This is a genomic window from Flavobacterium alvei (genome assembly GCF_002920895.1).
Classification (GTDB): domain Bacteria; phylum Bacteroidota; class Bacteroidia; order Flavobacteriales; family Flavobacteriaceae; genus Flavobacterium; species Flavobacterium alvei.
Map to the genome: position 1 here is coordinate 173014 of NZ_PQVG01000005.1, position 115343 is coordinate 288356.

Genomic DNA, 115343 nt, shown 5'->3' on the forward strand with positions numbered 1-115343 from the left:
TCGTTTGCTTTCAAAGCCTTAAGACTTATATGCCTTATATGGTAAATCAAATCTTAAAACTCCTCAATCTTAAAGAATTCAAGATTACCGAAACCGAGCTAAAACTCATCGCAGCCGCAGCAATCATTGGAGAAAGCAACAACCCAAAAATAGGATACAACATTCCAGAAGCCACCGAAATCCCCAATACATTGTAGATAAACGCAAAAAACAAATTCTGTTTGATGTTTTTCATTACTGCCTGACTTAGTTTTTTGGCTTTTACAATGCCTTGCAAATCGCCTTTTACCAACGTGATTTTGGCACTTTCTATCGCCACATCGGTTCCTGTTCCCATTGCAATTCCGATGTTGGCTTGCGCCAATGCTGGAGCATCGTTGATTCCGTCGCCTGCCATTGCTACTATTTTTCCTTCGGCTTGCAGACGTTTGATTTCGTTGAGTTTGTCTTCGGGCAAACAATTGGCAATAAAACGAGTCAAATGCAATTGTTCGGCAACTGATTTTGCCGTGTTTTCATTATCGCCCGTCAGCATAATGACTTCCACACCTTGACGAATCAATTCCTTAATGGCATCGGCGCTCGTAGTTTTTATTTTATCGGAAATGGACACAAAACCAACAGCAATTCCATCAAAGGAAACATAGGAAACGGTTTTGCCTAACTTTTGCTCGGCAATAATTTTGCTTTCTAAATCGTCAGAAACACTAGCGTTTACTTGTTCCATCAACTTTTTATTTCCTAAAACGATTTTTTTATTAGCAACCGTACCGATAACGCCTTTGCCAGAAATGGCTTCGAAATCTTTGACTTCCATCAACGAAATGTTTTTTGTTTTGGCATAATTCACAACGGCTTGCGCCAAAGGATGTTCGCTGTATTGGTTCAAGGAAGCGATGTTTTGCAACACATTATCTTCTTCATTATTCGAAGAAAATACTCTTTCTACCGATGGTTTTCCTTCTGTAATCGTTCCCGTTTTGTCGGTAATTAGGACGTTTACTTGGTTCATATTCTCCAAAGCTTCTGCATTTTTTATTAAAACTCCCGATTGAGCTCCTTTGCCTACTCCAACCATAACCGACATAGGCGTTGCCAATCCCAAAGCACACGGACATGCGATAATCAAAACCGCAACTGCATTAATAAAACCGTAAACCATTGCAGGTTCAGGACCAAAATTTGTCCAAATAATGAACGTTAGTATGGCAATTCCCACCACAGTTGGCACAAAATATTTGGCAATACTATCTGCCAATTTTTGAATGGGTGCTCGCGAACGACTGGCATCATTGACCATTTGTACAATTTGCGAAAGTAAAGTTTCCGAACCTACTTTTTCGGCTAGCATCACGAAAGATTTGTTGCCGTTGATGGTTCCAGCCATAACCGCATCTTCAATGGTTTTATCAACAGGAATGGGTTCTCCTGAAATCATTGATTCGTCAATAGTACTTTCGCCCTCAGTTATTTTTCCGTCAACGGGAATTTTCTCTCCGGGTTTTACTCGCAATACATCTCCTTTTTTGATATCGTGAATGGAAATGACTTTGTCCTCTCCATTTTTAACCAAAGTAGCTTGGGTTGGAGCGAGTTTCAACAATTCTTTGATGGCTTTATTCGTTTGTCCGTGGGCTTTGGCTTCCATTAATTGTCCTAATAAAACCAAGGTTAATATCACGACTGTGGCTTCAAAATACAGCGAAACCGTGCCGTGATGTTTGAATTCTTCGGGGAAAAATTGGGGGAATAGCAATCCAGCTACGCTAAACAAAAAAGCAACTCCAGTTCCAATTCCGATGAGTGTAAACATATTGAGATTCCAAGTCAGGATGGATTTCCACGCTCGAACGAAGAACATCCAACCGGCATAAAAAACTACGGGAAGTGCCAAAATAAATTGTACCCAATTCCATTTTTGGGTTTCCATCAATTCCAATAACGGATTGTTGTGTAGCATTTCCAGCATCGAAATAATGAAAACGGGAATGGTGAAGATTAATGAGATTTTCATTTTGCGCCACAAATCAAGATAAGCCGAGTCTTCCTCCTCGGCTACTTGAATTGCGACCAAATCCATTCCGCAAATAGAACAATTTCCGGGTTGATCTTGAACCATTTCGGGATGCATCGGGCAAGTATATTGTGTTTTGGCGGCCATTAATTCGGGAGCTTTGACCAAATCCATTCCGCAAACAGGGCAACCTACTTGTTCGTCATAGACTTTGTCACCTTCGCAAAACATGGGGCAATAATATTTTCCAGAAGCACTTTGAGGCAAGTCAACAGGCTTCATTTCGCTTGGAATGGGCGTGCTGTAAAGCGAATTTTCCTGAGAAGCATCGCTTTCGCTAATGATATAATTTCCTGCTGCGTAAATTGCTTTTTGAAGTTTGAAAATGGCAATTGATTTCTCCGAAACAATCGTTGCTACTGGCGGATCTAAAGTAACTGTGGCTTCCATTCCGTCTATTTCGTTCAAGGCTTTTTCGACTTTGGTACGGCATCCGTTGCAGGACATTCCAGTAATAGTATAGGTAGTTGTCATTTTTGACATTGAATTTTAGGTCATAAATTTAAGGAATTTTGTTGAAGGAAAACGGTAGGATTCTATTAACTTTTAAAAGTTTATGGGAGTTGAAGTTTTTGAATAAAATATAAGAAATTACAACGAATAAAAAAGGTAATCATTGATTTGTAAGATAATAATAATAATAATAATAATTTATTTGAGATAAATTGTAAAGAGAATCAACTTAGATTATATGGAGCACTGTGAAAATTTGTTTCGCATATTTATGAGTTGGAGCGAAATGCGCATTTCGCCCAACTAGCGTAGCTGTTGCACAACCTCATTCAAAAACTATCCCGACGCTTCGGGATCAAAATAAGTATAAAAATCAATAAATTATACTTTTACAAACCCGCTTCTTTGCCAAACCACAAACCGCTTGTCAGTAAAAATTCCTGTCATCAAACTGGAACAACACCCCTTATCTTAAACCAAAAAATCAGACAACAATCGTTGTTTGAATCGGTCAATGGGTTTTAAATCGACATTGGTATCGCCATTGAAAACATCAAAAGGATCGTCCAGACCACTAATCAATAAATACAAATAGCAAAACAAAAACGTAATGGCCGAAGTGACCAAATAATCGGCTGAAGGCGACTTGAATTTGGTAATCAACAAAAGCGACATTACAATAAACAAGATGCTTTGCAGCAAAGTGTAAGCAGGCTTGATGAAGTTGTTTCTTGAAATAGAATAGGCTCTGGTAAGCTGTTTTCGCATGGCGTTTGTGTTTTCTTGAATGCCTTTTATGGCTTCTTTGTCAACGCCTCTTTCGGCAAAATAATAGGCGATTTCGTTGGATTTTCGAATTAATGGAAAAATAACATTTGACTCTTTTTCACTAGAATAAATCCAGGCAATGATTCCTTCTGTAATATCAACCATTTCTTGACGCAAAAAGGCGGTATTCAATTCTTCCTTACACAGTTCAGTTGTTCCTGTCCTTGGTGCCTTAAAAGCTAAATAAATCCAGTCTTTGATAGCTTCTAGATTTGAAGCAACTTCGCCTGGAATTTTTTCACTCTCTTTAAAATCGGTCATGGTTGCCGCTAAAAGCAATCCAAAAACGAAAAAAGCTCCGGTGAAAATAATAGTTATATCAGACAGTTCGATCAAATCGTGAAAATCCTGTCCGTATAAAGAAAGGTTTTTGAAAACAAAATTTTTGATTCCCAAAATAGCAATGGCAGCTATAAGCGACTTTATAATTATCGTTCGATTGGAGATAAAATTCATAAGGTGATTTTTTTCAGCAAAGTAAGAAAAAAAAGATATTAAGTTTTATAAATATTCAACGATACATTTAATCGAATTAAATCTTTGTTTTTTAGTCTTTTATCTATTTTCTTTTATCTTTTCTCTATCTACTATTCTATTTTTCCAAACTCAAGTAGGCTTTTCCAATATTCGCAATACAATCAGAAGCGATAAAAGACTGATACCCCGTTTCGGGCAAAGCAATATCGGCAGTCAATCCGTGGAGGTAAACGCCTAGAATTGCAGCATCAATTGGGTCATAGGATTGTGCTAACAAACTCGTAATCATTCCGGTTAGCACATCGCCAGTTCCTGCGGTAGCCAATGCGGCGTTTCCGGTAGTGTTTTCGTAAATGGTATCTCCATCGATAATAAAAGTTGGAGCACCTTTCATTACCATAATAAGGTTATTCTGTTTTGAAAATGCAATGGTTTTCTCTATTTTATCAGCAATAGAATCCCATTGACCGATGAGACGTTCAAGTTCTTTTTGATGGGGAGTAAAAATCGTTTTCTCTGGCAAAAAAGTAAGCCATTGTTTGTTTTGAGACAAAATATTCAAGCCATCGGCATCAATAACTAAAGGGACTTTATTGGTTTTGACAAATCGATGCAAGGCGGTATGCGTTTCGATATCCTGCCCCATTCCAGGTCCAATTCCGATAGCATTGGGCACAAAATCGAAAACAATTCGAGTAATATATTTTACGGAGACATCGTTCAAAACCATTACTTCGGGAACTGCAGTTTGGATAATTTTGTAACCACATCTAGGCACAAAAACCGAAACCAAGCCACAACCTGTTTTCAAACAAGCTTTAGAAGCAAGACTTATGGCTCCAATCTTTCCATAGCTTCCGCCAATTAGCAATGCGTGACCTTGAATTCCTTTGTGAGTATTAGGATTTATAGGTTTGTATCTTTTTAGAATTTCGGATTTGTTAATTGGTAATATTGGTCTCATTTAATCGATTTTGTTGGATAAAAATACAAAAATAAATAGATATGACTGCTAGCTAAACAAAGTAGTTTTAAAAAAGAACATTGACTCCCAATTAATTAAAAAATTCCTAACAAACTGAAGTTTTCGTTCAATTAAAAGAAGTAAAATCTATGAATTGGTATTAATTATACTTTAAAATTCTATTTTTAAACTTCGGAATTGAACCATTAAAAACCAATTTTAAAACATAAAACCACTATAAATAAAGGAATTCCTTTGAATTTTGAACAACCTTTACTATCTTTCGCATTCGAAAAAATAATGAACCCTTATACATTGAAAAAATGTTAGAAGAAAAGAATGATAACCTGCTTGAAGCAGATGGAAATTTAGAAAACCATTCGATTGAAACTCCTTTGGTAGAAGAAAATGCGGAAATCGTTTCTGAAACTATTGCAGAAGTGGAAAAGGAAACCGTTTTAACTCCAGAAGTTTCGGTTGAAGATACAATTGAAATGGCAAAGCCTATCGAAGAGGAATCGACTGAAGTAGCTGAAGCAAAAGCATCAGAAACAGAAACCATTATCGATGCTATTGCCGAAAATAATGCTGAAGAAAGCGAAGACGAAACCTTGAAAGAACGTCACGATATTCCAATGCTGGATTATGACGCTCTATCACTAGAATCACTTGTTGACGAATTGAAAAAATTGGTTACCAACGAAAAAGTGATGTCGGTAAAGGATCATGTCGAAGAAATAAAAAAATCATTCTTAGCCAAATACAACCATCTTTTAGAAGAGAAAAAAGAGGAATTTCTGGCTGAAAACCCAGATACTACTGAGGAGTTTGCCTATCATTCGCCTTTAAAATCACATTTTGACCAATATTATTCGTTGTTTAGAGACAATAAAAATGCCCATTTCAAAAGTTTGCAAACGAACTTGAAAACCAATTTAGAAAACAGATTGGCCATTGTCGAAGAATTGAAAGAACTCATCAATCCGCAGGAAAACATCAAAGATACCTTGAAACATTTTAATGATTTGAGAGAACGATGGAAGAATGCAGGATCCATTCCGAAAGATAAATACAACCACGTTTGGAACAATTATCATTTTCATGTTGAAAATTTCTATGACTATTTGCATTTAGACAGAGAAGCGCGAGACCTTGATTTTAAACACAATTTAGAGCAAAAACAAAAAATTGTAGCACGTGTTGAAGAATTGGTTAATGAAGCAGACGTTAACAAAGCGTTCAGAGAATTACAGGATTTGCACAAAATTTGGAAAGAAGACATTGGTCCCGTTTCAAGAGAATTTCGTGATGAAATTTGGAATAAATTTAGCGACTTAACCAAGCAAATGCACGATAAACGTGAAGTTTTGTTTGAAAAAATGAGAGGAACTGAACTCGAAAACTTAGAAAAGAAAAAAGAAATTATTGCCAAAATTGAAGTTTTGGCTACCGAAAAAGTAAATGCTCACTCGCAATGGTTGCAGCAAATAGAAAAAGTAGAAGCTTTGAGAACTGCTTTTTTCTCGGCTGGAAAAGTTCCTGCAGAATTGAATGAGGAAACTTGGGCAACTTTTAAAACAGCTGTAAGAAATTTTAATTCTTTCAAAAATTCTTTTTACAAAGACATCAAAAAAGATCAAAACAACAATTTAAACCGAAAAACAGCTCTTGTTGCTAAAGCTAAAGAACTTCAAGAAAGTACTGATTTTGCTACAACTACACCAATAATGAAACAAATTCAAGAAGAGTGGAAACAAATAGGTCACGTGCCTAGAAAATACTCTGATAAAATTTGGATTGAGTTTAAAGACGCTTGCAATCATTATTTTGACAAACTAAAAGAGCAAAAAAACGAAGAAAACAGCGAAGAAATAGAAGCTTTTGACAAAAAGAAAGCCTATCTAGAAACCTTGAGAGAATTTCAGTTGACTGGTGTTCATAAAACCGATTTAGACGCCATAAAATTACATATCGAAACCTGGAAAGGATTCGGAAAAGTGCCTTTCACAAGAAGACACATTGAAGGGAAGTTCAATAAAGTTCTAGATGCTCTTTTTGAAAAATTGAGTTTGAGTAAAAAAGATTCTGAAATGATGCGTTTCTCTAATAGAATGGATCAATTATCGGAAAGCAATGATACCCGAAAACTCGAAGGAGAGAAAATTTTCTTAATGCGCAAAATTGATGAAATCAAGAATGAAATTTTTCAATTGGAGAATAACATTCAGTTTTTTACCAACACTCGAAATGCTAAAAAAGAAAATTCTATCGTATTAGAAGTTCGAAAAAACATCGAAAAACACAAAGAAGAAATGGAGATTTTGAAGGATAAACTGAGACAAGTTAGAAGTTTAAATCAATCTTAACACCTATTAATCGCATCCGAAAAACCTCATTCTTTATCTTCTGAATGAGGTTTTTTTTGTACCCAAAATGAAATATGATAATTATCATTTTAATTTTAACAATTTCACATTAATTTTGGTTACTGAATAATACTATTTTCTATGAAAAACTCAATCCTTCAAAAATACAATGTACCTGGACCAAGATACACAAGCTATCCAACAGTTCCATATTGGGATGAGTCTGATTTCACTTATCAAAATTGGATTGACACTTTAAAAAGGTCGTTTGCAGAAAGTAATACGGAAGAAGGTCTTAGTTTGTACATTCATTTACCCTTCTGCGAGAGTATGTGTACTTTTTGCGGTTGTAATAAACGAATTACAAAAAATCACGATGTCGAACATCCATACATTGAAGCCATTCTAAAGGAATGGGCTATTTATTGCAACATTCTAGAAGAAAAACCCATCATAAAAGAAATTCATTTGGGTGGAGGAACGCCAACTTTTTTCTCTACAAAAAACTTAGAAGATTTAATAAATGGTATTTTTTGCTATGCCGAAAAAGCCAAAGATCATGAATTCAGCTTTGAAGGACATCCCAATAATACGACTCGTGCCCATTTGCAAAAATTATATGATTTAGGTTTCAGAAGAGTGAGTTTTGGAGTTCAAGATTATTCCGAAAAAGTTCAAAAAGCCATTAATCGCTACCAACCTTTTCATAATGTGGCAAAAGTAACTTTTTGGGCAAAGGAAATAGGTTATACTTCTATTGGTCACGATATTATTTTTGGACTTCCTTTTCAGGAAATTGACGATGTAATAGATACGATTGAAAAAACCAATTCTTTGCAACCCGATCGATTGGCGTTTTATAGTTATGCTCACGTTCCGTGGATAAAAGGAAACGGGCAACGCGGTTTTAACGACGAAGATATTCCAAAAGATGAAGTGAAACGAATGCTTTACGAAGTGGGTAAAGATTTGCTTTTCGAGAATGAATACTACGAAATAGGGATGGATCATTTTGCTTTGAAAACCGATACGTTATATGAATCTTTCGAACAAAAAAAATTGCATCGTAATTTTATGGGCTATAGCTCCTCTAAAACCCAACTAATGATTGGACTTGGTGTTTCTTCTATTAGCGATAGTTGGTACAGTTTTGCTCAAAACGTAAAAGAATTAGAAGAGTATTATAAACTTTTGAAAGCCGATAAATTGCCTATTTTTAGAGGTCATTTATTAACCCCAGAAGATTTAATCATCAGGAGACACATTTTAAATTTAATGTGCCATTTTGAAACTTCTTGGAAAGATAAAACCCAATATTTTGACGAAGTTCCTGAAATTCTAATTCAATTAAAAGAAATGGAAAAGGATGGATTAGTCCTAATCGAAAAGAATGGTATTAAAGTTACCAATGCTGGAAAACCTTTTGTGCGCAACATTTGTATGGCTTTTGACTTGCGTTTAAAACGAAAAGCACCTGATACTAAATTATTCTCGATGACGATTTAATAAAAGATATATATCATAAAAAATCACGCCCTAGAGCGTGATTTTTTTTGCTTTTATCTTCTTAAGATTGAATATATTTCGTCTTTTAAATGAAGGATTTTAACTTTTAATTCTTTCAAATGCTCATCAGTGGTTACAACTACTTCCGATTTGATTGAGGCTACTTCTTGCTTTACTTTACGGTACTCTTCGAATAAGGCTGCAAAATGATCATTCTCGGTAATTAATTTCTCTATTTTCTCCTGAACATCAGGAGAGACATGTAGCAGATCTTGGTTTTCCATAATTATATAAGAATTAATTAATAATTAATGACAATTTGGACTTGCTTGCACAAACAAACTCATATCTGATGGAGAAATATACGGAATACCAAGTCCTAACCCCCTAAAGATAAACAATATTCCGATAATAACCGCAACAAATGGGATGATTTTTTGAATTTTATTTCGAACAGAAACCGTTAAAAAAGACTGAAGAAACACTACACTACTCATCAATGGAACCGTCCCCAAACCAAACAAAATCATGTATAAAACACCATACAATTCGTTTTGCATGGCTATGGCACCAAATAAAGCTACATAGACCATTCCGCAGGGCAAAAATCCGTTCAATAAACCAATAGTGAACAACGATTTATAACTCTTGTTTTTGAACTGGCTCCCCAAGCTGGTCTTGATTTTGGAAATCAAATTGAAAACCGGTTTCGAAAAATTATATTGGGCAAAAACTTTCTCGGGTATCAAAACAATAACAATCATTGCTACACCAATAAAAATAGATAATTTTTGCTGAAATCCAGCCAGATACAAACCTCGCCCCACCAATCCAAAAACCAAACCAATGGTAGCATAAGCGGTTAATCTTCCTAAATGATACGTCAGGATTTGAGTAATTTTTTGGGCTTGATTATCTCTATCTACAGGCAACATCATAGCAATTGGTCCGCACATTCCGATGCAGTGAAAACTACTGATTAAACCAAAGATGAAAGCGGTGAAGAGCATTGTGATTTTAGATTACAGATTTTAGATTGCAGACTGAAATCTGTAATCTGATGAATTTACTTAACATAAATTGTTTCTTTTGTCAGATACTGTTTTCCTTCATATTGCCATTCCATATTAATTTCCCAACGACCACCTAAAAGTTTTTCTTTGGGTACTTTTAGAGCAGAATTCGAAAGCGAAATAGGAACAACAAAATCAAATTTCTTATTGGATGATCGGTAAAAAGAAACAATTCCCTTAATATCCTTTGGGGTAAATTCAGCTGGAAAAACAATTGCAACCCCTTCAGAATCATTTGTTATTACAGGCTTTTGCTTTAAATCTTGGGCATTTTGAATTCGAATCATTTCGTCTCCATATTTTGCATCTTTCTTATAATATTCTTCTACTACCAGTTCGTTATCGTATTTAACATTAGTTTGCACTTTAATAATAAAATATAAAATAAACGAAATGAATAATGCAAATGCAATTACAATTCCTGTTCCCCAATTAATTTTCATAAGTTGTTTTTTGTTATACTAATTCAAAGTTAATCAAAACTTCTTGGACTCAAAAAGCTTGTTTTACTTGTTTCAATTTTTTTATTCCCTTCATACACTTCAATCTCTAAATTTGTTTTATCAGATTCTAATAAAAATCTATTGATTTCAATAAACACTGTTCCGCCTTTCATACCTTGTTTGGGCACTTTCAGGTCTTGTTCTCCAACTACTTTTAGTGTACCTTTAATTCCAACTAATTTAAAATGAATATCATTAAAATCTTTATTGGTTTTATTGATTATCTTAAAGGTGTAAATATTACTAATATTATCTCCTTTGTGCTGAAACAATTGGCCTGGCAATCTTAAAAAGACCGCTTCTACCTCGGTTCTCAAAAACATTAAACCTACTAAAATCCCAATAAGTATGAACAATACGGCTGAATAGCCTTTCATTCTTGGGGTGAATTTAAACTTAGCATTTTTCTCAATTTCATCTTCAGAGGCATACCGAATAAGCCCTTTGGGTAAACCAACAGTTTCCATAATGGTATCACATTCATCAATACAAGCGGTGCAATTGATACATTCGAGTTGAGTTCCGTTTCGAATATCGATTCCAGTTGGGCAAACGTTAACGCATTGTTTACAATCAATACAATCTCCTTTTCCTGTAGTTGAGCGATCTTCTTGTTTGTTGAATTTAGCTCTTCCTACTTCTTTTTCTCCTCGAACAAAATCATAGGCTACATTGATGGATTTGTTGTCTAATAAAACGCCTTGCAATCTTCCGTAAGGACAGGCTATGATACAAACTTGCTCTCTAAACCAAACAAAAACAAAATAGAAAACGCCTGTGAAAATAAAGAGTGAAATTAAAGTACTAAGATGAGTTCCTGGGCCATCTTCAATCATTTTAAACAATTCGTCGCTACCAATAAGATAAGCCAGAAAAACATTGGCAATTAAGAAAGATATGATCAAAAAGATAGTCCATTTTATTGTTTTTTTTCTGATTTTTTCGGCATTCCATTCTTGTTTTTCTAAACGAATTTGAGCACCACGATCTCCTTCTATCCAATATTCAATTCTTCGGAAAACCATTTCGAGAAATATGGTTTGAGGACAAATCCATCCACAAAAAATCCTCCCGAAAATTACAGTAAAAAGAATGACGAAAACAACGCCAACAATCATCGAAATTACGAAGAGATAAAAATCTTGTGGCCAAAAAGGAAATCCAAAAATATTGAATCTTCTTTCCAAAACATTGAACATCATAAATTGATTGCCATCAATCTTTATAAATGGATTGGCAACCAAAATTAGCAACAAAAAATAACTCACCCACTTTCTATAATCATAGAATTTACCCGATGGTTTTTTAGGAAAAAGAAACTTTCTATTTCCTTTTTCATCGATTGTTCCTATGGTATCTCTAAAAGCTTCGTTTGGTAATTTTGACATGACTAAAAATTTAAAAGTATAAAATTATAGTTTTGATTGAACTTGTTTTGAAACTTATGTTACATTTCTCTAAAATATTCAACAGATAATATAAAAAACAAATCCTGAAATAATTCAGGATTTGGATTTACTATAAATGAATTTTATTTATTTTTTTACAGCTGCACTATCAACCGCTGCTGGAGCTGCTGCCGTTTTTGGAGCACTTGGATCAATCCATATTTCTCCTTCTGGAGCTTTTGGATCTTTTGGATTGGTGCCTTTCAACGAAAGTACATAACTAGCTACAAGCTGAATTTCTGTTGGTTTTAATCCGCTTTTAGACCAAGCAATCATTCCTTTTCCGTCACGACCACCGTTTGTAATGGTATGGAAAACATTTTTAATTCCTCCACCCAAAATCCATTGATCATCAGTTAAATTTGGTCCGATTTGACCACCACCATCAGCTCTATGACAAGCCACACAATTGGTAGTAAATATAGCTTTACCAGCTGCTAAATCCTCAGGTTTTGTAAGAAGCGTAACCGAATTTTCGTCCATCAAATCTGGAGCAGTTTTTTTGTACTCGGCAATTTCTTTTTGAGCTTGAGCCATTTCGTTTTTCAATTCTGTTTCTTGATTATCTCCATCCATTACCTCAAAACGAACTAAATAAATAACCGCAAAAGCGATACAAACATAGAACAAATACACCCACCAAGGCGGCAAATTGTTGTCTAATTCTTTGATACCATCATAATCGTGGTCTAATAATAATTCTCCTTCGTCTTGAGTTTGATCTGTTGACACAAAGATATTGGTCAATTTTTTCACAATTGGACTTTCTGTAATTCCCAATTCGTTTGCTGCTGCCAATTGTGCTTTTTGTTCTTCTGTCATTAATTGATAAGTGATGGAGTCAACTGCATTTACGGTAACTTCGATGGCAATCAACAAGAAAAGAAATACTAACAAAAAGAGAGAAACCATTGGAAATTTTATAAATGCGGGTTTATCTCCAGAGTCGATGAAATATTCCATTGCAGCAAATACGGCAAAGAAAATAACAAGAACTCTTATATATGAGGGGATTATTTTTTTCATTTTATATTTATTTTGAAAATTATATTTTTATTGTTTTTAATCGTTCAAAGGGATTTGACTCATTTCCTCAATTTTTTCTTTCCTGTATGAAAACACCCAAATAGCAAGTCCTACAAAAAAGGAAAAGAAAATTAACAATGATAGTACTGGAAATATCTCAACTCCTGCGATAGTTTCCATATTGTGTTTAATTTGCTCGAACATAACTATCTATTTTTTTACTTTAATATCAGTTCCTAATCTTTGAATATATGCGATTAGCGCCACAATTTCTCTTTCATTCATTGGAACAAATTTTTCGCCTCTGGCTTCAGCTTTTTTCTTGCTTTCATCATAACTTTTCACAAAGTCAGGATCCGATTTCAAACTTTCTTCAATTTTCAAAGCCTGTGTTCTTAAATCTTTTTGACCATTTGCAATTTCTTCCTCTGTATAAGGAACACCAAGAGTTTGCATGGCTTTCATTTTATTTTCAGTCATTGAAACATCCATAGCCTTATTATCAAACAACCATTTGTATCCTGGCATAATTGAACCAGCCGAAATACTTTGTGGACTCCAAAAGTGATTGAAATGCCAGTTGTCATTGTACTTACCACCAACTCTCAACAAATCTGGACCTGTTCTTTTTGACCCCCAAAGAAATGGGTGATCGTAAACAAATTCTCCTGCTTTTCCTTGTGGTCCATAACGTTCTACTTCGCTTCTGAAAGGACGAACCATTTGAGAGTGACAACTTACACAACCTTCACGGATGTATAAATCACGACCTTGCAATTCTAATGGAGTATAAGGTTTTACGCTAGTGATCGTTGGAATGTTAGATTTTACCATAATGGTTGGTACAATTTGAATAATTCCTCCAATCAAGATGGCAACTGTTGCCAAAATGGTTAATTGAATTGGTTTTCTTTCTAACCAAGGGTGGAATTTTTCTCCTTTAACTCTACCAGCACTTATTGTTTGTAATTCAGGCGCTTCAGCTAATTCATCTTCGATACTTTCACCAGCTCGCACGGTTTGTATGATATTGTAAACCAAAACTAACATACCTGTAAGATATAATGTTCCTCCAATAGCTCTCATCCAATACATTGGCATAATTTGAGTTACCGTTTCAAGGAAGTTACCATAAGTTAAGGTTCCATCAGGATTGAATTGTTTCCACATCGATGCTTGAGTAAATCCTGCAACATACATTGGGAGTGTATAAAGTATAATTCCCAAAGTTCCAATCCAAAAGTGGAAGTTGGCTAATTTAGTAGAAAATAAAGTTGTTTTGGCCATTCTTGGAATCAACCAATAGATAATACCAAAAGACATAAATCCGTTCCAAGCTAAAGCTCCAACGTGAACGTGAGCAATAATCCAATCGGTAAAATGCGCAATAGCATTTACATTTTTAAGCGATAACATTGGTCCTTCAAAAGTAGCCATACCATAACCAGTAATAGCAACAACGAAGAATTTCAATACTGGTTCTTCACGAACTTTGTCCCAAACTCCTCTCAAAGTCAATAATCCGTTAATCATACCTCCCCAAGACGGAGCAATCAACATAACCGAAAACACAACTCCTAAATTTTGTGCCCAAGTAGGCAAAGCGGTATATAATAAATGGTGAGGACCAGCCCAAATGTATAAGAAAATCAACGACCAGAAGTGAACAATTGATAATCTATAAGAATAAACAGGACGATTGGCTACTTTTGGAACAAAATAATACATCAATCCTAAAAATGGAGTCGTCAAGAAGAAAGCTACTGCGTTGTGACCATACCACCATTGTACCAAAGCATCTTGAACCCCTGCATAAACAGAGTAACTTTTCATTGCAGAAATAGGCAATTCTAAACTGTTGAAAATATGCAAAACAGCAACTGTAACAAATGTTGCGATATAAAACCAAATAGCTACATAAAGATGACGCTCTCTTCTTTTTAAAATTGTACCAATCATATTAATACCAAAAGCAACCCAAATTAAGGCAATGGCAATATCTATTGGCCATTCTAACTCAGCATATTCTTTTGAAGTACTGTATCCTAAAGGCAAGGAAACTGCGGCTGCAACAATAATTAATTGCCATCCCCAAAAGTTTAAATTACTCAAAAAGTCACTAAACATTCTGGCTTTTAATAATCGCTGAAGCGAATAATAGGTCCCTGCAAACATTGCATTTCCTACAAAGGCAAAAATTACAGCATTGGTATGTAAAGGTCTCAATCTTCCAAAACTCAACCACGAAATACCGTCGGTGATGTTTGGAAAAAGAAACATAATGGCTAGAATAAGTCCTACCAACATTCCCACAACACCAAAAACGATGGTTGCGTAAATGAATTTCTTTACAATTTTGTTGTCATAATAAAACTGTTGCATTTCCATAAATAATAATTGTTAATTGATTTAAAAATTCAAAGGTTCAAGGTTGTTTTTCAGACATCTGAATGGGTTCGTCACTAGCTTTTTTAACCAATTCATCGTCAAAAAGCATGCGAACAGAAGGAGTGTAATCATCATCATATTGTCCAGTTTTTACTGCTCTGACAAAGGCAACAAAGAAAAAAATTGCGACAACTATGCTGATAGAAATAAGTAAATAGATAACACTCATAAAACTAATTTAGTTAGCAAATGTACTATATCGATTTTTCTCAAATTATGATATTTATCATATTTTTGATATTTATCAAAGTTAGATAAAAAAAAGGTTGTAAATGAATCTATTTTAACCTTTTCGCATAAAAATTACTAACTATTGTTACAAAACTAACAATCGTAACCGTACTCAAAGGCATAATTATCGCCGCCACTAAGGGCAGCAAATTTCCTGTTATAGCAAATGATAATCCCACAATATTATACAGAATGGATAATGCGAAACTCATTTTTATTGTTGTAATTGATTTTTGTGATAGTTTCAAAAAATAATTCAATTTCTTGAATTCATTTGCATCCAAAATAGCATCGCAAGCTGGCGAAAAAACATTCACGTTTTCAGAAATCGAAATTCCAACATTACTTTGAGCCAATGCTCCAGCATCGTTGAGTCCGTCTCCAACCATCATCACATTTGAGCCTTCTTCTTGTATTTTTTTTATAAATTCCAACTTTTGTTCTGGTTTTTGATTGAATATTAATTCGGTGTCTTTGGGCAAAATGTTTTCTAATAATTCTCTTTCACCTTCGTTATCCCCTGACAAAACCTTGATTTTATAATGCACACTCAATTGTTCGAAAAGTTCTGCTAATCCTTCCCTATATTGATTGTTAAAAATATATTTACCTAAATATACTTCATTCATCTTGACATGAACAGATGTTTGTTGAATGCTATTATCTTCAATCTTACCCACAAAATCTGCCGAACCAAACTTAATTTGTTTTCCATCGACAATAGCTTGAATCCCCTTACCTGTTATTTCTTCAAAATCATTAATTAGAATTCTTTTACATTCTGGCAAAAAATCATACAACATTCGACTCAATGGATGATTGGATGCTCTAAGGACATTTTTTAAAACCAGTAAATCATCCTCTGAAAGCGTGATTCCCTCATAAGAAATATTCGATTTTTTATTGGTTGTAATGGTTCCTGTTTTGTCAAAAACGATGGTGTCAACTTGAGCTAATTGCTCTATTACTAAAGCGTTTTTGAGATAAAATTTCTTCTTGCCCAAAATTCGCAAAACATTTCCCATTGTAAAGGGAGCTGTTAATGCCAATGCACAAGGGCAAGCTACAATCAAAACCGCTGTAAAAACATTGAAAGCAATATTGGCATCTATAAATATCCAATATCCAAAACCTGCAAAAGCAATGAGCAATAATATGGGGGTAAAATAATGGCTCACTTTATCTGTAATGGATTTGTGTTTTTGTTCGACATTTTTCTGAAAAACATCATTACTCCAAAGTTGTGTCAAATAGCTTTGCGAAACCGAGTGCAACACTTCCATTTCTATGACTTTACCTATTTGTTTGCCGCCAGCAAAAAGCTTATCGCCCGACTTTTTAGCAATTGGAATGGCTTCTCCAGTCACAAAACTATAATCGATTTCGGCTTTGTCAGAAATTAGAATTCCATCAACAGGAATTAATTCTTGATTTCGAATCAAAAGGCGATTTCCTTTTTCGACATCATAAATAGGAACGCTTTCTTCAGAAAAATCAGTGTTGATTCGAGTAATTGCAATTGGAAAATAAGATTTAAAATCTCTTTCGAAACTCAAAAAACTATAGGTTTTTATTTGAAACATCTTGCCCAAAAGCATAAAGAAAATCAAACCAGTCAAACTGTCAAAAAAACCAGAGCCATAATCCATTATGATGTCAAAAGTACTTCTGATAAAAAATATAATGATTCCCAAAGCAATTGGAATATCAATATTCAACAAACCCGATTTGATACTTTTGTAAGCCGAAACATAATATCCACTAGCCGAATATAAAAAAGATGGCAATGATAACGCAAAAATTAACCATCTAAAAAACGGCTTATAAGTGTCTAACCAAAACTCTTTGACCTCAAAATATTCGGGAAAAGAAAGCAACATTATATTGCCAAAGCAAAAGAAAGCCAAACCCAGTTTATAAGTCAAACTCCTATCGACATTGTTTTTGCCAGTTTCATAATTTTCTAAACTGATGTAAGGTTCATATCCAATAGAACTCAATAAATGAACAATCTTTTTGAGCGAAACAACTTCTGGATTATAGGTAATTCGGACTTTCTTTTGAGGAAAGTTGACTTGAGAAGTACTTATCCCCTCTTGTAGTTTTTGAAGATTTTCTAGAATCCAAATACAAGAACTACAGTGAATATGGGGTATATTCAAAGAAACAATTGCAGCAGAATCTTCTTGAAATTCTAAAAGTTTTGCAACAATACTTTCATTGTCTAAAAAATCATATTTACCACTGATGTCAAGCGGAGTCGCTCCAGGAGATTTCTCAAAATCATAATAGCAAATCATATCATTTTGACTAAAAATTTCGTACACGGTTTTGCAACCATTGCAACAAAAAACTTTTTCATCAAAGACAATTTGGTCCTCTTTTTGAAGATCCAGCCCACAGTGGAAACAGTTTTTAACCTCCATAAATTTTTCTGTTTTTACAGCCCACAAATATAATAGCTGAAAAAATTAAAAATATGATAATTATCATATAATTTCGTAGATTTGCAAGTCAATTTTATATTTTTCTTATATGGGTAAATGTGAACAATGCATCGTTAGAGAGATCAGCTCATTAAAAGCGCTAAATAAAGACGAACTATTAAAACTCGCTGAATGCAAAACATCTTATACAATAAAAAAAGGGAGTCCCATCTTTGAAGAGGGTGAAATTGTAAATGGGATATATTGCGTTACAACTGGAGCTTGCAAATTATCTAAACTAAGCCCAAATGGCAAAGACCAAATTATAAAATTAGTAAAAGCTGGGGAATTGTTAGGACAACGTTCTATGATTAGTGATGAACCTGCCAATTTAAGTGCTGTAGCGCTAGAAGATATGGAGGTTTGTTTTATTCCAAAAAGCGAAGTTTTGAGCATGTTTGATTCTAACAATCAGTTTTCAATGAATATGATGAAAACGATTTGTGGTGATTTGAAAGACGCCAGCGAACATATGATTTCTATTTCTCAAAAAACAGTCAAAGAACGATTAGCAGAAACTCTTATTTATCTCGATGAAACTTTTGGTAAAAACCCAGACGGATCACTACGCATTCAATTGTCTCGTGAAGAAATGGCCGGAATGATTGGAACCGCAACCGAAAGTTGCATTCGATTGTTATCTGATTTTAATAAAATTGGATTAATTAGTTTGATTGGCAAAAAAATAGTGGTTAAGGATACTGCTAAACTGAAGCGAATTGCCGATATCGTTTAAACTTTAGACTCTTTTCTAAAATGATATTTGAAAATCAATGGTTTTCAAATATCATTTTTTTTGCTTTGTTCCCAAATTCTAATAAAACTCATTTAATTCCAAAAACTTTAACTTTCATTTATAAAAAAAATTTAAGGTTAACTTGTGCACAAATTCTAAATTTGCAAAATGAATTGGATTCGGAAAACTGTCATTTTTGTTGGACTTACAATCGTTTTTTTATTTGCCTTTAGCGCAAACGAAGTTTCTATTTCAAACGTTCCACTAGAAAAACAAGAATCTTCACTTTCTGTCGAAAAAATCCATTCTTCGGCTTTTATTGAACCGCAAGCGAGTAATCTCTTAACTTTTTCTCAAAAAAATCCCGATCTTTCCTTTTCGAAATATCTAGAAAATTATCTGGTAAGTATTCCTGATTTAAAAATTGGAATCTCTTTCCCCTTTTTTGCAAACCAAGACATCAACCGATGCGAAATGGTTTCGCTCCTACTCTTCCCTTTCCATATTTTTTGGTAATTTAAAGCATTCTCTTAAAATTTTGAAGAAATAAATCTTCTTCTTTTGAGCTAATATCTCTTGGATATTCAGTTCCTTTTATGCTTATACCTGAACTTGATTAATAGTAAAAAGTTTAAACCACATAGAAAAATTATTTTCTTTTAATAAAAAGGCGCTTTGCTTATCATAGATTTGATAGCTATGTGTAAATAAAATGCCTATGGAATCCTTTGTAAATTATATTTTCAATATTCTATGTGGTTAAAATTATGAATCAAACTCAGGTCAATATTAATTTCAAAAAACAAAAACACATGGATACATCTGTAACAATAATAGGCCTTATCATAACAATTTTAATCGGAATTCCGCTTTTCTATGCAATGCGTTCCAACTCAATTAACAAGGCAAAAACCAAAGAAATAATGACTAAATTCAGCCAAAACAATCGTTTCAACTTTGAAAAAACAGAAACGCAAAACAAAAAAGTTTTGGCCATAGACGAAAAGAACAAAGGCTTTTTATTAATTGACTTCAACTCCAAAGAAAAAGAAGTCGTAAATTTTATAGATTTAAACACTGTTGAATCCTGCAAACTTGCCATTACAGCCGAAGGCAATTCGAATACTATTGAAAAAATTGATTTTGAATTTCAACATAAAAAAGATAAAAAAACAGAATCCATTCCGTTTTACAAAATCGAAAACGACCAAATGGGTCAAGTATGTTTGCACGAAGACCATCAATTGGCAAAAAAATGGAGGGAAATTATTCAGAATTGCATTTCAAGCTAGCATTTTATGATTATTAATTCACTAAAAAGAGGCCTTAAAAAAGCCTCTTTTTCTTTGTAAAATATTTTTATGAAAACTACTAGCCCAGAGCTGCCAAATGCTTGGACTATCGAGGTGGCATTAGCCTAGTTCGGTAAGTTTGGATTATTTAACAAATAAAAGGTTTGCCATTTAGTGTCATTATCATATGACTTTTTTATTCTTATTTTTTGAAAATCAGGACTTATTTCGATTACATAACAGTAACGATCTGTTTTTATATAATTTCCCGAAGAAGAATTACCAATTTTTGAATTATCAAATATACTAGAAGGGTCATTACAAGATATATTTGTAAAGTAATAATTGCCACTACCCAATTTTTTTTGATTAATATATGTGGACATTTGATTTTGTCCAAAATAAAACACAGCTTTTCCTGTAGTACCTTCTTCATTACTCCAATATTTATTTACAATATGTTGTTGAACATTAGTTGTAAAATAGCTAGTTGTAGTTTGTGAACTCATAGTGTTAATATATAGAAATAGTATTCCTATAAAAATATTTTTTGTAAAATTCATTGATTTGTTTTTTAAAGTTTAAATAAAAGAATAACTATAATGATTGTTAAAACTAATATAATCCTACTTTTGTTTTTCTGTCTTTTTGTTAATTCAATTTTTTTTATCCATTCAAAATTTAATATTGATGCGAAGATTGCTCCAAATATTAAAAAGTAAGCAAATGAAATTAGTAAAATTTTATTCGTGCTAATAGAAATTGACCAAGATATGTGATTTTGAATAAATCTAGTCAAGACAAATGCGATTATATAAATGCATAAACTTAATTGATAACCCAAAGGACCTTTTACTCTTTCATCAGGATAGTCTGTTCTTTTAAGAATCCGTTTGTAATTTAGTTGATAAATTGTTGATAGGATATATTTAATGAATAACATAATTTTCGTTTTTAAAAAATACCATTTCGGATACCAAGACCTAAATTACAATCTGTAGATCAATCTATAGCGTCCGAAAATTACAATTTCTTAGCTTCATTCCAAAAAACATCCATTTCTGCCAAAGTCATATCCATTAAGGGTTTGCCTAATTCTCCTGCTTTGCTTTCCAGATATTGAAATCTTTTGATGAATTTTTTGTTGGTTCGCTCTAAAGCGTCTTCGGGATTGATGTTTAAAAATCGAGCGTAGTTTATCATCGAAAACAAAACGTCTCCAAATTCGGATTCCATTTTATCCTGATTTCCGGCTTCGACCTCAACTTGAAGTTCAGCTAATTCCTCTTGCACTTTATCCCAAACCTGATGCGGTTCTTCCCAATCAAAACCGACACCTTTTACCTTGTCCTGAATTCGACTGGCTTTTACCAATGCTGGCAAACTTCTTGGCACACCTTCTAGAACGGATTTCTTACCTTCTTTTAGTTTGAGTTTCTCCCAGTTTTGCTTGACTTCTTCCTCGTCTTTTACCACAACATCACTGTAAATATGTGGATGGCGGTGAATGAGCTTTTCGCAAATTTCGTTACACACATCGGCAATGTCGAAATCGTTGGTTTCACTTCCTATTTTGGCATAAAAAACAATGTGCAACAACAAATCGCCTAACTCTTTTTTGACTTCGTTCAAATCATTGTCCAAAATAGCGTCGCCCAATTCATAGGTTTCTTCTATGGTTAAATGCCTTAACGTTTGGAGTGTTTGCTTTTTATCCCAAGGACATTTTTCGCGCAAATCGTCCATAATGTTCAATAATCGTTCGAAGGCTAGAAGTTGACTTTGTTTGGAATTCATGGTGTTTTAGTTTTTGTAAAAATAAGAAATCCTGTCAGGAATAACATCTTGACAGGATTAAAATATAAAATTAAAGTTTACAACTTTTGCTTTTTAGCTTACTCCTTTTCAGAAGTAACTTCTTCCACAACTTTCTCTAAAACTTCTTCGGCATTTTCAATTTTTGGTTCTTCTTTAGAAACTAAACCTTTTGATTGAAGCAAATTATACCAATTTAATACTTTTTTAATATCTGAAGGATACACTCTTTCTGAATCGTATTCTGGAAGAATTTCTGAAAAATAAGCCATCAAAGTGGCGTTGTCTTCTTTGTGTGAAATGGCTGGACCTTCATTTTCTTTGATGGCAATATTGCGCATCACTTCAGTTAAAGGTTTTTCTTCATTGACAGTGTAAATTGAAATTTCAGACAATAAACTCACGTTTACTTTCAAGCTTACTGATATTTTTTTTCCATCAACTAATGATTCTGCCAAAAATCCTGTTCGAGTTTGAACTTTTAATGCATATAAACCTGGTTTTCCAGAAATTGATAATATTTTTTCTAAATTCATTTTTTATAAATTATATGTTTTTATTTATTTTTTGAGAAACTGAATACTTTCCTATCTTCCCTTTTTATTGCAAAATTTCATTCTATAATCAGGTCTAGCTTTGCCATCCATAATATTTTGCAATTTCTTTTTATTTAATTGCCTTTTTAGTGTCGAAATCAAATCGGTAAACAAAATCCCTTCGATATGATCGTACTCATGTTGAATTACACGAGCAATAAGTCCATCAAAAACTTCAGTTTTTACATTGAAATTTTCATCGCAATACTCAATTGTGATTCTTTCGTTTCTATAAACCTCTTCGCGAACATCTGGAATACTGAGGCAACCTTCGTTAAAACTCCATAATTCGCCTTCTTCTTTCAACATTTTGGCATTAATAAAAGTTCTTTTAAAGCCTATTAATTGGCTTTGTACTTCTAATGGCAAATCTTCATCTTCTCCAAAAGGTGTTGTATCAATTACAAAAAGACGAATGTTCAAACCTACTTGTTGAGCTGCAAGTCCAACGCCATAAGCATTATACATCGTTTCATACATGTTTGCAATAGTTTCTTTTAGGTTTGGATATTCTGGAGTAATCTCCTCTCCTACCTTTCTTAAAACGGGATCGCCATATCCTACAATTGGTAAAATCATTAATTTTGTATTAAAGTATTATCTACTGCAAATTCTAAATCGATTATTTAAAATTCAGTCCGCAAAAGTAGTAAAAAAATATGCATTCAATATATCCTATATTAATAATTAAATTTACTTTAGAAATCTAAACCCTACATACCGATATAATATACCACAATTCTTACCTTTGCAATCAATCTAAACTATTTATGATACCAAAAATAAAGGACTTTACTATTGGCACTAATTTGCATAATGCGATCAAAGTAGTTCTTTCTGCCATTATACCTGCATTCTTATTTTCCTATCTAGGTAATTTAGAAGTGGGTTTGACAATGGCAATTGGTGCTTTATTTACATTTCCGACAGACACCCCAAGTAACTTAAAACATAAAATAAATGGCTTGCTTGTAACGGTATTTATACTTGCTGGAGTCAATTTATTAATCAACGCCACTTATCCTTATCCTTTTCTTTTTTACCCCATATTTGCCATTCTAGTTTTCATATTATCCATGCTTGCTGTTTACGGACAACGCGCTACGATGGTTTCTTTTGCGGCATTAATGATAATCAGCATTTCATTTGCACACATACACAAAGGTTTGGATATGCTAGAACACTCTGGTTTTTTATTAGCTGGAGGTTTATTTTATCTTCTAATATCTATCCTTTTTTATTATATCAATCCGCATCGCTATACCGAATTACAAATTGTTGAATGTATAAAATTGACATCGAAGTATTTGAAATTAAGAGGCGATTTATGGCAATTGGATTCGGATAGAAAAGAAATTACCCGAAAACAATTGGTCCTACAGGTCGAATTGAATGATATTCACGAAAATATTAGAGAAGTTCTAGTTCGAAACCGAACCGATTATGGCTCTTCGCATCAAAACAGAAAATTGCTTTTGGCCTTTATTTCCTTGGTAGAAATAATGGAATTGGCGGTATCAACCTCTTTTGATCATAATAAATTGCACCAAAAATTTGATGCTCATCCAAAGGTCTTAATGACTTACCAAAGTCTGGCTTATAATTTGGCTAAAAATTTAAAATCTTTATCCAAAAAAATAAAGAAGAGAAAGCAATACATTCAAAAAAATAATTTGGTCGAAAATTTATTTGCTTTTGAATTTGCCATAGCTGATTATGAAAAAACACTTGGAGAAGCAGAGGCTTCAGAAGGAGTGCATATGCTTTCGAATATGCTGCATTATGCTGAAAAACAAGTTGAAAAAATAAAGACTTTGGAGCGTGCTTATACCACAACTGTAAAGCTAAAAGACCTTAAAGGAAGAGATAAAGATTTAGAAAAATTAAGCATCTCTCAATATTATCCGCTAAATACTTTGGTTGAAAATTTCAGTTTTTCTTCGCTTGAATTTAGACATTCATTACGAATCACCACCACCTTATTAATAGGTTTAATAATCGGCAAAGTCCTTCCGTTTGAAAATGTCTATTGGATATTATTGACCATAGTAGTAATTATGCGCCCTGGTTATGGATTGACAAAAGAAAGAACCTTAAACCGTTTTATAGGAACGCTCATCGGAGGTGTTTTGGGTTTTGCAGTTTTAACTTTTGAACCAAGCACACCAATTCTTGCCACACTAACCATTCTTTTTTTAATCTTAGGACTTACCTTCAATCCTTCCAATTATAAAATTGGGACTTCCTTCATTACTTTACATGTCATCTTTATTTTTGCAATTTTAAATCCAAGTGATGGCAATATTATTCTGTATCGTGTTTTAGACACTTTTGTTGGAGCCATTTTAGCAATTTTAGCCAATCATTTTTTATGGCCGTATTGGGAATCCTTAAATACCAATGAAAATATCAAAAACTCTATTGAAGCCAATAAAAACTATTTGAAACAAATTTCAATTCTCTACAATAATAAACAAGGCATTAATCAAGAATACAGACTAGCTAGAAATCAATCTTTTATAGAAATTGGTAATATGATGGCGTCTTTTCAACGAATGTTGCAAGAACCCAAATCAAGACAGGACAAATTGCAGCAAGTATATAAATTCACCGTAATAAATAATGCTTTACTTTCCTCGGCTGCTTCGCTAGGAACCTATACGCAATCTCATAAAACGACCAAAGCTTCTGAGGCTTTTAACGTCGTATTCGATAAAATAATCAAAAATCTGGATGCTGCTATTTCCCTTTTGAAAGAAGAGAATCAACCAAACGAAATTGATGCGCCAATTGACGACACCTTTAATAACAGCTTTATCGAATTGAAAAATATTAGGGAAAAAGAATTAAGACAAGGAGATGTTATTAATAGTCAAGAATTTAAACTCAAGATGCAGGAAGCTCAACTAGTGATTGAGCAATTGGTTTGGCTAACTAATTTATCAGAAAACATTCTTAAAACCACAAAAAACTTATTAAAAGCTGAAAAACAACCCGAAAACAATACGCTTAAAACATTTTTCGGGTCAAATAGTCCTGAAGCATAATGGTTGCCGAAATTTCGTCAATTAGGGCTTTGTTTTGACGTTGTTTTTTTTTCATTCCGTTATCAATCATTGATTGGAACGCCATTTTTGAAGTAAAACGTTCATCCACCCTGATAACTTTCATATCCGGAAAATGATTGGTAAAATGTGTCACAAATCCTTTAATGATGGAAGCACTTTGAGAAGGTTCGCCGTTCATTTGTTTGGGTTCGCCAATAAGCACAGCTTCCACTTTTTCTTTCGAAAAATAGTCTTTCAAAAATGGGATAGCTTCACTTGAAGGAATGGTGGTCAAACCCGAAGCAATGATTTGCAATTCATCGGTAACGGCTATTCCTGTTCGTTTTTGTCCGTAATCTATGGCGAGTATTCTAGGCATTTTAAAATGATTTTTTGTGTTTCAAAATTGCCACAACTAAAACAGTTTCAAGATCATTCTCAACTTTAAAAACAACTGTGTAACCTTTAAAAACATAATCTCTTATATTCTCGTCTTCAAAATAAATTGATTTTTTGAATAAAAAAGGTTGTTTCAAATCTTTTTGTATCTTTTTTATTAATTCAATTTTAAATTTCCTTGCAGCAACAGGTTTATCTTTTGAAATAAAATCAACTATATCTTTCAAATCATAATTAAATTCAATAGTTAATTTAATCCTCATATTTTGATATTGTTTCTTCTAATAGAATATCTAGCTCCTCAAAAGTAGAATACACCGCAGTTCCATCATTAATTTTATCAATTCTAGACTGAAGCATTCTTTTTTCATCTTCAAAAGTTGGTCTTTCCTGAACAATTTTCAATTCATCCGAAGAAAACGAACTCAATAATTCCAAAATTTTGGCTTTGATGTTGGGTTGAAATTCTAATCTGATAGTTTCCATAATTCGAAATTTAATATTACAAATATATAACATTTTCCATTCGATTTAACTTTTTGCTTTTGGCTAAAAATGGTATATTTGCCAAAAATTTAACAAAAATGAACGAATTACAATCCATTATAGAACAAGCTTGGGAAAACCGTGCTTTGTTGCAAGAAACCAAAACTACTGACGCTATTAGAGCCGTTATCGAATTATTAGACAAAGGAAATTTACGTGTTGCAGAGCCAGTTGGCGAAGGTTGGCAAGTAAACGAATGGGTAAAGAAAGCTGTTGTAATGTATTTCCCAATTCAAAAAATGGAAACTTGGGAAGCTGGAATCTTCGAATACAACGACAAAATGTTGCTAAAAAGAGATTATGCTGAAAAAGGAGTTCGCGTGGTTCCTGGAGCTTCTGCCCGTTATGGTTCATTTATTTCTAGTGGTGTAATTATGATGCCAAGTTACGTAAACATTGGTGCTTATGTTGATGCTGGAACAATGGTGGACACTTGGGCAACTGTTGGTAGCTGTGCGCAAATTGGTAAAGACGTTCACCTTTCTGGCGGAGTTGGAATTGGTGGTGTTTTAGAACCATTGCAAGCTGCACCAGTAATTATTGAAGATGGCGCTTTCATTGGTTCACGTTGTATCATTGTTGAAGGTGTTCACGTAGGTAAAGAAGCCGTTCTTGGAGCAAATGTTTGTTTGACTGCTTCTACAAAAATTATAGATGTTACTGGAGAAACTCCTGTGGAGAGAAAAGGATTTGTTCCTGCTCGTTCGGTGGTAATTCCTGGAAGTTATACTAAAAAATTCGCAGCTGGAGATTACCAAGTGCCTTGTGCCTTGATTATCGGAACTCGTAAACCTTCAACCGATTTGAAAACATCATTAAATAATGCGTTGAGAGAATATGATGTAGCGGTATAATATTTAAATTCTAAATATTTTAAAATCCAAATCCCAATTGTTGAATCAATTGGGATTTTTTTTATTCAGTTGATAGTAAAAAACTATTTTAGATTTGAATCAATGCCAATAGCCGTTTTAACGACTTTGTTTTTCCTTGTATTTTCTCGAATAGCAAAATTTTTACGCCAAGTTTCTTCATTAACATACCCTCGAGCGTGGTCCAAATGAATTACAATGGCACTGTAGCGAATTTGTTTTGATTTCAAACCTTTATTGACAAGTCTTTCCCCTAACTCTCTATCTTGACCACCGTACTGCATTTCTTGATTAAACCCATTTATAAACAACAAATCCTCTTTCCAACCCGAAGCATTATGCCCATTCCAAGTGGCTTTTGTTGGAGTAATGAAGTTAAAAAAACGACTCCAAAAACCTGAGGAATTTAATTTTGCTGTTTTAAAAGACTTTTTCAACCCTTTTTCAATAAGCCATTTTGTATTAAAACAATTTTGCTCCACTATGTCATGCTTAGTAATAGCCATAGATACATTCATAGGCAACATAAAATAGCCTCCAGATAAAAAATAACCTTTTTCTCTATAATTCAAATGAACCGATATAAAATCTTTTCTAGGGATACAATCACCATCTGTAAAAATCAAATAATCAGAATTAGAAGCTAGAATTGCTTTATTTAAAATTTGAGATTTTTGAAATCCAGCATCTTCTTGCCACACATGAATAATTGGAATATCGATTTCTTTTCTCAACTTTTCTAATAACTCTTTAGTTTTAGGACCAGAACCATCATCTGCAATGATAATTTCAAAATCGGTATCAGTTTGTACACTAAAACCCCAAATAACTTTTTCGAGCCATTCCTCAGCATTATAGGTACTCATTATTACTGATGCTTTCATAAATATTGTTTTTTTTTGATGTGAAATAGATTTTTTAATTAAAACAAATCTTTCACATATTTTTTTCTTTTTTGAATTTTTAAGGAATTAATCTTAAATTTAACACTCAAAATAGGCGAAACAAAAATACCAATAAAATTTTGAGAGTTTGTATATTTTAGTACTTTTGACTTAAATAAATTTTAAATGTTTGCACATTATTTAATAACTAGATTCAATCTTCGAAATTCCGAATGGAACTTAACAAAAAACAATGAAACGTTATTAAATGACGAATGGATGGAAGATCGTATGTATCTTTTTGAAAATTTTTGTTTACCATCAGTTGCAGCTCAAACAAATAAGAACTTCACTTGGTTACTCTATTTTGACACAACAACTCCTGAAAAATTCAAAAAAAGAATCGAATTTATTCTATCTAAATATGCAAATTTCAAAGCTTTATTTATAGATGGTATGCCCGAATTTTATCCAAAAATTCAAGAATTTATAGCCAACTCTTCTGTTAATTTTCCCCATATAATTACGTCTCGAATCGATAATGACGATTGTCTGCATAAAAATTTCATAAACGAAATTCAAAATCAATTTAGTTCACAAAACTTTCAGGCTATTGATGTCATCAAAGGTTATACTTTACAGATTGCACCAAACTATATTTTAGGAAAAAAAGAACATCTTTTCAATCCTTTTATTAGCCTAATTGAGCTCAACAAGAATCCGAAAACGGTATGGTTTTCTAATCATGCTCAATGGAAAAAAGAAAATCGAATTACACAAATTACCCATGAACGATTGTGGTTGTCTATAATTCACGCAAAAAACAAAGTCAATCAATTTGATGGTTATGGAGATGTAAAATGGGAAGACATTAAAATAAATTTTGTGGTATCTGAAAACCTTGATACACTAATATCAAAAGAGCAAATTCCTTATTCGCAATGGAAATTTTTAAGTTTTTTAAATAAAATTAAAGTTGATTTTAATTTTTTAAGTAAGAAATTTAAAAAAAATATTGGAATTTACAAGTACAAATAATTTGAAAATATCTTGTTTTATTAGTCAACTAGCTAAAATTTAAATGCTTTTTTCAAACGTTTCTTTTTATCGAAACTCGTTTTAAATTTTTGTGTTTCAAACCACATTTTTTCAAAGATTTCTTTTGGTGTTTTATTTGAATAATGTTTTGAATATTCATCACTCATAACCCTAATCATCTCTTTTTTTGCAGTTAAATGACTCAAATTTTTCATTCTCTTTTCAAAATCCAAAGATTTATCAAAATTCATTCTATTCAAATCAACTAAATAAAAACTGTAATTGCCATTAATTCCATTTTTTATTAAAGTATTTCCTGGCGAATGGTCTAAAAATTCTATGCCTTTTTCGTGTAAATCGAAAGAAAAACGAGTAAACTGTCGTAATATATTTTCGTGATCTGGATAATCCGGTTGTATATCTAACTCTCTAAATGTCAAATCCACCTCAAGATGTTCACTTACATAATAACTATCTTTTAAACCCAACCAACTTGAATTTTCAAAATAAGCAATAGGTTGTGGTGTACCAATTCCTTTTTTCAACAAAGCATTGGCATATTCATAAGATCTTCTGGCCTTTGACTTTCGAAAATATTGATAAACAACTCGATTAAAAAGATGAGGAATTTTAAACGATTTTATGTTAACCGTCAAGTCTTCAAACTCAAAAAGTTTTATGGTATTCCGCTTTCCATCGCCAAAAAGAAGCCCCGAAGTTTTAAAATTTTCAACTATTTGCAACAAACTTGATGCATATTTTTCAAAATGCGAGTCAATTTTTAAAATCATTTCTAATTCAATTTTAGAGAAACAAAGATAAGTCATTCCTATTGTAAAAAATCAAGAATATTTTACTTGTTTTTTTAGAGTTCAAAAACACTGTTTACAGTCAAATGATATGGTAAATACAAAATTATTATTCGTTTCTTTGTACTCCTGATTACGACTATCCAATTCTAAATAAAAAAAATGGAAAATCTTAACGAAGAAATACACAAAGCTTTCGAAATAATACAACAAGGCGGAATTATCCTCTATCCAACCGACACCGTTTGGGGAATTGGTTGCGATGCTACCAATGCTGAAGCCGTGGCAAAAATCTACAAACTCAAACAACGTGATGATTCTAAAAGTATGATTTGCTTGATGAATGGCGAGAAAATGATGTACAACGTCTTCAAAGACATTCCAGAAGTAGCTTGGCAAATTATCGATTTATCCGAAAAACCAACCACACTAATTCTTGACAATCCTAGAAATGTAGCAGCCAATTTAATTCCCACCGATAAAACGCTGGGAATCCGAATTGTGAAAGAACCATTCTGTTTTAAACTAATGGAACGAATGAAAAAACCATTGGTTTCCACCTCGGCCAACATCTCGGGGCTGCCCACTCCTATTGCCTTCAAAGATATTAGCCCCGAAATTATAAAAGGCGTGGACTATGTTGTAAATTTGCACCAAGATAAAATTAACGGAAAGCCATCAACAATCATCAAATTGACAAGCGATTCGCAGGTAAAAGTGATTAGGAAATAGTTTTTTTTTGCCGCAGATTATTTTTTTATTATTTTCGGGAGAATACACTAATTAATAGGGTAGCCACATTTTTTTAACCGCAAATTCGCAAATTATTTTTAGTTTATATGGAAGACGAATATTTATATAAGGATGAAAGTTATAAAATTGTTGGAATACTATTAGAAGTCCATAAACATCTTGGCAAAGGATTTTCTGAAATAGTATATAAAGATGCTATTGAATATGAATTTCAAGAACAAAATATTCCATACCAAAGAGAAAAAGAGTTTTCTGTTAATTACAAAGACACCATTCTAAAGCATAAATTTTACGCAGACTTTGTAGTTTACGATAAAATCATTCTCGAAATAAAAACCGTTGATTGTTTTAACAACAGTCATTATAACCAAAGTATAAATTACTTAAAAGTATCTAAAAACAAATTGGCAATACTTGCTAATTTCAATTTAGTATCTTTAGAATACAATCGAATAATAGATTCTAAAAAATAATTTGCGAATTTGCGGTAAAAACCTTCGTTCACAAAAACGCTAAATTCGTGGCAAATAAAATATGAATTACAAACAAGCCCTAAATAATAAAATATTCGAAGTTATTTCTCAAGCTTCACAAGAACTTAACGTTGATAGTTATGTGATTGGTGGTTTCGTGAGAGATTTACTTCTTGGTCGAGATTTCAAAAAAGACATCGATGTGGTTGCTGTGGGCAGCGGCATTGAACTCGCCTTGAAAGTTTCGGAATTATTGCCCAACAAACCAAAAGTCCAGGTTTTTAAAACTTATGGAACGGCAATGTTGCGTTTTGAAGACACCGAAATCGAATTTGTTGGTGCCAGAAAAGAATCGTACACTCACGACAGTCGAAATCCTGTCGTGGAAAACGGAACTTTGGAAGACGACCAAAATCGTCGGGATTTTACCATCAATGCATTGGCTTTATCGCTAAACGAAAACAATTTTGGTAATTTGTTAGACCCTTTCAACGGATTGGAAGATATGAAAAACAAAAACATCAAAACACCACTCGATCCAGACATAACATTCTCCGACGATCCTTTGCGAATGCTCAGAGGAATTCGTTTTGCGACCCAATTGGGTTTTGAAATTGAAGCAAATTCTTTGAATTCGATTACCAAAAACGCAGAACGAATCAAGATTATTTCTGGTGAAAGAATTGTGGATGAATTGAATAAAATTCTTTCGACCGACAAACCTTCTGTTGGATTTTTACTGTTGTACAAAACTGGCCTTTTAGATATTATTCTTCCCGAATTAACAGCTTTGAATCAAGTAGAAGAAATTGAAGGACAAACGCATAAAAACAACTTTTACCATACGCTGGAAGTAGTTGATAATATTTGTCCCAATACGGACGATGTTTGGTTGCGCTGGGCAGCATTGTTGCACGACATTGGCAAAGCACCCACCAAACGCTTCAACAAAAAACAAGGTTGGACGTTTCACGGGCACGAATTCCTTGGCGGAAAAATGGCCAAGAAAATCTTCGAAAGATTACGAATGCCGTTGAACCATAAAATGAAATTTGTGCAAAAAATGGTGATGATGAGTTCGAGACCTATTGTACTTTCGCAAGATTTGGTAACGGATTCGGCCGTTCGTCGCCTAGTTTTTGATGCCGGCGAAGATGTAGAAAGCTTGATGACTTTGTGCGAAGCCGACATCACTACCAAAAATCCGAACAAATTCAAAAAATACCACCAGAATTTCGAGATTGTCCGCAAGAAAATCGTGGAAGTGGAAGAACGTGACAGCATTCGAAATTTTCAACCGCCCATTTCTGGCGAAGAAATTATGGCTATTTTCAATTTGCAACCTTCTCGTGAAATTGGAATTTTGAAAGAAGCCGTGAAAGAAGCTATTTTAGAAGGCGAAATCCCGAATGAATATCAAGCTGCTTTTGATTTTGTTTTGAAAAGAGGAGCTAAATTAGGATTAAAAAAAATAGATTAAACTTGGCTTTAGATTAACTTTTATTGAAGTTGGAATTCATAAGCTTATCAATAATTTTGCAAAATATTTTTAGAAAGAAATGAAAAATAAAAATAAATCCGTAATAATCTGGCTACTTTCAGGTTGTTTCTTAGTGTTTGTAATGGTTGTGGTTGGCGGGATTACCCGTTTGACTAATTCGGGACTTTCAATGACCGACTGGCATTTGGTAACCGATACTTTCCCTCCTTTGACAGAAGCCAAATGGCAAGAAACATTCGAGCGCTACAAGCAATTTCCGGAATACAAAAAAATAAATATTCACAATAATTTTACACTTGAGGATTATAAATTCATCTATTTCTGGGAATGGTTTCACCGTTTTATCGGAAGAATTATTGGAATGGTATTCCTAATTCCTTTCATCTATTTTCTAATCAAAAAACGGCTTTCATCTGAAACCATCAAAAAATGTGTGGTCCTTCTCGGAATGGGTGCATTGCAAGGTTTTTTAGGTTGGTTTATGGTTCGCAGCGGACTAATTGACAATCCAGATGTGAGCCATTTTAGACTTTCCTTACACCTGACTTTTGCATTTATCACTTTTGCTTACACGCTTTGGGTGGCCTTGGATTTGATTTATCCAGAAAGAAACACTCCTGTTTTACCACTAAGAAATATTGCTCGATATGCTTTGGTTTTTCTGTTAATTCAAATTATTTATGGTGGTTTCGTAGCGGGTTTAAATGCTGGCTTGATTCACAACCATTGGCCATTGATGAGTGATGGGCAGTTTCTTCACGAAAGTGTTCTATTAGAAAAAGATTCTTGGTTATTAAGATTGACCGAAGGCAAAAGTGGCGTTCAGTTTGTTCACCGAACAATGGCATACATTGTAGTGGGAATGATACTCTTTTTAGCTTTTAAAAGTCATAAATTCGACTTAACAAAAGACCAAAAATCAGGAATCACCGCTCTGGTAGTTATGGTGTTTTTACAATTCGGTTTAGGTGTTTTTACTTTGCTATACAGCGTTCCGCTTTGGTTGGGATTGACACATCAAATAATGGCTTTCTTCTTGTTGACGGCTATGACTTATACTTTACATCGCTTGGCGAAATAACGGTTTAAAATAAAATTATGAAAAAACTATTGTTCTTATTCTCCATATTATTCGTATCAAGTCTTTTTGCACAATCAAAAATGAATCCATTGATTGTTGTTGATGCCCAAAAAATAGGTTTTATGGAAGATCATAAAGACCTTATGGAGAAGATGAATCCAAATGACATTTCCTCTTTAACCGTTTATAAAGATTCGCTAGTATGCAAAAAATATGGCTCGAATTCAGGAGTGATTGTCATAACGAACAAAAAATTCATATTGGATACTTTTTATAAAAATAACATCGAAAATTCTCCTTTAAAAGGAAAAATAAAAACACCAGAAGATTTGCTGAGAATTGGAGTTATCAATGACAATCCAAAGAGCAAAAACCAACCTTATGATGAATTGTACAAATACATTTATACTTATAACATTAACGAAAAAATAAAAAAAGTCGCCAAAATCACTTTTATAAATCCAGAAGAATCTATCAAAATAAACTCAGAATGGATTAATGGAGCTATTGAAATTGATGCTGCAATCGAATAATTTTCACTATTTTTACTACTGACTATATTGTCGCATCCTTTTGTTTAACATCTATAAATGTCTAAACTTGCTGCCAAAGATAAATTCTTGGATTTATCCGATTACGGAAGACCTCTTGCAAAACTGTTTGCCAATGGGTTAAAAAATACCCGATTCACACCAATTCACGTCACATTGGCTTTTGGAGTTTGTGGCTTGATTGCCATTTACTGCATTTTACAAAATCACTATTTTTTAGCCAGCTTTTTTATCATCTTGAAATCTATTATTGATGCTGTCGATGGCGAATTAGCCAGAATTAAAAACACGCCTTCTTATGTTGGAAGATACTTGGACAGTGTTTTTGACATTATTCTGAATTTTTTGTTTTTTGGAACAATTTGTTTCGCTTCAAAAACATCATTAGGAATGACACTAATTGCCTTTTTTTGCATTCAATTGCAAGGCACTTTATACAATTATTACTATCTGATTTTAAGACACAATTCAGCAGGAGGCGACAAAACGAGTAAAATTTTTGAAGACCAATCACCTCAAGCATTGCCTGGAGAAACCCAAAAAGCAGTTGATATATTGTTTAAAATTTACACCCTCGTTTACGGTCTTTTTGACAAAATAATTCACGTTTTAGATAGCGATGCTTATAAAGTAAAAACGATCCCAAACTGGTTTATGACCTTCATTTCTTTTTTTGGATTAGGGTTTCAATTGTTAATTATTGCTATTATGCTTTCTTTGGGATGGATAGAAATGATAGTTCCATTTTTCATTTCCTACTCCATTCTAATCTTTGTTTTTATAGGAATAAGAAAGGTATTTATAAAATAAAAAAGAGTAAAAACGAACTTGTTTTTACTCTTTTTATAAATTTAATTGAGATAAATTATTTCTTGGCTTTAATCGAACAACCTATAGCTTTTGTAGTTTCTGGCGAAGGTGTTCTACCGCTTTCTAAAGCTGCAATGGCATTTTCAAGGTATTTTTCCTTTACATCAGCAGCACTATCCACGTTGTCATCAATAGCTCCAATGTATTTTACAATCTGATTTTTATCTAATAAAAACACGTGTGGCGTCTTGGTAGCGCCATATTGTGGATATATTTTTTGACCGTCATCGAATAAATACGGGAAAGCAAACCCTTTTTCTTTGGCTCTAACTTTCATCAATTCATAACTATCAGTAGGCTCTAAAGCGGGATCATTTGGATTAATCGCTAACAAAATATATCCTTTTGACTTGTATTTTTTGGACAAATCATTAATTCGATCTTCATACTTAACGGCAAAAGGACAATGATTGCAAGTAAAAACAACTATAAAGCCTTTTGCGTCTTTGTAATCAGCCATACTATACATCTTTCCGTCAACGGATTTTAATCTAAAATCGGTGGCTTTATCGCCAATTTTGTAGGGTGTTGGTACATCAGTTGCAAAACCTGACACAACAAAAACTGCAGTTAATACTAAAAGTGAAGCTAATTTTTTCATACTAAAAAGTGATTTAATTCGTAAATTTATTTACATATTGATTGAGTTCGGTATAACTAGAAAAGATTTTTTCGGCAAAAAATTGCTGTCCGTTTTTTATAATTAATGTTGCAGGAATAGATCCAGACCACTCTTTATCAACCTGTGGAAGCCAAGAATTATAGTCGGTATCTGTGAGCAAAACAACCTCAGATTTGATGTTTTTTTTCTTCAAAAAAGGCTTCAATTTTGACTCTAATGTATTCTTAAAATCCAAACTTACAAGCACCACTTTTATGTTTTTATTTTCGGAATTTAATTGCTCAAAACGGGGTAATTCTTTCACGCAAGGTCCACACCAAGTGGCCCAAAAATTGACTACATAAATGGTATTTTTATCGCTCAAAATTTCCTTTTTCAAGCTCGAATAATTATCAAAAACGGCTACGTTTTGAGCTTGAATTGTATTCGAAAGTAAAAACAAAAAACTAAAACAAAGTATATATTTCATCCAAAAAAAATTAAGAATTACCAATCAAACGAAGGTACAATCTTAATCTAATTTCACGGGAACGATTAACAAAAAATTATCAGTTGTTGCATTAAAAAAATCAATCTTTACGATTCCGTTTTTCAATTTGAGATTGGCCAATACTTTTCAAAATCCCTACACATGATTTAAATTTTGCAAGAACAAAAGAAGCAATTCCTGTAAAAATAAAAGTAATCAATACAGTCGTTTATAGAAGCTGAATATCTTTCGATTCTTTCAGAAATAAAATTTAGTTTTCGCCCCATCAAAACAACAATTAACACTTAAAAACACCAATAGATTAAATCTATATCAATCATTTAAAACATTAAACACCAGTATTTTTACATACGATTACATCATTTTAAAATTTAAATAAAAAATCACCCAATCCATGCCTTGAAATCTGCCACTTTTTCGCGACTTACAACCACTTCATCTTCTTTATAAGTAGGCAAAATTACTTTTAAACGAGAGTTGCTATAGACCACAATTTCCTTAATTGACTTTAATGGAACGATAAATTTCCGGCTGATTCTATAAAATTGTTTAGGATCTAATTCCTGTTCTAAAACTTCCAAAGTAGATTCAATCAAATAATTTCTGTTGTCGAAAGTGTGAAGATAAGTTCCTTTATTTTCGCTAAAAAAACATTCGATTTCATCAGTAGAAATCACTTTGAGATGCTGCCCTATTTTGACCGTGAACCGCGTTTTGAAATTTTTGTCAAATGGATTTTGGAACATTTTTTTGATTTGTTCGAAATCCAATTGAAGAGTATTTTCCGGCTTGGGCAAACGTATTTTAAATTTAGAAATTGCCACTTCCAAATCGTCTTCGTCGATGGGTTTTAAGAGGTAATCAATCGAGTTTAATTTGAATGCTTTTAACGCATATTCATCATAAGCTGTAGTAAAAATTATGGCACTTTTTATGTCCACTTTTTCAAAAATTTCAAATGACAAACCATCCGATAATTGGATATCCAAAAAGATCAAATCGGGATGTTCATTTTTAGAAAACCATTCGATAGATTCTTCTACTGAATGCAACATCACTCCTACTTCAATTTGGAGCTTTTCGAGTTTGCGTTGCAATAATCTTGCTGCTGGTTTTTCGTCTTCGATAATAATTACATTCATAAATTTGGTTTAAGATTTTTAAAACTGAATACTGTGACGAACACTGGTCACTCCTCTTTATTCCCATTTTTGATTTTTATCTTTATCCATAAACTCTTGGATTTTCTTTTCTTCCCAATTTTGTCCAAAAAAGATAGTGCTACCAAAAACAGATAATCCATGAGCTAGTAAACCAATTCCCCAAAAAAGTGCTGTATTAAAGTTGACCCAAGTCCAAAAATTTTCATTGTCATGAGTACCACCGTAATAGTTTCTGAAAATTATGAATGTGTTTATCAAAACATACACCAATGCGTGAATGTAAAAACTCTTGATTCTTTTCACTCTTTTATAAGCCAAAGCATAACGTTCGTCTGGATTAAAATTTTCTGATTGGTACTCATTAAACATTCTTCTTGATCGTCTCATTTCTATTTTTATTAAATTATTCCCAAGTCTTTTTGGACTGTTCTTCTTTATCCATAAACTCTTTAATCTTTTGTTCTTCCCATTCTTTTCCAAAAAAAGGCATGTAATTAAAGACTTTCATTCCGTGAAAAAGTACTCCTATTCCCCAACCCAGCATTGGCCAAAAAAACCATAAATAAGCTGGCGAAGTGAGCAGATTAATAACCATCAGGCCAATATTAACAATGACATAAGCGATTAAGTTTCCGTAAAATCCCTTGATTTCTTCTACCCTTTTTCTTGCTTTATAATAACGCTCTTCTTCTAGATATTTATTTTCCATTATTTCTAATAATTAAAATTATTTCCAATTTTGTTTGTTTTCCTCTTTTTTCAAGATTTCTTGAATTTTACGTTCTTCCCAATTAGAACTGTATCCAAAAACCTTGAAAGCGTGCATCAAAAGTCCGAATCCCCAACCTGCAGCTGAAAACCAAAACCATTGGAAATGCGGAGAAAACTTTAAATTGATAAAAATTAAAAAAGGAATCACACAGCAGTATGAAATTAAATTCCCATAAAATCCTTTGAGTTCTTCCACTCTTTTTTTAGCTCTATAATAAGCTGTATTTTCGCTGTAACTTGTTGCTATTTCCATAATGGCTATTTGTTTGGTTAAAACTGGTATTTTGACCGTAAACGTCTGCTCGTTCTGTTCAATTAATACCTTTCGATTGGTAATAATTCCGTATCGATTGATGATGTTTTGCAAGCCTACACCTTGTCTGTCTTGCAAGACTTCCTTCTTTTGATAATCATTTTGAATGGCTAGATAATCTCCCTCCAAAAAAATGCGAATGTGCAAGGGTCGTTGTTCGCTAACCACATTGTGTTTTACAGTATTTTCTAATAAAAGCTGTAATGAAAGTGGAACTACCTTGGCTTCCAGATTTGGAATAGTTGCTGGCAATTCATAAAACAAGCTATTCTCGAAGCGCATTTTCAACAAGTTCATATAGGTTTTGGCGAAAGCTAACTCCTCTCCTATAGAAACCAATTCCTTATCTTTTTGCTCCAAAACATAACGGTAAATCTTGGACAAAGAAGTCGTAAATCGCTGCGCATTCTCGGGATTTTCTTCAATCAAGGAACTCAAAACATTCAAACTATTAAATAGAAAATGCGGATCTATTTGGTTTTTCAGACTTTCAAATTTAGCATTTGCCGTTCCTGCAATGATTTTTTGTTCTTTGACTTTGTTCTCTTGATACCCTTTGTAGAGATAAACAAAATGGACTATCAGCAACACCACAAAAGTAAAAATCGAAGCCACGATATAATCGGAAGCACTCTCGTTGGCAATAAAAGCAAGAAAAGATTGTTTTTCTATTAGGATGTTAATGAAAAGTCTCAACAAAAAAATCACGAAAAGCGACAGAAAAAAAGAAGAAACAAAACCGATGATTATTCTTCTTTTCGAAAAACGTTCGTTGCTAAAAATTTTATCCAAAAACAAAAACAAATAAGTATTAGCCAAATGCAATACAAAACTATAAAGCATTGTATATAAAAACATTACAACCCATTTATCGTCAAGAGCAATGCTATTTCCATTAAAAAATCGAATAAGATTTAGTACTCCAAAAATAGTCAAGCCAATAAAAAATGCTTTTGGTAATTCTTTAACGTAATCGTTTTTCATTATCAGAATTCTTTAATTTCAATCACTAAATTATTTACAATTTTTCAGAGCTGCTTCCGCTCTTTCCAATCCCCATTTTGGAGAGAATGCTGTTTCTGGCTTAAAAGTAGCAAAAAGTCCAATAGCTTTTTCAATTTGAACACACATAGGTTTGGTATCTTTTCCCCAAAATTTAGCTCCTCCAATTTCAAATTCGGCTTTTCCGAAAACAACTCTTGGGTTTTCTGGAGCAATAGCTTCTGCTTTGGCATACAATCCCATTACAGTTCCAGACAATTTTTGTCCGTTGGTCATTGGGTCATAAGCAATCCAAGCCGTGTGAATCATGGCTTGCATCACCAAAAGTTCTGGATTGTTGGGTGCTTTTATTAATTCAACGTCTAAAGCGTTTTGTGCTTTGGTCAATAACAAATTGATTTGTTCCTTGTCTTTTGTGCCAAAAGCAGTTGTTGTATTTACCAAAGCCACATAATAATTAGGCAACCAAGATGTTTTTTCGGCAGCCGCAATTCTTTCGAATAGAGCCGATGCTTCGGTGTTTTTTCCTTCGCCCCAAAGTTGGAACGCTTTTCCCATTCCTTGCTCAAACTGTCCTTGAGCCGACACTAAACTGGTAATAAAAAATACGATGGCGATAATAATTTTTGTCATAATTTCTAAATTTTAATTGATTATTTATTTCTTGAACAAATTTATGTTGGTTATAAGGGTTTTGAAATTTACTTTGACTGAACTGTTGAAATTTGGGGATGAATTGTATTTAAATTGAATGGATTATAAATTCTCCAACTGATTTGTCTTTTTGTCCTTGCTTATCGTCCAGAAGAAACCCACAAAAAAGAATCGGTCGGCAGTGGGAACAATAGCTTGGCTTTCATAAATCCCTGCTGAATTGGGTGTATTGGCATAATTGTATCCATACACATTTTTGATTCCAGCCACATTAGTTACCGAGAAGAAAAGTATTTTTTGAGGCGAAATTAAATAAGCCCAATTCACGCTCAAATTGTTGTAGGTTTTTGTTTTTCCGTCCATAAAAACCGTTTCGTTGGGATTGTTGTACGGCCTTCCGGAACTGAAAGTATAAGTAGCTCCGATTTGCGAACGCCAATCTTGAATCCAATATTTGGTTACCAAAGAAGCGGTGTGATCGGCAACAAAACTTGGGGTAGCTTGATTTGGAAAATTGGCGTAATTCCGTTCCGTATCAATATAAGAATACGAAATCCAATATTCCAGATTTTTGATGTTCTTGTTGTCTCTCCAATACAGCTCTAAACCTTTGGCATAACCGGTTCCGTTGTTGCTGAAATTGCTGCTATATACAGGCGATTTAGTGTCATATTTCACCAAATTATCATAGCTTTTATAATAGATTTCGGCTTTAAAAACCTGTTTGTCTTTATTGAATTCATAGTTCAAAATATAATGTTGGGCTTTTTCGGCCTTCAAATTAGTGCTGTATTTAAGGTAATCGTTTTTGGGTGCTTGTTCAAAAGTTCCGTAAGCCATAGAGAATTGCTGATTTTTGGCCACTTTATACGCCAAAGCTAATCTTGGCGCTATCGAATTTTCGTTCAACAGATAGTTTTTCGAAAATCGGAAACCTACTTTTGCCACTAAATTGCTGGCAATAAAAAAATCGGTTTCTGAATATGCGGCAAGAATATTCGAATTGTATCCACTTTTGAAATTGGTTACCAATTCTGAAAAATTGGTGTAAAAATAATCGACACCAAAACTGGTTTTTATTTTATCCGAAATGGGTTTGATCAATTTCAGCTTCAAATGACTGGCATTTTCAGAAGCATCGTAATTATAAACATCGAAAATCCCGCTATTGCGACTTTTGGCAAAACTAATTCCTGCAAAAATGTTCCAATTGTCGCCAAAACCGCCTTTATAAGAAAGGTTTGAATACAAATTATTATTCTTGTTTTGGGTACGCAATTTATCGGGATAATTAACATCGTCTTGCTTCAAATCGAAATTGGCTGCGGTATAGGAAGCATAAAACTTTAGCAATCCTCTGTCTAATTTCTGTCTAAAAACGGTTTCTCCACCAAAAGATTCATAAGGTTTAATCCATTCGATATTGTCGGGCAACAAAGTTTGATACGGCTGTAAATTGATGTAACTGGTGTTCACACTCAAGGAATTATTCTTCCATTTTTGGGTATTTCCGAGACTTGCACCAACAGACATTACACCAACATCTGTTTTCTCTAAATCGGGTTCGTCGATGGTATTCATCAACAAAACACTCGAAAGCGCCTCACCATATTCAGCCGAATAACCTCCTGTTGAGAAAGTAGTTCCTTTGAAAAGCATTGCCGAAAAAGTACTTCTTGTAGGCACATTATTTGCCGTTTGAAGATAAGGTTGCGCCACCCGAATTCCATCGACAAAGGTTTGGGTTTCGTTTGCTTCACCTCCACGTACAAAAAGTTTACCACTTTCGCCAACCACTTGTGTACCTGGCAAAGTTTTGAAAGCAGAAACAATATCGCCCGGATTTCCTGCAGTAGTCAAAATATCCAAAGGTTTCAATACCGAAACTCTCGATTTCCCTCCCGATTCCATCGTTCCAGCCGTGATTAAAACTTCGTTTAGTTGGGTAGAACTCGGTTTTAATTGTAGGGTTTGGTTTTTAAAATTTTCTACAACAATTGGTAGGCTTTTCGTCTCAAATGACAAAGCACTAATGACCAAATTTTGATTTCCAACGGCAGTCGTTATAAAACTAAAATCTCCTTTATCATCGGATGTTGCACCATCATAAGTTCCATCGATATAAATGTTGGCATTGGGAACGGGTTTGTTCTTTTCGTCCACAATTTTTCCTGAGATCGTGGTTTGCGAAAAAGAAATAATCGAACAAAAGAAAAGGGCTATGGATAAAAATGTCTTCATCGGTTTAGTTTTTTTGATGAAGCAAATGTATTTCAACCATTAGAATATTGGAATTTAAGTTAACTGAACTGTAGAATTTTGGGGATGAGTTGTAAAGACGTTTAAAAATGACTATAGATTCGAAGATTTAGTCCTTTAAAAACTTAAATTTGTTTATTCTTAAAATTTCAAAAAAATGAAAAAATCAATCTTTTTATTGGTATTGTTGTCTTTTGGCTTGGCGTCATTTGCCCAAGAAACTGCATCAAATTATGACGAAAAACTAGCCAAATCGCTTAATGCAGACGAACGTGGAATGAAAAAATACGTGTTTTGCTTGTTGAAAACAGGAAGCAATACCACGGCTACAAAAGAAGAATCCCAAAAATTATTTGAAGGTCATATGACCAACATCGGTCGGTTGGCCAAAGAAGGAAAGTTGGTTGTGGCTGGACCATTTATGAAAAACGATAGGAATTATAGAGGGCTATACATTTTCAACGTGGAAACAATTGACGATGCTAACCTTTTAGTAGCATCTGACCCCGCCGTAAAAGCCAATCTTCTTGAAGCCGAATTGACGCTTTGGTACAGCAGTGCGGCATTGCAGGAAACATTGAAAATTCACGATAAGATTACCAAACCTAAAATGTAATTTTGAACCAAATGATTTCTCTGTTTCCAAAAAATCAACTATGAAAACCGAAAAAGAAAAAATGATTGCAGGAGAATATTATCTTGCAGGTGATTCAGTTTTAATAAAAGAACGCAGAAAAGCCAAAAATTTGCTCCATCGACTAAACGTCATTGAATACAGAATAACTAAAAAGGCTAGAGAAATAATTCAAGAATTAATTCCAAATGCTGGAACCAATCTTTATATAGAACCTCCGTTTCATTGTGATTATGGTTACAATATTGTTTGTGGCGACAATGTATATTTCAACGTGAATTGTGTGGTTTTGGATTGTGCACCCATAAAAATAGGTTCGAATGTGTTTTTTGCACCCAATGTTCAGATTTACACGGCCAATCATCCATTGGAAGCCGAGTTAAGAAAAACACTCGAAAATGCATTGTCTGTTACTATCGGAGACGATTGCTGGATTGGCGGAAACACAGTTATTTGTCCAGGAGTCAATATCGGAAAAGGTTGTGTGATTGGAGCCGGTTCGGTGGTTACAAAAGATATTCCTGACAATTCTTTGGCAGTGGGAAATCCGGCAAAAGTGATTAAAAAACTCAATAGCACCCTAGAAAAACACAACTGATTAACAGGAAATCAACTCAATAACCTGCGTTTTCGCATATAAAAATATGCTAAAAAACATAAAAACAAATCTTTTTCGACTTTCATTTTATAACTTTGTAGTTCTTCTATAAAACTACAATGAACAATATAGCTCAAATCAAAAGAAATTACCAATTAATCAAATTTCGAAAATTAGTAATTGTTTCTATACTGATTGGTTTTCTATCCGCTTTTTTAGGAGTAGTTTTAAAAAAAATAACGGAACATTACGAAGAAATATTTTTTAGCAAAGCCAACATAAATCCAATATTCTTTATTGTTTTTCCAGTTTTCGGATTATCTATCATCTATTTTCTTCGGGAATATTTGTTCAAGAAAAAAGAGAATAAGGGTATCAAGGAAATCTTTGAAAGTACCAATACCAAGTCAAAGAATTTACCGAGTTACAAAATCCCTTCCCATTTCATCAACGGATTATTGACGGTGGTTTTTGGTGGCTCTACAGGAATTGAAGTTTCGACAGTAGTCGCTTCGGCAACTATTGGCTCTGTCGCACAACGAAAAGAAAATGTTTTTAAACAATACAAAACCGAATTGATTTGCGCAGGAGTTGCAGCAGGAGTTACGGCTTTATTTGGCAGTCCTATTGCCGGAATTCTTTTTGCTTTTGAAGTCATTTCGAAAAAATTAACTCGTGCATTCTTGATTACTAACTTGATTGCTGTTGCCATAGCTTTTGGGCTTATATTTCTCTTGGAGGAAAAACCATTATTCGCAGTAAACATCACGACTTGGCATATAAAAGCCATCCCATATTTTATACTTTTAGGAATTTTGGCAGGATTGAATTCGGTGTATTTAACCCGATGCGTCTTGTTTTTCAAATCCCAGTTTTCAAAAATTAACACACCTTATTACAAAATTCTTTTGGGTTCGGCAGTTTTGAGTATTTCATTATTCATTTTCCCACAATTGTATGGCGAAGGCTATCACTCCATCAAAACCATTTTTGGTAGCTCGACAGAAATTCCGTTGACGATAACTTTGGCTTTCACTTTCTTTGGATTATTAGTTTTAAAACCAATAGTAACCTCAATAACCTTAGCTTCTGGAGGTGATGGAGGCGTTTTTGCGCCAAGCCTATTTATTGGTGCTTTTTTGGGATTGTTGATAGCTTCAATTTTAAATACCTTTTTTAATGCCGGACTGATTCCTGTAAATTTTATGATTATAGGAATGGCGGCCGTTTTGAGTGCTAGCATTCACGCTCCTTTTACCGCAATCTTCTTGGTTTGTGGTTTAACCAATGATTATACTCTGTTCCTCCCTCTTTTGGTCGTTTCCTTGATTTCGAAATATACAGCCAAAATAATTTATCCTTTTACGGTTTATTCTTTTTCGCCCAGTATCGCAAATTAACTATTATGCCAATTGAAAAAATAAAACGGAATTACCGCAAAACTAAATACATACTCTACAGAGAAACTTTAGTAGATTGGAAAGAACATTTTTGGGCCTTTTTGGGTTCTTTTGTCGCTATTGGAATTTTGGCTTATATACAATCCATTCATTTTTCCGGAAATGATGCCGTTTATTTAATTGGTTCTTTTGGAGCATCAAGCGTTTTGGTGTATGGTATTATTCAAAGCCCGTTTTCGCAACCTCGCAACTTGGTTGGTGGTCATTTAATTTCGGCATTCATAGGCGTTACAGTACACAAATTAGTTCCAGATATTATTTGGATTGCCGCGCCATTGGCTGTTTCACTTTCCATCGTTTTGATGCAAATCACCAAAACATTGCATCCACCAGGAGGAGCGACGGCTCTTATCGCCGTTATAGGTTCGGATAAAATAAAAGCTCTCGGCTATATCTACGTATTTTCTCCTGTGTTAATCGGCGTTTTGATTTTGCTTCTTACCGCTTTAGTTTTCAACAATATGACTTCCAACAGAAGTTATCCAAGTCATCCCAAATACCATCTGATTAGGAAAAAACTAATTCATAAGTTCAAGAAAAAGTAGGTTTAGTTGCAACAAAAGATATTCCTTACAATTCTTTTATACTTGGAAAAGTAGTCATTAACCGCAATCAAACCTTAAAAAACATATTATGGATGAAATTCAAAAAAACAGTCTTGAAATAGTCACAGATATTCTAGAAACAGGATTAGATACTCTTTCAGAAAATGAATTTGTTAAAAATTTTCCAATCATTGGTAATATAATTAAAGTTGGTTTAACTGTTAAATCAATTAATGATAGAATTTTTTTAGCAAAATTGTCTACTTTTTTATTTAACCTAGAGAAAATTAATAAAGAAGAGAAAAAATCAATGATATATACATTGGAATTTGATGAAAAGAAAAAAAATAAAATTGGAGAAACACTTATTCTAATAATTGATAAATTAAATAGCTTTGAAAAACCTTTACTTGTTTCTTTTTGCTTTGCTTCATATCTAAAAAATAAAATTTCATTTGAAGATTTTAATAGATTATGTAATTCTATAGAAATTGGAAATATTTATGACTTAAAAGAGTTTTCAAAAGAATCTGTAAGTCAAAACATTCTAGATAAACTATTTAACACTGGATTAACAGAAATTTCAAAATCTGCATTTGGACAAACCCAATCTGGAGGAACACTTGTTGAATTATCAATAAATAAGAGTGAACTTGGAGAAAAATATTTAAGAATTATAAAAAAATAAATAACTAGTTTACAATACATTTCATAAAAACAATATAATTCTATACTTATTAAAGTAATCGTAGGAGTATTTAATATCGAAAACATCTATTATTCTGCTCTGAATTATTAAAACTAGAAACCACTAGAAAACCAAGTGTTTAAAATATTTTCAACAAATCCGAAATCTCAAATCTAAAATCTAAAATTAAATTTTACCTTTGACCTCTCAATAAAAACAAAGATTATGGTTTACAAATTCAGGGTAATTCTCGATGCCGAAGAGGACATTTTTAGAGACATTGCCATACTTGCCGAAGACACTTTAGAGGATTTACACAATGCTATCTTCAATTCATTTGGATTTGACGGTATGGAAGTCGCTTCCTTTTATACTTGTGACGACACTTGGAACCAAGAAGACGAAATTCCGATGTTTGACACAGGCGATATTCCCGGCGAACAAAAAACGATGAGCGATTATCAGCTTTCGGATATTTTGGATCAAGAAAACACCAAAATAATCTATGTTTACGATTTCATTAGTATGTGGACTTTCTTGGTAGAACTAGCTGCCATCGAAGAAGTTTCTGCCGGAATTACTTATCCTGAAACCATCTTTTCTGTTGGAGAAATGCCTACCGAAGCCATGGAAAAACATTTCATTGCCGACGATGATGAAAGCGAAAGCTACAACGAATTTGAAGATGACCTCGATGAAGAGGACTTAGATATGTTCGAAGGAGACGATAGTTATGAAGACTACGGATTTGAAGAAAACTGGAATTAAAAAGAGAAGAAATTAAGAATCAAGAACCAAGATGAAAGACTTCTACTCTGTCTTACATCTTGGTTCTTTTGTCTAAAAAAACAAAAAAACAATGATAAATTTATTCAACACTCACATCGAAACACTTTCCATTCACCGAGTGGGAAATAAAAGCCGCAACGAAGCCATTTTCTTATCTGAGCAACCTTTTAATTTAAACGATGAAATTGTTCCTTTAATCAAAGAATATTTCTTTAAACCTTTTCGGGAAAAAGAGGAAAACTACTTTCAGTTTGCACACGAAGTCGATTTGGAATACAATGATATGTTTAAATATGCTACTCAAATTTTTGAAAATCCGAGTTCAATTCACGAAGTATCCAAGCAAATAACCACTCATTTATTTGAACAATCGAATCATCCACACATTAAAAATGGGGAAGTTTATGTAACCCATTTGACGAATCTAAACATCGACAATAATGTGGTTGATGCTATTGGAATTTTCAAAAGCGAATTACAATCTGATTTTTTGCAGTTTGAAGAAAAAGAATCCAATTTGGAAATGGTTTTGCAACACGGTATTAACCTGAGCAAACTGGACAAAGGCTGTATCATTTTCAATTATAAAAAAGAAGAAGGATATAAAATCCTAACTGTTGACAGCAATCGTTATGATGCCCGTTATTGGTTGGAACATTTCCTTTCGGTTGATGCTTTTGAAGACGAAAATTTCATCACCAAAAAATACTTGAAATTCTGTCAAGGTTTTGCCAAAGACGTAGTTTTTCCTGCCGAAGACAAAAAAGAAGAAGTGATGTTTATGAATCGTTCGGTAAATTATTTTGCCAAAAACGACCAATTCGAAGAAAGCAATTTCTTAAATGAAGTTTTGGACAATCCGGATTTGATTCCAGAATTCAAAAACTACAAAGTAGATAAAGGCGAAAAATACAGTATTGAAGACGTGACTACTTTTCCTATTGCCAATGCAGCCGTTTCAGATGCTAGAAAATCAATTAAAAACGTAATCAACTTGGATACTCAAATCCAAATCAAAATGGATTTCATAAATCCAGAAAGTGCTGAAAAATTTGTCGAAAAAGGTTGGGACGAAGAAAAACAAATGTATTACTACTTGGTTTATTTCAATAAAGAAGTAAAAAGCTAGTACTAAATTCTTAAAATAACACCTGTTTAAATCCTCAATTAGTAAAATAATTGAGGATTTTTTTTAATATGTTCTGTTCTAGAACAAGTTAAAACAACATCAATATATATTATTTTGTAAGTTTTAAATTATTTTTTATGTAAAAATATGTAGTTTATCGATTTTATTTTGTTTTTAATCGCTTATACAGTAGCTTTACTGTATTATATTTAAACAAATATTCTTGTTGTGGTTTAGACCCGACTTCTGATTTAAAAGAAATAAAACTTTTTTTACCACCAGAGTTAAAAGATATAAATTAAATTACATCAAAAAAGACATTTTTAAACTTATTATTCATTCAAAAATTGCTAAAAATGACACTACTTATCCTCATACTAAAAAGCATAATGTTGTTAATGCCAAAACCTAATAAAAAGTATAAAGTTCGAGTAGCTGTTATAGACATGAAGAGCTAAAAAATTCATTAATTTATTTTAAATTATTGATTAGCTGATAGTTTACATCATATCTGCAACTTTACAGATTTGATTCCTTAATCAACCACTACATTGGAAACAAAAGGAAAAAATATACTATTCAAAACTTGGCAAAATAGTAATAGCCGATACTTTGATTTCAAATATTCAAAAATAGATTATTCAATATGATCCCGAATTTTTCGGGATTTTTTTTTGCCTTTTTTCCTAAAAATTACATCAATACAAACTTCTCGTTATTTTCCAATTTGTAAAAAATTAATTATATATTGTAACCTACAAATAAGACTGATGTGTTAAACATATATACAATTTAGAAAAATCATGAAAAAAATAATAGTCTTACTTCTAATAGGCAACTTTGGGGTATTGAATGCTCAAAATAGTATAGAAATTCCACCTGGTACAATTCAATTAAATGATAGTTTATTCATTGACGTATCACCCGTTACAAACTCGACATTTACAGAATATTTGACTGCAAAAAAAGTTTTGAAAAATAAAGGATACGATTCATTTAGTGAATTTACCAAAGCAACAAATGAAAAAGGCTTCCCCATTGAAATGAAAGTTATATTCCCTCCCTTATTGATTGACTTTTATTCAAATAACAACTATTTAACAGAATTAGGGTATTGGTCGGGATACCAATTCCAATATCATCCAGTATTGAATGTTTCAAAAGAACAAGCCATTAACTTTTGTAAATGGAGAACTGAAATGGTAAGTCATTTATGGAAATACGATGAAAAACATGCGTTAAATAAAAATCAATCTGACAAAATTAATTACAGGTTAGCAACTGAAAATGAACTTATTCTTGCAAAAACATTTTTTTCAAATTCAAATACAATCATTGAATTTAAAGAAAAACTCTTGGACATAAAACTGGAAAAAAATGCCACTCAGTTTACTATTTTCCCTGTAAAGGAGTTGACAACTTCCGAAAAATTATTCAACTTTAATTCAAATTATGGATTTACTGGATTTAGATGTATTTGCGAAATAGAAAAATAATACGCCAATATAATTCAGTCCAACATTCTTCTTTTTTTGTATCAAACAAAAAATCCCGATTGCTCGGGATTTTTTGTTTGATTATTTCTTAGCTTTCTTAGCCTTTTCAGCTTCGGCTTGTTCCATTACTTCTTGCAGTTTTCGTTGGAACTTACTTTGTTTTTTAGGCTCTTTCAATTTGTTTTCTTGAATTTGAGCGTGAATTTTATCACTATCAATAAAATATCTTTTAATAACAAGCATAATTCCAATAGTAATCAAATTCGAAACAAAGTTATACAAACTCAAACCAGCACCGTAACTATTAAAGAAGAACAACATCATTATTGGCGAGATGTAAATCATCATTTTCATCATTTTGGCCATATCTGGCATTCCTTCTTGTTGCGGAGCAGCCATTTGCTGATCTCCAGAAGTCATTTTCATATAAAAGAAAATCGCAATCGAAGCCAAAACGGGGAACAAACTAATATGATCTCCGTATAACGGAATATGAAACGGAAGTTTAACAACCGCATCAAAAGAAGACAAATCGTCTGCCCAAAGAAAGCCTTTTTGTCTCAATTCATAAGCCGATGGAAAAAACTGAAACGAAGCATACATAAAGGGCAACTGTATCAAAGCTGGAATACAACCTGCCATTGGGTTTACTCCCGCCTTGTTGTATAACTTCATAGTTTCCTGCTGCTTTTTCATTGGGTCTTTTTTGAATTTTTCTCCCAATTCAGTGATTTCAGGACGCAATACTTTCATTTTGGCTTGTGACAAGAACGATTTGAAGGTAATTGGCGACATAGCCACCTTGATTAAAATAGTAAAAATAATGATGGCAATTCCCAAAGAAAGTCCTAATGTTGAGCTCAAAAATCCAAATAGGGGAATAAAAATAAATTTATTAATCCACCCGAAAATTCCCCAACCCAAAGGAATTATTTTCTCTAAATTTTTATCATACTGCTTTAATGTTTTATAATCAGATGGGCCAAAATACCAACTCATTTTATAATCTAGTTCGCCATTGCTGAAAGCCAAAGGAACATTTGCTTTTAATTGTTTGGTAAAAACAGTATCGATTGTTTCATCATTCACCAATTTAGTTGAATGCAGTTTTGAAGTCTCAAAAGGCTTATCTGTCAATAAAATAGTAGAGAAAAAATGCTGTTTGAAAGCGATATAACTCACTTTAATTGGCGTATCCTCAGTATCTTTTCCTAATCCAGTACTATTGTCTTTTCCATCTTCATATTCATAACGAATGTCAGTATATCGATCTTCATACGAAATACTTTTCTCGTTTCGATAGGTTTTTAAATTCCATTCTAAATCTAACGGTTTGCTAGTATTCAAAACTTTATTTAAACCTTGTGAACGCAAATCAAAACCAACCATATAATCGTTTGGTTTCAAAATGTATTTGTATTCTAAAAATTCATTGGCACTAGCCTTCAATTTCATTGAAAGGATTTGGTCTGCTCCTACTTTGGAAATTGTAGGTTCAAAATAAAGGTCTTTGGTGTTTAAAGTACGATTATCATTGGTTTGCAATTGAATATTCAAATTGGCATTATTGTTTTTAATCAATTCTACCAATTGTCCTGATCCTTTCTTGAATTTCTCCAAATTTTTTAAAGTCGCTTCAACAATATAACCTCCTTTATTGGCAATTTTCAGAATTACTTTTTCGTTTTCGATAGTGGTAACCTCTTCTTTTGCCGATGGAAGAGTTGCAGAATAAGCAAAACCGCCTAAAGTTTTTTGTAATTGAACTAATTGAGTTGAATCGCCTGCCACTACTGCTACTGGCGCAACTGCCGCTTGAATTGCCTTTTTTGCTTTTTGTGTTGCAACAAGTTCTTTTTTAGCTTTTTCGGCTGCTATTTGTGCTTCAGAAGGCTTGTTTTGATACATAATCCAAATCAAGATTCCAAAAATCAATACGAAACCAATAATCGAATTGAGGTCTAATTTTTTTTCTTCCATTTTTAATTTTTTATCCTCTCCCCAACCCTCTCCAAAGGAGAGGAAGCCGAGTCTTGAATGTGCTTATTATTATTTAATTATCTGTTAGTCCAGTTTTGCTTCAAATTGTTACTGAATACTACTTTTTCTTTGCTTTAACCACTGCAGCTACAAAATTCACAAAAAGTGGATGTGGGTTTTCAACCGTACTTTTATATTCTGGATGGTATTGTACTCCAATGTAAAAAGGGTGATCTTCTAATTCTACAATTTCTACTAAACCTGTTTCTGGATTGACTCCCGAAGCTTTTAATCCCGCTTTTTCTAATTCGGCCAAATAATGACTATTGAATTCATAACGATGGCGATGACGCTCAGAAATAGTTGTTTTCCCGTAAATTCTATATGCTAATGTGTCTGGTTTGATTTCGCATTTCCAAGCTCCAAGACGCATAGTTCCTCCTTTGTCGGTAACTGTTTTTTGATCTTCCATCAAGTTCACAACTGGATTTGTCGTATCAGGATTCATTTCGGTCGAATTGGCATCGGCATACCCCAAAACATTTCTTGAATATTCGATGGTTGCCATTTGCATACCCAAACAAATTCCTAAAAAGGGCACTTTATTTTCACGAGCATAATGAATAGCTTCTATTTTTCCCTCAATACCTCTTTCGCCAAAACCTGGAGCAACAAGAATTCCGTCTAAATCTTTTAGTTTTTCTTTAATATTTTCTAAATCAATATATTCAGAATGTATCGAGATTACATTTACTTTGGTTTCATTGGCAGCACCTGCGTGTATAAAAGCCTCTAAAATTGACTTGTAGCAATCTTGCATTTCTACATATTTTCCAATCAAACCGATATTTATCGTATGTTTTGGATTTTTCAATCTGCGTAAGAAAGTATTCCAATTTTTCAAATCTGGAGCTGCTTTTTTGGGTAAGTCCAATTTTTTTAATGCTACAACATCAAGTCCTTCTTCCAACATCAAATTAGGCACTTCATAAATGGTTGAAGCATCGATAGATTGGATTACGGCTTCTTTTTTGACATTGCAAAACAAGGCTAATTTATTGCGGATTTCTTGCGAAATTTGATGCTCTGTTCTACAAACTAAAATATCGGCTTTGATACCGCTTTCCATCAAGGTTTTAACAGAGTGTTGCGTTGGTTTTGTTTTTAATTCTCCGGCTGCGGCCAAATATGGAATTAAGGTCAAGTGAATCACAATGGCATTGTTTTCGCCCAAATCCCAAACCAATTGACGAACGGATTCGATATATGGTAACGATTCGATATCACCCACAGTTCCACCGATTTCAGTAATTACAATGTCAAAATCGCCGGATTTCCCCAACAATTGCATTCTTTCCTTGATTTCGTTGGTAATATGAGGTACAACTTGAACCGTTTTCCCCAGGAATTCGCCTCTTCGTTCTTTTTCGATAACTGAAAGGTAAATTCTTCCCGTGGTCACATTATTTGCCTGAGAAGTTGGAACGTTCAAGAAACGCTCGTAATGTCCCAAGTCCAAATCAGTTTCTGCACCATCATCGGTTACATAACATTCTCCGTGTTCGTAAGGATTTAATGTTCCCGGATCAACGTTTAGATACGGGTCAAACTTTTGAATTGTTGTTCTATATCCTCTTCCCTGTAATAATTTTGCCAATGAAGCCGCAATTATCCCCTTCCCTAAAGAAGACGTAACTCCGCCTGTAACAAAAATATATTTTGTTTGATTCATTTTATTAATAGTGTTGTAGTTGTTGTTGTTTGGTAAAAATGCAAGCGAATAGTTTGCAAAAACGCTGCAAAAATACGATTATAAATTGAGAAAAAACTAATTTGGAATTGAGATAATTTTGATTTTATTGACAAGTATGAATTGGTTATCGTTTTTTAGTTAAAAATCATAAATAAAAAAACCTACCCAAGATTTTAAATCCCGAGTAGGTTTTTCGCATTCACTATTTATACTGCTTTTAAAAGCTTTTTTATGATTTCAGGATTTCTTCTATCATCGATAACAAGGTGAACGATTAAAATATTCTCTTGGATCTCAAAACCTATAAAAATATGGTTGTGAGTAAAATAAAATAATTTTTTATCGGATGTTTTCTGAGGAAGTGTAATAGAAAAATCTAATGTTTGTAGTGTCAACTGGATTTCTTTATACAATTTTGAACTATACTTTTTGCTTTTGTTTCTATTGGTATAATACTGCATAATATCTATCATATCCAAAGAAGAATCTGTAGACCAAATTACTTTTCGTTTAGCCATTCTTCCACTTTTTTGTCCATTTCATCTTGGGTCAAAAAATCGCCTTCTTCAATCTGTTGTCTTGATTTGGCTAGTTTCTCTAAATGATAATTAGAAAGTACATAAACAGTTTCTTTCTTATCAACAATTTCCTTGATTTCATCTAATATGGAATCATCATCAATTAGATTTATTTTTGAAACCAAATATTTTTTTAATGCAATTGCTTTCATAACAGTACAATTTTACACAAACTTACTATTTTATTTGTACTGATTTTATTTTTTGGTAATTTTTTACATTAACACGGGATTGTTGTAATAAAAAAACCTACCCAAGATTATACATCCCGAGTAGGTTTTTCTACTAACTAATTCAATTTTTTATTCAACTGCTATTCGATGGCTTTCTACTTGGTCATTTATGAGAATTTTTAGAACATAAATACCTTTTTTTAATCCTTTTACAGAAAAAGTAGCCTTGTTATCCGAAATTTTAATTTTTGATTTTGATTGTCCTAACATATCAAAAAGCTCTCCCGAAATTGTTACGTCTTTTTCGAATTGCTTTTCTGAATCTTTTAATTCGATTGTCACGATATCATCTGCTGGATTTGGAAATACTGTAAATTGTTCTGCAGTACTGCTTAATCGAAGACCTAAACCACTGCAATTACTAATTGGTTCTTCTTCAACAAAAAAGGGAGTTGTACCACAACTATTTGTTGTAGTAACATAAATATCAATTGTTCCCGAATAGGTTTTTGGAAAAACTAAAACATCTTGTATTACACCATTATAAGTTTGGCTGGTTTGTGTCACTTTTACCCAAGGAATTGGGGTAACATTGTATGTATAGGTGATTAGAGGGTTTCTGTTTGGAATTTCATAAGGCACATAATGATATTTTATATCATCGCAATATTCGTTGCTGGCTCGAACTAAACTAAATGCCTGCGGTAATCCAGCAAATAAAGATAGTGATTTGGTATAATGTTCTCCACAACTATTAGTTACTGTAGCTATTATATCCGTTGCACCACCAGCTGTTGTTGTAAATGTTGTTGATGTACCGCTTGTTGGACTTAAAGTGCCTGCTGTTGCATTTGACAAACTCCAATTTACCGATTGATTTGCTAATAATCCAGAAAAGGTATAGGTTCCAGTCGTACATACTGTTGTATTTCCGGATATTGAACCACTCGATGCAATTGGCGAACGAGAAACTGCACATGCCATTATGGGGTAGCCTGAATTATCAACATAAGGTTTAACCGAAACAGTTGAAGGTAAAGAAATTACAGAATTTGGTGTCAAAGTTACCGAATTCATAGAAGAATTCACTGTACCTGACCAGCTACCACTATAACTCCATTGATAAGTTACAGTTGCACCACTAGGAATATTAGCTGGTGTAACCGTGAACGTTTGCGAACTCGTGTCTCCACAAGCTAGACCTAAACTTGTTGGGGAGAAAGTAAAACTGGGCACTAATGCCTTTGTTATTGTGAAAACACACGTTGATGTATATTCGATATTTCCGCTTGACTTAAAAACCACATATAGCGTGCCACCAGAAGCATTAAAGTCAGAGGAATTTATCGAGAAACTAGCTGATGTTGAACGGGTATTAGGATTAACTTGCGTATTCCAAGATGATTCTAAAATCTGTGACCAACTTCTTTCTATTCTCGAATCTGACGAAGATTTTTTTGTATAAACACGCAAATCACTTAAACCAACAACTTGACCGTTTGGTTTACTTAAGTTTATTCCTAAATTTATTGATGTAGTGGTACTTGATGCCAAATCTATATTTCCGCAATTTGCTAATGTAATAGTAGATTGACCATTATTTGTATATTGCAAATTTGATGCACTTACTGTTACTTGTGCATAAGAGCCAAAAGAAAAGATTAAAATTGCAACAAATTGTAAAAGCTGTATTTTATTTTTCATTTTACTTGTTTTTTAAAGATTATTTTCATTTTTCTAAATGTATTTGAAAACCAATTCCAATTGTGAAATCATTATATGTTGTATCAGAATTATATTTGGATGAATTATAATTTAGCGAAAGTTCGAGAGCAACACTACTATTGAAAAAAATAGCTGAACCTCCTTTTATAGTATATCCACTGCTTTTATTTGAACCCCCGTCATCACTTTCACCTTTACCATAACCATAACTTGTTTGTAAAAAAGGGTTAATTATTTTTTCGGATTTTCTAAAATAATATCGTACAAAAGGTGAAATACCATAACTGTGACTATTATTGTTAGCACCCGATGGGTTTGAGAAACTAAAGCCTACCGCAGTTCCAACTGCAAAATTATCTGCAACAAAATAACCTAAATTTGGTGAAATATTAATACCACTACCAGTTTGAGTAAATTCTGTATTATTGCTTTTAAATGTACTTTTATAGTTTGTAAAGTTTCCACTACCTCCAACCATCCAATTCCCTTTTGTAATTTGAGAATGGGCCGAAAGAGTAAATAAAATTGTTGTAATAAAAAATATTTTAATTGTTTTCATAATTGTATATTAGGTTAAAAATTGTAAAATTATAATTATTCTGTTCTCGTTTTGGCGGGCTGTGATCTTGCAAGAGCCTCTTTTTTTGTATTTTCATATGACGAACGTTAGTGTTTTTTAGTGTTTTGTTAATTAACTATTTGCAATAATAACACTGAATATTTACTTACAAATTCCTTGCCAAAACATCAGTTTTTTCTTTTTTTTATAGAAATTAAAATATTATATTTTTGTACGTTTTTAATTATAGTTTAAAATTACAAAGTCCACAACATTCTATTTTACGGTTTTCCACATTTGGCACAACTTTTTTCATTTTTTTTCATTTTTGCACTCAAAATCCATAAAAAAAAACCTACCCAAGATTATACATCCCGAGTAGGTTTTTCAACTAACTAATTCAATTTTTTATTCAACTGCTATTCGATGGTTTTCTACTTGATCATTTATGAGAATTTTTAAAACATAAATACCTTTTTTTAATCCTTTTACAGAAAAAGTCGCCTTGTTATCAGAAATTTTAATTTTTGATTTTGATTGTCCTGACATATCAAAAAGCTCTCCCGAAATTGTTACGTCTTTTTCGAATTGTTTTTCTGAATCTTTTAATTCGATTGTCACGATGTCATCTGCTGGATTTGGAAATACTGTAAATTGTTCTGCAGTACTGCTTAATCGAAGACCTAAACCACTGCAATTACTAATTGGTTCTTCTTCAACAAAAAATGGAGTAGTGCCACAACTATTTGATGTTGTAACATAAATATCAATTGTCCCTGAATACGTTTTTGGAAAAACCAAAACATCTTGTATTACACCATTATAAGTTTGGATGGATTGTGTCACTTTAACCCAAGGATATGTAGTAACATTATAGGTATAGGTGAATGCTGGGGTTCTGTTAGTTATTTCATATGGCACATAATGGTATTTAATATCATCGCAAAATTCGTTGCTTGCCCGAACTAAACTAAAAGCTGGTGGCAAACCTGCAAATAAATCTAGTTCTTTAACATAAGATTGTCCACAACTGTTAGTCACTGTAGCTATTAATTTTACTGCACCACCAGCTGTTGCTGTAAATGTTGTTGATGTACCATTTGCTGTACTTAAAGTTCCAGCTGTTGCATTTGACAAATTCTAAGTTACCGATTGACCAACTAATAATCCTTCAAAAGTAAATGTTCTAGTCGTGCATACTGTTGCACTTCCAGAAATATATCCAGTAGGATCAATAGATGAGCGAGTTACAGTACAAGTTTTTACTTCTGTAGGAACACCATTAATATTTTGAGTAACAGTAATTGTTGATGGCAATACTAGACCTGAACTTGGCTGCAAATTTTTGGAAGTAGCAGTTGATCCAACCTCCGTCCAACCAGGAAAACTCCAACTGTATGATGGTGTTACGCCAGCAGGAATATTGGCTGGTGTAATTGTAAATATTCTTCCTGTAACTTCTCCACAACCTAAACTGAGACTGTCGGGAGATAGGGAAAAACTCGGTGGAGGTGTTTTAGTTATTGTAAAAGTACAAGGTGAAGTGTATTGTGTGCCTGAGGGTGACTCAAATACCAAAAGTAAAGTTCCGCCTGTCGCATTAAAATCAGCGGCATTTATGGAAAAACTAACAGTAGGGGCGTATGATAAAGTAGTAGGCGCAGCTCCTGGTGTCCAATTCGTTGAAGGAATTTTTTTAAGGTACCTTTGTGTTTTTACATCAGAGAAGGACTTTTTAGTGTAAATATACAATTTACTTTCGCTATTATTAATTACAGATGTATATGTATCGATATTGACTATCATACTTATCAAGGTGCTAGTACTTGAGGCTAAATCTATATTTCCACAGCCACTCACAAAAGATTTAGGCTGTCCATTATTAGTGTATTCTACGTTTTGTGGCGTCACTGATACTTGCTGAGCAGATAGACTCAAAGAGAATAACAATACTGCTACATATTTTATAAAATGTATTTTGTTTATCATTTTGTTTGTTTTTTAATTTTTTTATTCTTTTTCTAAATGTATTTGTAGTCCGATTCCAGTTGTGAACCTATCATATTGATTATTATTAACATTGTTTTTTGAAGAGCTATATTCAATTGTTATTTCAAGTGCAACACTACTGTTTAAAAAAAAGGCCGAACCTCCTTTAAGTCTATATTCAGACGATTTATTATGACCACCTTCCAATTGAATCTTACTTCTATTAAAACTATAGCTTGCTTGAAGAAAAGGGTTAATAATCTTATCAGATTTTCTAAAATAGTATCTAACAAAAGGCGCTAATCCGAAACTCTGGCTATTATTATCAGACCCAGAGGGGTTTATAAAAGAAAGACCGACAATACTTCCTATTGAAAAATTGTCAACCACAAAATACCCTACATTTGGCGATAATTCAAAGGCAAAACCAGTTTGAGTTGTTTCAGTATTATTGTCTGAATATGTGTTTTTGTAGTTTATAAAACTTCCACTTCCTCCGACCATCCAATTTCCTTTTGTGATTTGGGAACTAGCAGAAATTGTAAATAAAATTGTTGTAATAAAAAATATTTTAATTGTTTTCATATGTATATTTAAGATTTATAAAAGTTAATAATGATTAATCTGTTTTTTGAGGGGTGGGCTGTGGTCTTGCAACAGTCTCTTTTTTTGTATTTTCATATAGCGAACGTTAGTGTTTTTTAGCGTTTTGTTAATTAACTATTTGCAATAATATCACTGAATATTTACTTACAAATTTCTTGCCAAAATATAAGTTTTTTCTTTTTTTATATAAGCAAAAACATTCTTTTTTTGTACGTTTTTAATTATAGTTTAAAATTACAAAGTCCACAACATTCTATTTTACGGTTTTCCACATTTGGCACAACTTTTTTCATTTTTTTTCATTTTTGCACTCAAAATCCATAAAAAAAAACCTACCCAAGATTTTAAATCCCGAGTAGGTTTTTCAATTTACAATCTTTGCTGCTTTGTTAGGGCAGTTTTAAATTAATAAATCCTATTACAAATCTCTGTACAGTTCTAATCTTTCCCATTTAGAATCTACTTCTTCTTGGGCTTGAGTCAATAACGCGGCACCTAATTCGGCATTTTCTTTTACCACTCTATTAAAACGAGCTTCGTTGTACATAAAGTCGCTCAAAGGAATTGTTGGTGCTTTAGAATCTAATTTGAATTTTTTACCTTTTGCTTCCATAGGATTGAATCTAAACAATGGCCAGTATCCTGAATCGATTGCTTTTTCTTGTTGCGAAATTGCGTTTTTCAATTCGTAACCGTGTTCACCACAATGAGAATAAGCAATAATCAAGGATGGTCCAGGATAAGCTGCGGCTTCTTCAATAGCTTTAAGCGATTGTAGGTCTTTGGCTCCCATTGCAATTTGAGCTACATACACATTTCCATAAGAAATAGCTTGAAGCGCAAGGGATTTTTTACCTGTTTTTTTACCACCAATAGTAAACTTAGCACTTGCTCCAAGAGGAGTCGATTTAGAAGCTTGTCCACCAGTGTTAGAATACACCTCAGTATCCATTACTAAAATATTGATATCTTCTCCTGTAGATAAAACGTGATCTACTCCACCGTATCCGATGTCATAAGCCCAACCGTCTCCACCAAAAATCCAAACGGCTTTTTTACGAAGGTATTCGGTCAATTGGCTTAATTTTTTAGCATCGGCATTGGTATCACTAATTCGTGCTAAAATTTTATTAAGTGCTTCAATTTGAGCAAATTTTTCGTTTTTCAAGGCTTCGGTTTCTTCAGAGTTGTTTAGAATAGCATCCACTAATTCTTCGCCAACTACTAATTTCAATGAAACTAATAAATCAACTGCGATTTCTTGTTTTTTAGACAATCCTAATTTTAAACCTAAACCAAACTCGGCATTGTCTTCAAAAAGTGAGTTTGCCCAAGCTGGACCTCTACCAAATTCATTGGTTTTATATGGTGTAGTTGGTAAATTTCCTCCATAAATAGAAGAACAACCTGTTGCATTGGCAATCATAATACTATCGCCATACAATTGCGTAATCATCTTGATATAAGGTGTTTCTCCACAACCAGAACAAGCTCCTGAGAATTCGAATAATGGTTCTAAGAATTGAGAGCCTTTTACATTAGTGATTTGCAAAGCCGTTCTGTCATAGTAAGGCAAGCTTACAAAGTGATCCCAGTTTACATTTTCTTCGACATCCACTTCAATTTTCTTGTGCATGTTGATGGCTCTGAAGTTTTCTTTTTCTTTTGAAATTGCTGGACAAACCATTACACAAAGGTCGCAACCAGTACAATCTTCTGGTGAAACCTGTAAAATATAAGATTCGTTTTCTTTAGCAAAAGGTCTTCCAATGGCTGGAACACTTTTTAATGATCCTGGGAATTTTGCTAATTCATCATTCGTTACTACTTTAGAACGAATGGCAGCGTGAGGACAAATAGCCACACATTTGTTACATTGTGTACAAAGGTTTTCGTCGTCCCAAACTGGAATAAAGTCGGCAATACCGCTTTTTTCGAATTGTGAAGTTCCTGTTGGGAAAGTTCCATCTACCGTGAAAGCACTCACTGGAAGATCATCGCCAAAACCACCTAATATTTTTTCTAACACTTCGGTAACAAAACCATCAGGAGCATTTTTCATAGCCGAAGCTAAATGTCTTTCGCTAGTAGCTACTTTTGGATAATCAACTTGGAATAAATTTTCTAAAGCTTTATCCACCGCGTTAAAGTTCATTTTCACTACTTTTTCACCTTTGTGAGAGTAGGATTTTACGATAGCGTTTTTAATTTTTTCAATCGCTTCTTCTTTAGGTAAAATTCCCGAAATAGCGAAGAAACATGTTTGTAAAATGGTATTGGCTCTTTTTCCAAGACTGGCTTCGAAAGCTACTTTTGTAGCATCGATTACGTAGAATTTAGCTTCTTTGTCAATGATTCCTTGTTGAATTTGGATAGGCAATCTCGCCCAAATCTCATCTTTAGAATAGGGTGAGTTCAACAAGAAAGTACCACCGTGTTTCAACTCAGCAATCATATTGAATTTTTCAATAAAATTGAATTTATGACTGGCGATAAAATCGGCTTTATCCACTAAATAGTTGGAATTGATTGGGTCTGGGCCAAAACGCAAGTGCGAAATAGTTTGTGCTCCCGCTTTTTTAGAGTCATAAACGAAGTATCCTTGAACGTAATTATCTGTAGTTTCACCAATGATTTTGATGGAGTTTTTATTGGCCCCAACCGTTCCATCAGAACCTAAACCATAGAACATACAGCTAATGGCTTTTGTATGAATATCGAACTTAGGATCAAAATACAAACTGTGGAAAGTTACATCATCATTGATTCCAATAGTGAAGTGATTTTTAGGTTTTTTATTCGATAATTCGTCATAAATTCCTTTTACCATCGCTGGTGTAAATTCTTTGGATGACAATCCGTAACGACCACCAACTACAATAGGCATTTCTCTACCGCTTTCAACAAGTGCAGTAACAACATCTAAATACATTGGATCACCAATACTTCCAGGCTCTTTTGTTCTATCCATAACAGCTATTTTTTGAACTGTTTTTGGCAATACATTCACAAAAGCACTAATATCGAAAGGTCTGAACAAGCGAACTAAAATAACACCCACTTTTTCGCCTTCTTCAAGCATTACGCTGAGAGCTTCTTTTACAGGACCTTCGGCAGAACCCATAATAATAATTACTCTATCGGCTTCTGGATGTCCTATATAATCGAACAAATTATAGTGACGACCTGTAAGTTCGCCAAACTCGTTCATTACTTCTTGAACGGCTGCAGGAACAGCATCATAATATTTGTTGGCCGCTTCACGAGCTTGGAAGAAAACATCTGGATTTTGAGTGGTACCTCTAAGCACTGGACGATCAGGATCTAATCCTCTATGTCTGTGTTCGGCCACTTTATCTTCGGGCATCATCGCTTGAATGATTTCGTCAGGAATAGAATCAATTTTTGAAATTTCGTGAGAGGTTCTAAAACCATCAAAAATATTCATAAATGGCACTCTAGTTTTAAGTGTTGCCACCTGAGAAATTAAGGCAAAATCGTGTGCTTCTTGAACAGAACCACCAAATAACATAGAAAATCCTGTTTGTCGGCAAGCCATAACATCGGAATGATCTCCAAAGATAGAGAGTGCGTGTGTAGCCACCGTTCTGGCTGCCACGTGAATGACGCAAGGCAATAATTCACCAGCAATTTTATACATATTAGGAATCATCAACAACAAGCCTTGAGAAGCGGTAAATGTTGTAGTCAAAGCACCGGCTTGCAACGAACCGTGAACAGTTCCTGCAGCACCCGCTTCACTTTGCATTTCGACAATTCTTGGAATATTGTTCCAAATGTTCTTTTTGCCTTTTGAGCTGTAAAGTTCGGCGTGTTCCCCCATTGGCGAAGATGGCGTAATAGGATAAATGGCACAGACTTCATTGGTTTTGTGAGCAATTAAAGCCACTGCTTCATTACCGTCACAAATTACTTTTTTAAAAGTTTTATTCTTCATTTTTATAAAGTTTTTTAAACCATCTCGAATTTGTGACGAACCATTCAATCTACAAATTACTTGACGGTATTTAATTTTAAGAGCCAAAAAAAGCTAAAATTCCAAATGGCTTTTTAGCTTTTTCCAACTCCATGATTTACTCATTATGCAACCAAGCTTTTTTGTCTAATAATTGAGCTTCTGTTTCTACATGATTCCCATCAGGAATACAACAGTCAACAGGACAAACAGAAGCACATTGTGGTTTATCGTGAAACCCCTTACATTCTGTACATTTGTCAGCTACAATGTAGAAAAACTCATCAGAAATTGCGTCATGCTCTTCACTAGCATCGACTTCTATTCCTGAAGGAGATTTTACCATTCCTTTCAAAGCCGATCCATCTGCAAAAGACCACTTAGTGTCTGGTTCATAAATTGCGTTGTTTGGACATTCTGAAATACATGCATCACAGTTGATACACTCGTCCGTAATAATTATTGCCATAAGAGATATATTTTTTAATTCCCCGTAAAATTAAATGGCTTTTTATTACTTTTATATGATAATCGTCATATTTTATTAAATAATCTAAAATTAAATTTGACACATCATTTATTAACATTTTTTATTAATAATGAAAAAATATCATACTTATGGGTGCAACTACAATTAAACCTCAGCCTGAAAAATTAGAAGCCGTAGTAATCCGTTTCGTTGGTGACTCTGGAGATGGAATGCAGTTAACAGGAACTCAATTTACGGATACCTCAGCGATGTTTGGCAATGATATTGCCACTTTTCCCAACTATCCAGCCGAAATCAGAGCACCTCAAGGCAGTTTGTATGGAGTATCTGGCTATCAAGTTCACATTGGTAGTGTTGAAGTTAGCACTCCTGGAGATGCTGTAGATTTATTAGTAGCTATGAATCCTGCTGCATTAAAAACCAATCTGTATGCTTTAAAACCAGGTCATACTTTAATAGTAGATATTGATTCTTTTAATAAGAAAAATTTAGAAAAAGCAGAATACACCTCAAACCCATTAGAAGATGGAAGCCTCGATAATTACAGAGTTATCGAAGTAGATATGACTTCCTTGACCAAAGAAGCATTGAAAGATGTGGCAGGTTTAGACACTAAATCGATTTCGAGAAGTAAAAACATGTTTTCTTTAGGGATGATTTATTGGATGTACAACCGTTCGACCGAATATACTATTGATTTCTTTAATAAAAAATTCAAGTCAAAACCACATATCGTCGAAGCGAATACTAAAGTTTTAATGGCTGGCTATTATTTTGCCGAAACCTTAGAACTTATTCCTAACTCCTACACTATTTCGCCAGCAAAAATGCCCTCTGGAACCTATAGAATTATTATGGGAAATACAGCAACTGCTTGGGGGTTCTTGGCAGCGGCCGAAAAATCAGGATTGGAATTATTCTTAGGTTCGTATCCAATCACTCCTGCAACCGACATTTTGCACGAATTGGTAAAACACAAACATTTTGGTGTAAAAGCATTTCAAGCCGAAGACGAAATTGCGGGAATTACTTCGGCAATTGGCGCAGCATTTGCGGGAGATTTAGCCATAACAACTACTTCAGGTCCTGGATTAGCCTTAAAAGGAGAAGCCATTGGTTTAGCCATAATGACCGAATTGCCATTAGTGATTGTAGATGTGCAACGTGGAGGCCCTTCAACAGGATTACCAACCAAAACAGAACAATCGGATTTATTGCAAGCCATGTATGGTCGAAATGGTGAAAGTCCATTAATTGTTATAGCTGCCAGCACACCTGCCAACTGTTTTAACTTTGCTTACGAAGCGGCTAGACTGGCTTTAGAACATATGACTCCCGTTATTTTATTGACTGACGGTTACATCGCAAACGGATCGGCTCCTTGGAAAATACAAACCGTTGCCGAAATGCCAGAAATAAAAAGCAATAGAATTACTGAAGTAAAAGAAGACTGGCATCCTTATGATAGAGACGAAAAAACATTGGCTCGAAATTGGGCTGTTCCAGGAACTCCGGGATTAGAACATCGAATTGGTGGATTAGAAAAAGACGCCGTTACCGGAAATATTTCTTATGACCCGAAAAATCATGAGCAAATGACTCAAATTAGAGCCGAGAAAATCGAGCGAGTAAAATTTAATATACCAGACTTAGAAACTGAATTTGCCAATGAAGGCGATTTATTAGTCATTGGTTGGGGCGGAACCTATGGTTCTTTGCATTCGGCGGTGAAACAAATGAATGAACTGGGACATAAAAACATTGGTTATGCCCATTTCAATTACATTAATCCAATGCCAAAAAACACCGAAGAAGTTTTATCCAAATTCAAAAAAATTCTGGTTTGCGAATTAAACAGCGGTCAATTTGCCAGCCTACTCAAAATTAAATACAGTAAATTTGACTTTTACCAATTTAATAAAGTGCAAGGATTGCCTTTTGCCAACGAAGACCTAATTGAGAAATTTAAATCACTAGTGTAATTATGGAAACGACTGTAGAAAAAAAATATACTGCTAAAGATTTTACTAGCGATCAAGAAGTAAGATGGTGTCCGGGTTGCGATGATTATGTAATCTTGCGCACGATGCAAAAAATACTTCCAGAAATGGGAGTGGCTAGAGAAGACGTTGTTTTTGTCTCTGGAATTGGCTGTTCTTCCCGTTTTCCCTATTATTTAGATACTTACGGAATTCACAGTATTCATGGTAGAGCACCGGGAATTGCCTCAGGAATAAAATTGGCAAATCCTAATTTAAGTGTTTGGATTGCAACAGGTGATGGCGATGCAATGGCTATTGGTGGCAATCATTTTATACACGTTTTACGTAGAAATATCGATTTGAATATCATTCTTTTCAACAATGAAATTTATGGTTTAACCAAAGGGCAGTTCTCTCCTACTTCGTTAATTGGTCAAAAAACGAAATCTTCCCCTTACGGAAATACACAACCTCCTTTTTCTCCCGGCGAATTAGCATTGGGAGCTCAAGCACGATTTTTTGCAAGAGTTGGCGGTGGAAGTCCAAAAGAAATGGGACAGATTTTTATCGAAGCACAACAATTTAAAGGAACTTCATTAATCGAAATATTACAAAATTGTGTAATTTTTAATGATGGATGTTTCAATCATCTTACTGATAAAGACGTAAAAGAAGACAAACAAATCTATTTGGAACACGGAAAACCAATGATTTTTGGTAAAAATCGTGACAAAGGATTAGTTTTAAAAGGACTAAAATTAGAAGTAGTAACTATTGGTGAAAACGGAGTTACACAAGAAGATTTATTAGTTCACAATGCTAAAGAACAAGATCCAACACTACATTATATGCTGGTTCGAATGGAATATCCATTGGCAACAGGAGTGATTAGAAGTTTTAGTGATGTTACTTTAGAAGAAAGAGAAGATGATTTGACAGCGCAGGTTAAAGCTAATTCGAGTTTTACAAAAACGGACGATTTGTTCTTCTCAGGAGAGACTTATGAAGTAAAATAGTGAATTTTAAGAATAAGCAAACTTGAAATAAACTAAAATCTTAATAGACAATTATTAAAAACTAAATTTATTATTCTTTATGAATAATCATTAGTAATGTAATTTACAAAAAAAAATGAAACACAACAGAAATACTCAAAGATTTGTCAAAAATATTTTTAGATATTTTTTATTTATGCTATTTATATTACTAAGTGGTTGTAGCAAAGACGAAAAAACTCCTGAATGTGGTCGTGACGGAAAAATTATTTTTACTATAAATGATAATGACAATCAACAGGGATATTTATACAAGAGAACAGATTATTCAGAAAACAATAATATACCTAATTATAATTATGGCATATGGTATGCGAGCAAAAATTGCTCAAATTGTATTCACACATTTTTTATATTGAATGATACTTTTTTAAATAGTTTTGGAGATATTCCCCCTTACCCAGGGACATTAATCCAGTTTTCTGGCACTGCTAAAAATCTCTGCGTAAACCCTGTCGCACCTACTGATTATACCTATAACTATTTAACATTAACAAAAATTATAAGACAATGAAAAAAAATTATTTACCTATGATTATTATATTGCTAACATTTTCTTTGAATGCACAGCATACATTAAAATACAACAATCATAATGAAACTATTGAATTTCAGATTTCTAAAGAAAAATATTTCGTGAAATTTGATAAAAAAGATTTAACTCTGATTCAGTCCCCCTGCTAGCGCGAGCTTCTAGCTCGTGCCAACAAACAAATGCAAAATTAATTTAGTTTTTCGATGAGTAGAAAATATAAATTTCACGAAAAGTATGGAGCCTATTTTATAAGTTTTGCTACTGTTTATTGGATAGATGTTTTTACTAGAGATGATTATTTTGGTTGTATGATTGAGTCGTTAGATTATTGTAGAAAAAACAAAGGGATGGAAATTTATGGATATTGTATTATGCCGAGTCATATTCATTTAATTTTTAGATCATCATTAGGTGATCCATCAGGTTTAATAAGAGATTTAAAAGGATTTACATCAAGAAAAATTTTAAAAGTAATTGAAGAAAATCCACAAGAAAGCAGAAAAGAATGGTTACTGTGGATGTTTGAAAGAGCTGGAAAGAAAAACAGTAATGTGAAATTTAGACAATTTTGGCAACAAAACAATAACCCAATTGAAATTTGGTCACTAAAAGTTTTTGAGCAAAAACTTGATTATATTCATAACAATCCAGTTGAAACAGGTTTTGTGACCGACCCAATAGATTGGAAATATAGTAGTGCAAGAAATTATGGGAATAATGACCATACAATTTTAGAAATAGATTTAAATTAATTTTGTTGCGGGTACGAGCGTGACGCTCGCACTAGCGAAAGGAGACCTAGCGAAAGGAGACTTATGAAGTGAAATAAAATAAAATTAACAGTAAAGTTTATTACCCTATGGGAATAGTAGATTAAATAATGTAAATTTGCGAAGTAATACAATAAATAAATTTAATATATATGGGTTCAGAAGCAATTATAGTTTTCTTATTAGCCGGAATAGTCTTGGTCGCCGGCGCCAACTTTCTCTCTAATTTAATTTCACCAAAATCAGACAACACCCAAAAACGGGAGCCGTATGAAAGCGGTATGACCACCATTGGCCCTACTTGGGTTCAGTTTAAAGTGGGCTACTATTTATATGCCATTTTATTCTTGGTTTTTGATGTCGAGGTAGCCTTTTTAATTCCTTGGGCAGTCGTTTTCAAAGAAATTGGAATGGTCGCTTTTGTCGAAATCATCATCTTTTTAGTAATATTAGGTTTAGGTTTAGCCTACGCTTGGAAAAAAGGAGCATTAAAATGGGAGTAAATAACACATCTGAAATACCAGCAGATTTCCCGGGAAAGGTAATTCCCGGAGGTAATGGAGCCAATATTTTGGTCACCTCTTTAGACGATATCATCAATTGGGGTCGAGCCAACTCGCTTTGGTCCCTTTATTTTGGAACAAGCTGTTGCGCCATCGAAATGATGCAAACTGGAGCTGCTCGTCACGATTATTCAAGATTTGGATTCGAAGTAGCAAGACCTTCGCCACGTCAAGCCGATTTAATTATCATTGCAGGAACTATTGTCAACAAAATGGCACCGGTTTTACGTCGTTTGTACGATCAAATGGCGGAACCAAAATATGTAATTGCAATGGGAGCTTGTGCCATATCTGGTGGACCATTTTTTTACAATTCCTATTCGGTAGTAAAAGGAGCAGATCACGTAATTCCTGTAGATGTTTACGTTCCGGGTTGTCCGCCTCGTCCAGAAGCTTTGCTAGAAGGAATGTTGATGCTTCAAGCGAAAATCAAAACAGAAAACATGAAAAATAAAGTTTTCCCTGTAGATGGGTTTGACGAAGGACTATAATACCAAAATTATGACAAACGAAGCCTTACAAAATTTAATAAGCCTTTGGATTCCAGAATTGGAATTCACAGAAGAAAAATCACAGTTTCTAAATATCACCGTTCCACCCGAACAACTTATCCCACTAATGACGCAATTAAAAAGTAATTCCGAAACGAATTTCGATTATTTGTTTTGTCTTAGCGGTGTGGATTGGGGCAAAGAATTAGGTGTTGTTTACCATTTAGAATCTACAACTCACCGCCATCAATTGGTCGTAAAAGTAAAAACCGAAGACCGAGAAAACCCAACATTTGATACGGTTTGCAAAATTTGGTACACGGCAGAATTTCACGAAAGAGAAGTTTTTGATTTCTTCGGAATTCAATTCACCAATCATCCCAATCTAAAAAGACTTTTTATGACCGAAGAATGGGACGGATTTCCGTTGAGAAAAGATTATGTAGATGAAATTAATATGATTATCAAATAAGGAACTATGGACACAACACCCATAATAAACAACTTTAAATCCGAAGAATACCAAATCAATATGGGGCCGCAACACCCAGCAACTCACGGTGTTTTGCGACTTTTATTGACTATTGATGGTGAAATAATCAAAAAAGTAGAACCCGATTTAGGATACATCCACCGTTCTATCGAAAAAATGTGTGAACGCGACAGCTATCAGCAAATCGTGCATTTGACCGACCGAATGGATTATCTTTCTTCACATATCAACAACGAAGCCGTTTGCCTAACGGTTGAAAATGCCCTAGAATTAGAAATTCCTGAACGTGTAAAAGTCATTCGAACCATCATTGCCGAATTGACCCGAATCGCATCTCACACTTTGTGGTGGGGCGTTATGGGAATGGATGTTGGCGCTTTGACCACCTACTTCTACGGTTTTAGAGACAGAGAAATGATCAACGACATTTTCGAAGAAACCTGTGGCGCACGTTTGACAATGAACTACAACATTCCAGGAGGATTGATGTTTGACATTCACCCAAACTTTGTAAAAAGAACCAAAGAATTCATTGCGCATTTCAAAACCAAATTACCAGAATACGATTTGCTTTTATCCAATAATATCATCTTCCGAAAAAGGATGGAAGGCATTGGTATTTTAACCAAAGAGGATGCGATTTCGTTTGGAGCTTCTGGCCCTGTGGGTCGTGCTTCTGGCTATTCTTGCGATGTAAGAAAACACCATTCGTATAGTGCTTACGACAAAGTAAAATTCAACGAAGTTTTAAAAACCGAAGGCGATACTTATTCCCGTTACCAAGTTAGAGTTTTAGAAATGTGGGAATCCTTGTCGATCATCGAACAATTAATTGACAACATTCCCGAAGGTGATTTTTTTGCCAAAACCAATGCAGTAATCAAATTGCCAGAAGGCGAATATTACCAAAAAGTAGAAACTGCAAGAGGAGAATTAGGGGTTTACATCGTGAGTACTGGAACAAAAAATCCGTACCGAATGAAATTCCGTTCGCCAGGATTCTCTAATTTATCCTTATTAAACCATATCGCCGTTGGTGGAAAAATTGGAGATTTAGTAGCAACTATGGCAACATTAGACCTTGTAATCCCAGATATCGACCGATAAAATTAATTTTATGAACATTACAAAAAATATTCACGAATGGCTTTTTAGCCTGATGCCAGAAACTACTGCAAGCATTGTAGAAATGGTACTGATAGCCGTAGTTTACCTAGCTATTTTTGCAGTTGCTGGTTTATACTTGGTTTTACTCGAAAGAAGAGTCGCCGCTTGGTTTCAATTGCGTTTGGGTCCAAACAGAGTAGGTTACCAAGGTTTATTACAAACTATGGCCGATGCCTTGAAATTGGTTTCCAAAGAGTTAACAGGAACCCTCAAAGCCGACAAATTTTTATACAATTTAGCTCCTTATTTTGTTATCGTAACTGCCTTGATGGCGATGTCGCTTTTCCCTTTTACGAAAGAGTTACACGCCTTTGACATCAATATTGGTATTTTCTTTTTAATAGCTATTTCCTCGATTGGTGTAATCGGAATTTTATTGGCGGGTTGGAGTAGCAATAATAAATTTGCCTTGATTGGTGCAATGCGAAGCGGTGTTCAAACCATTAGCTACGAATTGTCCGTTGGATTATCACTGCTCACAATGGTTTTAATGACCGGTTCTTTGCAACTTTCGCAAATCGTAGAAGTTCAAGAAAAAGGAGGTTGGCTTATCGTTCAAGGACATATTCCTGCCCTAATCGCTTTTTGCATTTATATGATTGCTGGAACTGCTGAAACGAACAGGGCACCTTTCGACTTAGTAGAAGCCGAATCCGAATTGGGTGCTGGTTTTCACACTGAATACTCGGGAATGAAGTTTGCCTATTTCTTCTTGGCAGAATTTATCAATATGTTCATCATCGCCTCGATTGCAACCACTGTCTTTTTTGGAGCTTACCTTTCTCCTTTTGGCATAACCGAAAATATTCCTTTGCTTGGTGTATTCTGGTTTTTAGGAAAAACATTGCTATTAATATTCCTAATGATGTGGTTTAGATGGACATTTCCAAGGTTAAGAATTGACCAACTTTTGGTATTAGAATGGAAATATTTGCTTCCGTTAAATTTAATGAACTTACTTTTAATGGCATTGATGGTATTGCTTGGATTAACAATTCAATTTTAAAAATTATGAGTTATTTTTCAGATATATATAATGGTGTAAAAACACTTCTCACAGGAATGAGTGTCACCGGAAAGTATTTTTTACATTCCAGAAAAGGGGCGATAACCCAACAATATCCTGACAATAGAGACACTTTAAAAATGTTCGACCGTTTTCGTGGCGAGGTAGTGATGCCGCACGATGAGAACAACGAACACCGTTGCACAGGTTGCCAAAAATGTGAATTGGCTTGCCCGAACGGAAGTATCGAAATTATTTGGGACCGACAAGTCGATCCTGAAACTGGCAAAAAGAAAAAAATGATAGACCAACATATTTATCATTTAGGAATGTGCACGATGTGTGGTTTATGTATTGAAGCTTGCCCCACCGATGCGATTAAATGGGCTCAAAATTTTGAAAATTCCGTTTACGATAGAGCATACCTCACTAGAGTTTTAAACAAACCAGGATCGAAATTAATGCCTGGTGTAGAAGATTAATCTTATGGAAAAAATACTATTTTACATTTTAGCCTTGATAATGATTGTCGCAGCCATTGCATCGGTTACGAGTCGCAAAATGCTTCGGTCTGTTATTTACTTACTGTTTGTATTGATTGGCGTAGCGGGAATTTACTTTTTGATTGATTATAATTTCTTGGCCGCCGTTCAATTGACGGTTTATGCTGGAGGGATTATCGTCTTGGTTATTTTCTCGGTTTTATTGGTTCACCATATCGAAATGGAATTGGAAATGGCCAAACTGTCCAAAAAAATAATAACTGCAATAGCTTGCTTAGTAGGACTTGGTGTTTTCTTAGCTACTATTTATTCTACTAATTTCAATGTTGTAGAAAATTCGAAAACTACAACTGTAGAAGATATTGGACGAGGACTTCTAAGCTATGATGCTGGTGGATTTATCTTGCCTTTCGAAGTTATCAGTGTGCTACTATTGGCCGCTATGATTGGAGCCATCATCATCGGAAAAGGAGACAAACTAACTAAAAACGACGACACATTATGATAGCTGGAATTAGCATATACGAAATTTTTACCCTCACCTCTATTCTATTTTTTATAGGGATTTATGGGTTCATTACCAGAAAAAACTTGATTTCGATTTTAATATCGCTTGAGTTGATTTTAAATGCTTCGGCAGTAAACTTTGTTGTCATCAACAAATATTTATATCCCGATGTGTTGCAGGGCGTTTTCTTTTCGATTTTTATTATTGCGGTGGCTGCGGCCGAAACTGCTTTGGCTGTGGCAATAATCATTAATCTGTACCGACAAATTAGCTCTGTTGAAGTGAAGGACACTGAAATTATGAAGTATTAATATTCATCAACTATGGACATCTCTTATATAGTATTTATTCCGTTGATTCCGCTAGCCGTTTTCTTGCTATTGGGAATCTTTAACCAACAAATCAAACCAGCCGTTTCGGGTTATATTGGCGTTTTAGGATTAGCAACTTCGGCTGCATTGTCTTATTATGCGGCTTATCAATACTTTTTCGTGAGTGGAAAAGTAGATGGAGTTTACCCAACTTTTGTCGAAAAAACAGTTTGGATGAACTTCACCGACACCTTACACATTGATATGGGAATTTTGATTGATCCCATTTCGGTAATGATGCTCATCGTGGTGACCACCATTTCCTTGATGGTACACATTTACAGCCGAGGTTATATGCACGGCGATGCTGGTTATACCAAATTCTTTGCTTATTTATCGCTGTTTTCCTTTTCGATGTTGGGATTAGTTTTAGCAACCAACCTTTTCCAAATCTATATTTTCTGGGAATTGGTGGGAGTTTCCTCCTTCTTGTTGATTGGTTATTATTACACCAAAACTTCGGCTGTGGCAGCAGCAAAAAAGGCTTTTATCGTAACTCGTTTTGCTGATTTTGGCTTCTTGATCGGAATTTTGATAGTGGGTTATTACGCTGGTACTTTTGATTTCCAAACCTTAAATGCTGTGAATCCCGAAGGCGAAGGATTACTTTTTCAGTGGGGAGCTTCTTCCTTTATGGGATTATCGGTAATTACTTGGGCTTTGATTTTAATATTTATGGGAGGCGCTGGAAAATCGGCGATGTTCCCGTTACACATTTGGTTACCCGATGCAATGGAAGGTCCAACACCGGTTTCGGCCTTGATTCACGCAGCAACAATGGTTGTGGCTGGAGTGTATTTGGTAGCAAGATTATTCCCGATGTATTACTTTGTGGAAGATGGTTTTGCACTTAATATCGTGGCTTATGTAGGTGCTTTTTCTTCGTTGTTTGCCGCAATAATTGCCCTCACACAAACCGATATCAAACGAGTTTTGGCTTTTTCGACTATGTCGCAAATAGGTTATATGATGTTGGCTTTAGGTGTTTCAAGTTACAAAGGTCACGAGGGAGTTGGTTATATGGCGTCTATGTTTCATTTGTTCACTCATGCTATGTTTAAAGCTTTATTATTCTTGGGAGCTGGTTCCGTAATTCACGCTGTTCACAGCAATTATTTGAAAGATATGGGAAGTTTGCGCAAGTATATGCCAATCACCAATATTACTTTCTTAATCGCAGCTTTAGCGATTGCTGGAGTGCCACCATTCGCAGGGTTTTGGAGTAAAGATGAAATCTTGGTTGCTGCTTTCGAAAAAAATCAATTGCTTTATTTTGTTGGACTTTTCGTTGCAGGATTAACTGCTTTTTATATGTTCCGACTTTATTTTGGCATCTTTTGGGGCAAGGAAACCAAATACCATCACGAACCGCACGAATCGCCAATGTCTATGGCATTTCCTTTGTTGTTCTTGGCAATTATGAGTATTGTGGCAGGATTTATTCCGTTCAGCGAATTTATAACTGCAGACAAAGCGGGATTTGAAGGACATTTGGATTTACCATTAGCAGCCGTTGCTGTTGGAACGGGATTAGTCGGAATTATTCTGGCTTGGATTTTCTATAAAAAAGAAAATGATTTGGCCGAACGATTTTCCAATGCTTTTGGGATGTTTTACAAATGGACTTTCCACAAATTCTATTTCGACGAACTCTACCTTTTCATTACTAGAAAAATCATTTTCAATCTAATTTCAGCACCAATAGCCAAGTTCGACAAGAAATATGTGGATGGAACGATGGAAGGCATTGGAAACAAAACGGTCATCATTTCTGAAAAAATAAAAGGATTGCAATCCGGTCGATTACAAGATTATGCTATGTTTTTTGTTTCGGGAGTTGTAGTTGTCGCTTTGGTTTTCATTTATTTATGGACATAACAAATCAATTAATATGGATATTTTATCACTTTTTGTAATTGTACCTGTTCTCACGGTTTTAGCTTTGGTTTTCTCCAAAGGCTTGAAACAGGCTCGATTGATTTCAATGATTGGAAGTTTCATTCAACTCGGAATGGCTATCAATTTACTTTTTGCTTATTTTAGAGAAAGAGCGGTCGATAAAAGCGTGATGCTTTTCACTCAAGATTATGTTTGGTTTAAAAATTTCAATGTGCATTATGCCATTGGAGTTGATGGAATTTCGGTTGCCTTGCTATTGTTGACTGCAATAGTAGTATTAGCCGGTGTTTTCATTTCTTGGAAAACCGACGATTTGCCCAAAGAATTCTTTGTTTCTCTTTTGGTTTTGGCCACGGGAGTTTACGGCTTCTTCATTTCCATCGATTTGTTTACAATGTTTGTATTCTACGAAATTGCTGTAATCCCAATGTATTTGTTGATTGGAATTTGGGGCTCAGGACCCAAAGAATATTCGGCAATGAAGTTGACTTTGATGCTGATGGGAGCTTCAGCCGTTTTGATGGTGGGCGTTCTAGGAATTTATTTCAATTCGAATGCCGATGGTGGCGCTTTAACGTTTAATATTTTGGAAATAGCTAAAGTGCACATTCCATTCGAAGCACAGAAATTATTTTTCCCTTTGACTTTTGTTGGCTTTGCTGTATTGGGTGCTTTATTTCCTTTTCATACTTGGTCACCTGATGGTCACGCTTCGGCACCAACAGCGGTATCAATGCTGCATGCAGGCGTTTTGATGAAATTGGGAGGTTATGGTGTTTTCAGGATTGCTATGTTTTTATTGCCTTTGGGAGCCATTGAATGGTCTTGGTTTTTCATCATTTTATCGGCAACAGGAGTCATTTATGGTGCTTTTGGAGCGTTAAAACAAACCGATTTGAAATACATTAATGCTTATTCCTCTGTGAGTCACTTGGGAATGGTGTTGTTCGCCTTGTTGATGTTGAATAAAACTGCTTGGAACGGAGCTATTTTACAATCGCTTTCCCACGGATTTATGACTGCCTTATTCTTCGCCTTAATCGGGATGATTTACGGAAGAACCCACACTAGAGACATCACCAAACTAGGAGGTTTATTGAAAGTAATGCCTTTTATATCCGTAATTTATGTAATTGCTGGAATGGCTTCATTAGGATTGCCTGGATTTAGCGGTTTCATTGCTGAAATGAACATCTTTGTCGGAGCTTTTCAACACGAAGGAATGTTTTACAGAGTAGCGACCATAATTTCAGTTTCGGCCATTGTGGTAACGGCGGTTTACATTCTTCGAGTATTAGGAATTATGCTAATGGGAGAAGTCAAAAACGACGAATATTTAAATTTACCAAAAGCAACTTGGTTCGAAATTACAGGTATTTTGCTACTATTAATTCCAATGCTTGGTATGGGTGTTGCTCCACTTTGGTTGAGCGATATGACAATGGATAGTATCCAACCTTTTATTCAAGGAGTATTAAATCATTTATAAAATAACGAAAATGAATTTGAACAGTTTTATCGCAATGAGACAAGAAATTTTCCTCTTGACAATTTTATTATTGTTGGTTGTAGGCGAAATTTTCATCCATAAAAACAAAAAAGGTACACTTACGCATCTTGCTTTATTTTTATTTGGGATTCACACTATTATCGGCTTTTTTGCCATTGAAGAAGCGAGTTTATTTGGCGGAATGTTTCGCACGAATTCACTCATTCACTTTTTCAAAAATGCACTTAATGTAGGTGTTTTGATTGTCCTACTTCAATCAGCCGATTGGATTCAAGAAAAAATGGTGCCGTTAAACAAAGGAAATGAATTCTTTATGTTGCTATTTTCTTCTCTTTTGGGAATGTATTTTATGATTTCGGCAGGTGATTTTCTAATGTTTTACATCGGATTGGAATTATCTACTTTGCCTGTAGCCGCTTTGGTAGCTTGGGAAACTTCCAAAAGAATTTCGAGTGAAGCGGGTGTAAAATTCATTCTTTCAGCAGGATTGGCATCGGGAACATCCTTATTCGGAATCTCTCTTTTGTATGCTGCCACAGGATCGATTTATTTCGCTGACATTACAAGCGTTTTAACTTCAACGAACTTTACAATATTAGGTTTTGTATTGTTTTTCTCTGGATTGGCATTCAAAATTTCTTTAGTTCCCTTTCACTTTTGGACAGCCGATGTGTATGAAGGTGCCCCCATTGGTGTGGCTTCCTATTTATCCGTAATTTCAAAAGGAGCTGCGGCTTTCATCTTGATGATTTTATTATTTACCGTTCTAAAACCATTGATGCACGTTTGGGAAAACATTATTTATGTGGTAGCATTAGCAACAATGTTTATCGGTAATTTATTTGCTTTGCGCCAACAAAACATGAAACGATTCTTGGCCTTTTCATCCATTGCACAAGCTGGATTTATTTTGTTGGGTTTAATCACAGGAACACAATTAGGAACAGCCACAATCGTTTATTTTGTACTAGTTTATGTATTCACTAATTTGGCCGCTTTTGGTGTGGTTCAAGCCATTTCCTTGCAAACAGGCAAAGAAAACAGAGACGATTACAACGGTTTGTACAGAACCAATCCTAACTTGAGTTTGGTAATGATGTTGGCCTTGTTCTCTTTGGCTGGAATTCCACCAGTGGCAGGATTTTTTGGGAAGTTTTTCCTTTTCACAGCAGCCGCAAGCAAAGGCTATTACCTATTGGTTTTCTTGGCGGTAGTTAATGTAACCATCTCGCTTTATTACTATTTATTAGTAGTAAGAGCCATGTTCATCAGAAGAAGTGACAATCCGATTCCATTTTTCAAGAACAAAATTTATATGAGATTGGGATTAATACTCACCGTTTTGGGTATTCTTATTCTAGGATTATACAGCCCATTGTACGATTACATTTTTGAATTAAGTACCATTTTTAATAAATAAGTTATGGCATCATTAGACGGAAAACATTCATTTGGAAGCATTGGAGAAACAAGAGTCACTTTTGTTGAAAAAGGCGTTGACGAAATTCGAAAAGATTTCTTGAAACAACTCTTAGAGCACAATGGCTTTGAAGTGGTTTTAGAAGAAGAAAAGAAAAAAGCGGAAGAAGATCCTCAATTATATACAGTTGCAGTTACCGATATGGTTTTCAATCCCACCATCTGGATTTTCGAAAGAAAAATGAAAACTCCAGACGGACACAGAGTAACCCAGGATTATTGGTTTCAAAGAACTACCGAAACCAACCCAATGTATTGGAAGAATTCATAAATTTTATATTAACCAACCAAAATTAAATTAACCAAAACCCAGAAAGCCAATCTAGTAATAGATTGGTTTTTTTATTGAAAAGTGATTCTGAATATCTAACACAAAAAAGGAGGCCTTTTTACAGACCTCCCATTTGTAAATTCTGATTTATCATTATCTAACTTACACTTAAACCTTAAATATAGCTGACTATTGAGATACTTTTTCTAATATTAAATATTTATGATATTATATGCTCAAGTAATTAATCAGAATCACACCTAAATTTACGATTAATTTCGATTAATAACACTGTTTTTCAATATTTTAACACCAAATTAAGTTTGTATTCATCTTTTGTATAAAAAATAATACAGCCACAAGTTATTTCGCAAAATAGAGATTTAATGTTCCCGATTTCCCACCATAGGTTCCATCAATTTTTAATATTAACTCGTTTGCAGAAAGACTTGCTACATCAAAAGTGCCATTAAAATTAGAACCTACAACATTTATTATAATACTATTTCCATTTTGAGACCAAGTCCCAATTTTTTCTTCAAAAACACAATTGGGTTTATAATCACCAAATCTAACTATACCTCCAGTAATAAATTCGACATAATCTTTATTACATCCATCTTCATTTTTTAAATAATCTGTTGAGTAAGGAATAGTAAAACCGCTTGAAGAAGCAGTTGATTTATTGAAATTCCATTTTCCTTCTAGATAATTCATATCTACAGGACCACTAATATCTTTAGTGCAAGAAGTAAAAACTGTTCCTATAATTAATGTCAAAAGGAATAAAATACTTTGTTTTTTCATTGTTTTTCAAATTGGGTTAGCGCTACAATAATAATTAAAAAATATCCAACCAAAAAACAAATCAGTTCATTAACTACAATAACGATAAATATTAAGTTAAAACTTAGGTTTTTATAAATATTGATATAATAAATTACAATTGAGTTTCACAAAACCATTTTAAAAATAAGATACCTTTGTTCTTTATCCAATTAAAACTGAATTATGAAAATCGTTTTTGCAACCAATAACAAAAATAAAATCCTTGAAGTTCAACAAATGCTTCCTCAAACTATCGAAATTATTAGCCTCGAAAGTATTGGATGTTTCGAAGAAATTCCAGAAACTGCTACAACTATCGAAGAAAATGCAATTATGAAAGCCAATTATGTGACTGAAAAATACGGCTACGATTGCTTTGCAGACGATACTGGACTAGAAGTAGAAGCGCTAAACGGTGAACCTGGCGTTTTCTCGGCTCGATATGCCGGAGAACAACGCAATTCGGACGATAATATGAATAAATTATTAAAGACTTTGACAGGAGAACCGAATAGAAATGCTCAGTTTAAAACCGTAATTGCCTTAAACCTAAAAGGCAAACAGCAGTGTTTCACAGGAATCGCAAAAGGGGAAATTACAATAGAAAAAACAGGAAATCAAGGTTTTGGCTATGATCCTATCTTTAAACCAGAAGGTTTTGATGTCACTTTTGCACAACTTTCGCTCGTAGAAAAAGGTGCCATCAGCCATCGTGGCAAGGCAACAGAGCAACTTATCGCCTTCTTAAAAAACTAACTAATTGATTTTCAAATGACAATAAAATGGTAAATCTAAATTTTACATTAGATTATCTCATTTATTAGCAGTACTTTTGCACCAAATTTTAAAAACATATATGAATAAATTTGAACAATTAGGATTGAGTGAGTCGCTACAACGTGCGATTATCGATCTAGGATTTGAGAATCCGACCGAAGTACAGGAGAAAGCGATTCCCCTATTATTGGAACAAGACACAGATTTAGTTGCGTTGGCTCAGACAGGGACAGGGAAAACGGCAGCTTTTGGTTTTCCAGTCATTCAAAAAATTGATGCCGACAACAGAAATACACAGGCGTTAATCTTATCACCTACCCGCGAACTATGTTTGCAAATTACAAACGAATTGAAGAACTACTCAAAATACGAAAAAGGTATTAATGTAGTGGCTGTTTATGGTGGTGCGAGTATTACAGAACAGGCTAGAGACATCAAAAGAGGTGCGCAAATTATTGTGGCTACTCCAGGTAGAATGCAAGACATGATTAACAGAGGATTGGTCAACATTACTCAAATTAATTACTGCATTCTTGACGAAGCAGACGAAATGTTGAATATGGGTTTCTATGAAGATATCGTAAACATCCTATCAACTACACCAGACGAAAAAAGCACTTGGTTATTCTCGGCTACAATGCCACAAGAAGTAGCCCGTATTGCTAAACAATTTATGCACAATCCGTTAGAAATAACAGTTGGTGCAAAAAATTCAGGTTCAGCTACCGTTTCACACGAATTTTACTTAGTAAATGCTCGTGATCGTTACGAAGCTTTGAAAAGATTGGCCGATGCTAATCCAGACATTTTCTCAGTAGTTTTTTGTAGAACAAAACGGGATACACAAGCGGTTGCCGAAAAATTAATTGAAGATGGTTACAGCGCTGCTGCTTTGCACGGAGATTTATCGCAAGCACAACGTGATGGCGTAATGAAATCTTTTAGAGGACGTCAAATTCAAATGCTTGTAGCTACTGACGTTGCTGCTCGTGGAATTGATGTTGACAATGTAACTCACGTAGTAAACTATCAATTGCCAGACGAAATAGAAACTTACAATCACCGTTCAGGTCGTACAGGTCGTGCTGGAAAATTGGGAACTTCTATCGTTATTGTAACCAAAAGTGAGATACGAAAAATTTCGGCTATAGAAAGAATCATCAAACAGAAATTTGAAGAAAAAGCCATTCCATCTGGAATCGAAATCTGCGAAATTCAATTATTGCACTTGGCTACTAAGATTAAAGACACCGAAGTAGATCACGAAATTGACAACTACTTACCAGCTATCAATAATGTATTAGAAGATTTATCTAAAGAAGAATTGATCAAGAAAATGGTTTCTGTAGAATTCAACCGTTTTATCAATTACTACAAGAAAAACAGAGATATTTCATCTCAATCTGCTGGTTCAGACAGACGTGAACGCGATGATAGAGAACCTAGAGAAAACAATAATGGCGGTGCTACAAGATACTTTGTAAACATTGGCTCTAGAGACAATTTCGATTGGATGTCATTGAAAGATTATTTGAAAGAAACATTAGACTTAGGTCGCGATGACGTTTTCAAAGTAGATGTAAAAGAAGGGTTTTCTTTCTTTAACACCGAACCAGAACACACCGAAAGAGTTATGGAAATATTGAACAACGTACAACTTGAAGGGCGTAGAATCAATGTGGAGATTTCTAAAAATGATGGTGGCGGAAGACGTGATCACAACGGAAGAAACTCTGGAGGTTTTGGTGGTGGAAGAAGTTCTGCTCCAAGACGTGAAGGAAACTTTGCTCCAAGACGTGAAGGCGGATTCAGAAGTGAAAGAGGTTCAAGAGAAGGTGGATTTAGAAGCGAAAGAAGTGCGTCAGCTCCAAGAACCGGCGGTTTTTCAGACAGATCTCCAAGATCATCAGATGCTCCAAGACGTGAAGGTGGTTCTTCTGAAAGACCAGCGAGACGTTCTCAAAGTTTTGGTGACGCTCCAAGAGAAAGAAGACCAAGAAGAAGCTAAGAAAAAGTACTGATTATAGATTTGTAATTATAGCTACTGTTAATTTTCTTATAATTATATTGAAACTACAAAATATTTAATCCCGTTTTATTACTTTTAAAGTTTTAAATCAGTTTATGAAATATTTTGTAGTTTTCTTTTTTTTAATACTCACCTCAATCACTTTTGCTCAAGTTATTGAACCGACACAAACTGTTAGTGGAACTATTATCAACGATAATACAAAATTCCCTATTCCCAATGTAAACATTATCAATATCAACAAAGTAAGAGGAACAACTACCGACGAAAAAGGAAATTTTGAATTGGCTGTTTCTGTAAATGACACTTTACACATTACTAGCATTGGATATCAATCTTTGAGAATTAGAGTCACAAACGATTGGCTAAAAAATAAAATAACTAAAATCCAACTCACTGAAAAAGCTTATGCTCTCGAAGAAGTAATAGTAGGACGTTATAATTTAACGGGGTATATCGAAGTGGATTCTAAATTAATTCCTGTAAAAGAAAACTATCGCTATAGCATTTCAGGCTTGACAGAGGGTTATGAAGCTGGAGAATATTCGCCAAATGCTTTCGGAAAAGTGATGGGTTCAATATTTAATCCTGCCGATGCGTTGTATAACTTTTTTGGTAAAAAACCAACCGAACTCAAAAGGTTGAAAGAAATGAAAAAAGATGATACGGTTAGAAATCTTTTGGAAACTAAATACGACCGTGAAACAGTTGCGGCACTTCTTGGTGTAGATAAAAAGGAACTTGCAGAAATTCTAGAACGATGCAATTACTCAGAATCTTTTGTAAAAACTGCTAATGATCTGCAAATTTTGGATGCTATTAGCTCCTGTTATGAAGAATATAAAATCTTGAAAAGAAAATAAATAATAATTTAGGCTAAATTATTTTTTATTAATTCTTAACCCAAAAATTAAACAATTTGAATCCCTCTGCTTTCTAAGATTTCAAAAAGATAATTACTTTGTTCTGGGTCATATTTCTCCACACCACTCTGATACCATTTTCCAATGACATTTAATTGATAGGACGTAAAATCATCTGTTTCTTCTATCCCTAATCCAAGAAGACCTGCAAGAAGAAATTCCTCTAAAATTTTGATGGTAACAATTCTCTTGGGAATGCCTTTTGCAATTTGCCCATTCATTTCCTCATAATCCATTCTTCCTGAATTAAATCCAGAAATATAACCAAAACTATTATTGTTAGGATCTATTTGCAATAAAGGATTTTGCCCAATTGAATACCCCTTAAAATAATCTTGTCGGTATGTTGTACTAAAAACATTTTTAGAATTCATGATTAGATGAGTTTAAAATTCTGATACAAACTTATCAACATTCCTTCTAATAAAACAGTAAAATCGTTTAACGGACAAAAAACTCTTTAATTAACAAGTAGCGTGCATTTTATCGATAAAAAATTAGAAAAATCAGTGCTTTCATGAGAATTCCGAATAATACCTTTGTTCTATTCTTTTAATATCTTTAATCGAACTTTTAGCCCAAGACAATCGCTTTTCTAAAATTTCAGTTTCTGATAAATGCCAATTAATATCAGATTGTCGCAATCTATTGGTCAAATTTTGAATAATTATCGCCGCCGAAACCGAAATATTCAAACTTTCGGTAAAACCCACCATCGGAATTTTGAGAAAACCATCGGCTTTTTGTAAAACTTCTTCCGATAATCCATCTCGTTCAGTTCCAAAAAACAATGCACTAGGTTTCGAAATATCAAAATCTTCTAAAAGACAATCATTCTCGTGAGGAGTTGTGGCAATAATTTGGTAACCTTGACTTTTTAAAGAATCAATACAATTCGTCACGTTGTCAAATTTATTGATATCGACCCATTTTTGTGCTCCCATAGCAATTTCTTTGTCGATGCTTTTGCCAAAACGCTGCTCAATCACGTTCAATTCCTGAATACCAAAAACCTCGCAACTGCGCATCACCGCACTCGCATTGTGCATCTGAAAAACATCTTCTACCACCACCGTAAAATGTTTGGTGCGATTCTGCAAGACATTCAAAAACCGTTCTTTTCGGTTATCTGTTAATATATTTTCAAGAAAAGTGAGGTAGTCTAAATCAATCATAGCCATAAAATTATTTGTCAAAAATAACAACAATTTTCAGCCTGAATTGATTAATTTTAAATTCTATTAAATAATTTGCGAATTTGCGGTAGATAGATATGAAAAAGAAACTAGTTGCTCTAACCGGAGCCGGAATCAGTGCCGAGAGCGGTATCCAAACTTTCAGAGATGCCGATGGACTTTGGGAAGGTCATAACGTTATGGATGTGGCTACTCCTGAAGGTTTTCATAAAAACCCCGAGTTAGTTTTGGATTTTTACAATCAAAGACGCCAACAATTACAGCAAGTAAATCCAAATCGTGGACACCTTATTCTAGCCGAATTAGAGGACGATTTCGATGTGCATATCATAACCCAAAACGTAGATAATTTGCACGAAAAAGCAGGAAGTTCGAAAGTGTTGCATCTTCACGGCGAATTATTGAAAGTTCGAAGTACTAAAAATTATAATTATATTTTAGACTGGCATACCGATTTGAATTTTGGCGATGTTGATAATAAAGGCAATCAATTGCGACCACACATTGTTTGGTTTGGTGAGGAAGTTCCCGCTTTGGAATACGCCGTTGCAATTGTCGAAAAAGCCGACATTCTCATCATTATTGGAACTTCGTTACAAGTATATCCAGCCGCAAGTTTGATGAATTTTGCCAATCCAGATATTCCTATTTATTATATTGACCCAAAACCAGCGCAAATTTATGATTTGCCAAATGACCTCAAAATCATAGCTGCAACTGGTTCAGAAGGAATGAAAAAGGTTCAAAAAGACCTTGAAAAATTGAAAGAATAACTTAAAAAGCCAATACAAATAGTTCTATTTGTCATTCCGATGAAGGAGGAATCCCTACAAACGTAAGCAACTAGTTGAGATTCCTCCTTCATCGGAATGACAAAAAACATCTAAAAAACTGAACACTAAATACTGAATACTGAACACTATTCCTTATTTTTGCACCTTTCTAAAAACCGCTAACAATGACAACTTTAAACGAATTAAACGCCGTATCGCCAATTGATGGTAGATATAGAAGCAAAACCAGTTCACTTTCTAAATATTTCTCTGAAGAAGCCTTAATCAAATACCGTGTATTGGTTGAAATTGAATACTTTATTACGCTTTGCGAAATTCCTTTACCTCAACTAAAAGACGTAAACCCGAATGTTTTCGAAAGTTTGCGTGACATTTATAGAAATTTCTCTACTGAAGATGCGCTTTGGATTAAAGAAACCGAAAAAGTGACCAACCACGATGTGAAAGCCGTGGAATATTTCATCAAAGATGTTTTTGAGAAATTAGGTTTGTCACAATTTAAAGAATTCATCCATTTTGGATTGACTTCACAAGACATCAACAATACAGCAATTCCTCTTTCGACCAAAGAGGCTTTTGAAAAAGTTTATATGCCGTCTTTAATCGCTTTGACTTCAAAGTTGAAAGAATTAAGCGTAGAATGGAAAGCGATTCCAATGTTAGCAAAAACCCACGGGCAACCTGCTTCGCCAACTCGTTTGGGCAAAGAAATTGGCGTTTTTGTAGAACGTTTAGAAGAGCAAATGCGTTTGTTATTCAACATTCCGTTTGCTGCAAAATTTGGTGGCGCTACTGGAAATTACAACGCACACCACGTAGCTTATCCACAAATTGATTGGAAAAATTTTGGAACTCAATTTGTACAAGAAAATTTAGGTTTACACCATTCTTTTCCAACCACTCAAATCGAACATTACGATCATTTTGCTGCTTTTTTTGATGCGTTGAAAAGAATCAACACTATTATTATTGATTTAGACAGAGATATTTGGACGTATGTTTCTATGGAATATTTCAAACAAAAAATCAAAGCAGGCGAAATTGGTTCATCGGCAATGCCACACAAAGTAAACCCAATTGATTTTGAAAATTCTGAAGGAAATCTAGGGATTGCCAATGCTATTTTCGAACACCTTTCGGCTAAATTACCTGTTTCAAGATTGCAACGAGATTTGACTGATAGTACCGTTTTAAGAAACATTGGAGTTCCTGTTGGACATACTTTAATCGCATTCGAAGCTACCTTGAAAGGGTTGAACAAATTGCTTTTGAACGAATCAAAATTTGCCGAAGATTTAGAAAAAAACTGGGCTGTTGTTGCCGAAGCGATACAAACTATTTTGCGTCGTGAAGCCTATCCAAATCCTTATGAAGCCTTGAAAGGATTGACAAGAACTAATGAAGCGATTACCAAAGATTCGATTCACGCTTTCATCCAAACTTTAGAAGTTTCAGCAGAAATAAAAGCAGAATTAATGCAAATTACACCAAGTAATTTCTTGGGGATTTAATAAAAAACACATTTAAAGCACAAAATAATAATGAAGAAGTCTTTTCTAAAAACCCTTTTATTTTGTGCTTTTTATCTTTTATTTTCGTGCAATAATGAAACCTCTAAACCTACAAAAAAACCATATAAAGCTGGGGTCATTTTGTCATTTGATGATGCTTATGTTAATGAATGGTATGCAACCGATCAAAAATTAAAAAAGTATGGTTGGAAAGGCACTTTTTTTGTTTGTAAAATAAACACTTTAAGGCATTACCAAATCCAAAAACTGCTCAAATTGCAAAAGGAAGGGCACGAAATTGCTGGTCATACACTGAATCATATTAATGCTGTTGATTTTCTCAAAATCCACAGCATAAACAAATATATGAATCAGGAAATTGACCCAATGTTGAAATTAATGAAATTTTATGGACTAAATGTATCCTCTTTTGCCTATCCTTATGGTGGACGAACTCAAGCATTGGATGCAGCTTTACTCAAAAAATTTAAAATCATAAGAGGAAGAGCTTTTTGCGAAAAAAACGCATCTAAACAAGGATGTTATTTCAATAACTCTAATTTAGTTTTTAGCTTCAGTATTGACGACACACACAATCACTTCAACATCCCTCATCTGCTGAAATTATTGGAATATGCCAAGAAAAACCATAAAATTTTGATTTTGAATAGTCACAAAACAGCAGATATAATTACAGGTGATTATCAAACTAAAAATGCTACATTAGAATTCATTTGCCAATATATAAAACGTAACAATATGAATTTTTACACCATATCAGATTTAAATAAATTCGAATAAAAGCATTTTATAAAATTTAATTCCCTTTGAAAAAATATTAAAAACATATTTTCAAAGGGATTTTTTTATTTAAAATAGAAACTAAAATGCTTTTTTAAAAAGATTAACTTTTGAAAAAAGTTTTTTTGTATCTTACCAAAAATCAACAGAGAAATAAGTACAATCCTATGACTCCAACAGAAAAAGTAACCGAAGTTGCACAACATTTAGAACCTCTAATCAGCGATTTAGGACTGATTCTTATGACTGCTGGAATAGCCGTTTTGATATTTAAAAAATTAAAACAACCATTAGTTTTAGGCTATTTGATTGCTGGTTTTTTGGCAGGAAACCATTTTGATTTTTTTCCATCGGTAAAAGAAATCAAAAGTGTAGAAGTTTGGGCGGAAATTGGAGTTATCTTCCTATTGTTCAGTTTGGGATTAGAATTTAGTTTCAAAAAATTAATGAAAGTGGGCGGAACTGCCTCTATCACTGCGGGCACACAAATTATTGCCATGTGTGTTTTGGGTTATTCTGTTGGACAATGGATGGATTGGTCCAAAATGGATAGTATTTTTTTGGGTGTAATCATTTCCATTTCTTCTACCACAATTATTTTAAAATCCTTTGATGAATTAGGCGTAAAAACTCAAAAATTTGCTGGAATCGTTATTGGTTCGCTAATCGTTCAAGACATTCTTGCCATTTTGATGATGGTTCTATTATCAACAATTGCGGTGAGTAATCAATTTTCTGGAGTTGACTTATTAATGTCGGTTTTGAAACTTATGTTTTTTCTTGTCATTTGGTTTTTGGGAGGTATTTTTATCATTCCAACTGTCCTCAAAAAAACCAAAAATTTATTGACAGATGAAATGCTACTTATTCTATCGATAGCCTTATGTCTAACGATGGTTGGATTGGCTGCTAATGTCGGTTTTTCACCAGCTTTAGGCGCTTTTATAATGGGTTCCATCATTGCCGAAACCACTCAAGCCGAACACATTGAACATTTAGTAAAGCCCGTAAAAGATTTATTTGGAGCTGTATTCTTTGTATCTGTTGGAATGTTAATTGCACCTGAGGTTTTGTACGAACACGCCATTCCAGTAATTATCCTTTCGTTTGTTACTATTTTTGGGCAAGCCATTAGTTCAACTTTTGGCGCTTTATTATCAGGACAACCCTTGAAAGATTCTATCAGAACAGGGATGAGTTTATCACAAATTGGGGAGTTTTCTTTTATCATCGCCACTTTAGGAGTAACATTGAAAGTTACGAATTCTTTTTTATATCCAATTGTAGTGGCGGTTTCGGCCGTTACAGTATTTACGACGCCGTTTATGATTAAGTACTCTCTTCCTTTTTCGGAAAATTTGGAGCATAAATTACCTCGAAAATGGACGAAACGAATTGAACGTTATTCGGCGAGTACTCAAGCCATAAAAACCGTTAGTTTATGGCAAACGGTAATCAATGCGTTCCTAATTCAGGTTATTGTACTTGTAGTAATCATTCTTGGAATTATTCTGATTTCTTCTCGATTTATATTGCCTTTGGTTGAGGATTATCATATAGGAAATGCACTTGGAGCCTTGATAACATTGGGAATGGTATCTCCGTTCTTATGGGCACTAGCTTTCCGAAGAGTTGCCACCGCAGAAGTCGAGCAATTAATGCTAGACCGCAAATCTCGCGGTCCACTAACGATGCTGTTTTTCATTCGGATTTTATTATCTATTTTCTTTATTGGACTTTTATTAAATACCTTTTTCTCCCAAAGAATTACTTGGATTGCCTTGGTGTTTGCCATTGTAATTTATTTGATTTTTCAAAAAAAGCTCCACATCCAATATCACAAAATTGAGAATCACTTTCTAGCCAATTTAAATGGAAGAGAAATCGATAAAGCCAAAAGAAGTCGAAGCGATTTAACTCCTTGGGATGGGCACATGGCTGTATTTGATATTGTTACGGAATCGAATATTGCTGGTGAAACTTTAAAAAATTTACAAATTCGAGAACAATTGGGCGTGAATATTGTTTCTATCAAAAGAGGCGAAATCACGATTCATATTCCCCAAGCAAACGAACGTATTTTTCCTGGAGACGAAGTTTGCGTTATTGGAACAGACAAACAGGTGCAGGAATTTAAAAAATATTTAGACCAACACGAAACCGATGTTTCTCCTGAAATCAAGGAACCAGATATTGTTTTACGCCAAATTGAATTGAAAAATCACACTTTCTTGGGGAAAAGCATTAAAGATTCTAAATTAAGAGAAAAAACAAAAGGATTGATTGTGGGCATCGAAAAACGAGGAAATAGAACCTTAAACCCTGAATCGGATGTGATTTTGGAAAGAGACGATATCTTATGGATTGTAGGTGATAAAAAACTATTAGCAGATTTGGCTCACGATTAAGAATAAAACAAACTTTATGCAATCAACCATTTTTGACCAGATTATTAAAAATTTTATGTAAAGTTTCATACGCTTCAAAAGTATCTATATCGGCTATATTGTCCTGACTGACAATCTCTTTGACACAATTCTTATTCCTATTGACAATCTGTTTCGCACCTTCATCATTGGATAACGACATAAGTTCCCCGAAGAATTTTTTTGGGAATAAAACTGGTACGCCTTTGTAATTTTCTTTTTTAGTAATAATAATCGATTCTTTCTCTTTTAAATGAAGTTTAATCATTGCATTCAAATGAACACTACTGATAAAAGGTTGATCTGCTAATACCAACAATACAGCACTTAGTTCTGAATATTTGTTGTCTATTTCTGTAATTGCAGATGCTATAGAGCTTCCCAATCCCTGCTGCCATTTGCTGTTAATCAGTAGGGTTGCTTCTGATAAATTTGTTTTTTCTATAATTTCATTGCTGTAGGCTCCCAAAACAACAAAGAATTTATAGGCATCAATTGTCAAAACATTTTTTACAATATGTTCTAATAAAGTTGAATTACCCCAAGGCAATAACTGTTTTGATCTTCCTAATCTTTTGGCATTGCCAGCTGCTAAAACAACTACAGCAATTTTATTCATGATCTTTGAATTTAAGTTTTAGGAATGGATAGCACTATTCTTGTATTTTAAAGACATTAGTTCCTTTTTTCGTATAACTGAAAGTATTTCGGCAATAATACTAATGGCTATTTCCTGAGGAGTTTCTGCTCCTATACTAATGCCTGAAGGGCCATAAGTTACTTCCAACAATCCTTCGTTAAAAGATTCCGTGTATTCAAAAAATTCGTTTAACAATAGATTTCTTCTCTTGACAGGACCAAGTAATCCAAGGTAAGCAGGCTGCTTATTTTTTAATCCAACAAGAAACTTCAAATCGTTTACATAACTATGTGTCATTAAAACTACTGCAGTATCCATATCTATGGAAAGAGTATTTATTTCTTCAGCTGATAAATGGACAAGCCTTGTTGCACTAGGAAAATTAGCTTTGGTTTTGTAATCTTTTGCAGATGCCACAACGGTCACTTCCCAACCCGTTAAAGAGGCAAAATGACATAATTGAACTGCATCATGCTCTGATCCAATAATAATTAAATGAAAACGAGGTTTGAGCAATTGTATAAAATTAGGCAAGGATTTATCCAATTGAGTATTTGAAAACGTAAACTGATTTCCTTCAAAATGAAACACGGAACCTAAACCAGAATGACTCCCTGCCGTCTTTGTATAGAAAGATTCAATTTTTAATGATTGTCTCTGCTGCAAAGTATTTTCAAAGGCGTCCCAAACTGCTGCATCAGGAAAAAAAGGTTCCAAAAGAATATACAAAACACCCTCACAGCCCAGACGATATCTGCCGTCATAAACCATAATTTTTGCCTTATTATCCAATAATACCGACTGGGATTGTTTAAGGATTTCATTTTCAACACAGCCTCCGCTAACCGCTCCCACCATTGTATCATTTTCAAATATTAGCATTCGAACTCCCGGCCTTCTATATGATGAACCTTCAATGTCAACAACAGTTGCCATAACGCTTTTTAATCCCATAGCTTGGGCTAAAATGTACGATTCTTTTAATTTCAATAATTCGTGCATCATATTTTAATCACTTTTCAAAATAATTTCACCTTCAATATTTATGGATTAAATTGGCTGCTTCTTTTCAAAAACATTTGTTTAAACTAAAATGCAAAGTGCTGTACCTGCTAATCCCGTATGTTTTATAAAATTTCATTTCGATAATTATCATCCGTATTACTTTTTGTTATCGGATAATCGTTAAAACAATTTTATTGAGCAGGCGCATAAGCACCTGTTTGCAACCAAGTGATCCAGGCTTTTTTAAATTGAGCATAAGTCAAAGGTGGAACAGTTCTTCCTTCGCCCGGATTCCATCCAGCTTTTACTAAACCATCATCTGCATGGGCAATAAGCATTTTTATGTCTTTATGTCCGTTAAGTTCTGGGTTAAGCAATTGCTTGGCCAACTCGTGAGCCGTTTTCCCTTCAAACACCATTTTCATGTCGGCGGATGGTAAATGCCAATTTGGATTTCCCGGAGGTGCATTCAATCCCGGACTATTTGATTGCTGATGACAATTTGCACATTTCATTGCATACAAACCCTTTCCATCTTTTCCTCTTTTAGGCTGCATACTATGAATAACACTATTGTCTCCCTGAAGCGGAATATCGCCTTTTGGATGACAATTAACACAGCGCGGACTCATAAGTACTTTATAAACCTGTTTGAAAGCCTCCACAGAGGCTATACTGTCATTTTTTAACGGACTAATGCTTATGTAATCCTTTTCTGTTGGCCGATGTAGCGAAACAGAGAATGCTAATCCAAAGGCAGAAATGAATGTTAGACCCACCAATATAAATTTAGTTTTTGTCGACATGGTCGTGTGTGTGTTTTGAGAATTTAAATTTTATTATTTTCTTCCATTAATGGCTATAACCACATAGTGGTATATCAATTCCCTGCCTGATTTTGTGCTGGGTAATCGTTGTTTTCAGATAATCCTTCAATAATTTGAATAAAAATATGAAAAGGATAATTAGGCAATAAAATGTGCTTTTCTTTTGAGTAAACTAATCAATTCTCAAAGCTGACCTGCAAATGGCAACCTGCGAAGTCGCTTACCAGTAGCAGCAAAAATAGCATTACCCAAGGCAGCAGCTATAGGTGGCAAAGCTGGCTCACCCAAGCCTGTTGGGGCTTCATCAGATTCTACAAATTTCACTTCAATGTCCAAAGGAGCATCATACATGCGGAGAAAGTTGTAAGTATTGAAATTGGTTTCTTGTACAGCTCCATCGACAAAAGTAACTTTTGGAAACATGGCGTGGTTGATACCATCTACAATAGCACCCTGAATTTGATTTTCGGCACCACTTAGGTTGATAACCCTACCGCAATAAACTGCACAATATACTTTTGTGACTCTTGGTTTTCCATCTTCCAATTTTACTTCAACCACTTGGGCGGCATACGATCCAAAAGAAAACCATGTGGCAAAGCCTCTATAAACCCCATCAGGCGTTGTACCCCAATTGCTCATTTTAGCCACCAGTTCTACCACAGCCTTATACTTGGTTGGGTCATAACCTACTCGTCCTACTGGTGCGTCTTTTGCTTTTTTGAAGAAATCCAAACGAAATGCCACAGGGTCTTTTTTTAATTCCAGGCATATTTCGTCAAAAAAACTTTCAGCTACATAAGCCATTGTACAAGCACCTGGAGCACGCCACCAACCCGTAGGAGTGTTGCTATTAAATCCTTGACTATCTGAACGATAATTTACCATAGCGCCTGCCACATAACTATCACCCCTAATACCACGGCCAATCCCTACGGCCGACTGATGCCATGCCAAAAGTTCGTTTGCCGTAAGTGCTGCTCGATAACGGTACATTTCGGCTGGTCGATAGAAATCATTTTGCATATCATCTTCACGAGTCCACTGAACCTGAACAGGGCTTTGGGCGGCTGCTGAAACCAAAGCGGCTTCTACACCATTATCTGTCATAAGCTTGCGACCAAAACCGCCACCTTGCCTTGGCACTCCTACTGTGATATTATCTTTGTTGATACCTAATTTTTCAGCTACATCATTCCTTAATTGGTCTGGAACTTGGGTCGGCCCATACAATTCTACTTTTCCATCTCTCACATCAGCAAAAAAATTGAGTGGTTCCATTTGGCAATGTGAAAGGGTAGGTATTTCATAATATACATCAAGTACTTTTGTTGCTTTTTGTTTTGCAATTTCTACATCTCCATCATTTCTGCCTACGGTGGTTGGTCCCTTTTCTAAAATTTCTTTAAAACCAGCAAAATGGTCTGATGAATTCTCCAGTTTTCCGGTAGTGTTCCATTGAATAACCAAAGCATCACGTCCTTTTTTTGCTGCCCAAGTAGATGTAGCTAAAACAGCTACCGAATTTTTGAGTTTAATGACATTTTTAACGCCATTTACTTTCCGAGCCTTAGTATCATCTACATTGCCCAATGTTTTTCCATAAGCTGGGGAGCGAGCTATCATGGCAAACAACATTCCTTTTCTACGGGTATCTATCCCAAAGAGGGGCTTGCCAGTAACTATACTGTGAACATCAACATCGGTAATTCGTGTGCCTATGTATTTAAAATCTTTTGGGTCTTTTAAAGTGGGATTGGCTGGTATTTGCATTGTGACTGCTTTTGAAGCTAATTCTCCATAGCTCAATTTTTTTTCAGAACTTTTATGAATAACCATTCCATCATCGGCGATACAATCTGCTGCTGACACACTCCATATTTGGGCAGCAGCATTTACAAACATTTCACGAGCAGCTGCACCCATTTTACGTAAATCTGCATATCGCCCTCTAATAGCGCCGCTACCACCTGCTGTCTGCCTTCCATACCTATTGTCCAAAGGCGCCAACTCTACTTCTATTTTCTTCCAATCTACACCCAATTCTTCGGCAATTATAATTGGAAGTGAAGTTTTTACTCCTTGTCCGATTTCTGGGTTAGGAGCCATCAACACAATCTTGCCGTCAGGTTTTATCTTGATATAAATATTGGGCATATAATCAGCTAAAGCGGTAGAAGCATCATTTGTCTCAAAGCTGGGAAATACCAAACCGAAAAGTATTCCACCACCTGTTAGGGCGGAAACTTTTAAAAAATTTCTACGAGAATTCATAAAATCCATAACTATTTAGTATTTAATTTTTTAGCTGCTAAATGAATAGCTTTGCGAATCCTTACTTGTGTACCACAACGGCAGATATTTGTCATTGCCTCGTCTATTTGCTGATCAGTAGGGTCTGGAGTGCTTTTAAGCAAAGTAGAAGCAGCCATTAATTGTCCCGATTGACAATAGCCACATTGCGAAACATCTAGTTCTTCCCAAGCCTTTTGAAGTGGGTGATCGCCATCTTCACTAAGTCCTTCTATGGTAACAACTTTTCTTTTACCTACTGCAGAAACGGGTAAAACACAAGAACGTAAAGCCTCACCATCGAGATCTACGGTACATGCGCCACATTGTGCCACACCACATCCGAATTTAGTGCCTACCAAATTTAGATTATCTCGGAGAACCCATAATAAAGGGGTATCGTCATCAGCTTCCACCGACATTATTTTACCGTTGATAGAAAGAGAGTATTTTGCCATATTGTACTATTTTAAAAATTTATTTTTTATTGATAATAAAAAAAACATTGCTAAAATTAACCAATTATTATCATTTTACCTCATTATTCGCAAATTAATAAATTTGCAGAAATAACATTACATTACAATAATCAAAAAAGGTGCAAGAACTAAATCTTGCACCTTTTTTATTTTAAGGATATACTATTTTTATCTCGAATAATTCGGGGCTTCTTTGGTAATCGTAACATTATGTGGATGACTTTCGGTAATTCCGCTAGAAGTAATACGAACAAAGCGTCCAGTATCTTGTAAAGTAGCAATATCTTTAGAGCCGCAATATCCCATTCCAGCACGAAGACCGCCAATGAATTGTTGCATACTTTCGTTCAATTCACCTTTATAAGGCACTCGGCCTACGATTCCTTCTGGAACTAATTTCTTAACATCATCCTCAACGTCCTGAAAATAACGGTCTTTAGATCCTTCTTGCATCGCCTCAACAGAACCCATTCCTCGGTAAGACTTGAATTTTCTTCCTTCGAAAATGATGGTTTCTCCTGGAGATTCCATTGTTCCTGCTAAAAGTGAACCCAACATTACGCAATCAGCACCGGCAGCAATCGCTTTAGGAATATCTCCAGTGTAACGAATTCCACCATCAGCAATAACTGGAACTCCTGTTCCTTTTATAGCAGCAGCTACTTCAAGAACAGCAGAAAATTGTGGAAAACCAACACCAGCAACGATTCTTGTAGTACAAATAGAACCAGGTCCAATTCCTACTTTCACACCATCGGCACCATTTTCTACTAAATATTTAGCAGCTTCGGCAGTAGCGATATTTCCAACAATTACATCTAATTCTGGGAATTTGGCTTTCACGGCCTTCAATACATCTACCACACCTTTTGTATGTCCGTGAGCAGTATCGATAATTACGGCATCCACTCCTGCGTTTACTAAAGCTGTAGCTCTTTCGACAGCATCGGCAGTAACACCCAAAGCGGCTGCTACTCTCAAACGACCAAATTTATCTTTATTGGCGTTAGGTTTTTGAGTTAATTTAGTAATATCTCTAAACGTGATTAAACCAACCAACTCATTTTTAGCATTTATTACAGGAAGTTTTTCAATTTTATACCCTTGCAAAACTACTTCAGCTTCTTGAAGTGAAGTTCCTTCGGCAACAGTTACCAAGTTTTCACTGGTCATTATTTCGATGATAGGTCTTGCGTTATTTTTTTCGAAACGCAAATCTCTATTGGTTACAATTCCTTTTAGGATTCTATTCTCATCAACAATTGGAATACCACCAATACCATATTCTTTCATAGCTGCTTTAGCATCAGCAACATTAGATGTCAAAGGCAAAGTAACAGGATCGATAATCATTCCCGATTCGGCACGTTTTACTTTACGAACTTTAGTAGCTTGTTGTTCGATAGTCATATTCTTGTGCAAAACTCCAATTCCTCCTTCTTGTGCCATAGCAATTGCCATATCACTTTCCGTAACGGTATCCATAGCTGCAGATACAATTGGAACATTAAGCGTAATATTTCTAGAAAATTTTGATTTAATACTTACTTCGCGAGGAAGTACATTAGAGTAATTTGGAACCAGCAATACATCATCGTAAGTTAAACCTTCACCGACAATTTTTGAATTATGTGCTATCATTGCAATTTGAAGTTGTAGTTAAATTGCGTGCAAATATAGACAATCTTAAGGAAACAAACATCATTCATTTGCTATAAATGTTGTAAATTGCAGTACAATACTATTTTTAAGCCTATTTTGAATATTTTCTTTTATAAATCTTAAAAAGATTTTTGAAAAACACACCATGGCACCATCAAACTATTCATTAAGAGGACTTTCTGACGCAGAAGTTACTCAATCCCGAGAAAAAAACGGTTTCAATTCATTAGACCATCAGGTTAAAAACCATTTTATCACTTCTCTAATCGAAATGATTAAAGAACCTATGTTTTTGCTGCTTTTGGTCGCCACGAGTATTTATTTTATAATGGGTGATTTTGCCGATGGAATTTTTATGACCGTTGCTATTATTTTGGTTTCAACCATTTCACTGTATCAAGAATCGAAAAGCAGAAATGCCATTGAAGAACTAAAAAAATTAACCCAACCCAAAAGTAAAGTCATCAGAAACGGAGAAATCATCGAAATTCCAAGTGAAGAAATTGTCTTGGGCGATTGCATTCAAACCGAAGAAGGTACTTTTATTCCTGCTGATGGTTTTATCATTTATTCGAATGATTTTTCGGTAAATGAATCCATTCTTACAGGTGAATCTTTGGCTGTTTTTAAAAATGAAAAAGCCGAAATGAATACCGTTTTTCAAGGAACGATTGTATCCAGTGGTTTGGCAATTTGCAAAGTTACTGCCATTGGCAATCAAACTCAACTGGGAAAAATCGGCAAAAGCCTTGAATCAATCTCTGAAGAAAAAACGCCATTGCAACTACAAATCGCAAATTTTGTAAAGAAAATGTCAATTATTGGCTTAGTAATTTTCGGCATTGTTTGGGCAATAAATTTCTATAATTCTAGAGTTCTTTTAGACAGTTTACTAAAAGCTCTTACTCTAGCGATGAGCATAATTCCAGAGGAAATTCCAGTTGCATTTTCGACTTTTATGGCTTTGGGAGCTTGGAGATTAATGAAAATGGGAATCATAGTAAAACACACCAAAACAGTTGAAACCCTTGGAAGTGCCACAGTAATTTGCACCGATAAAACAGGAACTATAACTGAAAACAAAATGAGTTTGGCTCAATTATACCTCTTTTCAACCAATCAATTAATAACAACAAAAGAACACTATAACGAAGCCGAACAAGAACTAATAAGTCTGTCGATGTGGGCTAGCGAACCAATTCCGTTTGATGGGATGGAAATAGCGCTACACGAAAGTTATTCAAAATCGACACTAAATGACGAAAGACCTCATTATAAATTAATACACGAATATCCTTTGAGTGGCAAGCCGCCAATGATGACTCATATTTTTGAAAATAAAACGGGAAATAGAATTATTGCAGCCAAAGGAGCTACAGAAGCATTGATAGCCTGCTCTAACCTTTCGAAAGACCAAATACAAAGAATCAATGAAGCAAATGAAGCGATGTCGAAGGAAGGTTTTAGAGTGTTAGCAGTTGGTGTTTCTCTCTATTCAGGCAAAGAATTTCCAAAAACGCAACAGGAATTTGCATTCGAATTTAAAGGATTGGTTGCTTTTTACGATCCTCCAAAAGCCAACATCAAAAAAGTTTTCGACACTTTTTATAAAGCTGGAATTCAGGTGAAAATTGTCACCGGTGACAATGCTACAACTACTTCAACTATTGCCAAACAAATTGGATTTAAAAATCCCGAAAACACACTAAATGGCGATGAATTAATGACAATTAACGAAGCTTCTTTGAAGGAAAAAGTTATGGAAACTACGATTTTTACCAGGATGTTTCCCGAAGCCAAACTAAAAATCATTCAAGCATTAAAAGAAAATAATCAAATTGTAGCCATGACCGGCGATGGTGTAAACGACGGTCCAGCCTTAAAATCAGCTCATATTGGGATTGCTATGGGTAAAAAAGGTACTGAAATTGCCAAACAAGCCGCCAATCTCATCTTGATTGATGATGATTTGTCAAAAATGACTGACGCTATTGCAATGGGTCGAAAAATCTACATTAACCTTAAAAAAGCCATACAATACATCATTTCTATTCACATTCCTATTGTACTGATTGTGTTCATCCCATTGGTTTTAGGATGGATTTATCCCAATATTTTCTCGCCAGTACACATTATTTTTCTGGAAATAATTATGGGGCCAACTTGTTCTATAATTTATGAAAATGAACCAATGGAATCTAATTTGATGCTTGAAAAACCACGTCCGCTAACCAATACATTTTTTAATCTAAAGGAAATAACGATTAGTATTATTCAAGGACTTGCAATCACTTTGGGACTTTTATTTGTCTATCAACACTGTGTTCAAGAAAATGCTTCAGAAAGCGTGACTAGAACTTTTGTTTTTCTGACTTTAATTGCTTCGAATGTATTCTTAACATTAGCCAATCGCTCCTTTTATTATTCGATATTTACAACCATTCGATACAAAAACAACTTGGTTTTAGTAATCATTGGAGCTACAATTAGTATTACAAGTTTATTGTTGGTAGTCCCATTTTTTTCTGAATTCTTTATGTTTGAAGCGCTATCAATTGGGCAAATAGGCTTGAGTATTTTGGTTGGATTTGTATCGGTAATGTGGTTAGAAATCTATAAAATATTCAAGCGTAGCATTCGAGAATAATCAAGATTTAATCGAATGTATTTTTATCAGGAAAAATAATATTCAATCCCATTTGAAATCCCAAACTACGTGCTTTGCTAATGTCTTTGTATTCTAAAAGATTGTCGGCAAGGATATAAAAATTGACTTTCCCGATGGTTGTTGACAATCCTAAGCCAATATTTTTGGCTGAAAATGAATCAACCGTATAAGTAGCTTTCATTTCTAATGACTCGAAAATTTGTCTTCTATAATAAGCAGTCAAAGCCATAAGAGGCGTTCTAGGCGTTGTCATAGCAAACAATTGGGCTCCAACAGAATTGGCATACTTAATTTTATTTCCACCTGAACAATTGCAATCCGAACTTCTACCATCTCCAAAAGAATATTGAATCGAAGAATTGAATTTCAGCGGTCGCCAAGTAGTATACTTAGTATGCAAAGTATCTAATGGAATGGCGTCATTAAATTCATCTAAGATATCATTTGAATTGCCAAGCACAAAATCTGGAGTTAAACCTACGTAATTATAATATCCTTTATAGCGATAACTTTCGATTTCTTTAGTGTGTTTTATAAAACCAATATCTATTAAACTTGCCGTAAATTGAAGATTTTCTTTGGGATAATAAGTAAATCCTAAATCTAAACCCAAACCTAGATTTCCTCCCAGCAGCGTTTTTTTCATAATATCACTTTGAGCATTTCCTGAATAATTTTCGAGATAATTGGTCAAACCTGAAGTGTTTACTAATCCATTAGCTGAGATAACCTGGTCGTAAACATTATTTGTTCCTTGAATGGTATAAAAATAGCCTGAATTTTTAGTAGAAGATACATTAAAAATACTGGAATATATCTTTCCGCGAACGCCTAAAATTAAATTCTCGTTTACTTTTTTATGATAACCCAGATGAAAAACCGAAAGTAATTCGCCTCTTGCATTCAAATCGCCCATGTCAAAAACTTTACCCAAATAATCTTTGTTTCCGTCTAAGGCTAGAATAGCATAATCTTTGGGCATATAAGTCAAAACGTCCATTTCTTGATACATTCCGAAGGAGAAATAAGAGCTCTCCTGCCAATCACCCAATTTAAAACCACCACTAAAAACTTCTAGTTGCTCATTCAAAGTAACCTTATCATTCCTTGAAGTTGAAAACACAACATTTCTTAACTTGGTATTAAAATCAACTCCATTATTAGCAAACAAATCATAAACTGAAAAACTGCTTGAACCCACATTTGCAGAAAATCCAGACAACAAAGGAATACCAACAAACCAATTGTAATTCACATCCGAACCCGGATTTGTCAACATAGATTGAGGCACAGAAGTAAAATTATATAAAAGTTGCTTGTTTTGCGAAAAACAACTCATAGAAATTAATATAATAAATAAGCTGATTTTTCTCATTGCCCCAAAAAGTAAATTGTAGCACTTGAACGCATTTTCAAATTCCCCACACTAGCATCAGTAAGCGGCGTTCCAGGTAACATCGTAATAACAAATGCCACTTTTTTAGTCTTTATTAATATGTCTAGTTTGGTGTTCTCAAATATTTCTGTCTTTGATATTACAATTGGCGAACCACTATTAGCAGGTACAAAAAACGGGATAGTATAAAGCTTACTATTATTATCATCAAGCAAATAAAAGTTAACATTATAAGCTCTATTTATAGTGTTATTAAATTCAAAAAACAGATCAACTCTACTTAAATTTTTAGAAAAATCAACATCGCTAAAAACATCAAAATCCATCACATCTCCAACCAGAGATTGCTCTACTCCACCAACAACAAATTGATTAGCCTTAATATCAAAAGCAGCCAAATTTGCTACTGCAATGGGTTCTAATTTCAAATCATTAACTTGCTCAAAATCTAAATCGCTTGAACAGGATAAGAAAAAAACAGATAAGAAAGTTATTCTTAAAAATTTATTCATAATAGTAATGTATTTGTAAATTACATTTTCAACAAAAATATTCATTTTTTATTATTTTCAATGATAGGTCTTGAATATTTTTGTAGCTTCATTATAAGCACTTTCAAAGCTCATAGCGCTTAAATTGGTGTTGGCTTTTTTGGAATTACAATAAGACAACAATTTCTCAGTAGGCATATTACCCGTTAAAACATCTCTTGCCATCGGGCAACCTCCAAAACCTTGGATAGCACCGTCAAAACGACGGCAACCCGAATTATAAGCAGCATCCATTTTTTCAAACCATTTGTCGGGCGTGGTGTGCAAATGAGCTCCAAATTCAATAGTCGTATATTTCGGGATTAAATGTGAAAATAAATATTGGATGGCTTCTGGTGTTGAGCTGCCAACAGTATCGGAAAGCGAAAGAATTTTTACCCCCATAGTAGCTAACTTTTCAGTCCATTCACTTACGATTTCCAAATTCCATGGATCGCCATAAGGATTACCAAATCCCATCGAAAGATAGGCAACAACTTCTTTATTGGTCTTATCCGCAATATCTAAAATTTCTTCTAAGGTTACTAATGATTCAGCAATGGTTTTGTGTGTATTCCGCATTTGAAAATTCTCTGAAATCGAGAATGGAAACCCCAAATATTGAATTGGTTGGTGCTGAGAAGCGGTAATTGCTCCTTGAGTATTGGCAATGATGGCCAATAATTTACTTTCTGTTTGGGATAAATCTAATCGTGCCAAAACCTCGGCAGTATCTTGCATTTGCGGAATGGCTTTGGGCGAAACAAAACTTCCAAAATCTATGGTATCAAAACCCACTCGGAGCAACGATTGAATGTAAGCCACTTTTCGATCCGTAGGAATAAATGCTTTTATGCCTTGCATAGCATCTCTTGGACATTCGATGATTTTTATTGTTTCCATAGAAATCCAAAGATAAGGCAAAATCAGATTTCAGGAAATCGTTTTTCATTAATTTTTTGAATGCTACAATAATCTCAATTTTCAGAATAGAAGCATTATATTTTCATAAAAAAAGCCCCGAACTAATCGGGGCTTTCTATATATTAACTAATTGCAAATATTACAATTTAGCTACATGTTTCGTTAATTTTGATTTCAAATTAGAAGCTTTGTTATCGTGAATGATATTCTTTTTAGCTAATTTATCGATCATAGAAATAACACTAGACAATTTAGATGCAGCATCTGCTTTGTCAGTAGATAATCTTAATGCTTTGATTGCATTACGAGTAGTCTTGTGTTGATATCTGTTTAATACTCTTTTTTTCTCGTTGCTTCTAATTCTTTTTAAAGCTGACTTGTGATTTGCCATTTTTTCTTAATTTTTAATTGTTATAAACTATCAGTTAAAAAAGAAAAACCTCCCACAATTGATTTCTCAATCACTTCAGTTTTAACTAATAAAATTAAAATAAGAGACACTTATCTTTATTTTATAAAACTTATTTACAACTAATTGTAGTCCGTGGGGGAATCGAACCCCCCTTACCAGGATGAAAACCTGGCGTCCTAACCGATAGACGAACGGACCATTGCCTTCCCAGGCGGTATTAATTTATACTCCAAAAGAGTTTTGTAGTCCGTGGGGGAATCGAACCCCCCTTACCAGGATGAAAACCTGGCGTCCTAACCGATAGACGAACGGACCTACTTTGTTATTGCGGATGCAAAAATACAACTATTTTCTGTTCGCACAATAGTTGATGTATATTTTTTTATATTTTTTTAATAAGCCTTAGCAAACAAGACTCTTCCAGATGACGCATTACCAGTAAACACGCATCTTCCCGACTCTTCTACTCTATCCAAAGGGATACATCTTATGGTTGCTTTTGTCAATTCTTTAATCTTTTCTTCGGTCTCTGCCGTACCATCCCAATGTGCTGATACAAAGCCTCCTTCTCCATTCAAAACTGTTTTAAACTCTTCAAAGCAATTTACTTCTGTAATATGAGTATTTCTATAATCTAATGCTTTTTGGAATAAATCTTTTTGAATTTGAGCTAACAAATCGCTAATATAAGTCACGACTCCCTCTTTTGAAACTACTTCTTTAGTCAAAATATCCCTTCTAGCTACTTCAAAAGTTCCGTTTTCGAGATCTTTTGGCCCTACTGCAATTCGAACTGGCACCCCTTTTAATTCCCATTCGGCAAATTTGAATCCAGGTTTTTGGGTTGTTCTATTGTCATATTTAACAGATATATTCAATTTTTTGAATGCTTTCACTAAAACATCCACTTCATTTGAAATCGCTTCTAATTGTTCGTCATTTTTATAAATAGGAACAATCACCACTTGTATTGGCGCTAAACTAGGAGGCAAAATCAATCCTTTGTCATCAGAATGCGTCATTACTAAGGCTCCCATCAATCGGGTTGAAACTCCCCAAGAAGTTCCCCAAACATGTTCTTGTTTTCCTTCGGCGTTAGCAAACTTCACATCAAAGGCTTTGGCAAAATTTTGCCCTAAAAAGTGCGAAGTTCCAGCTTGCAATGCTTTACCGTCTTGCATTAAAGCTTCTATGCAATACGTTTCTTCGGCACCTGCAAAACGTTCTGTTTCGGTTTTCAAGCCTTTTATTACAGGAATTGCCATGAAATTCTCGGCAAAATCTGCATATACATTCATCATTTTTTCAGATTCTTCAAGAGCTTCGGCTTTTGTAGCGTGAGCTGTATGACCTTCTTGCCACAAAAACTCTGCTGTTCTAAGAAACAATCTTGTTCTCATTTCCCATCGTACCACATTTGCCCATTGGTTTATTAATAAAGGCAAGTCTCTATAAGACTGAATCCATCCTTTATAGGTTGACCAAATTATAGCTTCACTTGTAGGACGAACGATTAATTCCTCTTCTAATTTTGCATTAGGATCAACAATCAACTTGCCTGAATTCTCAGGATCATTTTTTAATCTATAATGAGTCACGATGGCACATTCTTTTGCAAAACCTTCGGCATTTTTCTCTTCTGCTTCAAACATACTTTTAGGAACAAACAAAGGAAAATAGGCATTTTGATGGCCCGTTTCTTTGAACATTCGATCCAATTCTGCTTGCATTTTTTCCCAAATGGCATAGCCGTAAGGCTTGATAACCATACATCCTCTAACTCCTGAATTTTCGGCTAAATCGGCTTTTACAACTAGCTCGTTATACCATTTTGAATAATCTTCTTCTCGTGTTGTAAGGTTCTTGCTCATATTGAATAGTTTGGCACAAATTTTGTTTTAATAATTTTAACTAAATAGTTCGACAAAACTAAGTATTTTTGTAATGTGCAACAATAAAAATCCTATTGATATGAAAACAAATATTTTTTCCTTTAAAAATGCAACACTTTATCCATTATTTGGATTTTTAAGTGTTTTAATATCATCTTGTGGATCTTATCAAAATAGTTCCTATTATAACACCGATGGAATATACGGAAATTCACCAAGAGAGACTCAAACGGTTTCAAGTGTACAGTATAAAAACTATTTCAAAACCTTGCAAGACGAAAGTAGTGTTTCTACAGATACCATTAAAATTCCAAAACAGGGTTACACAGAAACAAACATTGTAAATGTATATAATGTAAATGACGACCCATGGAATTGGTCTATAGGTTTTGGCTTTGGATATCCTTATTACGGATACGGATATGGTTACCCATATTATGGTTGGGGTTATCCTTATTATGGTTGGGGCTATCCTTATTATGACTGGGGTTATCCCGGATATGGTTGGGGCTACCCAGGATATGGTTGGGGTTATCCAAGTTATGGCTATGGATATAACAACAATTATTCTTATAATTCAAGCCGAAGAGGTTCATCATATGCTTATGATGTAAATCCTAATAACAATAGATATTCTCAAAACCAAAGCAACACAAACGGATATTCTAATACAAGAAGAAGTGCTACCAATAGTGCTACTAGAAACAGTTCCTCATTTATGACTGCCGACTATTCACAAAGCAACTCATCTAATTCAAGAACTAGCACCAACACAACATCTAGCAATACTAGAGGTCAAAACTATTCTAACACAAGAACTTATAACAACACAAGCACCAATAGCACAAACAATAGTAACTACAGCAATAGCAACTACAACAATAGTAGTAGTAATTCAAGATCATCATCAAATAGTAACTACAGCGGCGGCGGAAGTAGTAGCAGCGGAAGATCATCTGGTGGTGGCGGTGGAGGATACAGCGGTGGTGGCGGTGGCGGAAGAAGATAACCTACTTCGCTCAGCAATTAAACATAACTTTTAATTATACAAAAGATGAAAAAAATCTTATTCCTTATATTTTTTGGCTTCAGTTTCAACCTAGCTCAATCGCAAGAAATTCAAGATGCGCTTCGTTTTTCGCAGGATAATCTAAGTGGAACAGCTCGTTTTAGAGCAATGGGAGGTGCATTTGGAGCGCTTGGTGGAGACTTATCTTCGCTAAATGTCAATCCAGCAGGTTCAGCCATTTTTTCGAATAATCAGCTTTCGATTTCATTAAGCTCTTTTAACAAAAAGAATGATTCTGATTATTTTGGAACAAAAACTTCAGCTTCTGATAGTTCTTTTGATATGAATCAAACAGGAGGGGTGTTTGTTTTTAAAAATCAAAACTCATCTAGCCATTGGAAAAAATTTGCATTTGCCATAAACTATGAAAACACAAATAATTTTGACAACTCAGTCTTTTCGGCTGGAGTAAATCCAACACGTAGCGTAGCAAATTATTTTCTTAGTTATGCAAATGGTGTACCATTAAACGTATTACAAGATTCCTATTATGGAGAATTAGACAATGGTGGTCAACAAGCATTTTTAGGTTATCAAGCCTATGTAATCAACCCTTTAATCGATGTTCCGAATAATACTAACTATACATCAAATGTGACTCCTGGAGGAAATTATTATCAAGAAAACAGCATTTATTCTAGCGGATATAATGGAAAATTATCCTTCAATATATCCACTTCCAATGAAAACAAGTTTTATATAGGAGCAAATTTAAATTCACATTTTACCGATTATGTTCGCACAAGCAGTTTTTATGAATCCAACAACAATCCATTAAACACAGACTATACCGTAACCAATTTGCGTTTTGACAATAATTTGCACACCTTCGGAACTGGATTTTCATTTCAAATTGGAGCCATAGCAAAAGTGACCGATGAGATTCGTTTAGGATTAGCCTATGATTCCCCTATTTGGTATAAATTAAGTGATGAGTTTTCACAAAAGCTAGTCGCTATAAGTGCCAATACCGTAAATCAGTTACCTCCTGATGTTGTTGATCCGAATATAATTAATTATTATGATCCTTATAAATTGACCACTCCAAGTAAATTTACGGGAAGTTTTGCCTATGTCTTTGGAAAAAAAGGTTTAATAAGCCTTGATTATTCTTTAAAAAATTATGGAAATACTAAATTCGAACCTGAATATGATTATTATTATAGCGGTTTGAATAATGAAATGAAAAATACTCTAAAATCTTCAGGCGAATTAAGACTTGGAGCCGAGTACAAAATCAATCAATGGAGTCTTAGAGGTGGATATCGTTTTGAAGAAAGTCCTTATAAAAACGGCGCAACTATTGGCGATTTAAACTCCTTTTCTGGTGGATTAGGTTATGACTTTGGAATGTTTAAATTAGACCTTTCATACACAAATGCACAAAGAAATACGCAACAACCTTTCTTTAATCAAGGATTTACGGATTCAGCTAAAATCAATACTACAAACAATAATTTCACAATGACTTTATTATTTGAAATGTAACCCTTTTTATAAAAATTTTCGAATAGAAAACCATTTCATTTTTGAAGTGGTTTTTTGTTTTTATAAAACCATTACTATACAAAGAGTTATGCTCCTAAAAATAAAAATCGTAATTTTGCCAACTTCTAAATTATCGGAAATATAAATCTATGAGAACCAAGTCGTTAAAAAAAAATAAAATCAACGTGATCACTCTTGGGTGTTCAAAAAATGTATATGATAGCGAAGTCTTAATGGGACAATTAAAAGCTAGCGGAAAAGATGTCGTTCACGAAGAAGAAGGCAACATTGTAGTTATCAACACCTGCGGATTTATAGATAATGCTAAAGCCGAATCTGTAAATATGATTTTGGAATATGCTGATAAAAAAGAACGTGGAATTGTTGACAAAGTATTCGTAACAGGATGCTTATCAGAACGATACCGTCCAGATTTAGAAAAAGAAATTCCAAATGTAGATCAGTTTTTTGGCACAACAGAATTACCTGCTTTATTAAAAGCTTTAGGAGCAGACTACAAACACGAATTGCTAGGAGAACGTTTGACAACAACTCCAAAAAATTATGCATACCTAAAAATTGCCGAAGGTTGTGACCGACCATGTAGTTTTTGTGCGATTCCATTAATGAGAGGAAAACACGTTTCGCAAACCATCGAAAAATTAGTTAAAGAAGCCGAAGGTTTGGCAAAAAATGGTGTAAAAGAATTGATTCTTATTGCGCAAGATTTGACTTACTACGGGTTAGATATTTACAAAAAACGCAATCTTGGAGAATTATTAGAAGCTTTGGTAAAAGTAGAAGGCATCGAATGGATTCGTCTGCATTATGCCTTCCCAACTGGTTTCCCGATGGATGTTTTGGAAATTATGAAACGCGAACCTAAGATTTGTAATTATTTAGACATTCCGTTACAACACATTTCGGATTCTATTTTGAAATCGATGAAACGTGGAACTACGAAAGAAAAAACAACTCAATTATTGAAAGAATTTCGGGAGGCCGTTCCTGGAATGACCATCAGAACAACACTAATTGTAGGTTATCCTGGAGAAACTCAAGAAGATTTCGAAATTTTGAGAGACTGGGTACAAGAAATGAAATTTGAACGTTTGGGCTGTTTTGCTTATTCGCACGAAGAAAACACAAGCGCATTCGAATTAGTCGATGATGTTCCTGAAGATGTAAAACAAGATCGTGCAAATGAAATAATGGAATTGCAATCTCAAATTTCTTGGGATTTGAACCAAGAAAAAATCGGAAAAACCTTCCGTTGTATTATTGATAGAAAAGAAGGCGAGCACTTTGTGGGACGAACAGAATTTGACAGTCCAGATGTTGATAACGAAGTACTTATTGACGCTTCAAAGCATTATGTCAAAACAGGTGATTTTGTAATGGTAAAAATTATTGACGCCACTGAATTTGATTTATTCGCAGAACCTGTTTAAATTTACATCATTAATACTCAAGACATGAAAAGTACAAAAAAAATTATTGCAGCTATCATTATTCTCTTTTCTATAAACACGATATCAGCCCAATATGGAAATGGCTATGGTAATGGTTACGGAAATGGTTATGGCTATGGAAATGGAATGAGTCAAATGGGAGGTATGAATCAAAATAGTCAACCCGAAAAACCAAAAGAAGTTCCCGCAGAAGTAATTGTCGCCAAATACATGGAGGATATGAAACCTGCTTTAGCACTTGATGAGCTGCAAACCATCGCTATAACAAATGTTTTGATTGAAAGTGTAAATGCACAAGGCAGAATTACAAAATTAAATTTACCCCAAGAGGATTTAATAAATGAATATAAAGCTCTAACGGAAACCACCGATAGAAAAATCAACGGTTTTTTGAATAAAGATCAAAAAGAAAAATATCTCGCTTTTAAAGAAGAACAAAAACAACCCAAAAAATCAAAATCAAAAGATAAAAAGAAATAATACATTTCAAAACCAATAGACAAACAAACGGAATGAAACAAATAACACTAAATACTTTCTATCTTCTGACTCTAGCAATAATTATTACTTCTTGCTCTTCTAACCCTTATAAAGCTAGTAACAAATCATACAAAGAACAGCTTCACGATTATAAAAAAACTATTTCTAACACAGAAGCGGCCAAATTAGAAACTAGCAGCACTACAATTCTACCCAATACTGAAGCAGTTATAGACCCTTTGTCTCTTTACAAAGATACACTATCTATAAAAACTCCTGTTGCATTGAACAACGGCATTAGTACAGAATGGATAAGCACCGTAAATTTTAATCTAAGAAAACCTAATTTCATTATTATCCATCATACTGCACAAGATTCTTTGGCTCAAACATTAAAGACCTTTACAACCACAAAACCTCAAGTAAGCGCCCATTATGTTGTTGCCGATGACGGAAGAGTGGTTCAAATGGTGAACGATTATCTTCGCGCTTGGCATGGAGGAAATGCCATTTGGGGGAAAAATACCGATATCAATTCAGCATCTATCGGAATTGAATTAGACAATAATGGAACTGAGCCGTTTTCAGACAAACAAATTATTAGTCTTTTGGCATTGCTTACAAAACTCAAAAAGGATTACAATATTCCAACTCAAAACATATTAGGTCATTCTGATATTGCGCCAAGCCGAAAAGTTGATCCTAGTAAGTATTTCCCATGGAAACTTCTAGCTTCAAATGGATTTGGTATTTGGCCAGATGAAATTTTAGAACCAGCACCAGCTAATTTCAATGCTGAATTAGCATTAAGAATAATTGGTTACAATACAAAAAATTTAGCAGCAGCAATTTCAGCTTTCAAACTTCATTACATTCAAACAGAAGTTGATAGTGTTTTAGACGAAAAAACAATTAATACAATATACAATATTTACAAAAAACAATAATTAAAGCGGGCTTTGAATTACTTCAGAGCCCGCTTTTTAATTTGATCTTATTGCAGAGACAAACGACTTGCTAGCACTGACAAATTCAATCGAACTAATTAAATTATCTTATAAAAGTGATTGGAATAAACATCAAAATAGTCTGTACATCATCTACTTTGGGCAAACCCAATATCGGTTTGATAAACTAGCGATTTCACTACTATCTATTACAAAAAAAACTGCCAAGATACTATGAACAGCATCTTGGCAGTAAAAAAAATATTTTTAAAATCGTTTTTTACTTCAAAAATTAGAATCCGTAAACAACAGCTATAAGGAATTGAGAAGCAGATTTTGAAGGATCTGAATCTGAATCTTCAAAGATTACTTTGTCTGAATTACTATCCAATCTAAATTCTGGAATAATAGTCAATCCACCAACTTTGTAGTTCCCTGACAAAGTAAAAGCAGTTACATCAGTATCACCTGAACCTTCTTTGTATTGAAAATATTCAGCACGCAATCCTAAACCAAAAGAATCTGTTAAAGCTACAGATGGATACAAAGCAAATCCTGTATAACCTGCATCACCATCATTTGAATAATCAGCAGCATTGATACCTAATTTGAATTTTTCAGCAAGTTGCAAAGTTGCAGTTAAATCAAAAATTGTTCCGCTGTTTTTACCATCCATAAAGTTAAGGTAAGCACTAACTGGACCACTAGCATAAGACAATTGAGCTCCAATAGCTTTAATACCAAAATCAGATGTATATACATTCCACTGATCGTTAAACGCCCCTAACATAACTCCAAATTTATCAGATACTTTATAATTTGCTTTAACACCTGCATTTTGGAATGGTCCGTTTGTAAACAAATAAGAAGTAGAATAATGGAAATTAGCTACTGGCGAAATTACTTCATAACCAATAAAAGTCCCCATATATCCAGCAGTCAAACTCAATTTATCACTTACAGCATAAGATGCATATAAATTTTGAATGTGGAATGAATTTCCATCTGATCCATTAGGAATTGATTCGTATTGTCCTCTTGGTCCGAAAGATATTTCACCAACAAAAGATGCCTTTCCTACTGTTTTTTTCAAAGCTATATCAAGCATACCCAAAGAAACTGAATTATGATCTCCTGCAAAACTAGTTGGAATATTTCCTGATTGTTTAGCAAAATCATACTTATAATACAAATCACCAGAACCTGAAATTTCTAATGGAGTTGATTTTGGAGCTTCCGCGTCCTGTGCAAATGTTAAAGTGCTCGTTAGCATTAAAGCTAAAATTAAGGTTACTTTTTTCATGTTTGTTTTAGTTTAAAAGTTAAATTAGTTTTTTTTTAATCTTGAATTTATTAGTACCAAATGTGTTTTCAAAAAAGAAATACATCATTAAAGTAGGTCTAAATTCGGTTTGAAAAACACCATTTTTCTGTGACAAATCTATCAACTTTTGTCAAACTAAAACAGTATAAAAACTCTTTTTTGACTTATTCTTGAAAGAATTGTCAATAACCAAAAAATGAATATTAAAAAATATACAATCCCTATTTAAATCAATTTATTTTATCAGATTACTATTTTTATTTTTAATCATACCCCCTATTTTTTGCATCATTTAAGCAAAAATTGACAATAAAATTCAAAAAAAATAGCTTTTATGAATAAATAACAAAGATTACCCCCTAAAAAAAATACCCATGTCTAAATTTTATTAAAAAATCATAAATCAGCCAAAATGGAAATTAATTTTTAAAATTAAATCCATTTAAGAGAAAAATCCATCTTTTTTAACCATTGAAAAGCTAAATAAACAAACAAACTGACTACCATTTAACAACCGTAAAAAAAACCTTTTTTCACTGTTATTTATTGAATAAAAAAAGCAGCATTTTCTAAATAATTTTCCAACGACAATTAGCAGATGTTAATTTTATTTTAAATTTACACTATTAGCTTTGATATGATTTCCTAAATTCTATTTTTGCAAACTATGAAATTAATTGCGAGACTATTATTGATCTTATTTGTAGCCTTTCTAATTACTCCAACTGTAGTTTGTGTAATTAAGAAAGATGCTGATATTTCTACATTTTATAGCTTTTCTGAAGAAGAAAAAGCGCAAAAAGAAATTAAAGCAATTATCAACCTTGATTTAAATTGTACTACTGTAGATGTATCTCCGTTTAATTGTAAAATAATACTTTCAGAGAATACCTCCAAGCACGATACTATCTCCTCTAAGATATTTATCCCCCCACCCGACAAAGCTTAATTTTTCGTTGATTTTAATGAATTAAAATCAGTTGCTATACTCATTATTGAGATGGCAAATCTTTCACGTTTAATTTTAAGTAAGGTATTATGTCAAAAAAAATAAATCTTTTTGCAAACCTTAAATCTGATTTTGCCTCAGGTTTAGTGGTTTTTTTAGTAGCACTCCCATTATGTCTGGGAATAGCAATGGCCTCGGGAGCGCCTTTATTTTCAGGTATTATTTCTGGTGTTATTGGAGGAATAGTTGTGGGCTATTTGAGCACCTCTCACATTAGCGTTTCTGGTCCAGCGGCTGGTTTAACAGCAATTGTATTGACCGCAATTACTGATTTAGGAGCCTTCGATATATTTTTGACAGCCGTATTTATAGCCGGTTTAATTCAATTAGCACTCGGTTTTTTAAAAGCTGGTAGCCTATCAAATTATATTCCAACAAATGTTATTGAAGGAATGTTGGCAGGTATTGGAATCATAATTATTCTAAAGCAACTACCCCATGCTTTTGGTTACGACAGTGATTTTGAAGGAGATTTAGCCTTTTCTCAAACAGACGGTAGCAACACTTTGACCTCTCTATTAGGCATTGTCGATTATGTCCAATTAGGATCTATTGTCATAACTGCCATTTCCCTAATCATTTTAATAGCTTGGGACAAAGTTCCTTTTCTTCAAAAATTAAAATTAATTCCCGCAGCACTTATAGCTGTCACAATAGGAGTTGTACTGAATGAAGTTTTTATAGCAACAGGCAGTTCGCTAGCCATTGCAAAAGAACATTTAGTTTCGTTACCCATCCCAACATCAATAGAAGAGTTCAAACAAATTATTGTAACACCCAATTTTTCTGGAATCACAAATCCTAAAGTTTGGGTTGTAGGTTTAACTATTGCAATAGTAGCCTCAATTGAAACTTTATTATGCATCGAAGCAGCTGATAGAATGGACATTCACAAACGCTATACCGATACTAATGTAGAATTGAAAGCTCAAGGTATTGGAAACATCGTTAGCTCCCTTTTAGGTGGTCTGCCAATGACATCGGTAGTGGTTCGCTCTTCGGCAAATGCCAATGCTGGAGCCCAATCTAAAATGTCTTCCATCATTCATGGTTCTCTTTTGCTGTTAAGTGTCTTGACAATTCCTGCACTTTTGAACAAAATTCCGTTAGCAACATTGGCTGCTATCTTATTACTAGTAGGATACAAATTGGCAAAACCAGCAACATTCAAACATTTTTGGAAAAACGGAAAATACCAATTTGCACCCTTTATCGCTACCTTATTAGCTGTTGTATTTTTAGATTTATTAAAAGGAGTCGCTCTAGGATTACTCATTAGTGTTTTTGCCATTTTGAGAGGAAACATGAAAAGAGCCTACATTTTCAGAAAAGAAGAATATCACGACGGAGATGTAATTCATATCGATTTAGCCCAAGAAGTTTCGTTCTTAAACAAAGCTGCAATCAAAACAACTCTAAGTAAAATTCCCGAAAACTCTAAGGTAGTAATTAATGCTCAAGATACTGTTTATATAGCTCACGATGTATTGGATTTAATTAAAGAATTCAAAAAAATTAGAGCAAAAGAAGAAAATATTAAAGTAAAATTAACTGGATTTAAAAAAGAATATGAATTAGAGAATACAGGCGAAGAGGAAAAGCACGTATTTGTAACGCAATCTTAAAACATTAATTTAACTCTCGACAAATGAAAACACATACAAAAGAATCACAAGACCAAATAACACCAAGAAGAGCTTTAGAAATTTTACAAGAAGGTAATGATAGATTTATCAAGAACTTAAAAGCTCATAGAGATTTATTAGAACAAGCCAATGAAACCCGTGATGGTCAATGGCCATTTGCTACCATACTAAGTTGCATTGATAGTCGAACCTCAGCAGAATTAATTTTTGACCAAGGATTAGGCGACATTTTCTCAGTAAGAATAGCTGGAAATGTTATCAATACTGATATTTTAGGAAGTATGGAATTTGCCTGCAAACTAGCTGGTTCTAAACTAATTGTAGTGTTAGGCCACAGCAAATGCGGAGCCGTAAAAGGCGCTTGCGACCACGTAGAAATGGGGAATCTCACTGAATTATTATCAAAAATTCAACCTGCAGTTTATGAAGAAAAGATAACTACATCTGACCGAAATTCAAATAATAGTCTTTTTGTTCAAAATGTAGCTACAATCAATGTAAAACGTTCTGTAAAAAGTATTATTGAACGCAGTTTTATTTTAGAACAAATGGTTGAAAATGGAGAAATTGGTGTTGTAGGTGCTTGGCACGATATCGAAACTGGAAAAGTATCTTTTTATGACGACGTGATGTACATCAAAGATGATAAAAATCCGAAATTTACCGTAGCTGATTTGAGGCATTAACAACTCTTACTGATTCTAATATTGAACAATATTAGATCCTAAAATTTGCATATCAAAAAAATGGTTGTCTCAAAAGGCAACCATTTTATATTTACACTGTTTTTATATTTTCAATCAGCATTAAAACAAAACTCACAACTATCAACTATTGTGAAAAACAGAATCGATTAATTCATATATTTTTTCTTTATCCAAAGGCTTTGAAATATAGGCTTTGAATCCATGTTTCATAATTTTATCAAAATCTTCAACCGAAGCATAGGCGGTTTGTGCAATAACTGGGAGTTTTGGATTAAAAGAATTTATAATTTTAAAAGCCTCAAAACCGTTCAATACTGGCATTTTTATATCCATAAAAACCAAGTGAATATCAGGATTCTCTCGACACATATCTACAGCTTCATGGCCGTTTGCGGCTCGAATAACTTTATATTTTTTTAATTGCAATATTTTCTTCATCAACAAGAAGTTGATGTTGTCATCTTCGGCAACCAGAATAGTTTCATAATTTGATTTATTAACCTTTTTTAGGCTAGTATTTTGATTCAGAATCGGACTTGTTTCATCATAAACTAATGGTATTGTAAATGTAAAAACAGAGCCTTGTTTGATTTGTGAACTAACACTAATTTTTCCTCCAAGCATTTCAACATAAGCTTTTGAAATGGCCAAACCTAGACCTAAACCACTTAATTGAGCCGAAAATTCATCTTCAATTCTTCTAAACCTGTCAAATATTACTTTCAAGTTTTCTTCGTCTATTCCTAATCCTGTATCTTTAACTGCAAATACAATAGTCTTCTCCTTTTCATTTATTTGATAGCTAAAAATAATTTGTCCTTTTTCGGTATATTTTATTGCATTTGAAATCAAATTGACAATAACCTCTTTGAGTTTTATGACATCGGTTAAAATATTACCGGGGGGGATAGGAGACTCATTTTTAACAAAATACAATTCCAAATCTTTATCCACAGGAATAGTAACTTTTAATGTTTCGTATAATTCGGCTATACAAG

General features: G+C 34.1%; 110 protein-coding genes and 2 tRNA genes (1 of these 112 running past the window's edge). 54 read left to right on the top strand and 58 right to left on the bottom strand.

What is annotated here, in order from left to right; genetic code table 11:
* Positions 1-46: 46 nt before the first annotated feature.
* The 3 genes from C3L50_RS10130 to C3L50_RS10140 form a co-directional block, all read right to left on the bottom strand.
* A complete protein-coding gene (locus tag C3L50_RS10130; protein ID WP_103806059.1) occupies positions 47-2548 on the bottom strand; it encodes a heavy metal translocating P-type ATPase in 2502 nt (833 codons plus the stop codon).
* Positions 2549-2998: 450 nt separating this feature from the next.
* A complete protein-coding gene (locus C3L50_RS10135) occupies positions 2999-3811 on the bottom strand; it encodes a hypothetical protein (RefSeq protein ID WP_103806060.1) in 813 nt (270 codons plus the stop codon).
* Positions 3812-3947: 136 nt separating this feature from the next.
* Positions 3948-4796 carry an NAD(P)H-hydrate dehydratase gene (locus tag C3L50_RS10140; RefSeq protein WP_103806061.1) on the bottom strand — a complete coding sequence of 283 codons (849 nt, stop codon included), beginning with the start codon at positions 4794-4796 and terminating at the stop codon, positions 3948-3950.
* A 323-nt stretch (positions 4797-5119) separates the two neighbouring features.
* On the opposite strand from C3L50_RS10140, the gene C3L50_RS10145 reads away from it, so the two are divergent.
* Positions 5120-7162: a DUF349 domain-containing protein gene (locus C3L50_RS10145; protein ID WP_103806062.1), complete on the top strand. Its 2043-nt coding sequence runs from the start codon at positions 5120-5122 to the stop codon at positions 7160-7162.
* Between the two features lie 141 nt (positions 7163-7303).
* Positions 7304-8668, top strand: coding sequence for an oxygen-independent coproporphyrinogen III oxidase (gene hemN, locus C3L50_RS10150; RefSeq protein WP_103806063.1), 1365 nt, complete (start codon positions 7304-7306; stop codon positions 8666-8668).
* A 53-nt stretch (positions 8669-8721) separates the two neighbouring features.
* On the opposite strand, the gene C3L50_RS10155 is transcribed toward hemN, so the two are convergent.
* From C3L50_RS10155 to C3L50_RS10195, 9 genes are all read right to left on the bottom strand, one after another.
* On the bottom strand, positions 8722-8952 hold the full coding sequence (locus tag C3L50_RS10155) for a YdcH family protein (RefSeq protein WP_103806064.1): 231 nt from the start codon (positions 8950-8952) through the stop codon (positions 8722-8724).
* Between the two features lie 24 nt (positions 8953-8976).
* Positions 8977-9678, bottom strand: a complete 702-nt coding sequence (locus C3L50_RS10160; RefSeq protein WP_103806065.1) for a sulfite exporter TauE/SafE family protein — start codon at positions 9676-9678, stop codon at positions 8977-8979.
* 56 nt (positions 9679-9734) lie between these two features.
* Positions 9735-10184: a FixH family protein gene (locus C3L50_RS10165; RefSeq protein ID WP_103806066.1), complete on the bottom strand. Its 450-nt coding sequence runs from the start codon at positions 10182-10184 to the stop codon at positions 9735-9737.
* Positions 10185-10213: 29 nt separating this feature from the next.
* Complete coding sequence (ccoG, locus tag C3L50_RS10170) at positions 10214-11632, bottom strand: cytochrome c oxidase accessory protein CcoG (protein WP_103806067.1); 1419 nt, start codon at positions 11630-11632, stop codon at positions 10214-10216.
* 147 nt (positions 11633-11779) lie between these two features.
* Positions 11780-12718 (bottom strand): cbb3-type cytochrome c oxidase N-terminal domain-containing protein, encoded by a 939-nt coding sequence (locus C3L50_RS10175; protein ID WP_103806068.1) that lies wholly within the window; start codon positions 12716-12718, stop codon positions 11780-11782.
* A 36-nt stretch (positions 12719-12754) separates the two neighbouring features.
* Entirely contained in the window at positions 12755-12922 is a 168-nt protein-coding gene (locus C3L50_RS10180; protein WP_103806069.1) for a CcoQ/FixQ family Cbb3-type cytochrome c oxidase assembly chaperone, read from the bottom strand.
* A gap of 6 nt (positions 12923-12928) precedes the next feature.
* Positions 12929-15106, bottom strand: coding sequence for a cytochrome-c oxidase, cbb3-type subunit I (gene ccoN, locus C3L50_RS10185; protein ID WP_103806070.1), 2178 nt, complete (start codon positions 15104-15106; stop codon positions 12929-12931).
* Between the two features lie 37 nt (positions 15107-15143).
* Positions 15144-15335, bottom strand: a complete 192-nt coding sequence (ccoS, locus tag C3L50_RS10190) for a cbb3-type cytochrome oxidase assembly protein CcoS (protein ID WP_103806071.1) — start codon at positions 15333-15335, stop codon at positions 15144-15146.
* 109 nt (positions 15336-15444) lie between these two features.
* On the bottom strand, positions 15445-17823 hold the full coding sequence (locus tag C3L50_RS10195) for a heavy metal translocating P-type ATPase (protein WP_103806205.1): 2379 nt from the start codon (positions 17821-17823) through the stop codon (positions 15445-15447).
* Positions 17824-17932: 109 nt separating this feature from the next.
* On the opposite strand from C3L50_RS10195, the gene C3L50_RS10200 reads away from it, so the two are divergent.
* The 3 genes from C3L50_RS10200 to C3L50_RS10210 all read left to right on the top strand — a co-directional run bounded on the left by C3L50_RS10200 (position 17933) and on the right by C3L50_RS10210 (position 19911).
* Positions 17933-18619 carry a Crp/Fnr family transcriptional regulator gene (locus C3L50_RS10200; protein ID WP_103806072.1) on the top strand — a complete coding sequence of 229 codons (687 nt, stop codon included), beginning with the start codon at positions 17933-17935 and terminating at the stop codon, positions 18617-18619.
* 168 nt (positions 18620-18787) lie between these two features.
* Positions 18788-19135, top strand: a complete 348-nt coding sequence (locus C3L50_RS10205) for a hypothetical protein (protein ID WP_103806073.1) — start codon at positions 18788-18790, stop codon at positions 19133-19135.
* A 296-nt stretch (positions 19136-19431) separates the two neighbouring features.
* Positions 19432-19911, top strand: a complete 480-nt coding sequence (locus C3L50_RS10210; protein WP_103806206.1) for a hypothetical protein — start codon at positions 19432-19434, stop codon at positions 19909-19911.
* Between the two features lie 125 nt (positions 19912-20036).
* On the opposite strand, the gene C3L50_RS10215 is transcribed toward C3L50_RS10210, so the two are convergent.
* The 4 genes from C3L50_RS10215 to def all read right to left on the bottom strand — a co-directional run bounded on the left by C3L50_RS10215 (position 20037) and on the right by def (position 22901).
* Entirely contained in the window at positions 20037-20474 is a 438-nt protein-coding gene (locus C3L50_RS10215) for a hypothetical protein (RefSeq protein ID WP_133158872.1), read from the bottom strand.
* A 460-nt stretch (positions 20475-20934) separates the two neighbouring features.
* Complete coding sequence (gene mazG, locus C3L50_RS10225; RefSeq protein ID WP_103806076.1) at positions 20935-21708, bottom strand: nucleoside triphosphate pyrophosphohydrolase; 774 nt, start codon at positions 21706-21708, stop codon at positions 20935-20937.
* 98 nt (positions 21709-21806) lie between these two features.
* Positions 21807-22262 carry a DUF5606 family protein gene (locus C3L50_RS10230; protein ID WP_103806077.1) on the bottom strand — a complete coding sequence of 152 codons (456 nt, stop codon included), beginning with the start codon at positions 22260-22262 and terminating at the stop codon, positions 21807-21809.
* 51 nt (positions 22263-22313) lie between these two features.
* Positions 22314-22901 carry a peptide deformylase gene (def, locus tag C3L50_RS10235; RefSeq protein ID WP_103806078.1) on the bottom strand — a complete coding sequence of 196 codons (588 nt, stop codon included), beginning with the start codon at positions 22899-22901 and terminating at the stop codon, positions 22314-22316.
* Positions 22902-23092: 191 nt separating this feature from the next.
* Here def and C3L50_RS10240 point away from each other — a divergent pair, with 191 nt between their 5' ends.
* Positions 23093-25369, top strand: coding sequence for an FUSC family protein (locus tag C3L50_RS10240; protein WP_103806079.1), 2277 nt, complete (start codon positions 23093-23095; stop codon positions 25367-25369).
* Here C3L50_RS10240 and ruvX read toward each other — a convergent pair.
* From ruvX to C3L50_RS10255, 3 genes are read right to left on the bottom strand one after another with little or no spacing between them, the layout of a single operon-like run.
* The gene (ruvX, locus tag C3L50_RS10245) at positions 25332-25748 is read right to left on the bottom strand and encodes a Holliday junction resolvase RuvX (RefSeq protein WP_103806080.1); all 417 of its coding nucleotides are present in this window, start codon (positions 25746-25748) and stop codon (positions 25332-25334) included. The two genes, C3L50_RS10240 and ruvX, sit on opposite strands and share 38 nt — an antisense overlap.
* 1 nt (position 25749) lies before the next feature.
* Positions 25750-26031 carry a type II toxin-antitoxin system RelE/ParE family toxin gene (locus tag C3L50_RS10250; RefSeq protein WP_103806081.1) on the bottom strand — a complete coding sequence of 94 codons (282 nt, stop codon included), beginning with the start codon at positions 26029-26031 and terminating at the stop codon, positions 25750-25752.
* Positions 26021-26254 carry a hypothetical protein gene (locus C3L50_RS10255; RefSeq protein ID WP_103806082.1) on the bottom strand — a complete coding sequence of 78 codons (234 nt, stop codon included), beginning with the start codon at positions 26252-26254 and terminating at the stop codon, positions 26021-26023. Before C3L50_RS10255 ends, C3L50_RS10250 begins: the two co-directional genes overlap by 11 nt.
* 98 nt (positions 26255-26352) lie before the next feature.
* Here C3L50_RS10255 and C3L50_RS10260 point away from each other — a divergent pair, with 98 nt between their 5' ends.
* Complete coding sequence (locus C3L50_RS10260; protein ID WP_103806207.1) at positions 26353-27168, top strand: 2,3,4,5-tetrahydropyridine-2,6-dicarboxylate N-succinyltransferase; 816 nt, start codon at positions 26353-26355, stop codon at positions 27166-27168.
* A gap of 83 nt (positions 27169-27251) precedes the next feature.
* Here C3L50_RS10260 and C3L50_RS10265 read toward each other — a convergent pair whose 3' ends face one another.
* Positions 27252-28070 carry a glycosyltransferase family 2 protein gene (locus C3L50_RS10265; RefSeq protein ID WP_103806083.1) on the bottom strand — a complete coding sequence of 273 codons (819 nt, stop codon included), beginning with the start codon at positions 28068-28070 and terminating at the stop codon, positions 27252-27254.
* Between the two features lie 186 nt (positions 28071-28256).
* Here C3L50_RS10265 and C3L50_RS10270 point away from each other — a divergent pair, with 186 nt between their 5' ends.
* Positions 28257-29108 (top strand): glycosyltransferase, encoded by an 852-nt coding sequence (locus tag C3L50_RS10270; protein WP_103806084.1) that lies wholly within the window; start codon positions 28257-28259, stop codon positions 29106-29108.
* A gap of 32 nt (positions 29109-29140) precedes the next feature.
* Here the strand turns inward: C3L50_RS10270 and C3L50_RS10275 are convergent, their stop codons facing one another.
* On the bottom strand, positions 29141-29899 hold the full coding sequence (locus C3L50_RS10275; RefSeq protein ID WP_103806208.1) for a lipopolysaccharide kinase InaA family protein: 759 nt from the start codon (positions 29897-29899) through the stop codon (positions 29141-29143).
* Between the two features lie 180 nt (positions 29900-30079).
* Between C3L50_RS10275 and C3L50_RS10280 the strand changes: the two genes are divergently transcribed.
* The 6 genes from C3L50_RS10280 (at position 30080) to C3L50_RS10305 (ending at position 35086) form a co-directional block, all read left to right on the top strand.
* A complete protein-coding gene (locus C3L50_RS10280) occupies positions 30080-30649 on the top strand; it encodes an L-threonylcarbamoyladenylate synthase (protein WP_103806085.1) in 570 nt (189 codons plus the stop codon).
* A 107-nt stretch (positions 30650-30756) separates the two neighbouring features.
* Positions 30757-31143 (top strand): GxxExxY protein, encoded by a 387-nt coding sequence (locus C3L50_RS10285; RefSeq protein WP_103806086.1) that lies wholly within the window; start codon positions 30757-30759, stop codon positions 31141-31143.
* A 61-nt stretch (positions 31144-31204) separates the two neighbouring features.
* Positions 31205-32623, top strand: coding sequence for a CCA tRNA nucleotidyltransferase (locus C3L50_RS10290; protein WP_103806087.1), 1419 nt, complete (start codon positions 31205-31207; stop codon positions 32621-32623).
* Positions 32624-32702: 79 nt separating this feature from the next.
* Positions 32703-33725 carry a COX15/CtaA family protein gene (locus tag C3L50_RS10295; RefSeq protein WP_103806088.1) on the top strand — a complete coding sequence of 341 codons (1023 nt, stop codon included), beginning with the start codon at positions 32703-32705 and terminating at the stop codon, positions 33723-33725.
* A 17-nt stretch (positions 33726-33742) separates the two neighbouring features.
* On the top strand, positions 33743-34258 hold the full coding sequence (locus tag C3L50_RS10300; protein ID WP_133158873.1) for a hypothetical protein: 516 nt from the start codon (positions 33743-33745) through the stop codon (positions 34256-34258).
* Positions 34259-34315: 57 nt separating this feature from the next.
* A complete protein-coding gene (locus C3L50_RS10305) occupies positions 34316-35086 on the top strand; it encodes a CDP-alcohol phosphatidyltransferase family protein (RefSeq protein WP_103806090.1) in 771 nt (256 codons plus the stop codon).
* A gap of 55 nt (positions 35087-35141) precedes the next feature.
* Here C3L50_RS10305 and C3L50_RS10310 read toward each other — a convergent pair whose 3' ends face one another.
* The 8 genes from C3L50_RS10310 to C3L50_RS10345 all read right to left on the bottom strand — a co-directional run bounded on the left by C3L50_RS10310 (position 35142) and on the right by C3L50_RS10345 (position 42402).
* Complete coding sequence (locus C3L50_RS10310; RefSeq protein ID WP_103806091.1) at positions 35142-35747, bottom strand: thioredoxin family protein; 606 nt, start codon at positions 35745-35747, stop codon at positions 35142-35144.
* Between the two features lie 13 nt (positions 35748-35760).
* Positions 35761-36237 (bottom strand): TlpA disulfide reductase family protein, encoded by a 477-nt coding sequence (locus C3L50_RS10315; protein ID WP_103806092.1) that lies wholly within the window; start codon positions 36235-36237, stop codon positions 35761-35763.
* A 404-nt stretch (positions 36238-36641) separates the two neighbouring features.
* Positions 36642-37400 (bottom strand): LytR/AlgR family response regulator transcription factor, encoded by a 759-nt coding sequence (locus tag C3L50_RS10320; RefSeq protein WP_103806093.1) that lies wholly within the window; start codon positions 37398-37400, stop codon positions 36642-36644.
* Positions 37401-37457: 57 nt separating this feature from the next.
* Entirely contained in the window at positions 37458-37808 is a 351-nt protein-coding gene (locus C3L50_RS10325) for a 2TM domain-containing protein (RefSeq protein WP_103806094.1), read from the bottom strand.
* Between the two features lie 16 nt (positions 37809-37824).
* Positions 37825-38130 (bottom strand): 2TM domain-containing protein, encoded by a 306-nt coding sequence (locus C3L50_RS10330; protein ID WP_103806095.1) that lies wholly within the window; start codon positions 38128-38130, stop codon positions 37825-37827.
* Between the two features lie 18 nt (positions 38131-38148).
* Entirely contained in the window at positions 38149-39489 is a 1341-nt protein-coding gene (locus C3L50_RS10335) for a histidine kinase (protein WP_165784000.1), read from the bottom strand.
* A 30-nt stretch (positions 39490-39519) separates the two neighbouring features.
* Positions 39520-40140, bottom strand: a complete 621-nt coding sequence (locus C3L50_RS10340; RefSeq protein WP_103806096.1) for a hypothetical protein — start codon at positions 40138-40140, stop codon at positions 39520-39522.
* A gap of 123 nt (positions 40141-40263) precedes the next feature.
* Positions 40264-42402 (bottom strand): TonB-dependent receptor, encoded by a 2139-nt coding sequence (locus C3L50_RS10345; RefSeq protein WP_103806097.1) that lies wholly within the window; start codon positions 42400-42402, stop codon positions 40264-40266.
* A 175-nt stretch (positions 42403-42577) separates the two neighbouring features.
* Here C3L50_RS10345 and C3L50_RS10350 point away from each other — a divergent pair, with 175 nt between their 5' ends.
* The 8 genes from C3L50_RS10350 to C3L50_RS10385 all read left to right on the top strand — a co-directional run bounded on the left by C3L50_RS10350 (position 42578) and on the right by C3L50_RS10385 (position 49759).
* The gene (locus C3L50_RS10350) at positions 42578-43036 is read left to right on the top strand and encodes a YciI family protein (protein WP_103806098.1); all 459 of its coding nucleotides are present in this window, start codon (positions 42578-42580) and stop codon (positions 43034-43036) included.
* Positions 43037-43076: 40 nt separating this feature from the next.
* Positions 43077-43652, top strand: coding sequence for a sugar O-acetyltransferase (locus C3L50_RS10355; protein ID WP_103806099.1), 576 nt, complete (start codon positions 43077-43079; stop codon positions 43650-43652).
* Between the two features lie 119 nt (positions 43653-43771).
* The gene (locus C3L50_RS10360) at positions 43772-45052 is read left to right on the top strand and encodes a chloride channel protein (RefSeq protein ID WP_103806100.1); all 1281 of its coding nucleotides are present in this window, start codon (positions 43772-43774) and stop codon (positions 45050-45052) included.
* Between the two features lie 5 nt (positions 45053-45057).
* The gene (locus C3L50_RS10365) at positions 45058-45657 is read left to right on the top strand and encodes an HPP family protein (RefSeq protein WP_103806101.1); all 600 of its coding nucleotides are present in this window, start codon (positions 45058-45060) and stop codon (positions 45655-45657) included.
* 88 nt (positions 45658-45745) lie between these two features.
* On the top strand, positions 45746-46345 hold the full coding sequence (locus C3L50_RS10370; protein ID WP_103806102.1) for a hypothetical protein: 600 nt from the start codon (positions 45746-45748) through the stop codon (positions 46343-46345).
* 225 nt (positions 46346-46570) lie between these two features.
* The gene (locus C3L50_RS10375; RefSeq protein ID WP_103806103.1) at positions 46571-47113 is read left to right on the top strand and encodes an IS1096 element passenger TnpR family protein; all 543 of its coding nucleotides are present in this window, start codon (positions 46571-46573) and stop codon (positions 47111-47113) included.
* 91 nt (positions 47114-47204) lie between these two features.
* On the top strand, positions 47205-48263 hold the full coding sequence (locus C3L50_RS10380; RefSeq protein ID WP_103806104.1) for a nucleoid-associated protein: 1059 nt from the start codon (positions 47205-47207) through the stop codon (positions 48261-48263).
* Between the two features lie 803 nt (positions 48264-49066).
* Positions 49067-49759: an SUMF1/EgtB/PvdO family nonheme iron enzyme gene (locus C3L50_RS10385; protein WP_103806105.1), complete on the top strand. Its 693-nt coding sequence runs from the start codon at positions 49067-49069 to the stop codon at positions 49757-49759.
* An 81-nt stretch (positions 49760-49840) separates the two neighbouring features.
* Here the strand turns inward: C3L50_RS10385 and yidC are convergent, their stop codons facing one another.
* The 11 genes from yidC to C3L50_RS10440 form a co-directional block, all read right to left on the bottom strand.
* Positions 49841-51739: a membrane protein insertase YidC gene (yidC, locus tag C3L50_RS10390; RefSeq protein WP_103806106.1), complete on the bottom strand. Its 1899-nt coding sequence runs from the start codon at positions 51737-51739 to the stop codon at positions 49841-49843.
* 118 nt (positions 51740-51857) lie between these two features.
* Positions 51858-53471 carry a CTP synthase gene (locus C3L50_RS10395; protein WP_103806107.1) on the bottom strand — a complete coding sequence of 538 codons (1614 nt, stop codon included), beginning with the start codon at positions 53469-53471 and terminating at the stop codon, positions 51858-51860.
* A 227-nt stretch (positions 53472-53698) separates the two neighbouring features.
* On the bottom strand, positions 53699-54010 hold the full coding sequence (locus C3L50_RS10400; protein WP_103806108.1) for a hypothetical protein: 312 nt from the start codon (positions 54008-54010) through the stop codon (positions 53699-53701).
* Positions 53992-54222: a hypothetical protein gene (locus C3L50_RS10405; RefSeq protein ID WP_103806109.1), complete on the bottom strand. Its 231-nt coding sequence runs from the start codon at positions 54220-54222 to the stop codon at positions 53992-53994. Before C3L50_RS10405 ends, C3L50_RS10400 begins: the two co-directional genes overlap by 19 nt.
* 150 nt (positions 54223-54372) lie before the next feature.
* Complete coding sequence (locus C3L50_RS10410; RefSeq protein WP_103806110.1) at positions 54373-55947, bottom strand: T9SS type A sorting domain-containing protein; 1575 nt, start codon at positions 55945-55947, stop codon at positions 54373-54375.
* Positions 55948-55972: 25 nt separating this feature from the next.
* Complete coding sequence (locus tag C3L50_RS10415) at positions 55973-56527, bottom strand: outer membrane beta-barrel protein (protein WP_103806111.1); 555 nt, start codon at positions 56525-56527, stop codon at positions 55973-55975.
* A gap of 408 nt (positions 56528-56935) precedes the next feature.
* A complete protein-coding gene (locus C3L50_RS10420; protein ID WP_103806112.1) occupies positions 56936-57664 on the bottom strand; it encodes a T9SS type A sorting domain-containing protein in 729 nt (242 codons plus the stop codon).
* A gap of 3 nt (positions 57665-57667) precedes the next feature.
* Positions 57668-58516: a hypothetical protein gene (locus tag C3L50_RS10425; protein ID WP_133158874.1), complete on the bottom strand. Its 849-nt coding sequence runs from the start codon at positions 58514-58516 to the stop codon at positions 57668-57670.
* A 21-nt stretch (positions 58517-58537) separates the two neighbouring features.
* Positions 58538-59101: an outer membrane beta-barrel protein gene (locus C3L50_RS10430; RefSeq protein ID WP_103806114.1), complete on the bottom strand. Its 564-nt coding sequence runs from the start codon at positions 59099-59101 to the stop codon at positions 58538-58540.
* Between the two features lie 439 nt (positions 59102-59540).
* Complete coding sequence (nifJ, locus tag C3L50_RS10435; protein ID WP_103806210.1) at positions 59541-63080, bottom strand: pyruvate:ferredoxin (flavodoxin) oxidoreductase; 3540 nt, start codon at positions 63078-63080, stop codon at positions 59541-59543.
* Between the two features lie 136 nt (positions 63081-63216).
* Positions 63217-63567, bottom strand: a complete 351-nt coding sequence (locus tag C3L50_RS10440; RefSeq protein ID WP_103806115.1) for a 4Fe-4S dicluster domain-containing protein — start codon at positions 63565-63567, stop codon at positions 63217-63219.
* Positions 63568-63716: 149 nt separating this feature from the next.
* On the opposite strand from C3L50_RS10440, the gene C3L50_RS10445 reads away from it, so the two are divergent.
* The 16 genes from C3L50_RS10445 to C3L50_RS10520 all read left to right on the top strand — a co-directional run bounded on the left by C3L50_RS10445 (position 63717) and on the right by C3L50_RS10520 (position 78191).
* Complete coding sequence (locus tag C3L50_RS10445) at positions 63717-65570, top strand: 2-oxoacid:acceptor oxidoreductase subunit alpha (protein ID WP_103806116.1); 1854 nt, start codon at positions 63717-63719, stop codon at positions 65568-65570.
* A 2-nt stretch (positions 65571-65572) separates the two neighbouring features.
* Positions 65573-66586 (top strand): 2-oxoacid:ferredoxin oxidoreductase subunit beta, encoded by a 1014-nt coding sequence (locus C3L50_RS10450; RefSeq protein ID WP_103806117.1) that lies wholly within the window; start codon positions 65573-65575, stop codon positions 66584-66586.
* 115 nt (positions 66587-66701) lie between these two features.
* On the top strand, positions 66702-67139 hold the full coding sequence (locus tag C3L50_RS10455; RefSeq protein ID WP_133158875.1) for a hypothetical protein: 438 nt from the start codon (positions 66702-66704) through the stop codon (positions 67137-67139).
* 224 nt (positions 67140-67363) lie between these two features.
* Positions 67364-67912, top strand: a complete 549-nt coding sequence (locus tag C3L50_RS10460) for an REP-associated tyrosine transposase (RefSeq protein ID WP_103806119.1) — start codon at positions 67364-67366, stop codon at positions 67910-67912.
* A 170-nt stretch (positions 67913-68082) separates the two neighbouring features.
* Positions 68083-68433 carry an NADH-quinone oxidoreductase subunit A gene (locus C3L50_RS10465; RefSeq protein ID WP_103806120.1) on the top strand — a complete coding sequence of 117 codons (351 nt, stop codon included), beginning with the start codon at positions 68083-68085 and terminating at the stop codon, positions 68431-68433.
* Positions 68424-68984 carry an NADH-quinone oxidoreductase subunit B gene (locus C3L50_RS10470; RefSeq protein WP_103806121.1) on the top strand — a complete coding sequence of 187 codons (561 nt, stop codon included), beginning with the start codon at positions 68424-68426 and terminating at the stop codon, positions 68982-68984. Before C3L50_RS10465 ends, C3L50_RS10470 begins: the two co-directional genes overlap by 10 nt.
* Positions 68985-68994: 10 nt before the next feature.
* Complete coding sequence (locus tag C3L50_RS10475; protein WP_103806122.1) at positions 68995-69456, top strand: NADH-quinone oxidoreductase subunit C; 462 nt, start codon at positions 68995-68997, stop codon at positions 69454-69456.
* Between the two features lie 6 nt (positions 69457-69462).
* The gene (locus tag C3L50_RS10480; RefSeq protein ID WP_103806123.1) at positions 69463-70584 is read left to right on the top strand and encodes an NADH-quinone oxidoreductase subunit D; all 1122 of its coding nucleotides are present in this window, start codon (positions 69463-69465) and stop codon (positions 70582-70584) included.
* Between the two features lie 10 nt (positions 70585-70594).
* Positions 70595-71650, top strand: coding sequence for an NADH-quinone oxidoreductase subunit NuoH (nuoH, locus tag C3L50_RS10485; RefSeq protein ID WP_103806124.1), 1056 nt, complete (start codon positions 70595-70597; stop codon positions 71648-71650).
* Between the two features lie 5 nt (positions 71651-71655).
* The gene (locus C3L50_RS10490) at positions 71656-72132 is read left to right on the top strand and encodes a 4Fe-4S binding protein (protein ID WP_103806211.1); all 477 of its coding nucleotides are present in this window, start codon (positions 71656-71658) and stop codon (positions 72130-72132) included.
* Between the two features lie 4 nt (positions 72133-72136).
* Entirely contained in the window at positions 72137-72658 is a 522-nt protein-coding gene (locus tag C3L50_RS10495; RefSeq protein WP_103806125.1) for an NADH-quinone oxidoreductase subunit J family protein, read from the top strand.
* The gene (nuoK, locus tag C3L50_RS10500; protein WP_103806126.1) at positions 72655-72972 is read left to right on the top strand and encodes an NADH-quinone oxidoreductase subunit NuoK; all 318 of its coding nucleotides are present in this window, start codon (positions 72655-72657) and stop codon (positions 72970-72972) included. The genes C3L50_RS10495 and nuoK overlap by 4 nt, the downstream gene beginning before the upstream one ends.
* Before the next feature lie 12 nt (positions 72973-72984).
* A complete protein-coding gene (nuoL, locus tag C3L50_RS10505; RefSeq protein ID WP_103806127.1) occupies positions 72985-74910 on the top strand; it encodes an NADH-quinone oxidoreductase subunit L in 1926 nt (641 codons plus the stop codon).
* Positions 74911-74923: 13 nt separating this feature from the next.
* Positions 74924-76420: a complex I subunit 4 family protein gene (locus C3L50_RS10510; RefSeq protein ID WP_103806128.1), complete on the top strand. Its 1497-nt coding sequence runs from the start codon at positions 74924-74926 to the stop codon at positions 76418-76420.
* A 34-nt stretch (positions 76421-76454) separates the two neighbouring features.
* Positions 76455-77861 (top strand): NADH-quinone oxidoreductase subunit N, encoded by a 1407-nt coding sequence (locus C3L50_RS10515; protein WP_243400370.1) that lies wholly within the window; start codon positions 76455-76457, stop codon positions 77859-77861.
* Positions 77862-77864: 3 nt separating this feature from the next.
* The gene (locus C3L50_RS10520) at positions 77865-78191 is read left to right on the top strand and encodes a hypothetical protein (RefSeq protein ID WP_103806130.1); all 327 of its coding nucleotides are present in this window, start codon (positions 77865-77867) and stop codon (positions 78189-78191) included.
* 363 nt (positions 78192-78554) lie between these two features.
* On the opposite strand, the gene C3L50_RS10525 is transcribed toward C3L50_RS10520, so the two are convergent.
* The gene (locus C3L50_RS10525; protein WP_103806131.1) at positions 78555-78998 is read right to left on the bottom strand and encodes a lipocalin family protein; all 444 of its coding nucleotides are present in this window, start codon (positions 78996-78998) and stop codon (positions 78555-78557) included.
* Between the two features lie 204 nt (positions 78999-79202).
* On the opposite strand from C3L50_RS10525, the gene C3L50_RS10530 reads away from it, so the two are divergent.
* The 3 genes from C3L50_RS10530 to C3L50_RS10540 all read left to right on the top strand — a co-directional run bounded on the left by C3L50_RS10530 (position 79203) and on the right by C3L50_RS10540 (position 82688).
* Positions 79203-79775: a non-canonical purine NTP diphosphatase gene (locus C3L50_RS10530; protein WP_103806132.1), complete on the top strand. Its 573-nt coding sequence runs from the start codon at positions 79203-79205 to the stop codon at positions 79773-79775.
* A gap of 100 nt (positions 79776-79875) precedes the next feature.
* Positions 79876-81804, top strand: a complete 1929-nt coding sequence (locus C3L50_RS10535) for a DEAD/DEAH box helicase (protein WP_103806133.1) — start codon at positions 79876-79878, stop codon at positions 81802-81804.
* 116 nt (positions 81805-81920) lie between these two features.
* Positions 81921-82688, top strand: a complete 768-nt coding sequence (locus tag C3L50_RS10540; protein ID WP_103806134.1) for a carboxypeptidase-like regulatory domain-containing protein — start codon at positions 81921-81923, stop codon at positions 82686-82688.
* 47 nt (positions 82689-82735) lie between these two features.
* On the opposite strand, the gene C3L50_RS10545 is transcribed toward C3L50_RS10540, so the two are convergent.
* On the bottom strand, positions 82736-83122 hold the full coding sequence (locus C3L50_RS10545) for a hypothetical protein (protein ID WP_103806135.1): 387 nt from the start codon (positions 83120-83122) through the stop codon (positions 82736-82738).
* 141 nt (positions 83123-83263) lie between these two features.
* A complete protein-coding gene (locus C3L50_RS10550) occupies positions 83264-83923 on the bottom strand; it encodes a TrmH family RNA methyltransferase (protein WP_103806212.1) in 660 nt (219 codons plus the stop codon).
* Positions 83924-84021: 98 nt separating this feature from the next.
* Here C3L50_RS10550 and C3L50_RS10555 point away from each other — a divergent pair, with 98 nt between their 5' ends.
* The 4 genes from C3L50_RS10555 to C3L50_RS10570 all read left to right on the top strand — a co-directional run bounded on the left by C3L50_RS10555 (position 84022) and on the right by C3L50_RS10570 (position 89458).
* Positions 84022-84717 carry an SIR2 family NAD-dependent protein deacylase gene (locus tag C3L50_RS10555; protein WP_103806136.1) on the top strand — a complete coding sequence of 232 codons (696 nt, stop codon included), beginning with the start codon at positions 84022-84024 and terminating at the stop codon, positions 84715-84717.
* A gap of 185 nt (positions 84718-84902) precedes the next feature.
* On the top strand, positions 84903-86249 hold the full coding sequence (gene purB, locus C3L50_RS10560) for an adenylosuccinate lyase (protein WP_103806137.1): 1347 nt from the start codon (positions 84903-84905) through the stop codon (positions 86247-86249).
* Positions 86250-86279: 30 nt separating this feature from the next.
* A complete protein-coding gene (locus C3L50_RS10565) occupies positions 86280-87050 on the top strand; it encodes a polysaccharide deacetylase family protein (protein WP_103806138.1) in 771 nt (256 codons plus the stop codon).
* A 167-nt stretch (positions 87051-87217) separates the two neighbouring features.
* Complete coding sequence (locus C3L50_RS10570; protein ID WP_103806213.1) at positions 87218-89458, top strand: cation:proton antiporter domain-containing protein; 2241 nt, start codon at positions 87218-87220, stop codon at positions 89456-89458.
* 22 nt (positions 89459-89480) lie between these two features.
* Here C3L50_RS10570 and C3L50_RS10575 read toward each other — a convergent pair whose 3' ends face one another.
* The 6 genes from C3L50_RS10575 to guaB form a co-directional block, all read right to left on the bottom strand.
* Positions 89481-90095: a nucleotidyltransferase family protein gene (locus tag C3L50_RS10575; RefSeq protein ID WP_103806139.1), complete on the bottom strand. Its 615-nt coding sequence runs from the start codon at positions 90093-90095 to the stop codon at positions 89481-89483.
* Positions 90096-90113: 18 nt separating this feature from the next.
* The gene (locus C3L50_RS10580) at positions 90114-91121 is read right to left on the bottom strand and encodes an XdhC family protein (protein ID WP_103806140.1); all 1008 of its coding nucleotides are present in this window, start codon (positions 91119-91121) and stop codon (positions 90114-90116) included.
* A gap of 191 nt (positions 91122-91312) precedes the next feature.
* On the bottom strand, positions 91313-91900 hold the full coding sequence (locus C3L50_RS10585) for a hypothetical protein (protein ID WP_243400371.1): 588 nt from the start codon (positions 91898-91900) through the stop codon (positions 91313-91315).
* A 231-nt stretch (positions 91901-92131) separates the two neighbouring features.
* Complete coding sequence (locus tag C3L50_RS10590) at positions 92132-94222, bottom strand: xanthine dehydrogenase family protein molybdopterin-binding subunit (RefSeq protein ID WP_207764323.1); 2091 nt, start codon at positions 94220-94222, stop codon at positions 92132-92134.
* 11 nt (positions 94223-94233) lie between these two features.
* Positions 94234-94698, bottom strand: coding sequence for a (2Fe-2S)-binding protein (locus C3L50_RS10595; RefSeq protein WP_103806143.1), 465 nt, complete (start codon positions 94696-94698; stop codon positions 94234-94236).
* 189 nt (positions 94699-94887) lie between these two features.
* Entirely contained in the window at positions 94888-96360 is a 1473-nt protein-coding gene (gene guaB / locus C3L50_RS10600; protein ID WP_103806144.1) for an IMP dehydrogenase, read from the bottom strand.
* A 166-nt stretch (positions 96361-96526) separates the two neighbouring features.
* Here guaB and C3L50_RS10605 point away from each other — a divergent pair, with 166 nt between their 5' ends.
* The gene (locus C3L50_RS10605; protein WP_103806145.1) at positions 96527-99028 is read left to right on the top strand and encodes a cation-translocating P-type ATPase; all 2502 of its coding nucleotides are present in this window, start codon (positions 96527-96529) and stop codon (positions 99026-99028) included.
* A 7-nt stretch (positions 99029-99035) separates the two neighbouring features.
* Here the strand turns inward: C3L50_RS10605 and C3L50_RS10610 are convergent, their stop codons facing one another.
* From C3L50_RS10610 to proS, 7 genes are all read right to left on the bottom strand, one after another.
* A complete protein-coding gene (locus C3L50_RS10610) occupies positions 99036-100424 on the bottom strand; it encodes a DUF5723 family protein (protein ID WP_103806146.1) in 1389 nt (462 codons plus the stop codon).
* Positions 100421-101002 carry a hypothetical protein gene (locus tag C3L50_RS10615; RefSeq protein ID WP_243400372.1) on the bottom strand — a complete coding sequence of 194 codons (582 nt, stop codon included), beginning with the start codon at positions 101000-101002 and terminating at the stop codon, positions 100421-100423. Before C3L50_RS10615 ends, C3L50_RS10610 begins: the two co-directional genes overlap by 4 nt.
* 12 nt (positions 101003-101014) lie before the next feature.
* Positions 101015-101878 (bottom strand): hydroxymethylglutaryl-CoA lyase, encoded by an 864-nt coding sequence (locus C3L50_RS10620; RefSeq protein WP_103806147.1) that lies wholly within the window; start codon positions 101876-101878, stop codon positions 101015-101017.
* 160 nt (positions 101879-102038) lie between these two features.
* Positions 102039-102290 (bottom strand): 30S ribosomal protein S20, encoded by a 252-nt coding sequence (gene rpsT, locus C3L50_RS10625; RefSeq protein ID WP_103806148.1) that lies wholly within the window; start codon positions 102288-102290, stop codon positions 102039-102041.
* A gap of 147 nt (positions 102291-102437) precedes the next feature.
* A tRNA-Glu gene (locus C3L50_RS10630) sits at positions 102438-102509 on the bottom strand.
* Between the two features lie 45 nt (positions 102510-102554).
* A tRNA-Glu gene (locus C3L50_RS10635) sits at positions 102555-102626 on the bottom strand.
* 77 nt (positions 102627-102703) lie between these two features.
* Positions 102704-104182 (bottom strand): proline--tRNA ligase, encoded by a 1479-nt coding sequence (gene proS / locus C3L50_RS10640; RefSeq protein WP_103806149.1) that lies wholly within the window; start codon positions 104180-104182, stop codon positions 102704-102706.
* A gap of 100 nt (positions 104183-104282) precedes the next feature.
* Between proS and C3L50_RS10645 the strand changes: the two genes are divergently transcribed.
* From C3L50_RS10645 to C3L50_RS10665, 5 genes are all read left to right on the top strand, one after another.
* The gene (locus C3L50_RS10645; protein WP_103806215.1) at positions 104283-105212 is read left to right on the top strand and encodes a hypothetical protein; all 930 of its coding nucleotides are present in this window, start codon (positions 104283-104285) and stop codon (positions 105210-105212) included.
* A gap of 45 nt (positions 105213-105257) precedes the next feature.
* Positions 105258-106760: an OmpP1/FadL family transporter gene (locus tag C3L50_RS10650; RefSeq protein WP_103806150.1), complete on the top strand. Its 1503-nt coding sequence runs from the start codon at positions 105258-105260 to the stop codon at positions 106758-106760.
* Between the two features lie 149 nt (positions 106761-106909).
* Entirely contained in the window at positions 106910-108211 is a 1302-nt protein-coding gene (rimO, locus tag C3L50_RS10655) for a 30S ribosomal protein S12 methylthiotransferase RimO (protein WP_103806151.1), read from the top strand.
* Positions 108212-108235: 24 nt separating this feature from the next.
* The gene (locus C3L50_RS10660; protein ID WP_103806152.1) at positions 108236-108712 is read left to right on the top strand and encodes a hypothetical protein; all 477 of its coding nucleotides are present in this window, start codon (positions 108236-108238) and stop codon (positions 108710-108712) included.
* Between the two features lie 32 nt (positions 108713-108744).
* Complete coding sequence (locus C3L50_RS10665) at positions 108745-109659, top strand: N-acetylmuramoyl-L-alanine amidase (protein WP_103806153.1); 915 nt, start codon at positions 108745-108747, stop codon at positions 109657-109659.
* A 292-nt stretch (positions 109660-109951) separates the two neighbouring features.
* On the opposite strand, the gene C3L50_RS10670 is transcribed toward C3L50_RS10665, so the two are convergent.
* Entirely contained in the window at positions 109952-110962 is a 1011-nt protein-coding gene (locus C3L50_RS10670; RefSeq protein WP_103806154.1) for an outer membrane beta-barrel protein, read from the bottom strand.
* 688 nt (positions 110963-111650) lie between these two features.
* Between C3L50_RS10670 and C3L50_RS10675 the strand changes: the two genes are divergently transcribed.
* From C3L50_RS10675 to C3L50_RS10685, 3 genes are all read left to right on the top strand, one after another.
* Entirely contained in the window at positions 111651-111932 is a 282-nt protein-coding gene (locus C3L50_RS10675) for a hypothetical protein (RefSeq protein WP_103806155.1), read from the top strand.
* 89 nt (positions 111933-112021) lie between these two features.
* Complete coding sequence (locus C3L50_RS10680; protein WP_103806156.1) at positions 112022-113617, top strand: SulP family inorganic anion transporter; 1596 nt, start codon at positions 112022-112024, stop codon at positions 113615-113617.
* Positions 113618-113640: 23 nt separating this feature from the next.
* Entirely contained in the window at positions 113641-114324 is a 684-nt protein-coding gene (locus C3L50_RS10685) for a carbonic anhydrase family protein (protein ID WP_103806157.1), read from the top strand.
* A gap of 141 nt (positions 114325-114465) precedes the next feature.
* Here C3L50_RS10685 and C3L50_RS10690 read toward each other — a convergent pair whose 3' ends face one another.
* Positions 114466-115343, bottom strand: partial view of an ATP-binding protein gene (locus C3L50_RS10690; protein WP_103806158.1) — the 3' end only. It continues 1231 nt past the right edge of the window; the window shows 878 of its 2109 coding nt (coding positions 1232-2109); its start codon lies off the right edge, out of view; it ends in the stop codon at positions 114466-114468.

Bases quoted from the DNA above. Each gene is read 5' to 3' on its own strand.
- C3L50_RS10130 (WP_103806059.1), bottom strand. From the start codon at position 2,548: ATGACAACTACCTATACTATTACTGGAATGTCCTGCAACGGATGCCGT.
- C3L50_RS10135 (WP_103806060.1), bottom strand. From the start codon at position 3,811: ATGAATTTTATCTCCAATCGAACGATAATTATAAAGTCGCTTATAGCT.
- C3L50_RS10140 (WP_103806061.1), bottom strand. From the start codon at position 4,796: ATGAGACCAATATTACCAATTAACAAATCCGAAATTCTAAAAAGATAC.
- C3L50_RS10145 (WP_103806062.1), top strand. From the start codon at position 5,120: ATGTTAGAAGAAAAGAATGATAACCTGCTTGAAGCAGATGGAAATTTA.
- hemN (WP_103806063.1), top strand. From the start codon at position 7,304: ATGAAAAACTCAATCCTTCAAAAATACAATGTACCTGGACCAAGATAC.
- C3L50_RS10155 (WP_103806064.1), bottom strand. From the start codon at position 8,952: ATGGAAAACCAAGATCTGCTACATGTCTCTCCTGATGTTCAGGAGAAA.
- C3L50_RS10160 (WP_103806065.1), bottom strand. From the start codon at position 9,678: ATGCTCTTCACCGCTTTCATCTTTGGTTTAATCAGTAGTTTTCACTGC.
- C3L50_RS10165 (WP_103806066.1), bottom strand. From the start codon at position 10,184: ATGAAAATTAATTGGGGAACAGGAATTGTAATTGCATTTGCATTATTC.
- ccoG (WP_103806067.1), bottom strand. From the start codon at position 11,632: ATGTCAAAATTACCAAACGAAGCTTTTAGAGATACCATAGGAACAATC.
- C3L50_RS10175 (WP_103806068.1), bottom strand. From the start codon at position 12,718: ATGAAAAAAATAATCCCCTCATATATAAGAGTTCTTGTTATTTTCTTT.
- C3L50_RS10180 (WP_103806069.1), bottom strand. From the start codon at position 12,922: ATGTTCGAGCAAATTAAACACAATATGGAAACTATCGCAGGAGTTGAG.
- ccoN (WP_103806070.1), bottom strand. From the start codon at position 15,106: ATGGAAATGCAACAGTTTTATTATGACAACAAAATTGTAAAGAAATTC.
- ccoS (WP_103806071.1), bottom strand. From the start codon at position 15,335: ATGAGTGTTATCTATTTACTTATTTCTATCAGCATAGTTGTCGCAATT.
- C3L50_RS10195 (WP_103806205.1), bottom strand. From the start codon at position 17,823: ATGGAGGTTAAAAACTGTTTCCACTGTGGGCTGGATCTTCAAAAAGAG.
- C3L50_RS10200 (WP_103806072.1), top strand. From the start codon at position 17,933: ATGGGTAAATGTGAACAATGCATCGTTAGAGAGATCAGCTCATTAAAA.
- C3L50_RS10205 (WP_103806073.1), top strand. From the start codon at position 18,788: ATGAATTGGATTCGGAAAACTGTCATTTTTGTTGGACTTACAATCGTT.
- C3L50_RS10210 (WP_103806206.1), top strand. From the start codon at position 19,432: ATGGATACATCTGTAACAATAATAGGCCTTATCATAACAATTTTAATC.
- C3L50_RS10215 (WP_133158872.1), bottom strand. From the start codon at position 20,474: ATGAATTTTACAAAAAATATTTTTATAGGAATACTATTTCTATATATT.
- mazG (WP_103806076.1), bottom strand. From the start codon at position 21,708: ATGAATTCCAAACAAAGTCAACTTCTAGCCTTCGAACGATTATTGAAC.
- C3L50_RS10230 (WP_103806077.1), bottom strand. From the start codon at position 22,262: ATGAATTTAGAAAAAATATTATCAATTTCTGGAAAACCAGGTTTATAT.
- def (WP_103806078.1), bottom strand. From the start codon at position 22,901: ATGATTTTACCAATTGTAGGATATGGCGATCCCGTTTTAAGAAAGGTA.
- C3L50_RS10240 (WP_103806079.1), top strand. From the start codon at position 23,093: ATGATACCAAAAATAAAGGACTTTACTATTGGCACTAATTTGCATAAT.
- ruvX (WP_103806080.1), bottom strand. From the start codon at position 25,748: ATGCCTAGAATACTCGCCATAGATTACGGACAAAAACGAACAGGAATA.
- C3L50_RS10250 (WP_103806081.1), bottom strand. From the start codon at position 26,031: ATGAGGATTAAATTAACTATTGAATTTAATTATGATTTGAAAGATATA.
- C3L50_RS10255 (WP_103806082.1), bottom strand. From the start codon at position 26,254: ATGGAAACTATCAGATTAGAATTTCAACCCAACATCAAAGCCAAAATT.
- C3L50_RS10260 (WP_103806207.1), top strand. From the start codon at position 26,353: ATGAACGAATTACAATCCATTATAGAACAAGCTTGGGAAAACCGTGCT.
- C3L50_RS10265 (WP_103806083.1), bottom strand. From the start codon at position 28,070: ATGAAAGCATCAGTAATAATGAGTACCTATAATGCTGAGGAATGGCTC.
- C3L50_RS10270 (WP_103806084.1), top strand. From the start codon at position 28,257: ATGTTTGCACATTATTTAATAACTAGATTCAATCTTCGAAATTCCGAA.
- C3L50_RS10275 (WP_103806208.1), bottom strand. From the start codon at position 29,899: ATGATTTTAAAAATTGACTCGCATTTTGAAAAATATGCATCAAGTTTG.
- C3L50_RS10280 (WP_103806085.1), top strand. From the start codon at position 30,080: ATGGAAAATCTTAACGAAGAAATACACAAAGCTTTCGAAATAATACAA.
- C3L50_RS10285 (WP_103806086.1), top strand. From the start codon at position 30,757: ATGGAAGACGAATATTTATATAAGGATGAAAGTTATAAAATTGTTGGA.
- C3L50_RS10290 (WP_103806087.1), top strand. From the start codon at position 31,205: ATGAATTACAAACAAGCCCTAAATAATAAAATATTCGAAGTTATTTCT.
- C3L50_RS10295 (WP_103806088.1), top strand. From the start codon at position 32,703: ATGAAAAATAAAAATAAATCCGTAATAATCTGGCTACTTTCAGGTTGT.
- C3L50_RS10300 (WP_133158873.1), top strand. From the start codon at position 33,743: ATGAAAAAACTATTGTTCTTATTCTCCATATTATTCGTATCAAGTCTT.
- C3L50_RS10305 (WP_103806090.1), top strand. From the start codon at position 34,316: ATGTCTAAACTTGCTGCCAAAGATAAATTCTTGGATTTATCCGATTAC.
- C3L50_RS10310 (WP_103806091.1), bottom strand. From the start codon at position 35,747: ATGAAAAAATTAGCTTCACTTTTAGTATTAACTGCAGTTTTTGTTGTG.
- C3L50_RS10315 (WP_103806092.1), bottom strand. From the start codon at position 36,237: ATGAAATATATACTTTGTTTTAGTTTTTTGTTTTTACTTTCGAATACA.
- C3L50_RS10320 (WP_103806093.1), bottom strand. From the start codon at position 37,400: ATGAATGTAATTATTATCGAAGACGAAAAACCAGCAGCAAGATTATTG.
- C3L50_RS10325 (WP_103806094.1), bottom strand. From the start codon at position 37,808: ATGAGACGATCAAGAAGAATGTTTAATGAGTACCAATCAGAAAATTTT.
- C3L50_RS10330 (WP_103806095.1), bottom strand. From the start codon at position 38,130: ATGGAAAATAAATATCTAGAAGAAGAGCGTTATTATAAAGCAAGAAAA.
- C3L50_RS10335 (WP_165784000.1), bottom strand. From the start codon at position 39,489: ATGAAAAACGATTACGTTAAAGAATTACCAAAAGCATTTTTTATTGGC.
- C3L50_RS10340 (WP_103806096.1), bottom strand. From the start codon at position 40,140: ATGACAAAAATTATTATCGCCATCGTATTTTTTATTACCAGTTTAGTG.
- C3L50_RS10345 (WP_103806097.1), bottom strand. From the start codon at position 42,402: ATGAAGACATTTTTATCCATAGCCCTTTTCTTTTGTTCGATTATTTCT.
- C3L50_RS10350 (WP_103806098.1), top strand. From the start codon at position 42,578: ATGAAAAAATCAATCTTTTTATTGGTATTGTTGTCTTTTGGCTTGGCG.
- C3L50_RS10355 (WP_103806099.1), top strand. From the start codon at position 43,077: ATGAAAACCGAAAAAGAAAAAATGATTGCAGGAGAATATTATCTTGCA.
- C3L50_RS10360 (WP_103806100.1), top strand. From the start codon at position 43,772: ATGAACAATATAGCTCAAATCAAAAGAAATTACCAATTAATCAAATTT.
- C3L50_RS10365 (WP_103806101.1), top strand. From the start codon at position 45,058: ATGCCAATTGAAAAAATAAAACGGAATTACCGCAAAACTAAATACATA.
- C3L50_RS10370 (WP_103806102.1), top strand. From the start codon at position 45,746: ATGGATGAAATTCAAAAAAACAGTCTTGAAATAGTCACAGATATTCTA.
- C3L50_RS10375 (WP_103806103.1), top strand. From the start codon at position 46,571: ATGGTTTACAAATTCAGGGTAATTCTCGATGCCGAAGAGGACATTTTT.
- C3L50_RS10380 (WP_103806104.1), top strand. From the start codon at position 47,205: ATGATAAATTTATTCAACACTCACATCGAAACACTTTCCATTCACCGA.
- C3L50_RS10385 (WP_103806105.1), top strand. From the start codon at position 49,067: ATGAAAAAAATAATAGTCTTACTTCTAATAGGCAACTTTGGGGTATTG.
- yidC (WP_103806106.1), bottom strand. From the start codon at position 51,739: ATGGAAGAAAAAAAATTAGACCTCAATTCGATTATTGGTTTCGTATTG.
- C3L50_RS10395 (WP_103806107.1), bottom strand. From the start codon at position 53,471: ATGAATCAAACAAAATATATTTTTGTTACAGGCGGAGTTACGTCTTCT.
- C3L50_RS10400 (WP_103806108.1), bottom strand. From the start codon at position 54,010: ATGGCTAAACGAAAAGTAATTTGGTCTACAGATTCTTCTTTGGATATG.
- C3L50_RS10405 (WP_103806109.1), bottom strand. From the start codon at position 54,222: ATGAAAGCAATTGCATTAAAAAAATATTTGGTTTCAAAAATAAATCTA.
- C3L50_RS10410 (WP_103806110.1), bottom strand. From the start codon at position 55,947: ATGAAAAATAAAATACAGCTTTTACAATTTGTTGCAATTTTAATCTTT.
- C3L50_RS10415 (WP_103806111.1), bottom strand. From the start codon at position 56,527: ATGAAAACAATTAAAATATTTTTTATTACAACAATTTTATTTACTCTT.
- C3L50_RS10425 (WP_133158874.1), bottom strand. From the start codon at position 58,516: ATGATAAACAAAATACATTTTATAAAATATGTAGCAGTATTGTTATTC.
- C3L50_RS10430 (WP_103806114.1), bottom strand. From the start codon at position 59,101: ATGAAAACAATTAAAATATTTTTTATTACAACAATTTTATTTACAATT.
- nifJ (WP_103806210.1), bottom strand. From the start codon at position 63,080: ATGAAGAATAAAACTTTTAAAAAAGTAATTTGTGACGGTAATGAAGCA.
- C3L50_RS10440 (WP_103806115.1), bottom strand. From the start codon at position 63,567: ATGGCAATAATTATTACGGACGAGTGTATCAACTGTGATGCATGTATT.
- C3L50_RS10445 (WP_103806116.1), top strand. From the start codon at position 63,717: ATGGGTGCAACTACAATTAAACCTCAGCCTGAAAAATTAGAAGCCGTA.
- C3L50_RS10450 (WP_103806117.1), top strand. From the start codon at position 65,573: ATGGAAACGACTGTAGAAAAAAAATATACTGCTAAAGATTTTACTAGC.
- C3L50_RS10455 (WP_133158875.1), top strand. From the start codon at position 66,702: ATGAAACACAACAGAAATACTCAAAGATTTGTCAAAAATATTTTTAGA.
- C3L50_RS10460 (WP_103806119.1), top strand. From the start codon at position 67,364: ATGAGTAGAAAATATAAATTTCACGAAAAGTATGGAGCCTATTTTATA.
- C3L50_RS10465 (WP_103806120.1), top strand. From the start codon at position 68,083: ATGGGTTCAGAAGCAATTATAGTTTTCTTATTAGCCGGAATAGTCTTG.
- C3L50_RS10470 (WP_103806121.1), top strand. From the start codon at position 68,424: ATGGGAGTAAATAACACATCTGAAATACCAGCAGATTTCCCGGGAAAG.
- C3L50_RS10475 (WP_103806122.1), top strand. From the start codon at position 68,995: ATGACAAACGAAGCCTTACAAAATTTAATAAGCCTTTGGATTCCAGAA.
- C3L50_RS10480 (WP_103806123.1), top strand. From the start codon at position 69,463: ATGGACACAACACCCATAATAAACAACTTTAAATCCGAAGAATACCAA.
- nuoH (WP_103806124.1), top strand. From the start codon at position 70,595: ATGAACATTACAAAAAATATTCACGAATGGCTTTTTAGCCTGATGCCA.
- C3L50_RS10490 (WP_103806211.1), top strand. From the start codon at position 71,656: ATGAGTTATTTTTCAGATATATATAATGGTGTAAAAACACTTCTCACA.
- C3L50_RS10495 (WP_103806125.1), top strand. From the start codon at position 72,137: ATGGAAAAAATACTATTTTACATTTTAGCCTTGATAATGATTGTCGCA.
- nuoK (WP_103806126.1), top strand. From the start codon at position 72,655: ATGATAGCTGGAATTAGCATATACGAAATTTTTACCCTCACCTCTATT.
- nuoL (WP_103806127.1), top strand. From the start codon at position 72,985: ATGGACATCTCTTATATAGTATTTATTCCGTTGATTCCGCTAGCCGTT.
- C3L50_RS10510 (WP_103806128.1), top strand. From the start codon at position 74,924: ATGGATATTTTATCACTTTTTGTAATTGTACCTGTTCTCACGGTTTTA.
- C3L50_RS10515 (WP_243400370.1), top strand. From the start codon at position 76,455: ATGAGACAAGAAATTTTCCTCTTGACAATTTTATTATTGTTGGTTGTA.
- C3L50_RS10520 (WP_103806130.1), top strand. From the start codon at position 77,865: ATGGCATCATTAGACGGAAAACATTCATTTGGAAGCATTGGAGAAACA.
- C3L50_RS10525 (WP_103806131.1), bottom strand. From the start codon at position 78,998: ATGAAAAAACAAAGTATTTTATTCCTTTTGACATTAATTATAGGAACA.
- C3L50_RS10530 (WP_103806132.1), top strand. From the start codon at position 79,203: ATGAAAATCGTTTTTGCAACCAATAACAAAAATAAAATCCTTGAAGTT.
- C3L50_RS10535 (WP_103806133.1), top strand. From the start codon at position 79,876: ATGAATAAATTTGAACAATTAGGATTGAGTGAGTCGCTACAACGTGCG.
- C3L50_RS10540 (WP_103806134.1), top strand. From the start codon at position 81,921: ATGAAATATTTTGTAGTTTTCTTTTTTTTAATACTCACCTCAATCACT.
- C3L50_RS10545 (WP_103806135.1), bottom strand. From the start codon at position 83,122: ATGAATTCTAAAAATGTTTTTAGTACAACATACCGACAAGATTATTTT.
- C3L50_RS10550 (WP_103806212.1), bottom strand. From the start codon at position 83,923: ATGATTGATTTAGACTACCTCACTTTTCTTGAAAATATATTAACAGAT.
- C3L50_RS10555 (WP_103806136.1), top strand. From the start codon at position 84,022: ATGAAAAAGAAACTAGTTGCTCTAACCGGAGCCGGAATCAGTGCCGAG.
- purB (WP_103806137.1), top strand. From the start codon at position 84,903: ATGACAACTTTAAACGAATTAAACGCCGTATCGCCAATTGATGGTAGA.
- C3L50_RS10565 (WP_103806138.1), top strand. From the start codon at position 86,280: ATGAAGAAGTCTTTTCTAAAAACCCTTTTATTTTGTGCTTTTTATCTT.
- C3L50_RS10570 (WP_103806213.1), top strand. From the start codon at position 87,218: ATGACTCCAACAGAAAAAGTAACCGAAGTTGCACAACATTTAGAACCT.
- C3L50_RS10575 (WP_103806139.1), bottom strand. From the start codon at position 90,095: ATGAATAAAATTGCTGTAGTTGTTTTAGCAGCTGGCAATGCCAAAAGA.
- C3L50_RS10580 (WP_103806140.1), bottom strand. From the start codon at position 91,121: ATGATGCACGAATTATTGAAATTAAAAGAATCGTACATTTTAGCCCAA.
- C3L50_RS10590 (WP_207764323.1), bottom strand. From the start codon at position 94,222: ATGAATTCTCGTAGAAATTTTTTAAAAGTTTCCGCCCTAACAGGTGGT.
- C3L50_RS10595 (WP_103806143.1), bottom strand. From the start codon at position 94,698: ATGGCAAAATACTCTCTTTCTATCAACGGTAAAATAATGTCGGTGGAA.
- guaB (WP_103806144.1), bottom strand. From the start codon at position 96,360: ATGATAGCACATAATTCAAAAATTGTCGGTGAAGGTTTAACTTACGAT.
- C3L50_RS10605 (WP_103806145.1), top strand. From the start codon at position 96,527: ATGGCACCATCAAACTATTCATTAAGAGGACTTTCTGACGCAGAAGTT.
- C3L50_RS10610 (WP_103806146.1), bottom strand. From the start codon at position 100,424: ATGAGAAAAATCAGCTTATTTATTATATTAATTTCTATGAGTTGTTTT.
- C3L50_RS10615 (WP_243400372.1), bottom strand. From the start codon at position 101,002: ATGAATATTTTTGTTGAAAATGTAATTTACAAATACATTACTATTATG.
- C3L50_RS10620 (WP_103806147.1), bottom strand. From the start codon at position 101,878: ATGGAAACAATAAAAATCATCGAATGTCCAAGAGATGCTATGCAAGGC.
- rpsT (WP_103806148.1), bottom strand. From the start codon at position 102,290: ATGGCAAATCACAAGTCAGCTTTAAAAAGAATTAGAAGCAACGAGAAA.
- proS (WP_103806149.1), bottom strand. From the start codon at position 104,182: ATGAGCAAGAACCTTACAACACGAGAAGAAGATTATTCAAAATGGTAT.
- C3L50_RS10645 (WP_103806215.1), top strand. From the start codon at position 104,283: ATGAAAACAAATATTTTTTCCTTTAAAAATGCAACACTTTATCCATTA.
- C3L50_RS10650 (WP_103806150.1), top strand. From the start codon at position 105,258: ATGAAAAAAATCTTATTCCTTATATTTTTTGGCTTCAGTTTCAACCTA.
- rimO (WP_103806151.1), top strand. From the start codon at position 106,910: ATGAGAACCAAGTCGTTAAAAAAAAATAAAATCAACGTGATCACTCTT.
- C3L50_RS10660 (WP_103806152.1), top strand. From the start codon at position 108,236: ATGAAAAGTACAAAAAAAATTATTGCAGCTATCATTATTCTCTTTTCT.
- C3L50_RS10665 (WP_103806153.1), top strand. From the start codon at position 108,745: ATGAAACAAATAACACTAAATACTTTCTATCTTCTGACTCTAGCAATA.
- C3L50_RS10670 (WP_103806154.1), bottom strand. From the start codon at position 110,962: ATGAAAAAAGTAACCTTAATTTTAGCTTTAATGCTAACGAGCACTTTA.
- C3L50_RS10675 (WP_103806155.1), top strand. From the start codon at position 111,651: ATGAAATTAATTGCGAGACTATTATTGATCTTATTTGTAGCCTTTCTA.
- C3L50_RS10680 (WP_103806156.1), top strand. From the start codon at position 112,022: ATGTCAAAAAAAATAAATCTTTTTGCAAACCTTAAATCTGATTTTGCC.
- C3L50_RS10685 (WP_103806157.1), top strand. From the start codon at position 113,641: ATGAAAACACATACAAAAGAATCACAAGACCAAATAACACCAAGAAGA.